The sequence below is a fragment of the Streptomyces sp. NPDC051320 genome, assembly GCF_040682175.1.
In the GTDB taxonomy this organism is placed as follows: domain Bacteria; phylum Actinomycetota; class Actinomycetes; order Streptomycetales; family Streptomycetaceae; genus Streptomyces.
On record NZ_JBFBAL010000009.1, the window covers coordinates 1 to 114426 of the forward strand.

Sequence of the window (114426 nt, forward strand, 5' to 3'; positions counted from 1 at the left end):
GCCGTGAGTTTGCCACCGCCGTACGAACGGGCACAGGGACTGGGATCGACGCCGCCCGGGGCCTGCGCCTACAGGAACTGCTGGATCAGATCTGACACCTGCCCGCGCACCGCCCGGAACGAGTTGGTGATCATGACTGTACTCGTGACCGCCGGCGACCACGTCACACTGCATTTCCTTGGTGCGGGGCCTCATCACTGCCCGGGAGCCGGCGGGACTGGCGCAGTCCCCGCCGAGGCCCGGCTGCGTGCTGCGAAGCACCGGGCGCAGGGGGTGTCGTAACCGGGACCGGTCGCGCCGAAAGGGACCGCAGGCGGCGGTTGGATCCGAAGCTGACCGGCGGAAGGAGCCGACCGCGGCGGGAGTGCCGGTCGATCGCGCAATCCGTGGCGGGCACATCACCGCCAGTTCGAAGAAGGTCCGCCTGGCGGAGTCTGCGCCGCCAGGGGCCGTTACGGCCCAGCAGGATGTTGCGTACGTCGCCGGTCGCAGCGCCCACCTCGTGAAGAAACGGTATCCGGTGCGCGTCCTATCGACGCGTTCATGACTGGCGCCGGTCGGCCGGGCTAGGCTGCCGCCCACATCTCTCCTCTGGAGGCCATGGATGCACCTGCGCCGTGTCACCGCCCGGAAGTTCACCTGCCTGGCCGTCGCCGCCACCGTCGTGTCGGTCGGTGCCGGAGCGCCATCACCGCACGCCGCGGCGCCGCCGGGGAAAGCACCCGTCGCGGTGGGGTACGGAGGAGCGGTGTCGAGCGTCGACGCGGACGCCTCGGCCGCCGGGATCGACGTACTCCGCAAGGGCGGCAACGCGGTGGACGCGGCGGTCGCGACAGCGGCGGCGCTGGGCGTCACCGAGCCCTACTCCGCGGGCATCGGCGGTGGCGGCTTCTTCGTCTACTACGACGCCGCGTCGCACCGGGTGCACACCATCGACGGCCGGGAGACCGCTCCGCACTCCGCCGACTCCTCCCTCTTCCTGGAGAACGGCAAGCCGCTGGCCTTCGCGGACGCGGTGACCAGCGGGCTGAGCGTCGGCACCCCCGGCACCGCCGCCACCTGGGACTCCGCACTGGACGCCTGGGGCAGCAAGTCGCTGAAGACCGTGCTGAAACCGGCCGAGCGCATCGCCCGCCACGGTTTCACCGTGGACTCGACGTTCCGCAGCCAGACCGAGGCCAACCAGGCGCGCTTCGCCGACTTCCCCGCCACCGCGCAGCTCTTCCTGCCCGGCGGACAGCCGCCCGCCGTCGGTTCCACCCTGAAGAACCCCGACCTCGCCCGCACCTACGAGGAGTTGGGCCGCCGTGGCATCGACGATCTGTACCGGGGCGACCTCGGCCGCGACATCGTCCGCACGGTCCGCAAGCCGGACCTCGCACCCGGCTCCACGCGCAACGTACGCCCCGGCGATCTGACGGCCGGCGACCTGCGTGCGTACCGGGCGCTGTACCGCGAGCCGACGAAGGTCGCCTACCGGGGCCTGGATGTGTACGGCATGCCCCCGTCCTCGTCCGGTGGTACGACGGTGGGCGAGGCGCTCAACATCCTGGAGCGCACCGACCTTTCGAAGGCGTCCGAGGCGCAGTATCTGCACCACTACATCGAGGCGAGCCGGATCGCGTTCGCGGACCGGGGGCGGTGGGTCGGCGACCCGGCCTTCGAGTCCGTACCGACCGAGGGACTGCTGTCCCAGCGTTTCGCGGACGCCCGCGCCTGCCTCATCAAGGACGACGCGGTGCTCACCAGCCCACTCGCCCCGGGCGACCCCCGGCATCCCGCTGACTGCGCATCGGCCGGCCGGGCGGCCCCCACCACGTACGAGGGGGAGAACACCACCCATCTGACGGTGGCCGACAAGTGGGGCAACGTCGTGGCGTACACCCTGACCATCGAGCAGACCGGCGGCAGCGGTATGGCGGTGCCCGGCCGCGGCTTCCTGCTCAACAACGAACTGACCGACTTCTCCTTCGCTCCGGCCGACCCGGCCGTGCACGACCCGAACCTCCCCGGTCCGGGCAAGCGGCCGCGCTCCTCGATCTCCCCGACCATCGTCCTGATGGACGGCAGGCCGGCGCTGGCGCTCGGCTCCCCGGGCGGCGCGACGATCATCACCACCGTCCTGCAGACCCTCATCGGCCACCTCGACCGCGGACTCCCGCTGGAGGACGCGATCGCCGCGCCCCGCGCGAGCCAGCGCAACGCGGCGACCACCGAGCTGGAGCCGGCCCTGTACAACAGCCCGCTCCGTGGCCAACTGGAGGCGCTCGGCCATGCGTTCACGCTGAACCCGGAGATCGGCGCAGCGACGGGCGTGCAACGCCTGCCGGACGGCCGGTGGCTGGCGGCGGCGGAACCGGTGCGCCGCGGTGGCGGGTCGGCCATGGTGGTACATCCGGTCGGGCAGCGCTGACGGTCGCCGAAAAGCGCCCGTAGCCTCTCCGTAACACTGCTGCGATCGAATGGCCTGCCATGACGGTGAGCCAACCGACGGAGGCCGCGGCTTTCGCGCGGTTCCTGCGAGATCTGACGGCCGCACTCGATCCGGGTGGCGGGTGGTGCGGCGTGTTCTGGCGGCGGGACCCCGACGGGATGCGGGCCTGTCTCGACGGGAGCGAGGTGCCGCCCTGGGACGTGGTCGACGCGTTGCTCCAGGACTTCGCCGGGCTCCGCGGGCCGGCGGCCGGCCGGACCGCCTCGGTACAGGCGGGCGAGCTGTACGCGGCCTCCGCTGCGGCGCACGACCGCCGTCCCGGTGGCCGTGAGACGGTCCGTGACCGGCTGGAACTGATGCTGCGTGAGCAGGCGTACGCCGCCGGACGCGAGCGGGAGCTGGCGCACCGGATCCGGGCGACTGACGGCGCCGAGGCCCAGCGGCTCGGTGACGAGTTGGCCTGGGCCCGCGACGACCGGCGGCGGGCCACCGCGCGGTGCGCGGAGCTGCAGGGGCGGCTGGCGGCGCTGGCGGGCACCGGGTGGGACGCCGGCCACGGGGCCGGCTCGGGCCGTGTGCCTGCGGCGGCCGAGTCCGGTCCCGCGGCCGAGGTCGACGCCCTCGCCTCGCCAGGCGTCCCGGTGGAGGGTGCGGCCGCCGGCGGGGCAGCGTCCGTTGCCGCTGAACCCTCCGTCCGGCGCGGGTCCGCGACCCGACGCCGCCCACGCGGCGCCAGGTTCGCCGGGCTCGACGACGAGGACGGCGCGAGCACCGCACCGGCCCTGCCGTTGCCTCCGACCGGACCGGTAGCCGTGCCGCGCGGGGCCAGGTTCGGTGGCGCGCCGCGCGGGGCCGAACCGGAACCGCAGGACCTACCCCTGCGGCAGCCGGGCGACGACCCCGTGACACAGCGGGCCGTCGCCGAGGTGGTGGACCGGCTGCCGCGGCTGCGCGCCGACGGCCGCAGCGGCGAGGCACATGCCCTGCTCTGCCGGGCGGCGCTGCTGCCGTCCGGGCATCTGCCGGTGCTCGCGACCCAGCTGGCAGCGGCGGGACTTGCGGCTGACTGGGCCACCCTGCTCTGGGAGGCCGCCTCGCTGGCACCGGACCGGCTGGCCGAGGTCGTCGACGCGCTCCTGTCCGCGGGCCGTGGTCCCGACTGCGGCCAGTTGGTACGCCAGAGCGCGGCCCGCCCCGCCGCCGATGTCGCAGCGATCGTCCTCGCGCTCGCCGCCGTCGGCCGGGCCGGCGAATCGCAGGCGCTGCTGGGCGCGTTCGTGCGGACCCACCCGCCGGAGGAGTCGGCCATGATCGCGGAGAGTGACCCACGGGCCCTGGTGCCCCAGCTGCTTTCCGCTGCCGCGGCCGCTTCGCCGTCCCACGAGCGCGACCTCATCCGCGTACTGCGTGTCACCGGCCTCGCAAAGTGATCACTGTGGAAGGCTGAAGTGATCGCCGAACGGCGAAACATGATCGACTCTGCCGGTTAACGGCGATGCTCTTGCCCCCGTGTGTGACGGGGCTTACGTTCTCCTCCTACGCATCTTGTCTACGTGCGTAGAACGTTCGTGGCGCCCTGGTGAAGGAGTTGCTCGTGTCCCACGTCGTACGCGCCGCACTGGTCCAGGCCACCTGGACCGGCGACACCGAATCCATGATCGCCAAGCATGAGGAACACGCCCGGGAGGCGGCTCGCAGGGGCGCCCAGGTCATAGGGTTCCAGGAGGTCTTCAACGCCCCCTACTTCTGCCAGGTGCAGGAACCCGAGCACTACCGCTGGGCGGAAGCCGTCCCCGACGGACCGACGGTCCGCCGGATGCGGGAACTCGCCCGCGAGACCGGCATGGTGATCGTCGTCCCGGTCTTCGAGCTCGAGCAGTCCGGCTTCTACTACAACACCGCCGCGGTGATCGACGCCGACGGTTCGTACCTCGGCAAGTACCGCAAGCACCACATCCCGCAGGTCAAGGGGTTCTGGGAGAAGTACTACTTCAAACCGGGAAACCTCGGCTGGCCGGTCTTCGACACGGCCGTCGGCAAGGTCGGCGTCTATATCTGCTACGACCGTCACTTCCCGGAGGGCTGGCGTCAACTCGGCCTGAACGGCGCATCGATCGTCTACAACCCCTCTGCCACCTCGCGCGGCCTCTCCGCCCATCTCTGGCAGCTGGAGCAGCCGGCCTCGGCCGTGGCCAACGCGTACTTCATCGCGGCCATCAACCGGGTCGGCCGGGAGGAGTACGGCGACAACGACTTCTACGGCACGAGCTACTTCGTGGATCCGCGCGGACAGTTCGTCGGTGACGTAGCCAGTGACAAGGCGGAGGAACTCGTCGTCCGAGACCTCGACATGGGCCTGATCGATGAAGTGCGGCAGCAGTGGGCGTTCTACCGGGACCGCCGCCCCGACGCGTACGAGGGACTGGTGCAGCCGTGACCGATCTGTACAACCGGCACCGCGCCGTGCTGCCCGACTGGCTGGCGACGTATTACGAGCACCCGATCGAGATCACCCACGGTGAGGGCCGCCATGTCTGGGACGCGGACGGCAACCGTTACCTGGACTTCTTCGGCGGCATCCTCACCACCATGACCGCGCACGCGTTGCCCGAGGTGACCAAGGCGGTGAGTGAGCAGGCGGGCCGGATCATCCACTCGTCGACGCTGTATCTCAACCGCCCGATGGTGGACCTCGCCGAGCGGATCGTGACGCTGTCCGGCATCCCCGACGCACGGGTCTTCTTCACCACGTCGGGCACCGAGGCCAACGACACGGCCCTGTTGCTGGCGACCGCGTACCGCAGGTCCCACCAGATCCTGGCGATGCGCAACAGCTACCACGGCCGTTCCTTTACCACCGTCGGTATCACCGGCAACCGCGGCTGGTCCCCGACGTCGCTCTCCCCGCTGCAGACGCTGTACGTGCACGGCGGCGTGCGCAGCCGCGGCCCGTACGCGCAGCTCAGCGACGCCCGCTTCATCGAGGCCTGTGTGGCCGACCTGGAGGACCTGCTCGGGCAGACCCGCGACGTGGCCGCGCTGATCGCCGAACCGATCCAGGGTGTCGGGGGGTTCACCGCCCCGCCGGACGGGCTGTTCGCGGCATTCCGCAAGGTACTCGACCGGCACGGCATCCTGTGGGTCGCCGACGAGGTGCAGACCGGCTGGGGGCGTACCGGCGACCACTTCTGGGGCTGGCAGGCACACGCCGAGAACGGGCCGCCGGACATCCTCACGTTCGCCAAGGGAATCGGCAACGGAATGTCCATCGGCGGGGTCGTCGCGCGCGCCGACGTCATGAACTGCCTGGACGCCAACTCGATCTCGACCTTCGGCGGTTCCCCGGTCACCATGGCCGCCGGGCTCGCCAACCTGAACTATCTGCTGGAGCACGACCTGCAGGGCAACGCCCGCCGGGTCGGCGGCCTGCTGCTCGAGCGGCTGCGGGCCGTCGGCGCCCAGTGCCCGGTGGTGCGCGAGGTGCGCGGCCGCGGACTGATGATCGGCGTCGAGTTGGTGCAGCCGGGCACCGACCAGGCCAATCCGGAGGCGGCCGCCGCGGTACTGGAAGCGGCTCGCGAAGGCGGACTCCTGGTCGGCAAGGGCGGCGGCCACAACACCAGCGTGCTGCGTATCGCACCGCCCCTGTCGCTCAACGTCGCCGAGGCCGAGGCGGGCGCCGCGATCCTCGAACAAGCCCTGCACACCGTCTAGTCACGTACGCCGTCCGGCAGGAGCACCGGCGGACCGGAGCGAGAGAGGGAGCGCACCACCATGAGCACCCGCACGCTGATCCGCGGCGGCCTGGTCGTCACCGCCGCCGAGGAGACCCACGCAGATGTCCTGATCGAGGACGGGCGGATCGCCGCGCTGGCCGCCCACGGGTCCACGGTGGCGGAGGGCTGGACCGCCGAGCGGACCATCGACGCCACCGGGAAGTACGTCGTCCCGGGCGGAGTCGACGCCCATACGCACATGGAGATGCCGTTCGGCGGCACCTTCGCATCCGACACCTTCGAGACCGGGACCCGGGCGGCCGCCTGGGGCGGTACCACCACCATCGTGGACTTCGCCATCCAGTCGGTGGGCCGCTCGCTGCGCGAAGGGCTCGACGCCTGGTACGCCAAGGCGGACGGCCGGTGCGCCATCGACTACGGCTTTCACATGATCATGTCGGACGTCAACCCCGCAAGCCTCAAGGAGATGGACCTCCTGGTGGGGGAGGGCGTCACCTCCTTCAAGCTCTTCATGGCCTACCCGGGGGTCTTCTACAGCGACGACGGGCAGATCCTCCGGGCGATGCAGCGGGCCGGCTCCAACGGCGGGCTGATCATGATGCACGCGGAGAACGGGATCGCGATCGACGTCCTCGTCGAGCAGGCGCTCGCCGAAGGCCGCACCGACCCGCGTTACCACGGCGAGGTGCGGAAGGTGCTGCTGGAGGCCGAGGCCACCCACCGTGCGATCAAACTCGCGCAGGTCGCCGGGGCCCCGCTGTACGTCGTGCACGTCTCGGCCGACGAGGCACTCGCCGAACTGACCACCGCGCGTACCCACGGACTGCCCGTCTTCGGTGAGACCTGCCCGCAGTACCTCTTCCTCTCCACGGACAACCTCGCGGAGCCGGACTTCGAGGGCGCGAAGTACGTGTGCTCGACGCCACTGCGACCGCGTGAACACCAGGAAGCTCTCTGGCGCGGGCTGCGGCGCAACGACCTCCAGGTCGTCTCCACCGACCACTGCCCCTTCTGCTTCACCGGTCAGAAGGACCTGGGCCGCGGCGACTTCTCCAGAATTCCCAACGGGATGCCGGGCGTGGAGAACCGCATGGACCTGCTCCACCAGGCCGTGGTCGACGGGCACATCTCCCGCCGCCGCTGGATCGAGATCGCTTGCGCGACGCCGGCCCGGATGTTCGGCCTCTACCCGAAGAAAGGGACCATCGCGCCCGGCGCGGACGGCGACGTCGTCATCTACGACCCCCATCGCGAGCAGACCCTTTCCGCTGCCACCCACCACATGAACGTCGACTACTCGGCCTACGAGGGGAAGCGGCTCACCGGCCAGGTGGAGACGGTGCTGTCGCGCGGTGAAGTCGTCATCCACGAGCGCGACTTCACCGGCCGCACCGGGCACGGCCAGTACACCCCGCGCGCCACCTGCCAGTACCTGAGATAGACACCGAAACAAGCGGCACCGGAAAGCGGCACCGGAAACAAGCGGCGCCTGAAACAAGCACCTGAACTGGGAGCTCTGTCATGGATTTCGGACTCGTCCTGCAGACCGACCCGCCCGCGTCGGCCGTCGTCGGCCTGATGCGGCGCGCGGAACGCAACGGATTCAGGTACGGCTGGACGTTCGACTCGGCCGTGCTGTGGCAGGAGCCGTTCGTCATCTACAGCCGCATCCTCGAGCACACCACCCGGCTCACCGTCGGTCCCATGGTGACCAACCCGGGCACCAGGACCTGGGAGGTCACCGCCTCCACCTTCGCCACCCTCAACGAGATGTACGGCAACCGGACGGTCTGCGGCATCGGCCGGGGCGACTCGGCGATGCGGGTGGCGGGCCGTAAGCCCAACACCCTGGCCCGGCTGGGCGAGGCCATCGGCGTCATCCGCGATCTCGCCGAGGGGCGCGAGGCCGAGGTCGACGGCCGTTCGCTGAGGCTGCCCTGGGTGAAGGACAGCAGGCTGCCGGTCTGGATGGCCGCATACGGCCCGAAGGCGCTGGCACTGGCCGGGCAACAGGCGGACGGTTTCATCCTGCAACTCGCTGACCCCTTTCTTACCGAATGGATGGTCAGGGCGGTGCGCACCGCGGCGTCCGACGCGGGACGGGACCCGGACTCGGTGACGATCTGCGTGGCGGCGCCCGCCTACGTCGGTGACGATCTCGCCCACGCCCGGGAGCAGTGCCGCTGGTTCGGCGGAATGGTCGGCAACCACGTCGCCGACCTGGTGTCGCGCTACGGCGAACACTCCGGCCTGGTGCCGGAGGCGCTCACCGCGTACATCAAGCAGCGCGAGGGCTACGACTACAGCCACCACGGCCGCACCGACAACCCGGACACCGCCTTCGTTCCCGATGAGATCGTCGACCGCTTCTGCCTGCTCGGACCCGTCGAGGCCCACATCGAGAAGCTGCGGGCGCTGCGGGCGCTGGGCGTGGACCAGTTCGCGGTGTATGCCATGCACGACGCCAGGGAGTCGGTCATCGATGCCTACGGCGAGCAGATCATCCCTGCGATGACCGAGGCGGCCAGACCATGACGGACACCGAGATACCCGCAACGGGCCGCACGGCACCGGACAGCAGATTCGCCAACGACGATCTGCAGCCGGTACCGGCGGACCGGCGCACCTGGAGCACGTACAACTTCGCCGCTCTCTGGGTCGGCATGGCGCACAACATCCCGTCCTGGACGCTGGCTTCGGGTCTGGTCGCCCTCGGCATGGACTGGAAGCAGGCCGTCTTCACCATTGCGCTCGCCAACATCATCGTGCTGCTTCCGATGCTGCTCACCGGTCACGCGGGACCGAAGTACGGCATCCCCTTCCCGGTCCTCGCACGGGCCTCCTTCGGGCTGCGCGGCGCCAATCTCCCCGCACTGGTCCGGGCAGCCGTCGCCTGTTGCTGGTTCGGCATCCAGACCTGGATCGGCGGGCAGGGCATCTTCGTGCTGCTCGGCAAGGTCTTCGGAGGCGGCTGGGCGGACGTCAGCAAGGTGGGCGGCTACCCCTGGACGCTCTGGCTCTGCTTCGTGATCTTCTGGGCGTTCGAACTGGCCATCATCTACCGGGGGATGCAGACGCTGCGCCGCTTCGAGAACTGGGCGGCGCCGTTCGTGCTGCTCGGCGCGATCGTGCTGCTGATCTGGATCGCGAACAAGGCGGGCGGCTTCGGCCCGTTGCTCGACCAGCCGTCCAAGCACGGCTGGGGCACGGACTTCTGGCCGGTCTTCTTCCCGTCCCTGATGGGCATGATCGGTTTCTGGTCGACGCTCAGCCTCAACATCCCGGACTTCACCCGCTTCGGGAAGGGCCAGCGGGCCCAGGTCTGGGGCCAGACCCTGGGCCTTCCCACCACCATGACCGCCTTCGCCCTGCTCTCGGTCTTCGTCACATCGGGTTCGGAGGCGGTGTATGGGGTCGCCATCTGGGACCCGGTGGCGCTGACCGCGAAGACCGACAACGTCTTCGGTCTGCTCTTCGGCCTGGTGACGGTGCTGATCGCGACCGTCTCCGCCAACCTCGCGGCCAATGTCGTGTCACCGGCCTACGACCTCGCCAACCTGCTGCCGAGGTTCATCAACTTCCGTACCGGCGCGCTGATCGCCGGTGTGGTCGGGGTGCTCTTCCTCCCGTGGAAACTCACCTCCACTCCCGAGCTGTACATCTACACCTGGCTCGGGGTGGTCGGCGGGGTACTCGGCACGGTGGCCGGCATCCTGATCGCCGACTACTGGATCATCCGCCGCACGGTCCTCGACGTCGCCGAGCTCTACCGGCCCCAGGGCCGATACTGGTACACCGGCGGCTGGAACTGGCGCGCGGTCGTCGCATTCGCGGTCGGCGGGCTGCTGGCCGTCGGCGGGTCGTACTCGACGGTGGACGAACACGGCGCCAAACAAGGGCCGTTCCCGGTGGACGGGCTCGTCCCCTTCCTCAAGCCGCTCGCCGACTACGGGTGGGCCATCGGGCTGGCTTCCTCGCTGGTGCTCTACACCGTGCTGATGATGAGCACCGGGGCGGCCCGGCGGTCTTCCCTGGGCGAACCCACCGTTCTCGTGCGATGAGCCGGCTCCGCCGCTCAATCGGCGGCGTGTGCGCGCCGGCCCTTCGACGGTGTGTCGCGTTGGCTGACCGCCAGATGGTTGATCAGAACGATGATCGGCACCAGCAGTGCCAGGGTGACGGGCCCGGTGCCCCAGCCGAGCCCGTGCCGGCTGGTCGGCACGCCCATCCAGTCGGCGAACGAGGCGCCGAGCGGGCGGGTCAGGATGTAGGCCCACCAGAAGGCGGCCACTGCGTTCAGTCCAAGGAAACGCCCGGCGATGGCCGGTACCGCGATGAAAGCGGCGAAGGCGACACCGGACGAGAAGTACCCCAGGTGCAGCGTGCCGGCCGTGAGATCGCCGACTGCCGTACCGAGCGCGAAGGTGGTGAGCACAGTCGCCCAGTAGAACGCTTCCCGGCGCCGGGTGCGGATGCTGTGGATGGACAGCGTGCCCTCACTGGCGTACCAGACCATCAGGATGGCGGCCAGAGCCACCGAGAGACCCACCGTCGACACCGCGTACGGCACCCCGGCCACGACGTGGACCACATCGGCGGCCATGGTGCCGAACACGCTCACCATGACGATGGCCGACCAGTACGTCCACGCGGCGTAACGGGGCGTGCGGAACTGCAGCGTCAGCAGCGCGGTCAGACCGGCGAGCCCGATGCACCCGGCCGGTAGGGGGCCGAGCGTCCGGGCCAGATAGTCGGATGCGGTCTCGCCCGCGCCGGTGGTGAGGACCTTCACCACCCAGAACCAGACGGTCACTTCGGGTACCTTGCTCGCACCCGGCAGGCCGGCCGTGCCCTCGGTCGGTCCGCGGTCCCGGAGCCCGATCTCCGGCTCTGCCGTGGTGCCGGCTTCTGGCTCCTGCATGGCCTCTCCCGCCTCTCACGCCTCCCGCCTCGGCCGGCGCGGGGCGCCGCGGAAGCTTTCGTCTACAGTACTGTAGACGTACGGGCGGACGGCGGCGGGGGCGCGTCGCACGGGGCGAACCTGAGGCCGAGCCGAACGCTGAGGCTCAGCCAGCACATGCAGAACAGCCAGCCGCCGATGACATCGGTGAACCAGTGCACGCCGAGATAGATCCGGGTCAGGCCCACCAGCACCCCCAGCAGCCGATGCCGAGGGCGATGGCCGTCCTGCCGCGTGGCGCGCGCAGCAGCACCGCGATGATGAGCAACCCGGCGGTGACGGCCGATGTGGTGGTGTGTCCGGACGGGAACGACCACCCCGATGCGTGGGTGGCCCAGCCGCTCATCGGTGGGCGGGGGCGCGCCACCAGTTCCATCACGGCGTACCGCAGTGCCTGGCAGAGCGCGAGACAGCCGATGAACGCCGCGCCGGTGAGCAACCGCTGCCGGGCTCCGCGGCCGACGATCAGGCCGGCGAGCGCGACCAGCAGATACGGGATCACACCGGTGCCGGTGTAGGTGAGGCCGCGAGCCGTGGCCACCGCCACCTCCGGCCGGTGGTGCACCGACCAGGCATGCAGAGCGCTGTCGGCGAGGAACGGCGCGCCGTGTCGGCCGGCCGTGACCATGGCCAGCACCACGAACGCCGCCAGGCCTCCCACCGCCGTCGACAGGGTCAGGTCGGCCAGGCCCTTGCGATGTGTGGCCGGTGGGACGGCGGGCATCACCGGCCGGATTCCACTTGGCCGGCGGCCCGCTTGCGCGAGCGCCGCAGTTCGGCGGCGAGGGGGATCAGCGACAGGATGACGATCACCGCGATGACCGGCAGCAGATAATGGTCCACGTTCGGAATGGAAGAGCCGAGTGCGTACCCCGCCAGCGCCAGCCCCTGGCTCCAGAGCAGGCCGCCGATCACCTGCCAGAGGGTGAACGTCCGCGCCGGGACGTGCAGCGCGCCCGCCATCGGATTGAGCACGGTGCGCACGACCGGGATGAAACGTGCCAGCACGATGGCCTTCGCATGGCCGTACCGCGCCAGTAGCTCCTCGGCCCGGTCCGCCCCCTGCCGCAGTCGTCCGGACCGGCTGCGGGCCAGCATCGGCCCGCCCGCCTTCCGTCCGATGAGGTAGCCGCACTGGGCCCCGGCCAGTGCGGCTACGGCGGAGGCGAGCAGCACCAGGGGCAGCGAGAGGTGCAGGCCGCCGCTGGACGTGCCGGTGCAGAGCAGTCCGGCGGTGAAGAGCAGCGAGTCGCCCGGCAGGAAGAACCCGACCAGCAGTCCCGTCTCGGCGAACAGCACCACGGCGATGCCGGCCACCCCGAACGCCGACAGCAGTGACTGCGCGTCCAGCACGTTCACCGCGAGCGGAGTGGCTGCGAGCAGGGGGGCGACCATGGGCGCGGGCCCTTTCTTCCTGGAGGGAGTGGCAAGGGCGGACACCCGGATGCCAACAGTGCAGTAGACGGTCTACTGAACTGTAGACGATGAACGGCGGGACATGGGGCGCGCGACAGGGCGGGCCGAGACCGGCCGGACGGGATTCAGCGCCCGCACCCGGTGTCGCGCCGGGCCCGCCGCAGACCCGCGAGCATCGCGGCCGCCGTCACTCCGATCAGGGCGACGAAAGCCATCAGGACGACTGCGACGTTGCCGATGCCCAGACCCACGCCGAGGGCGGTGGCGATCACGAGGAGCGCCATGCGCCAGGGATCGATCCGCCGGTACCGCCCGGGGGCCCGCCATTCCACGAACTGTCTGGCCCACCGGGGGTCGGAGCCCACCAGGTGGTCCTCGATCTGTCGCAGCCGGAACTCGTCGTGCGCCGTCCATGTCATCGCGGCCACTCCTGTCTCGAGCGGGGTCCTCGTCTGCGGCCGTCCCTGCGAGACCGCCGCTTGGCGGCAGGTCAGCCGGTGCCCGAAAGCTGCGCCCGCAGATGGCGGGCCAGGTCGAGCCCCCGGTCCAGGGGGCCGAAGAGGGGACCGGCCAGCTTGTTGGTGAGCTCGTTGTTCACCCACCGGTGCGGGCGGGTCGGCGCGTACCACTGCGTGAGACGGACCTCGGCCGCCAGCAGGCGCAGGCGGCGCGCGCTGACCGCCTGGCGCAGCGCTGCGAACTCCTCCCGCTCCTCCCGTGCGGCATGCCGCTGGACGGCTGCTGCCAGCCGGGTCAGTTTCCGCAGGTAGCCCTTGCAGTCCGGTCCAGTGCGCCACAGCGCGGTCAGCAGTTCCTTGGCTTCCTTCTCCTCCCGCCGGCGACGCGCGGTCACCGCGCTGCCCATGGCCAGCGCGCGATGGGCCTTCGGGTGCACGTGGGCCTCCTCGGCCGCCTCGTGCACGGCCAGCAGGCGCACCAGGTTCTCGAATGCCTTGCGTCGCCCGGGCCCTGGCAGCGCGGCTTTCGCGAAGGCTCCTCTGATCTGTGAGTGCTGGCGCTCGAGGACGTCCACGACATCCTCCGTCAGCAAGGGGGTGATCCTCATGTCATGCCTCCCACTCGGCTCGGACCGATCGCGAGTACCCCTCCCCGCAAGCACGATGCCGCCGGACGCGGGTTTCGTCGCGACGCGGTCCACGCCGAAGGCGCCGCCGCACGGTGCGTCCGCATGACCGGACGCACCGTGCGCACCCGTCACTTCCCGATCTTGGCTCCCGGCATGCATCCGGGGTAGTCGATGGGGCGCGGAGCCCGGTGGCCGGGAAGGTTGCCCCGCAGGCTCCAGGTGCCCAGCGGCAGGATGACCCGGCCGCCGAAGGCCTGTTGCAGCATCAGCGCACCTGCGGTGTAGAAGGCGGCGGCGGAGGAAGCGACGAGCACCCAGCCCGCGGCCAGCACGACGTTGTGATAGCCGCCCAGGATCCCGGCGGCCAGCAGCGACGACCCGGCGGCCAGTAGGATGAGCACCAGGAACAGGCCGAGATTGTCGCCCAGCGCGGCGATGGCGCCGAAGAGGGTCACCACGGCGAGCACGATCCACCAGAAACCGAAGGCCTGGGTGAGCTTCGCGCCCACCGGCAGTATCCCGGCAGCCATCAGCAGCGTGAGCAGACCCTAGCCGAGCCAGAAGGCGCCCCAGGTGCCGTGCATGGCGGTGGCCACCCCGTCCCGGGCCCGGTAGGCCCACATGCCGGCCGCCAACTGTGCCAGTCCGCCGAAGAAGATCACGAACGGCGCCAGGATGATCGGCGAGATCAACGCGTCCCCCCACCACTCAGCAAGGTTGGACGCGACCATGAAGGTCGATGCGGCGAACCCGAAGAGGCCCAGGATCGACGGTGCGGCGATCGGCGTGAGGACCCGGCGACTGCGCGCCCGCCACGCCTCGTAGCTCTCTGCTTCGTCAGGTGTGGTCGTGGCGGGTCCGACGTGCGAACCCTGCGCCCCACTTCTGTTGGCCGACTGGGGATCCTCTGCCGGGTAATCGCTCATAGCGGCGGTCTCCTAACGGGTGGAGGCTGTCCGACGCGCGATGCCCGGTGCAGGTCTCTGCGGTTAGCCGGGCCGGTGAGAACCAGCTCGACCCGGTACTGCTCGCACGTCTGTCCCGAGAGCTACAGCAGAACGCGGACCGATGGGCCCCGCATCTTTTGATGCAGCGCCCCACCCCGCCGCCACAGCGGGTACCGACGCGCCTTCACGCCCCACGCCCAGCGGGCTGCCACCAGTCCCGTCAGCGCCCACGAAAAACACGCACAACCTCAAGGTCAATCATGACGAAACCCCATCACACCGCGGTCCGAGGCCGGCCGCCGACCCTGCGCGGAGCCGGTCTCGCAGGGCCCTCATCGTATGAGGGCCAGGAAGTGCCGCCCTCCGGCTGACCACGCGTGGCGAAGTCGGTATCCGGCCCGCAGCGCGATGACGCGGGCTGCTGTGGTTCCCGCATGTGCCCAGGGGAAGGGATTGCTGCGGCGGCCGGTGCCGTCCTCGAGCCAGACCTCCCTCTCCCGGATGTAGATGTCCCCGGCTTCGGCTTCCAGGAGGAGAACACCTCCGGGTGCGAGGAGGCGGCGGACTCTGCGGAGAAGCGCGGGTGGGTTGCCGCCGATCCCGATATTGCCGTCGGCGAGGATGACGGTTTCCCAGCGGCCTTCGTCCGGGAGGGGGTCGAAGACTGAGGCACGCAGGGCGGCTGCGCCTGCCGCTGTCGCGAGTCCCACCGCCGCGGGCGCGACGTCGATACCGAGGGCGGGGATGCTGCGCCGGGTCAGGGCGATGACGAGTCGTCCCGGGCCGCAGCCGACGTCCAAGGCGGGGCCCCGGCAATGGTCGAGGAGTTCTTCGTCCGCTTCGTCGGCTGTTCCGCGCCAGCGGTTCAGTTCCAGGGGGAGCCGCCGGCCGTCGGGGTAGCCGAGGCTCAGCTGCGGCAGGTCGCAGCGCAGGGCGTCGGCGTAGAGGTCCAGTGGGTGGAGGGGGAGGGTGTCAGCCACCGCCAGGCCCTGTCCCCTTCGCTGGTTCATTTCCGCGGCCCTGGGCCGGGGCGCGCCGTGGCTTGGTTCAGGCGGTGCGTGCGCCGGCGCCGGCGCCGGGCGTTGACGATCGCGGCGACAGCGGAGGCCGCGAACAGCCCTGCGGTGATCAGCAGCCACCTGCCGAGGTAGACGCCGTCGGAGAGTTTGCTGGCGCCCTGGTAGGGGACGGACCGGCGCAGGATGAGAGGAAACCAGACGAGGAGCAGCATGAGGGAGAGAGCGAGAGGCGTGCGCAGATAGTTGATCCAGCCGCTGGCCGACGCGCGGCCCGCGCGGGGTGCGAGTGCGGCTTGGGCGGTGCGGTCTGCACCGCTGTACAGGGGCAGCAGGACCAGGTCGTGCAGCAGCGCTGCCCCGATGAACCAGATCGCGACGGCGAGGGTCCTGCCTGCGAGCAGTCGAACTGCGGCGTACGTGGCGACGGCGAAGCAGCAGAGCATGACGAGCAGGTGCGCGGGGTGGGTGCCGTACAGCCGGCGCATGAGGTTCATTGTCACGTCCGGAAGGTGAGGCGGCGGACCCATTTGGTGTTGTTCACGCCGGGGTTGGCGGGCACGATGACGCGGGCCGGGCGGCCGTGGTCGGCGGACAGAGGTGCTCCGTTGACGTGCAGGGCCAGCAGGGATCGCGGATCGCGGATCTGATTGCCGGCCAGGAGTACCCGGCGGAAAGCGCCGTGGCGTTGCACGGACTCCACCAGGACGCTGGTGGCGTCGGGTGCTCCGACCAGCGCTGCGAGGTGGGACAACCGCACGCCCGACCAGTGCTGGTCGTCGGTCGACCATCCCTCCACGCACGCGATGGGCAGCATCGCTGAGTGCTGATCCATCGCGAGCAGCTGTTCCAGGGTGAGTGTCAGCTTCCGTGAGCCGCGGAGTTGCAGGCGCCAGGCGGGGCCGATGTCGGTTGCTCCGACACCTACGGATTCTGCGCTCTTGTTGATCTGGAAGCCGTTCGGGCCAGGCCCGGGGTTCCGGTTGTGGGGAGCGAGCAGTGCGGTATGTCGGAGGGGGCCGCCGATGCTCTGTCCGGCGGTGAACACCAGAAGGGCCAGCGACCCGGCGCCGACCGCGCCGAGGACTCCGCGCCTGCTCACCGTCGCTCCGGCAGGCGCGGGGGCGACGAGTCCGTCCGGATCAGGAGGCTCCGGCGTTGTGTGTGCGGTATCGGTGCGCAGCACCGACCGCAGGCTCCGGGAGCGCAGCGATCGCCACATGCGCCCCAGTCGCAACGAGACGTGAGCGGCGAAGGCGGCGATGAAGACCCACGCCCCGTAGAAGTGCAGGGGGTAGAACGAACCGGGAAAAATGTAGTGGAGCTGGATGTTGAGGATGCCGGTGGCGAATTCGAACAGGACGCCACCGACCAGCAGGAGCAGGGAGAGGCGCTCCAGTGCGTGTGCGGGGCTGCGTGCGGCCGGCCATTCGAAGAGCTTGGGGATGACCGACCACAACTTTGCGAGGAGCACCGGGACGAGAACGAGCCCGAGCGTCACATGCACGCCCTGGGTGAGGCGGTAGAGCCAGTGGGGGTCGGTGGGCCAGGCGAACAGATAGAAGCCCAACAGGCCCTTGTCGGGTGTCTTGTCGTTGACGGCTCCCAGGTTCGGGTTGTAAGCGGCGTAGGACAGCAGTCCGGTGACGAACAGCGTCGTGATGCCGAGCAGCAGGACCAGGCCGAGGACAGCGGTCAGCCACATGCCACGGATGGGACTGCGCCAGAACCCGGGGCGGAACGGCCCCGGCGGGGCAGTACCCGCGATGCCTCTCGCGCGGCGTACGAGGTCACCACCCCTGGCCCTACGGGGGGCCGACGACGTCCGCCAGCGAGTGGAACCTGACGGACGGCGGGGTGTTCGCGGCTGGCCGGATTCGTCAGCTGGCCCGGCCATGGCCACCACCCCTCCGTCTCGCTGCCCCGTGCCGTCCGAACATCCACCGATCCTTGTGCCCGGCCGCCGCGGGCATCAGGTGCACACGCTCGGACGATTGCGCACGTCAGCCGTGCGGCCCAATACCCGGCCTGGAGGAGTGCGGGTTTCCGGGCAGATGAGCGCTCACCTTGGGTGTGGGGTGGCATAGATGACGGCGTTTTCCTGGTATTCGCGAGTTCAGCGAGGTGCCGATCTTGCCGTAGGCCGGTTGCCCGTCACTGGTGCTGATGGCCTTGTGCTCGTGGCCAGCCTCGGCCTTCGGACACTCACCGGAACCCTTGACGTGAATGTGTGGGGCGTGCGGTGAGTTGTCGAGCAGGCGGTTGGCGGCCACCGAGACAGTGGCCCGGTTGCCGGACAGGCTGACGGTGACCGTGCCCGAGCCGTTGACCATGTTGGTCGGCACCGGGTCGAGCGTGGCCTGGTAGTTGCCGTTGCCGCCGGAGGACTGTGCGGATGCCACAGTCGGCGGGGCCAGCGGCAGACCGAATGCCGCGATACCCATCAGCGGAAGGAAGGTCTTGTTCATGGCTTATCCAAGCGGGGCACCCGCGGCGTTCGCCTGCCGCGTGCACAGCGCAGTGCGGCCCCTGTGAGAGAGATTCCCTCGTACTGGAGGCAGGAGAGTCGGTCGTAACCCTCGCCAAGTGGCTGGGACATTCGTTTCGCCGACCATCACCCTCGACCACTACGCCCACTTCATGCCGGAGGCGGGCAAGAAGGGGCGCCGGGCGATCGATAGCCTGCTGGGGGAGCGGACAGAGGAGAGCTCTGGCCAGAACTCGCCAGATTCTCCCCAGGACCGATCCTGAGCACCGATCGATCTGGCTGATGCGCGCAAACAGCGAGGTGAGAGGCCGTATGTTCAGCACCCGACCCACCCTCCAGGGCACCTTCGGCATGGTGTCGTCCACCCACTGGCTGGCCTCGCAGTCCGCGATGGCCGTGCTGGAGGACGGCGGCAACGCGTACGACGCCGCCGTCGCCGCCGGCTTCGTGCTGCACGTCGTGGAGCCGCACCTCAACGGTCCGGCCGGTGAGGTGCCGATCATCCTCGCCCCGGCCGGCGGCCAGGTGACGGTGCTCTGCGGCCAGGGCGTCGCCCCCGCGGGCGCGACCGTCGCCCATTACCGCTCCCTCGGCCTCGACCTGATCCCCGGCACCGGGCCGCTGGCCTCGGCGGTGCCCGGCGCCTTCGACGCCTGGATGCTGCTGCTGCGTGATCACGGCACCAAGTCCCTCGCCGACGTGCTGAAGTACGCCATCGGATACGCGGAGGACGGCCACGCCCCCGTCGAGCGCGTCGGCCAGACCGTCGAGGTCGTGCGGGAGCTCTTCGAGACCGAGTGGCAGTCCTCCGCCGCTGTGTATCTGCCCGGTGGCAAGTCCCCGGTGCCGGGCGAGCTGTTCCGCAACCCGGCGCTGGCCGCGACCTGGCGCCGCCTGATAGCGGATGCGGCGCGTGGTGACCGGGTGGCCGAGATCGACGCCGCCCGCAAGATCTGGAGTACCGGCTTCATCGCCGAGGCACTGGTACGCCAGGCGGCCCGGCCGACCATGGACACCTCGGGCGCCCGGCACAGCGGCACGCTCACCGCCGCCGACCTGGCCGGCTGGTCCGCGAGCTACGAAGCGCCCGCGACCTACGACTGGAACGGCTGGACGCTCTGCAAGGCGGGCGCCTGGAGCCAGGGCCCGGCGTTCCTCCAGCAGTTGGCGGTGCTTCCTCCGGAGCTTCCCGCATACGGCTCCGCGGAGTACGTCCACCTCCTCGTCGAGGGCAGCAAACTGGCCATGGCCGACCGTGAGGCCTGGTACGGCGACGCCGCGGACGTCCCGCTCGACGCGCTGCTCGCGGACGCCTACAACGACGAACGCCGCGCGCTCATCACCGACCGGGCCTCGCACGAGCTGCGTCCGGGCCGCCCCGACGGGCGCGAGCCGAGGCTGAGCAGGCAGGCCACCGCCGTGGCGGCCGGCGAGCCGGGCTTCGACGCCATGGGCACCCCGGCCGACGGCGCCGGCGAGCCGACGGTGGCCAAGGACGGTGCCACCCGGGGGGACACCTGCCACCTCGACATCGTGGACCGCTGGGGCAACATGATCTCCGCCACCCCGAGCGGCGGGTGGCTCCAGTCCAACCCGGTCGTGCCCGAACTGGGTTTCCCGCTCGGTACCCGGCTGCAGATGACCTGGCTGGACGAGGGACTGCCCAACTCCCTCACCCCGGGCCGCCGGCCGCGCACCACCCTCACCCCGTCGGTGGCGCTGCGGGACGGAGTGCCGGTGCTCGCCTTCGGCACTCCTGGCGGCGACCAGCAGGACCAGTGGCAGCTGCATTTCTTCCTGGCGGTGGCGCTCGGCGCCCCGGCCCGCGGCGGTCTGGACCTCCAGGGCGCCATCGACGCCCCGAACTGGCACAACGACTCGTTTCCCGGATCCTTCTACCCGCGTGCGATGCGACCGGGCAGTGTCACGGTCGAGTCGCGGATGGCGCAGGAGACCGTCGACGGCCTGCGCCGGCGCGGTCATCTGGTCACGGTCGGCGACGCCTGGTCGGAGGGGCGGCTCTGTGCGGTCGCCCGCGATCCGGAGACGGGAGTGCTGAGCGCGGCGGCGAATCCGCGCGGCATGCAGGGTTACGCCGTAGGCCGCTGACCGGCCACATGGCTGTCACACCGGTGTGCTGGGATGGGACGATGATTGAACACTTTGTCGGCGGAGACCTGTCCGAGGTCGAGGCGGCGATCCGCGAAGCCGCCGCCGCCGAGATCCTGCCGCGCTTCCGGCAACTCGCCGCACATGAGATCGCCGAGAAGAGCGGCCCGCACGACCTGGTGACGGTGGCGGACCGCGGTGCCGAGGAACATCTCACCGCCGCACTCACCGCTCTGCTGCCGGGCTCGGTGGTGGTCGGTGAGGAGGCGGTCGCCGCCGACCCGTCCTCGTACCACGCGATCCGCGGCGACGCGCCGGTGTGGATCGTCGACCCGGTTGACGGAACCCGCCAGTTCGTCCGCGGTGAACCGGGCTTCTGCACGCTGGTGGCGCTCGCCCACCGGGGCGAACTGCTGGCCTCCTGGACGTACGCCGCAGCGCTCGACGAGATGGCCGTCGCGGTACGGGGACGGGGCGCCCAGCTCAACGGCAAGCCGCTCCGCGGGGGGATACCGGTACCCGGCGCCATGCTCGAAGTCGCCACATCCCACCCGGACTTCACTACCCCCGAGCAGAAGCAGTCGCTGCTGAATCTGCGGAGCGAAGACGTGCACGTCCGGCCCTGCGGCTCGGCGGGACTGGAGTATCTGGCCATCGCCAGGGGTGCGCTCGACGCGGTGGCGTTCAACTGGGAGCTCGCCTGGGACCACGCGGCTGGGCTGCTGCTGGTGGAGGAGACGGGCGGCGCCCATCTGACGCTGACCGGCGAGCCGTTCCGCATCACGGGCGGCAACGCGCTGCCCTTCACCGCAGCACGGGACGCGGCCACCGCCCGCCGGGTGCACGACCTGCTGTCGGCGACCCGGTAACGGCGGCGGCTCCGGAGGCCGGCCGCCCTACGCGTCGTCGGCCAGCACCGCACGCACCTGTGCCACCAGGCCGGCGGCCGTCTCCACGGCTGCCGGGCCGAGCCCGGTCAGCGCGGCGGTCACCCGGGCGGTGAAGTCCGCCGGGGTGTCCGGCAACAGGGCGGTTGCCGCCAGGGCGCCCTTCTCGTTGACGCACCAGACGCGGTGGTGGGCGTGCAGCGACTGAGCCAGAATGCCGAACGCCCGGGAGAGGCACAGCGATCCGTGCAGCACATCTCCGATCGCTGCCGACTTCCTGGCCGCGACCACCGAGAAGTCCGCCTCCCAGGCAGCTTCCGACAGAGCCCTGCGGAGCGGTTCGGGATAGCTGAGCGTCCCGGTCCGCAGCGTGGTCAGCTCTCCTGTCGGATCCGCCAGTACACGGCTCAGCGCCACCTCTCCCGGATACGCGGGCGACCAGAAACCCAGCGGATGTCCGGGCTGGACGCCCACCTCGTACCGGCCCTCGCGGCAGTCCGCCCAGACACGCTCGACCCGGTCGAGATCCCGCAGGATCCAGTCCACCGCCACGCCGTCCACGGTGAGCCAGGCGCCGCCGTCGACCCAAGGGCCCCAGCCACCGGGACCGGCGACATCCACCGGCCGGTCCGCTACCTCGCAGGCCAGCCCGGTGAGCGCGGGAAGATCCAGCGACCCCCGGTAGTAGAGGCCGAGATCCCAGTCCGAGTCGGCCCGATGCGTGCCCCGGGCCCGGCTGCCGCCGAGTGCCACCGCGCGGATACCGGGGATGGCGCAGAGGCGCTCGGCCATCGCCGCGACGGTGGCCATCATGGGCGGTTTCGTGGGCGTGTTCACCGGGCGGACGCTACCCCCGGCGGCGCTGTCGGCGCGCGGGAATATCCTGGGGCATCTGCCATCGGCTGACGAAGGAGTCCGAAGGTGCCGTCGATGCTCGATGCCGTCGTCGTGGGGGCGGGGCCCAACGGGCTGACCGCTGCGGTGGAACTGGCCCGCCGTGGATTCGCCGTCGAGGTCTTCGAGGCCAGGGACACCGTCGGAGGCGGCGCGCGGACCGAGGAGCTGACGCTGCCCGGGTTCCGGCACGATCCTTGTTCCGCAGTCCACCCGCTCGGTGTGGGATCGCCGGTCTTCAAGACCATGCCGCTCCAGCGGTACGGCCTCGAATGGCTGCACCCCCGGCTGCCGATGGCCCACCCGTTCGACGACGGCACCGCCGCGGTGCTCGCCCGCTCGGTCGCCGAGACCGCGGCCTCCTTCGGGCCGCGCGACGCGGGGACCTACCGGCGGCTGGTCGCTCCTTTTCTCGGCAAGTGGGACACCCTGGCGAGGGACTTCTTGTCCCTGCCGCCGACCGCGCTGCCGCGTGACCCGGTGACGCTGGCCCGTTTCGGTCTCACCGGCCTGCCGCCGTCGACCCTGCTGATGAAGCGGTTCCGCGACGACCGGGCGAAGGCGCTGTTCGCCGGTTTGGTGGCCCATGTCATCGCCCCGCTCGGTGGCCTCGCCACCGGTGCCGTCGGGCTGATGTTCGCCCTCGCCGCGCACGAGGGCGGCTGGCCGATGCCACGCGGCGGTTCACAGTCCATCTCCGACGCCCTGACCGCGTATCTCACCGACCTGGGCGGTTCGGTGCACACCGGCTTCGAGGTCAAGCGGCTCGACGATCTGCCGCCGGCCCGTGCGTACGTCTTCGACACGTCACCGACGGCGGCCGCGCGGATCGCCGGCCTCGGCCGCGCCTACGACGGTTACCGGTACGGCGCCAGCGTGTTCAAGATCGATTACGCGCTGGACGGCCCGGTCCCGTGGACGGCGCAGGAGCCGCGGCGGGCCGGCACCGTCCAGGTCGGTCCGGGCAGCCGGGACATCGGCACGGCGCTGCGCCAGGCGTCGGGCGGCCAAGCACCCGGGACGCCCTTCCTGATCAGCGCTCAGCCGAGCCTGGTCGATCCGTCGCGCGCCCCGGAGGGCAAGCACGTCTTCTGGACGTACGGCCACGTCCCGCACGACTGGGACGGTGATCTCACCGGAGCCATCGAACGACAGATCGAGCGCTTCGCGCCGGGCTTCCGTGACCGGGTGCTCGCCCGGGCCACCGCCGGGCCCCCCGAGCTCTTCGCCCGTAACGCGAACTACGTGGGCGGCGACATCGCCTGCGGTGCGGCCTCCGGGCTGCAACTGATGTTGCGGCCCAAGGTGTCCCTGTCCCCGTACACCACCTCGCGCCCAGCGGTGTACCTCTGTTCCTCCGCGACCCCGCCCGGCCCGGGGGTCCATGGCATGTCGGGGCACAATGCGGCGAAGGCCGTGTGGCGTCGACTGCGCCAGGCATGATGGCCGCATGACCGCCATCACCCTCGTCCAGGGAGACATCACCGGGCAGCAGGTCGACGCCATCGTCAACGCTGCCAATTCCAGTCTGCTCGGCGGCGGGGGAGTGGACGGCGCGATCCACCGCCGGGGCGGCCCCGGCATTCTGGAAGCCTGCCGTGAGCTCCGTGCCTCGCACTACGAAAAGGGCCTGCCCACCGGCCGGGCAGTTGCCACCACCGCGGGCGAACTGGACGCCCGGTGGGTCATTCACACCGTCGGACCGGTCTGGTCCGGCACCGAGGACCGCTCCGCGCTGCTCGTCTCCTGCTACCGCGAGTCGCTGCGGGTGGCCGCGGACCTGGGCGCGAAGACAGTGGCCTTTCCCGCCATTTCCACCGGGATCTACGGCTGGCCGATGGACGACGGGGCGCGCATCGCGGTCCGCACAGTCCGGGAAGCGGTGGCAGACCCGGTGGAAGAGGTGCGGTTCGTGCTGTTCGACACCTACGCCTACGGGGAGTTCGCCGAAGCGCTGGCCGAGGGGCCAGGGGCACGGCCGGCTTGATGTCGGATTCTCGCCAGCCCGGGCGGCCCGGGTGCTCGATGCTTGAGCCATGCACACTGACACCGAGCGTTGCGTACGCGCCGTCCAGTCGAAGGACGCCCGCTTCGACGGCTGGTTCTTCACGGCGGTCCTGACGACCAGGATCTATTGCCGGCCGAGCTGCCCGGTGGTGCCCCCCAAGGTCGAGAACATGACCTTCTACCCGAGCGCCGCCGCCTGTCAGCAGGCCGGATTCCGGGCCTGCAAGCGTTGCCGCCCCGACACCAGCCCCGGCTCACCGGAGTGGAACGCGCGCGCCGATGCGGTGGCCCGGGCCATGCGGTTGATCAGGGACGGTGTCGTCGACCGTGAAGGAGTCCCCGGCCTGGCGGGGCGGCTCGGCTACTCGACCCGTCAGATCGAGCGGCAGCTGCTCGCCGAGCTCGGCGCCGGACCGCTCGCGCTGGCCCGCGCGCAGCGCGCCCAGACCGCCCGCATCCTCATCGAGACCACCGACCTGCCGATGGCCGACGCGGCCTTCGCGGCAGGTTTCTCCTCCATCCGCACCTTCAACGACACGGTCCGCGAAGTCTTTGCCCTCTCGCCGAGCGACCTGCGCACCCGCTCGGCACGCGGCAAGCAGTCGCACGCCCCGGGTACGATCTCGCTCCGACTGCCCTTCCGGGCGCCGCTCAACCCCGACAACCTCTTCGGGCACCTGGTGGCGACCGCGGTCCCCGGCGTGGAGGAGTGGCGCGACGGCGCCTACCGGAGGACCCTCTCGCTCCCGCACGGCCACGGCATCGCCGAACTCACCCCGCACCCCGACCACGTCGGTGTGTTGCTCTCGCTCACCGACCTGCGCGACCTCACGCACGCCATCAGCCGCTGCCGTTGGCTGCTCGACCTCGACGCCGACCCGGTCGCGGTGGACGAACAGCTGCGTACCGACCCACTGTTGGCGCCGCTGGTCGACAAGGCTCCCGGGCGGCGGGTGCCGCGTACCGTCGACGCCGCGGAATTCGCGGTACGCGCGGTGCTCGGCCAGCAGGTCTCCACCGCCGCCGCGCGCACCCACGCGGCCCGGCTCGTCACCGCGCACGGTGTGTCCGTCGACGACCCGAGGGGCGGCCTCACCCACCTGTTCCCCGCACCGCAGGCACTGGCCACCCTGGACCCGGACAAGCTGGCGCTGCCCCGCAGCAGGCGCACCACACTCACCACTCTGGTCGGGGCCCTCGCCGACGAGTCCCTCAAGCTCGGATTCGACAGCGACTGGGACGCGGCTCGCGACGGGCTCGCGGCGCTGCCCGGTTTCGGCCCCTGGACGGTCGAGGCCATCGCGATGCGTGCGCTCGGCGACCCGGACGCCTTCCTCCCCACCGATCTGGGTGTGCGCCGCGCGGCCGCCGGCCTCGGCCTCCCTTCGACCCCCGCCGCTCTCACCGCAGCCGCGGCGGCCTGGCGTCCGTGGCGTGCCTACGCCGTGCAGTATCTGTGGGCCACCGACAGCCACCCCATCAACAACCTTCCAGACTGAGGAACGTGACTCATGCCCGTCAGGCAGCACACCGTCATCGACAGCCCGTACGGTCCGCTCACCCTCGTCGCGACCGACGGCGTACTGAGCGGCCTCTACATGACCGACCAGCGCCACCGCCCGCCCGAGGAGACCTTCGGCGCCCCCGACCCGCGCCAATTCGGCGCGGTCGTCAGCCAGCTGACCGCCTACTTCGGCGGCGAGCTCACGGAGTTCACCGTGCCGCTCACCCTGCACGGCACCCCGTTCCAGCGCAGCGTCTGGCAGCAGCTCCAGCAGATCCCGTACGGCGAGACCCGCTCCTACGGCGACCTCGCCGACCGCCTCGGCAAGCCCGGCGCCTCACGCGCCGTGGGGCTGGCCAACGGCAAGAACCCGGTCGGGATCATCGTTCCCTGCCACCGGGTCATCGGCTCGACCGGAAGCCTCACGGGCTACGGCGGCGGCCTGGACCGCAAACAGCGGCTGCTGGCCTTCGAGAGCGGGGGTGATGCCGGTCCCGCCGGTGGCGACGTGCTGTTCTGAGCGCGGACCCAAGCACCCCTGCTTCCATCGCCGGGGCCCCGGACGTCAGGCCGCGTACCGTTTCAGCAGTTCGGGCAGCGTCGTTCCGATCGGTTCACGGACGACCTCAGCCGCGAGCTCGTCGTACGGTGTCGCCTCGGCGTTGACGATGATCAGCCGCGCCCCGGCGTCGGCGGCGATCCCGGCGAGGGAGGCGGCGGGCTGTACCTGGAGGCTGGTGCCGACCGCGATGAAGACCTCGCAGGCCTTGGCGATGGCGATCGACTCGCTCAGCACCCGGTGATCGAGCCGCTGGCCGAACATGACGGTCGCCGACTTGAGGATGCCGCCGCACAGCAGACACGGCGGGTCGTCCTCACCAGCCGCCACCCGTTCCAGGGCATCCTCCATCGAGGAGCGGGCCGCGCAGCCGGTGCACACCACGGCCCGCGCCGACCCGTGCAGCTCGAGCACCTTGCGCGCGGGGACACCGGCCAGCTGGTGCAGCCCGTCGACGTTCTGGGTGATCACGCGCACCGGCACCCCGGCCTGCTCGAGGGCCGCGATGGCGTGGTGCGCGGCATTCGGCTCGGCGTGCCAGGTCTCGCTGTCCCGGCGCATCAGCCAGGAGCGGCGCCGGATGTCCGGATCGGCGATGTAGAAGTCGTAGGTCACCAGCTTCTCGGCCCCGGGGTCGCGGCGCCACAGGCCGTTGGGGCCCCGGTAGTCGGGGATGCCGGAGTCCGTGGAGATCCCGGCGCCGCTGAGAATGGCGATGAGGGTCATGCGGCCGAGGGTACGCACATGGCCCGGCCCCGGGCCCGCGGATCGAGGCACACCGCCGCTGGGGAGCAGCAGCCGGATCAGGTGGCTCCTTCTGGAAAAACGCCGTAGCGGATAAGGTCGGGTCGGCGCGACTGCCTGTTCGAAAGCAAGGGAATAGCAAGGTGACGGACGGAGCAGTATCTGAGGTCCCGCGGGTGCTCGTGGCGGCTGACAAGTTCAAGGGGTCCCTCACGGCGGTACAGGTCGCCGAGCGGGTGACGGCGGGGCTGCGGAAGGTGGCGCCCACCGTGCGGGTCGAGACACTGCCGGTCGCGGACGGCGGTGACGGTACGGTCGCCGCCGCGGTGGTGGCCGGCTTCGAGCGGCGCCAGGTGCGGGTCACCGGGCCGCTCGGTGAGCAGCGGGACGCGGCGTTCGCGCTGCGCGACGGCGTGGCGGTCGTGGAGATGGCCGAAGCATCCGGCCTCCAGCACCTGCCTGCCGGAGTGTTCGCGCCGCTCACCGCGACCACGTACGGCTCGGGCGAGCTGCTGCGGGCCGCGCTCGACGCGGGCGCCCGGTCCATCGTCTTCGGGGTCGGAGGCAGCGCCACCACCGACGGGGGCGCCGGCATGCTCGCCGCGCTCGGTGCCCGCTTCCTGGACGCGGCAGGACAGCCGGTCGGGCCGGGCGGCGGCGGTCTGCGGGATCTGGTGTCCGCGGATCTGTCCGGCCTGGACGCACGCCTCGCCGACACCGAGATCGTGCTGGCCAGCGATGTCGACAATCCGCTCACCGGGCCGAAGGGAGCAGCGGCGGTCTACGGGCCGCAGAAGGGTGCCGCCCCCGGGGATGTGGAGACGCTGGACGCGGCGCTCGGACATTTCGCTGTCGTCCTGGAGAAGGCCATCGGCTCGAAGGCCGCCGAGGCCGCCCGGGCCCCGGGAGCGGGCGCCGCCGGAGGGATCGGTTACGGGGCACTGGTCGGCCTCGGTGCGAGCTTTCGGGCCGGTATCGAGGTGATGCTCGACGTGCTGGGGTTCGCCCCTGCGGTGGCCCGGGCCACTCTGGTGATCACCGGGGAGGGATCACTCGACGAGCAGACCCTGCACGGCAAGGCGCCCGCCGGTGTCGCCGCGGCGGCCCGCGCCGCGGGCAAGGAGGTCATCGCGGTCTGCGGCCGGCTGATGCTGCCGGCCGAGGTGCTCGGTCAGGCCGGAATCCGCCGCGCCTACGCCCTCACCGACCTGGAACCGGACACCGCGCGCTGTATCGCTCACGCGGGGCCGCTGCTCGAGCAGGTCGCGGAGAACATCGCCCGCGATTTCCTGAGCTGAGGCGCTCGTACGCTATGGGGCCGGGTCGGGCGGGGACCGGCCCCACGGCATACCCGGCATCTTCATCAGCGACTGCAATGTTTGAGATCGTCAACGTTTCCGGCATAAGGTGCGCAGCATGCCAGGAATCCCCGCGCCAAGAACCCCAGAGGCCGGCACGGCCCGGCTGATGGAGCTGCTGTCGGTGTCCCTCGGCGTCTATTACGGCGATTTCACCGCCGCGGCCGCCGCCGAGGGTCTCACCGCCAGCCAGGGCAGGACGCTGGCCGTGCTGCGGCGCGGTCCGTCCGCGATGCGTGCTCTCGCGATCACGCTGGCCTGCGACGCCTCGAACATGACGGGGATCATCGATCGCCTGGAGAAGCGCGGCGCGGTGCGCCGCGAGCCCAGCCCGACCGACCGACGGGTCAAGAACGTGGCCCTGACCGAGGAGGGCGAGCGCACCGTGGACACCATCCGCGCCACCATGCACGCCACTCTGGGCCGCCTGGAGGCACTCGGCGAGGAGGACCGGGCCGCGCTGGCCGGGCTCCTCGAGCGCGTTTTCGTGACGGCGCCCACCGCTGCCGGGAGCGCGCACCAGTAGGCGAAGGCGCGACGCCGAGGGCCCCGAGCGCGGTGTGCACTCGGGGCCCTCGGCGGCTTGTACGGGAGTTACGGCAGCTGCGCCGTACGCGCCTCGCGGCGGTTGCCCCGGAAGGTGTTCACCCGGCGCGCGGTGGCGAAGAGCGGGATGACCGCGCCCATGACCACCTGGAGCGCGCAGCCGGTCTGGAGCAGCAACTGGCCGCCCGGTGCGTCGAACGCCCATGCGGCGAGCAGCCCCATCGCGCCCACGATCCAGCTGAGCATCCCCACCGCGAGGATGCCCCGCGGCTTCGGGTATTCGACCCGGCTCACCATCAGCCAGGCGACGCCCAGAACGGCGAGCAGCGTCGGCACGAAGGGCAACTCGAGCAGCACGATCGAGACGACCGTCAGCGCTCCGAAGGGGCTCGGCATGCCCTGGAACATGCCGTCCTTCAAGGTCACGCACGAGAACCGGGCAAGCCTCAGCACCACCGCCAGCAACACCACGATCGCTGCCACCGCGGCGACCCGCTGGTGGGCGTCGTCCGCGACCATGCCGTACACCAGTACGAAATAGGCCGGAGCGAGCCCGAAGCTGATCAGGTCGGAGAGATTGTCCAGCTCCGCGCCCATCGGCGAGCTGCGCAGCTTGCGCGCCACCAGCCCGTCGCAGAGGTCGAAGATCGCCGCCATCAGCATCAGGATCACGGCGGTCGCGGCGGAGTGCCGCGCCATGCCGGTCTCCTGGCTGCCCTGGAGGTGCGGAATGAGGATCCCGGTGGTGGTGAAGTACACCGCCATGAAACCGCACGTCGCGTTACCGAGAGTCAGCGTGTCCGCTATCGACAGCCGCAGGGAGAGCGGCATGGCCTCGGTGTCGTCCTCGGTGTCCGCCTCCGGCACCCAGCCGGTCTGCGTCTCCGGATCAATCACGGTCAATTCGAGTCACCCCCGCGGTGGTGGTCTGGCCGACCTCGACCGCGACATCGATACCTTCCGGAAGGTAGATGTCGACACGTGAGCCGAAGCGGATCAGGCCGATCCGCTCTCCCTGGTCCACCTTCGTACCCTGCGGGAGATACGGCACGATGCGCCGTGCCACGGCGCCGGCGATCTGGACCATCTCGATGTCCCCGAGCTCGGTGTCGAAGTGCCAGACAACGCGCTCGTTGTTCTCGCTCTCCTTGTTGAACGCCGGAACGAAACCGCCGGGGATGTGCTCGACCGACGTCACGGTGCCGGCCAGCGGGGCGCGGTTCACATGAACGTTCAGCGGGCTCATGAAGATCGCGACGCGGGTGCGCCCGTCCTTCCACGGCATGATGCTCTGCACTACGCCGTCGGCCGGCGAAATGACCCGGCCCTGCGTGATCTCTCGCTCGGGGTCGCGAAAGAACCACAGCATGCCCGCCGCCAGCGCGGTGGTGGGCACGGCGACAGCGGCCCAGCGCCCGGACCTGCGGGCCCGGGTCAGGCTGAGTGCTGCGGTCGCGACAGTCGGCAGGAGCCACGGCGATGCTCCGCGCGCAAGACGGACCCGGCCGCGTGGTGCAGAGGTTTGGCTGTGGGGCATGAATGACCTTCGTAGCGGATGATGCCGCGCTGTGACGGGGGACGGCGGCTTTCGGGCGATGCTATCGGTTGTGGACCACAACTGGGCAAGCCAGGAAGCCGAGTCGGCAGACTGAAGACGATGACTGGGTGTGACCTTCTTCGCTGATATATCGCCCCGAATCGGACAATCAGCCCTGGAATCGGTACTCTTCGAGGAGTCGTCGGCCAATGATCATTTTCTGGATCTCGGCGGTACCTTCGCCGATCAGCAGCATCGGCGCCTCGCGGTAGAGCCGCTCGATCTCGTACTCCTTGGAAAACCCATATCCACCATGGATACGGAAGGCGTCCTCCACGACCTCCTTGCAGTACTCGGAGGCCAGGTACTTGGCCATCCCTGCTTCAAGGTCGTTTCGTTCCCCGGAGTCCTTTTTGCGTGCCGCATTGACCATCATCGCATGGGCGGCTTCCACCTTGGTAGCCATTTCGGACAGCTTGAACTGAATCGCCTGGTGCTGGGCGATCTGTTTGCCGAAAGTGTGGCGTTGCTGTGCGTAACCGATACCCAGTTCGAACGCTCGCTGGGCGACGCCGCAGCCACGCGCTGCCACATTCACCCGGCCGACCTCCACTCCGTCCATCATTTGGTAAAACCCTCGGCCCGTAACGCCACCAAGTACGCGATTGGCCGGAATTCGCAGTCCATCCATGATCAGCTCGGTGGTGTCGACACCCTTGTAGCCCATCTTGTCGATCTTGCCGGGGATGGTCAGACCCGGCCGGACCTCCCCGAAGCCCGGCTCCTTCTCGACCAGGAAGGTGGTCATGGACTTGTGCGCGGCGGTGCCCTCGGGGTGACCCTCGTCACTCCGGCACAGCACGGCGACGAGCGAGGAGGTGCCACCGTTGGTCAGCCACATCTTCTGGCCGTTGAGTACGTACTCCTCGCCGTCCTTCACGCCCTTCGACGTGATCGCGGAGACGTCCGAGCCGAGCGCCGGCTCCGACATCGAGAAAGCGCCACGCACCTCGCCGAGCGCCATGCGCGGCAGGAAGGTTTCCTTCTGTTCCTGGGTGCCGTGCTGCTTGAGCATGTACGCCACGATGAAATGGGTGTTGATGATGCCGGACACCGACATCCAGCCACGCGCTATCTCCTCGACGCACAGCGCGTAGGTGAGCAGCGACTCACCCAGGCCCCCGTACTCCTCGGGGATCATCAGCCCGAACAGGCCGAGCTCCTTGAGGCCCTCGACGATCTGTGCCGGGTACTCGTCGCGGTGTTCCAGCTCGGTCGCGACCGGCAGGATCTCCTTGTCGACGAAGTCCCGCACAGTGGCCAGGATCTCCTGCTGGACATCGGTGAGACCGGGGGTCTGGGCGAGTCGGCTCATGACTGCTTCTCCTGTGACTTCACGCAGTTGGTGGCACGCGGTTAGTTGGCGGGCGTCGGGCGGCCGGGCTGTTCTCCGCCGCGCTCCTTGATGTACGTCTCGGTCGGGACCATCACCTTGCGGCGGAACACGCAGACGACCGTGCCGTCCTGCTTGTAACCCCTGGTCTCCACGTACACGATTCCGCGGTCGCTCTTGGAGCGTGACGGTGTCTTGTCGATGACGGTCGTCTCGCCGTAGAGCGTGTCGCCGTGAAAGGTCGGCGCGATGTGCTTCAGCGACTCGACCTCCAGGTTGGCGATGGCCTTGCCCGAGACGTCCGGCACCGACATGCCGAGCAGCAGGGAGTAGATGTAGTTGCCGACCACGACGTTCTTGCCGAAATCGGTGGTCTCCTGCGCGTAGTTGCTGTCCATGTGCAGCGGATGGTGGTTCATGGTCAGCAGGCAGAAAAGATGGTCGTCGTACTCGGTGACGGTCTTTCCCGGCCAGTGCTTGTAGACCGCGCCGACCTCGAACTCCTCATAGGTTCGTCCGAACTGCATCGCTCACACCTCCGGGGCTTCGAACTTGGACGTGCGCTGCATGCCGGCGGCCCGGCCCTTGCCGGAGATGACCAGCGCCATCTTGCGGCTGGCCTCGTCGATCATCTCGTCGCCGAGCATCGCCGAGCCCTTCTTGCCGCCCGCCTCGGAGGTGCACCAGTCGTAGGCGTCGAGGATCATCTCGGCGTGGTCGTAGTCCTCCTGCGACGGCGAGAAGATCTCGTTCGACGCGTCGACCTGCCCCGGGTGCAGCACCCACTTGCCGTCAAAGCCGAGCGCGGCGGCGCGCCGGGCGACTTCGCGGTAGCCGTCGACGTTGCGGATCTGCAGGTACGGTCCGTCGATCGCCTGCAGGTCGTAGGTACGGGCCGCCATCAGGATCTTCATCAGGATGTAGTGGTAGGCGTCGGCGCCGTAACCGGGCGGCTGCTCGCCCACCACCAGGCTCTTCATGTTGATCGACGCCATGAAGTCGGCCGGGCCGAAGATGATGGTCTCGGTCCTGGGGGAGGCCGCCGCGATCTCGTTGACGTTGACGAGGCCCTTGGCGTTCTCGATCTGTGCCTCGATGCCGATCTTCCCGACCTCGAAGCCCATGGTCTTCTCGATCTGGGTGAGCAGCAGGTCCAGCGCGACGACCTGCTGGGCGTCCTGGACCTTCGGCAGCATGATGCAGTCGAGGTTCTGGCCCGCCCCCTCGACGACCGTGACGACATCGCGGTACGTCCAGTGCGTGGTCCAGTCGTTGACCCGTACCACCCGGGTCTTGCCCGTCCAGTCGCCCTGGTTCAGCGCCTCGACGATGGTGTGCCGGGCGCCCTCCTTCGCGAGGGGTGCGCAGGCGTCCTCCAGGTCCAGGAAGACCTGGTCGGCCGGGAGGCCCTGGGCCTTCTCCAGGAAGCGCGGATTGGAACCCGGTACGGCGAGACAGGAGCGCCGCGGACGCAGACGGTTCACGGGGGACGAGGGCTCTACGGGCGCGGTCATGCGGGGACCTCCAGAGGGTCGAGCTTGTTCGCTGTCCGGATCACTTCGACGATACGTCCGATGATCTCGGTGATACCGAAGTCCTTAGGGGTGAAGACGGCGGCCACGCCGGCCTTCTTGAGCGCGACGCCGTCGCCGTTCGGGATGATCCCGCCGACGATCACCGGGATGTCGGACGCGCCCGCCTCGCACAGCCGCCGCAGTACGTCCGGCACCAGTTCGGCGTGCGATCCGGAGAGAATCGACAGGCCCACGCAGTGCACGTCCTCGGCGAGCGCGGCGCCGACGATCTCCTCGGGCGTCAGCCGGATGCCCTGGTAGACCACTTCGAAGCCGGCGTCCCGGGCGCGGACCGCGATCTGTTCGGCGCCGTTGGAGTGACCGTCCAGGCCGGGCTTGCCCACCAGCAGCCGCAGCCGTCCGCTTCCGAGCTCTTCGGCCGTACGGGTCACGGCGGCCCGTACGGTGGCGAGCGGGGTGCCCGCCTCGGCGGTGACGGCGACCGGGGCGCTGCTCACCCCGGTGGGGGCGCGGAACTCGCCGAACACATCGCGCAGCGCCCAGGACCATTCGCCGGTGGTGACACCCGCACGGGCGCACTCCACGGTGGCCTCGAAGAGGTTGCCGTCGCCCGCCGCGGTCGCCTTCAGAGCGGCCAGCGAATCCTGTGCGCGGCTCTCCTCGCGGTTGTCCCGCCAGGCGTGCAGCGCGGCCACCACCCGGGCCTCGTTGGCCGGGTCGACCGTCATGATCGCCGCGTCCAGGTCGGCGGTCAGCGGGCTGGGTTCGGTGGACTCGTAGCAGTTGACGCCGACGATCTTCTCGTCGCCGTTCTCGATACGGGCCCGGCGGGCGGCGTGCGAAGCGACCAGCTCCGACTTGAGATAGCCGGACTCGACGGCGGCCATCGCACCGCCCATCTGCTGGATGCGGTCGATCTCCGCGAGGGACTCCGTGACCAGCGTCTCGACCTTGGCCTCGATGACGTGCGAGCCGGCGAAGATGTCCTCGTACTCCAGCAGATCGCTCTCATGGGCGAGGACCTGCTGGATACGGAGCGACCACTGCTGGTCCCACGGCCGCGGCAGACCCAGCGCCTCGTTCCAGGCCGGCAGCTGCACGGCGCGGGCGCGGGCGTCCTTGGACAGCGTGACGGCCAGCATCTCCAGCACGATGCGCTGGACGTTGTTCTCCGGTTGGGCCTCGGTCAGGCCCAGCGAGTTGACCTGGACGCCATAGCGGAAACGGCGCCTCTTGGGGTCCGTGATGCCGTACCGCTCGCGGGTGACCTGGTCCCAGATGCGGCTGAACGCCCGCATCTTGCACATCTCCTCGATGAAGCGGACTCCCGCGTTCACGAAGAAGGAGATCCGTGCGACGACCGCGTCGAACTTCTCCGGCGGCACCTGCCCCGAGTCGCGTACGGCGTCGAGGACCGCGATCGCGGTGGACATCGCGTAGGCGATCTCCTGCACTGGCGTGGCGCCCGCCTCCTGCAGGTGGTAGCTGCAGATGTTTATGGGGTTCCACTTGGGGATGTTGGCCACCGTGTACGTGATCATGTCGGTGGTCAGCCGGAGGCTCGGTCCCGGCGGGAAGACGTGCGTCCCGCGCGAGAGGTACTCCTTCACGATGTCGTTCTGCGTCGTCCCCTGCAGCTTGCCGGGGTCCGCGCCCTGCTCCTCCGCGACCACCTGGTACAGCGCCAGCAACCACATGGCCGTGGCGTTGATGGTCATCGAAGTGTTCATCTGCTCCAGCGGGATGTCCTGGAACAGCCGCCGCATGTCACCGAGATGGGACACCGGGACCCCGACCCGGCCGACCTCGCCGCGGGCGAGCACGTGGTCGGGGTCGTAGCCGGTCTGGGTCGGCAGGTCGAAGGCGACCGAGAGACCCGTCTGACCCTTGGCGAGGTTGCGCCGGTAGAGCTCGTTGGACGCCTCGGCGGTCGAGTGACCGGCGTACGTCCGCATGAGCCAGGGGCGGTCCTTGTGACGTTCAGTCATCTGACGGCCTCAGATATTCCGGCTGGGGTGGGTGGTCCGCTCGGCCGGCGCGTCACGGAACAGATTGATGGCGTCGAGGTGCTTGGCGCGCATCTCCGGGTCACGCACGCCCAGGCCTTCCCGGGGCGCCAGCGCCAGCACGCCGACCTTGCCCTGGTGCAGGTTGCGGTGCACGTCGTAGGCGGCCTGACCGGTGTCGTCCAGCGAGTACACCTTGGACAGCGTCGGGTGGATCTTGCCCTTGGCGATCAGGCGGTTGGCCTCCCACGCCTCGCGGTAGTTGGCGAAGTGCGAGCCGATGATCCTCTTCAGCGACATCCACAGATAGCGGTTGTCGTACTCGTGCGTATAGCCCGACGTCGATGCGCAGGTGACGATCGTGCCGCCCTTGCGGGTGACGTACACCGAGGCGCCGAAGGTCTCGCGGCCCGGGTGCTCGAACACGATGTCGACGTCCTCGCCGCCGGTCAGTTCCCGGATGCGCTTGCCGAAGCGCTTCCACTCGCGCGGGTCCTGCTGATGCTCGTCCTTCCAGAACTTGTAGTCCTCGGCATTGCGGTCGATGATCGCCTCGGCGCCCATCTTCCGGCAGATCTCCGCCTTCTGATCGCTGGAGACGACACAGATCGGGTTGGCGCCGCCGGCCAGTGCGAACTGGGTGGCGTACGACCCGAGGCCGCCGCTGGCGCCCCAGATCAGCACGTTGTCGCCCTGCTTCATCCCGGCGCCGTTGCGCGAGACCAGCTGGCGGTACGCGGTCGAGTTGACCAGGCCGGGGGCCGCTGCCTCCTCCCAGCTGAGGTGACCGGGCTTGGGCATCAGCTGGTTGGACTTGACGAGGGCGATTTCGGCGAGGCCGCCGAAGTTCGTCTCGAAGCCCCAGATGCGCTGCTCCGGGTCGAGCATCGTGTCGTTGTGGCCATCGGAGCTCTCCAGCTCGACCGAGAGGCAGTGCGCGACCACTTCGTCGCCCGGCTTCCAGGCGTTGACGCCGGGCCCGGCGCGCAGCACGACGCCCGCGAGGTCGGAGCCGATGACGTGGTACGGCAGGTCGTGGCGCTTGGTGAGCTCGCTCAGCTTCCCGTACCGCTCCAGGAAGCTGAACGTCGACACGGGCTCGAAGATCGAGGTCCAGACGGAGTTGTAGTTCACCGAACTGGCCATGACGGCCACCAGCGCCTCGCCGGGGCCGAGCTCCGGCAGCGGCACGTTCTCGACGTGCAGGGACTTGCGCGGGTCCTTGTCCCGGCTGGCGAGACCGGAGAACATCTCGGCCTCGTCCTTGTGCACGGTTACCGCGCGATACGACTCGGGGAGAGCCAGGGCGGCGAAGTCGTCCGCCGTCGCCGCGGCGGATCCGCTGTTTGTGTGGGTCCGCGACTGGATCGCGTCCAGGATTTCCTTCACGGTGCTGCCTCCGGCGAAGCGTTGAGGGAACGCTCGGTCTTGGGAACGCTCGAGGGGAACGTCGGTGCTGATGTGGAGGTGTGCCGTCGGTTCGGCGAAATGCGGGGGTGGCTACGCCGTGGTGGGGCGTGGGAGGTGCCTGTGACGCAGGCATCCGGGCGCGCAAGCCGGGAGGCTTACGGGGACAGCCGGCGTACGAAAGGGTTCTGCACGCCGGCCGCCCGGACACCTTCAACGTATGGCACCGCGTGCCAAGCCGCAAGACACTGAGTGCCAACAAATTCGCCCAGTTGTCATCCGACGGTCACGCATGAGCAAAAACGGCCGCCCCGGGAGGGCGGCCGTCGCAGTACGGATGTGGTCGGGAGCGGTCAGTGCTTGCGCAGCGCCTTCTCGATGGTGCGCATGACCTCGTCGAGCGGTGCGTCGGTGCGTGCCACCGTCACCAGAACCTCGCCGTTGCTCCGGGCCGTCGCAGCCGGTCTGCGCTCAGCCGTGCGGCCGGCGCCTATCCCGGTGCCGAAGGTGTCCCTGACGATGGCGAAGGCATGGTCCAGCTGGGCCTCCACATCGCCCTGCCCGTCCGCCCGCAGCCAGCGCCGCAGTACGTGATTGTGCGCGGTGACCACGGCCGACGCCGCCACCTCGGCGAGCAGCGGGTCGTCATTGCCGTCGTGCTGGTCGTGCTCGTCGAAATGGCCCAGCAGATAGCGGGTGAACAGCCGCTCGTAACGGGCCACCGAGGCGATCTCGGCCTCCCGCAGGGTCGGTACCTCGCGGGTCAGCTTGTAGCGCGCCACCGAGACCGCCGGCGACGACGCGTACATCCGCATGACCTCTTTGATGCCCCGGCACACGGTGTCCAGCGGGTGCTCGTGCGACGGCGCCGCGTTGAGCACCGCCTCGGCCCTGACCAGGGTGTCGTCGTGGTCCGGGAAGATGGCTTCTTCCTTGGAGCGGAAGTGCCGGAAGAAGGTCCGGCGGGCCACCCCGGCCCGGGCGGCGACTTCGTCGACCGTGGTGGCCTCGTATCCCTTGGCGGCGAACAGCTCCATCGCGGCCGATGCCAGTTCGCGGCGCATCTTGAGCCGCTGCGCGGCAGCCCGGCTGCCTGCGGCACTCTCCGGAGCGGCTGACGACGCCTTCTTGCGGACCGGGCGTCGTGCGGGGCCAGTGGACTGGGACATGGTCCGAACGTACTGCATGTGCGCGGCCGGACGTGCCTGCGGGGGCGGGCCGCTGCCGGGTTCCAGCAGCCCGCCCCAGTCGCCGCACGGATCAGCGCGGTCGCCGCGCGGTTCAGCGCCGGGCATACTCGCGGAAACCGCGCCCCGTCTTGCGGCCGAGGCAGCCCGCCGCGACGAGGTGTTCGAGCAGTGGTGCGGGGGCCAGGCCCGGGTCGCGGAACTCCCGGTGCAGCACCTGCTCGATGGCAAGCGAGACATCGAGGCCGACCACGTCGAGCAGCTCGAAGGGGCCCATCGGATAGCCGCCGCCCAGCTTCATCGCGGCGTCGATGTCGTCGAGCGTCGCGTAGTGCTCCTGCACCATCTTGATCGCGTTGTTGAGGTACGGGAACAGCAGTGCGTTCACGATGAATCCGGCCCGGTCGCCGCAGTCCACCGGGTGCTTGCGGATGGTGGTGCAGACTTCCCGCACCGTCGCGTGAACATCGTCCGACGTGAGGACGGTCCGGACCACCTCGACCAGTTTCATGGCCGGCGCCGGGTTGAAGAAGTGCATCCCGATGACGTCCTGGGGGCGGGTGGTGGCCCGGGCGCAGGCGATGACCGGCAGCGAGGATGTCGTGGTGGCGAGCACCGCGCCCGGCTTGCAGACCTTGTCGAGGGTCTCGAAGAGCTGCTGCTTGACCGCCAGGTCCTCGGCCACCGCCTCCACGGCCAGATCCACCTCGGCGAAGGCGTCCAGTGAACCGGCCGGGGTGATCAGCGCCAGCGTCGCGTCGCGGGCCTCGGCGGTGATCCGTCCCTTGTCGACAGATCGGGAAAGCGACTTCGCGATGCGCGACTTGGCGGTGTCCGCCTTCTCCGGGCTGCGGGCAGCCAGCACCACTCGGTAGCCGGCCTTGGCGAAGACCTCGGCGATGCCCGATGCCATCGTGCCCGACCCGGCGACACCCACCGACTTGATCCGCCGGCCCACGGCGGCCTCGGCGTCGGTCGCCGGCGTGAGGCTGTCGGGCACCACGGCCGCGCTCTCCGGCGCCTCGTACGCGTAGAAGCCCCGGCCGGACTTGCGGCCGAGCAGCCCGGCGTCACTGAGCTGCTTGAGGATCGGGGCGGGAGCGTGCAGCCGGTCCTTGGACGCGGCGTACATCGCTTCGAGGACCGTGCGCGCGGTGTCGATGCCGATCAGGTCGAGCAGCGCGAGCGGCCCCATCGGCAGGCCGCAGCCGAGCCGCATCGCGGCGTCGATGTCCTCCCGGGAGGCGTACTTGGCCTCGTACATGGCGGCCGCCTGGTTGAGGTAGCCGAAGAGCAGACCGTCGGCGACGAAGCCGGGCCGGTCGCCGACCTCGACGGGCTCCTTGCCGAGTTCGCGCGCGAGAGCGGTGACCGCCTCGACGGCCGGCGGCGCGGTCAGCACCGACGACACCACCTCGACCAGCTTCATGGCCGGTGCCGGATTGAAGAAGTGCAGCCCGATGACGCGTTCGGGGTGCGAGGTGTCGGCGGCGAGCCGGGTCACCGAGAGGGCGTTGGTGCCGGTCGCCAGGATGGCGGTCGGCCGCACGATGGCGTCCAGGGCGCGGAAGACCTGCTGCTTGGTCTCGTACGACTCCGGCACGACCTCGATCACCAGGTCGGCGTCGGCCGCCGCCTGGAGGTCGGAGAAGGTGCGGAACCGCGCCAGGATGTTCTGCCGTTCGTGCTCGCTGATGCGTTCACGCAGCACCGAGCGGGCGGTGGAGGCTTCCAGTGCGGTCACGGCGCGCCGCGTCGCGGCGGCGCTGATGTCGATACCGATGACCTCGCGTCCGGCGTGGGTGAGGACCTCGGCGATGCCGGTGCCCATGGTGCCGAGGCCGACCACGGCGATGGTGTGCAGAGGGGTGTCCATCAGGGGACTCCTGGGATGAGTGACGACTGAGGGACGCACGGTGTGCGGCGTACCGGGAGGTACGGCCGGGCATCCGGGCGTGAGGTGTCGTGGTGAAGTTCCGACGGGCCCGGTCCCGGGGCCACGTCGTACTGGCGATGGTGAAGCCAGGCACTGCCGAACCGACGAACGCTCGTGGCGGCTGCGTCACCAGGCCGCCCCGAGGGTGGTGCCAGCGGGTGTGTGACCCGCTCACTTGAGAGTAACTGGCGAGTAACGAGCGCGCCATACCTGGAAAGCTGTGATCTGGATCGCTCGGGCTTCCGGTCTGTCTACGGGACGGCCCTTAGGCTCTGCGTATGGCTTCCGGCATGGACGAGGAACTGCGGTCGCTCACCGATCGGCTGCACGACGAAGCGGGCGGGTCCGCGGAGTACCTGCGGCTGACCGCCACCGGGGACCATGAGGAACTGGCCGCGGTGCTCACGGCCGCCCGGCAGCCGCTGTGGGCCCGCGAGCTGGCGGCCTTCCGGCTCGGCTGTGCCCGCGACGGCCGGGCTTTCGAGTCGCTGGTGCTGCTGCTCAACCACCGGGACCCGGAGCGCTGCGTCTCGGCGGCGTACGCACTTGCCCGGCTGGACGACCCGCGCACCGCGCGCGCCGCGGCGGCCCTCGCGACGAACGGCCTGCGGACCGCGTACGCGCTGCATCCGGTGCGGCTGCTGACCGAGCTGCGGGCACCCGAGTCCGTACCGGCGCTGGTCCGCACCCTGGAGCGGCTTCTCGCGCCCGGCGATCCGCACCCGCGGGTGGCGCTGGCCTGCGTGGAGGGCCTGGGCCGGCTCCGCGATCCACGGGCCCGGCGGGTGCTGGAAGCGGCCCTCGACCGGCCCCTGTTGGCCGCCGCGGCTGCGGACGCGCTCAGCCGTCTCGGATGACAGCGGCCGGCGGCGGGGGCTGGGTGCGGGAGGTCAGAGCAGCGTGAGCTGGGTGGGCTCGGCCGGCCGGGGCTCCTGGGGCACGGGTGTACGGCGCGGCATACCGCGCTGCGTCGGCCCGATGCCATACTCGGCCGCGAGCGCGTGCACCTGGCCGGTGACCCGGCGCTGGTACCACTTGGGCGCGTAGGCGCCCTCCGCGTACAGCCGTTCGTAGCGTCGGACCAGATGCGGGTGGTGCTGCCCCAGCCAAGCCATGAACCACTCGCGCGCCCCCGGCCGCAGATGCAGCACCAGCGGGGTCACCGAGGTCGCGCCGGCTGCCGCGATGGCGCGCACCGTGGCGCGCAACTGGTCGGGCCGGTCGCCGAGGAAGGGGATGACCGGGGCCATCAGCACACCGCAGTCAATGCCGGCCGCGGTGAGGGTGCGCAGCGCCTCGAGCCGCCGCTGGGGCGACGGCGTGCCGGGCTCGACCGTGCGCCACAGTTCCTCGTCCACGAAACCGACCGACAGGGAGATGCCGACGTCGGTGGCCTCCGCCGCCTGCTGCAGCAGGGGGAGGTCGCGCAGGATCAGTGTCCCCTTGGTGAGGATGGAGAAGGGGTTCGCCCGGTCCCGGAGGGCGGAGATGATGCCGGGCATCAGCCGGTAGCGGCCCTCGGCCCGCTGATAGCAGTCGACGTTGGTACCCATCGCGATGTGCGCGCCCTGCCACTGCCGGGAACCGAGTCTGCGGCGCAGCAACTCCGGGGCGTTGACCTTGACGACGATCTGCGAGTCGAAACCCAGTCCGGTGTCCAGGTCCAGGTAGCTGTGGGTGCTGCGGGCGAAGCAGTACACACAGGCGTGGCTGCAACCGCGATAGGGGTTGACCGTCCATTCGAACGGCATGCGGGAAGCACCGGGCACCCGGTTCACGATCGAACGGGCGCGCACCTCGTGGAAGGTGATCCCGCGGAACTCCGGGGTGTCGAAGCGGCGAGTGGTCACCGCTTCCGCGCCGAACAGCGCGGCGTTCGCGGCGCCGCTGCCGCCGTCCGCACCGTCCTCGGTGAGCTGGTCCCAGCGCATGGTGCCTCCTCGATAGCCCGGCCCCTTCGCTAAATAGAACACCCGTTCGCATCGTGAGTGCAACCCGGATTTCCGTGCGCGCGTCCGAGGTGGTTGGCTCAGCAGGCGGTTCATCACACGAGCGAAGAACGACAGCTGGAGGAACTGGTATGGCGCAGGTAGAGGCCACCACGGAGCGGATCATCGCGGCGGATGCGGAGGCGGTGTTCGACGCGCTGGCCGACTACAGCGGCACGCGGGCCAAGCTGCTGCCCGAGCACTTCAGCGAGTACGAGGTCCGGGAGGGCGGCGACGGGGCGGGCACCGTCGTGCACTGGAAGCTCCAGGCCACCAGCAAGCGCATCCGCGACTGCCTGCTCGACGTGTCGGAGCCCACCGAGGGGCAGCTCGTCGAGAAGGACCGCAACTCCTCGATGGTCACCACCTGGACAGTCACCCCGGCCGGCGACGGGAAGTCCAAGGTCGTGGTCTCCACCGTGTGGAACGGCGCCGGCGGCATCGGCGGATTCTTCGAGAAGACCTTCGCACCCAAGGGACTTGGCCGTATCTACGACGCGGAGCTCGACAAGCTCGCCGCCGAAGTCGCCAAGTAACCGACCGTTCAACCCGTTCGGGCGGAAGTCATGCTCACCGGTTCGAGTGGTTTTCCCGACGGTCCAGTTGTACGCCGTAGGGGCTCCCACCGGCACTGAAGCCCCCGGCGTGCGCCTGGCGCGCCAATCGTCGCGCTTGCACCCCCTTGTCGTCGAATGCGAGAAAAGGGCGGCGCAGGCGTGACGAGGGGAGCAATACGTGGGTGGGATCACTCTGGTGCAGGACGGTTCGGTCCAGGACGAGCCGGCACCCCGCGGGGTGGCACCGAACGGGCCGGCACCGGACGGTTCGGTCGACGCGCGTCCGGTTGCCGGCACGGTCCCGCCAGCGCCGGCGGAGCCGCGGCACGGCGAACTCAGCCCGCGCCGGGTGCGGATGGTCTTTGTCGGCCTGATGCTCACCCTGCTGCTCGCGGCCCTCGACCAGATGATCGTGGCCACCGCGCTGCCGAAGATCGTCGGCGAACTGCACGGACTGGACAAGATGTCCTGGGCCGTCACCGCCTACCTGCTCGCCTCCACGATCGGCCTGCCGGTCTACGGCAAACTCGGCGATCTCTTCGGCCGCAAGAGCATCTTCATCTTCGCGATCGTCGTCTTCGTGTGCGGTTCGGCGCTGGCCGGCTGGTCCAGGACGATGGACGAGCTGATCGCCTTCCGGGCCGTCCAGGGTGTCGGCGGCGGCGGTCTCATGATCGGCGTGCAGGCCATCATCGCGGATGTCGTGCCGCCGCGGGAACGCGGCCGCTTCATGGGGCTGATCGGCGCCGCCTTCGGCCTCGCCTCCGTCGCCGGACCACTGATCGGTGGCTTCTTCACCGACCACGCCTCCTGGCGCTGGTGCTTTTACATCAACGTTCCGTTCGGCCTGGTCACCATGGCGGTCATCGCCGTCGTACTGAAACTGCCGAAGCCCACCGCCAAGCCACACCTCGACGTGCTCGGGGCGCTGCTGCTCGCCGCCGCCTCCACCTGCCTGGTGCTGCTGACCAGTTGGGGCGGTACCGAGTACGCCTGGGGATCCCGCACCATCATCGGACTGGGCGCCGGAGCGGTCGGAACGGCCGTGCTCTTCATCGTCGTCGAGCACTTCGCGCCCGAACCGATCATCCCGTTGCGGCTGTTCCGTGACTCCATCTTCAATGTGACCGCTCTGGTGGGCGGAGTGGTCGGGGTGGCGCTCTTCGGCGCTGCCAGCTACCTGCCGACCTTCCTGCAGATGGTCGACGGGGCCAGTGCCACCGAGTCCGGGCTGCTGATGCTGCCGATGATGGGCGGCGTCGTCATCGCCTCCGTGCTGTCCGGACAACTGATCAGCCGCACCGGACGGTACAAGCTGTATCCGCTGCTCGGCAGCGCCGTGTCGGCCGTCGGCATGTGGCTGCTCTCGCGCCTCGAGGTCGACACCTCACAGCTCTCCTACAGCGTCTGGATGGCCGTACTCGGCGTCGGGATCGGTCTGATCATGCCGGTCCTGGTGCTGGCCGTGCAGAACTCCGTGGCGCCCGCCGACCTCGGCACGGCCACCAGCGCCAACAACTACTTCCGGCAGATCGGCGGCAGCGTCGGCGCCGCGGTTTTCGGCACGCTCTTCGCGGGCCGCCTCACGGACGCCCTGGCGGCCCGGATCCCCGCCGGGGCCCAGCTGCCGGACGCCGAGTCGATCACCCCGCAACTGGTCCACGCGATGCCGCCCGCGGTGCGCGACGGCTACATCCAGGCGTACGCGGACGCGATGCCGCGGATCTTCCTCTACCTCGTGCCGGTGCTTGTGCTCGGCCTGTTCTTCGCCTTCTTCCTCAAGGAGAAACCGCTGGTGTCCCACAACGCCCCCGCCGCCGCCCCGGACGCCGCCGTTCCGTCGGCCCGCGTCCCCGCAACCCCGCCCGTACTCTCCGGTGTCCCGGTGTGCGGGACGGTCCAGCACTACGACGGCTCCACGGTGCCGCGCGCCGCACTCACGCTGATCGACATCACCGGACGCCAGATCGGCCGCGGAGCGAGCGGCGAGGACGGGCGGTACGCGCTCAGCGTGCCGGGGCCGGGCTCGTACGTCCTGATCGCGGCGGCCGGCGGGCACCAGCCGCAGGCCGTGACCGTCACGGTCGGGGAACGCCCGGTCGATCTCGACGTGGTCCTCGGCGGAGCCGGGCGGCTGGCGGGCTGTGTGCTCAACGCCGACGGAACGCCGGTCCGCGATGCCGCGGTCACCCTCACCGACGTACGCGGTGAGGTGGTGGCAAGTACCCGCAGCGGCCGGGATGGCGGCTACGTGATCACCGAACTGGTGGCCGGCGAGTACACCCTCGCGGGAAGCGCCCCCGCGTTCCGCCCCGCCGCCCTGCCGGTCAGCGTGCAGGCGGCGCGGGAGACCCGGCAGGACATCGAACTGGCAGGCGGCGCACTGCTGCGCGGCACCGTCCGGGCGAGCGGTGGCCGCCCCGTCGAGGACGCGCGCGTCACGCTGCTCGATGCAGCGGGCAATGTGGTCGACACGCTCACCACGGGTCCGGACGGCACGTTCCGCTTCGTCGATCTGTCATCCGGCGAGTACACCGTGATCGCCGCGGGGTATCCGCCGGTGGCGACCGTACTCCAGGTCGCGGGCGGCGGCCGCACCGAACGCGATCTCCAACTGGGCCACGAGGACTGACCGCCGGCCGGCCGGCCGCAGCCGACCGGGTGCGCCGGGCGCACCACCCGTGCGGGCGGATTCCGCTGATGACCGGCGGACCCGGGACGCTGGGCCGTACGGTGGAGTTACATACCGCAGAGTCTTGCGGCCGGGAAGGAGCCTTCCACCCATGGACCTTGGTGTACCGCCGCAGAGGACACCACAGCCACGCGACGCCACGGCGGGCCGAGTACCGCTCGCCGTGGTGGTCGTGGACGCGGACGGACTCGTGTCGCACTGGTCGACCGGCGCCCGAAGGCTCTTCGGTGTCAGCAGGGAGGACGCCGTCGGCTGCGCCGCCGGTGAACTCCTTCCGGTGTCCGGCGCGTTGGCGCAAGAAGACGGACAGGGCCCGGACGGCGCCTACTCCGACTTCGGCCCCGAGCTCGACAGCTCGCTGAGCGGGACGATCGCCTACCCGGCCGCGGGCCGGGCCAGGATCGCCGAACCCCGGCGCGGTCGTATCGACGTCCTGTGGTGGGCCTACCCGCTGGTCGGCCCCGGTCCCGAGCGCCTGCTGGTGCTCTCGGCCGACGCCGCCCAACTGCGCGACGGGGACGAGCACACGGACGCGGACACCGAGACCGTCGCTCCGGGGTTCGCGCTGCATACCGACTTCCCCGGCTATCAGGAACTGGCCGGGCGGCTCCCCGAGATCCTGCCGAACATGAGCGTCCAGGAGGCTACCGGGATCGTCTCCCAGGTACTCGAACTCGGCTACCCGGTGCTGGAGTTCAGTCACCGGGACCGGGTTCCCGTGACTCCGGACTGGGGAGTCCCGCGGCGCACCGCCCGCCGCTGGACCACGGCGGCCGGAACGTCGGTGAACGACACGGTGCAGCCCCTCTCCGCGCCCCGCCCCGAGCTCGACCTCGAGTACGCGGCGGTCCGGGAGCGGCTGGAATTCCTCAACGAAGCCAGCGGCCGGATCGGGACGTCGCTCGACCTCGAGCGCACCATCCGCGAGGTGACGAGCGCCGCCGTGCCCCGCTTCACCGACTTCGCGGGGACCCATCTGCGGGCCGCGGTGCTGGCCGGTGAGGGCTTTCCGGACGGGCCGCCGGATGTCACCACGGTCTGGCACCGGGTCTGGGTGGAGCACAACGACGAGCCGGGCCGCTGGGACGACACCGTGCCGGTCGGCGAGGCGATCGCGTTCCCCGAGCACACCCCCTTCTTCCAGTGCATGGTCACGGGCGAGCCGGTCATCATCCCGTACGTCAGCGAGGAGCTGAGCGACCGCATCTCCGGTGAGTTCGAGAAGCGTGACCTGCGCCCGCTGATCAGCAACAGGTCCTTGCTGATCGTGCCGTTGAAGGCCCGCGACGTGGTCCTGGGGTTCATGGTGCTGATGCGCCGCCCGGGGCGTGAACCCTTCGACGACATCGACCGCACCACCGGCGCCGAGCTCGCCGCACGTGCCGGGCTTGTCCTCGACAACGCCCGGATGTACACCTACCAGGAGAACGTCGCGGAGACGCTCCAGGACAGCATGCTGCCCCAGGTGGAAGCGAGGATGGCGGGCTGCGACATCGCCACCCGCTATCTGCCGGGCGCCCGGCTGGGCCGAGTCGGTGGTGACTGGTTCGACTCGGTCAAACTGCCCGGCTCACGCACCGCCCTGGTGGTCGGCGACGTGATGGGCCACGGGCTCAACTCGGCGGCGATGATGGGGCAGTTGCGTACCGCCGTCCTGACCATGGCCACCATGGAGATGCCACCGTCCCAGCTGTTGCGCAATCTCGACGATCTCGCGCAGCGGCTGGGCGACCAGTATCTGGCCACGTGTCTGTACGCGGTCTACGACCCGATCCGCTCGGAGATCCAGATCGCCAACGCCGGGCACATCCCGCCCGTACTGGTCCGGGCCGAGGACGGCCGGGCCGAACTCATCGAGCTGCCGACCGGGGCGCCGATCGGGGTCGGCGGAGTCGCCTTCGAGACCGCGACGGTCCGGGTACGCCCCGGCGACCGGCTGGTGCTCTGCACCGACGGCCTGGTCGAAGTGCGGGGCCAGGACATCGGGGACGGCCTCGCCGCGCTCTGCGCCTCGGCGGCCCACCCGGCAGCCTCGATGGACGACGCCTGCGATGCCATCATCCGGGCGCTGAATCCGAGCGACGGCCGCAAGGACGATGTGGCCCTGCTGATGGCCCGGGTCAACGGCATTCCCGACGAGAGCGTCGCGGAGTGGCAACTCGCCCTCGACCCCCGCGAGGTGGCGCGGGCCCGGCAGTTGGTGCGCGACCAGCTCCTCGAGTGGCGGCTGCCGGCCGCGGTGGAGTCGGCGGTCCTCATGGTCAGCGAGCTCGTCACCAACGCCGTGAAAAACGGCCGCACCCAGAAGATCGGACTGCGGCTGGTCAGGACCGACGCCCTGCTCTGCGAGGTCAGTGACGACGAACCGGCTCCGGCCGCACTGCTCAACGCCTCCGCCCACGAGGAGTTCGGACGCGGTCTGCTGGTGGTGAGCGGTCTGGCCCGCGCCTGGGGCACCAGCGCCAACGCGCACGGCAAGACGGTCTGGTTCGAGCAGGCACTGAGCCGAAACCCACGTCCTGGGTCGAACACCTGGTGAAAGCCGGGTATCGCTGACAAGGAGTCCGCCCGCGCTCTTGCTTCCGGCGTGTCCGGGAGGGTAGTCCGTTCCTGAGCAAAGTGCTTCGAACGAGCCGGACTTGGGAGTGCGCATGGACGTGTCGCAGCAGTATCGCCAGTCATGGGAAGGCTTCTGGGCCGCCACATCCGATGCTCCCGGCGAGGCGATCTGGGATGCGGAGGCCTCGCTGTCCGCGGAGCCGCACTGCCGGCTGCTGTTGCCGTACGCCGACACCTCGCTGCCCGTGGTGGACCTCGGTTGCGGCAGTGGCACCCAGACCCGTTATCTCTCCACCGTTTTCGCCCGCGCGCTCGGATTCGACCTCTCGCAAGCCGCGGTCGAGCATGCCCGGCGTGCCGACACCGCGGGCGTTGCCGAGTTCGAGCAGCTCAACCTGGTGGACGCGGACGCGGTCGGTGCGCTGCACCGGCGGATCGGCGACACCAACGTCTACATGCGGGCGGTGATCCACCAGAGCGAGCCGACGGCCCGCCCGGCGGTCGCCGCGGCCGTCGCGGAACTGGTGGGCGAGAAGGGCCGGGCGTTCGTCGTCGAGCTGACGCCCGCATCGAAGGACGTCCTGCAGGCGGCGGCCGAGGCCCCGGACGGTCCACCGAAGAAGCTGCGCCGGGTCTTCGACCACGGCCTCAAGCCGGCGGGCGCCACCGACGAGGAGGTACCGGAGTTGCTGCGGGCGGCCGGACTGACGATTCTGGCCGACGGTGACACGGTGCTGCCCCAGACCGAGAAGATGCCCGACGGCAGCCGGATCGATCTCCCCGCCCGGTGGTTCGTGCTCGCCACCGCCGCATCCTGAGTCCGAGGGGCCCGAAGAGTCGGTTGTCGGCCGGGTGGGGGCGGGTCTCCCCACCCGGCCGGACGGTGTTCGGCCGGGCAGCTGATCTTTCGGTGGACTGGACCTCTGACACGGAAAACACCCCTGGCCAGTGCGTTCCCGACCGCGTACCGTGATGCCGCATGAAGATCCTTATCAGCGCCGACATGGAGGGCGCGACAGGCGTGACCTGGCCCGGTGATGTGCTGCCGGGCACGCCGCAATGGGAGCGCTGCCGGTCCATGTTCACCTCCGACGTGAACGCGGCCGCCGTCGGCTTCTACGCGGGCGGCGCCGACGAGGTGCTCATCAACGAAGCCCACTGGTCGATGCGCAATCTGCTCATCGAGCAGCTCGACGAGCGCGTCCAGATGCTCACCGGGCGACACAAGGCGCTCTCCATGGTCGAGGGCGTGCAACGCGGCGACGTGGACGGCATCGCCTTCGTCGGTTATCACACCGGCGCGGGCATGGAGGGAGTGCTCGCGCACACCTACCTCGCCAACTCCATCACCGGCGTCTGGCTCAACGGGAGCAGAGCGAGCGAGGGGCTGCTGAACGCCCATGTCGTCGCGGAGTACGGCGTCCCCGTCGTGCTGGTCACGGGTGACGACCTGACCTGCGAGGACGCCCGGGGCTACGCCCCGCAGGCGCGCACGGTGGCGGTGAAGGACCACGTCTCCCGGTATGCGGCGGTCTGCCGTACCCCCGCGCGGACCGCGTCCGACATCCGGTCGGCCGCGGCCGGGGCCGCGGCGCTCGCGGTACGGCACGAACCGATGACCGGCGAGTCCTTCACCGTGGAGCTCGAGTTCGACGCCGAGCACCTGGTGGGCGCCGCGACGGTCGTGCCGGGGGTCCAGCGGACCGGCGAACGGCGTGTCGAGTACACCAGCGGGACGATGTATGAAGGCATCCGTACCTTCAAAGCGGTCACGACGATCGTCTCGTCCGCAGTGGAGGAACAGTATGGCTGACGTGCGAACGACCGAGGAGACGGCGCTGGGTGCCCGGGCGCTCGACGAAGTGGTGGACTTCACCTCGGGACTGATCCGGATCGACACCACCAACCGGGGCGGCGGGGACTGCCGTGAGCGGCCGGCCGCGGAGTACGTGGCGGAGCGGCTGGCCGGCGCCGGAATCGAGCCGGCCCTGCTCGAACGCACGCCGGGGCGGACCAACGTGGTGGCGCGGATCGAGGGCACCGACCCGTCGGCCGACGCGCTGCTGGTCCACGGCCATCTCGACGTGGTGCCCGCGGAGCCCGACGACTGGTCCGTGCACCCCTTCTCCGGGGAGGTCAGGGACGGGGTCCTCTGGGGCCGGGGCGCCATCGACATGAAGAACATGGACGCGATGGTGCTCGCGGTGGTCCGCGCCTGGGCGCGCGAAGGCGTCCGTCCACGGCGCGACATCGTCATCGCCTACACCGCCGACGAAGAAGCCAGCGCAGTCGACGGCTCGGGCTTCCTGGCCGACCGGCACGCCGCGCTCTTCGACGGGTGCACCGAAGGCATCGGCGAGTCCGGCGCCTTCACCTTTCACGCCGCGGCCGGGAGGCAGCTCTACCCCGTCGCGGCGGGGGAGCGGGGTACCGCCTGGCTGAAGCTCACCGCGCACGGCAGAGCGGGCCACGGTTCCAAGGTCAACCGGGATAACGCGGTGAGCAGACTCGCCGCCGCCATCGCCAGGATCGGTGACCACCGGTGGCCGGTGCGGCTCACCCCCACCGTGCGGGCGGCGCTCACCGAGATCGCCGCGCTGCACGGCATCGAGGCGGACCCCGGAGCGGCCGGCTTCGATGTGGACGGCCTGCTCGGCAGGCTCGGCCCCGCCGCCGCGCTGGTCGAGGCGACCGTGCGCAACAGCGCCAATCCGACCATGCTGCAAGCCGGTTACAAGGTCAATGTGATCCCCGGACGCGCGACCGCCTACGTCGACGGACGGATGCTGCCCGGCGGCGAGCAGGAGTTCCGGGAGACGCTCGACCGGCTCACCGGCCCGGACGTCGACTGGGAGTTCGATCACAGCGAGGTGGCGCTCCAGGCGCCGGTGGACTCCCCGACCTACGCCAAGCTGCGCGCCGCCGTCGAGCGCTTCGCCCCCGAGGGCCACGTCGTGCCGTACTGCATGTCCGGCGGTACCGACGCCAAGCAGTTCTCCCGCCTCGGCATCACCGGCTACGGCTTCTCGCCACTGAAGCTGCCGCCCGGTTTCGACTACCAGGCACTGTTCCACGGCGTCGACGAACGGGTGCCGGTGGACGCCCTGCACTTCGGCGTCCGGGTGCTCGATCACTATCTGCGTACCGCATAGGGGAGTGGGAAGCATGACAGCCACCGGGGCGTACGGAACCTGGTCGTCACCGATCGACGCCGCGCTCGCGGCCTCGCACGACGGCAGGCCCGAGTTCGTCGGAGCGGTCGGCGACGAGGTGTGGTGGACCGCGCCGCGCCCGGCCGAGGGCGGCCGGCGGGCGCTGATGCGGCGGCGGGCGGACGGCGCCGAGGAGTCGGCGCTGCTCGCGCCGTGGAATGTGCGCAGCAGGGTCATCGAGTACGGCGGACACCCCTGGGCCGGGACGGCGCGCACCGACGGCGGCCCGCTGGTGGTCTTCGTCAATTTCGCCGATCAGCGGCTGTACGCGTACGAGCCGGACCGGGACGCGGAGCCGCGCCCGCTCACGCCGCTCTCCGCGGTGGGCGGCGGGCTGCGCTGGGTTGATCCCACGATTCACCAGGACCGCGACGAAGTCTGGTGCGTGGTCGAGGAGTTCACCGGTGAGTCACCGACCGATGTGCGGCGGCGGATCGCGGCCGTCCCGCTCGACGGCTCGGCCGCCGACGACCGCTCCGCGGTGCGTGAACTCTCCGACGGCCGGCACCGCTTCGTCACCGGCGCACGGCTGTCCCCGGACGGGCGCCGTGCGGTGTGGCTCGGCTGGGACCACCCCCGGATGCCCTGGGACGGCACCGATGTCATGCTCGCCGACGTCGCCGACGACGGCACCTTCGGGGCGGCCCGGCAGTGCGCCGGCGGCCCCGACGAGTCGGTCGCTCAGGTCGAATGGGCCGCCGACGGACGGCTGTTGTTCGCCTCGGACCGTACCGGCTGGTGGAATCTGTACTGCGCGGACCCCGACCGCGGGGACATCGCGCTCTGTCCCCGCGACGAGGAGTTCGGCGGGCCGCTCTGGCGGATCGGACAGAAGTGGTTCGAACCGCTGGACAGCGGACTGATCGCCGTCGTGCACGGAAAGGGCGCCACCGCGCTCGGCGTACTCGACCCCGAGACCGGCGAACTGGTCGACGTGCCGGGCCCCTGGACCGAATGGGCGTCGACGCTGTCCGTGGCCGGCTCCCGCGTCTTCGGCCTGGGGGCAGGAGCGCACACCGGATACGAGGTCGTCGAGCTCGACACCCGAACCGGACACCCACGCGTCATCGGCTCCCCGCATCATGACGTGGTGGACCCCGCCTACTACCCCGAACCGGTGGCCCGTACGTTCGCGGGTCCGGCCGGCCGCGAGATCCACGCCCATGTGTACCCGCCGCACAACCCGGACCACACCGCGCCCGCGGGAGAACGCCCGCCCTACGTGATGTGGGCGCACGGCGGACCCACCAGCCGGGTCCCGCTGGTACTCGATCTGGAGATCGCCTACTTCACCTCCCGGGGCATCGGCGTCGCCGAGATCAACTACGGCGGCTCGACCGGATACGGCAGGGAATACCGCAACCGGCTGCGTGCACAGTGGGGCGTCGTCGACGTCGAGGACTGCGCCGCCGTGGCCCTGGCGCTCGCCGCCGAAGGCACCGCGGATCCGGCCAGGCTCGCGATCCGCGGTGGCAGCGCGGGCGGCTGGACCTCCGCGGCCTCCCTGGTGTCCACCGATGTCTACGCCTGCGGCACGATCAGCTACCCGATCCTCGACCTGACGGACTGGGCGTCCGAGGACGGTACCCACGACTTCGAGTGCAAGTACCTGGAGAGCCTCATCGGGCCCTTCGCCGAGGTCCCCGAGCGTTACCGCGAGCGTTCTCCCGCCTCCCACCCGGAGCAGGTCACCGCGCCCTTCCTGCTGCTCCAGGGGCTCGACGACGTGATCTGCCCGCCGGTGCAGTGCGAACGCTTCCTGACCCGGATGGCGGGCCGGGGCGTGCCGCACGCTTATCTCACCTTCGAGGGGGAGGGCCACGGTTTCCGCCGGGCCGACACCCTGGTCCGCGCCCTGGAGGCCGAACTGTTCCTGTACGCACAGGCCTTCGGCGTAGCACGCCCCGACATCCCCGTTCTGGAGCTGGAGAAGTGACAGCGACCCTGTTGGCCCCGTTGGCTCCGCTGACCCGGCCCGCCCGACTGACGCCCGGGTCCCGGGTCGCCGTGGTGGCACCCAGCGGGCCGCTGCCCGAGGACCGGCTCGCGGACGGTCTCGACATACTCCGCGGCTGGGACCTCGATCCGGTCGTGATGCCCCATGTGCTCGACCGGCACCCGCAGTTCGGCTACCTCGCGGGCACCGATCGGGCGCGCGCCCGCGATCTCGAAGAGGCCTGGTGCGACCCGACGGTGTCCGCGGTCTTCTGTGCGCGAGGCGGATACGGCGTGCAGCGCATGGTCGACCTGCTCGACTGGAGCGCGATGCGTGCGGCCGGTCCGAAGGTGTTTCTCGGCTACAGCGATGTGACCGCACTGCACGAGGCGTTCGCCGTCCGGATGGGCCTGGCCACCCTGCACGGCCCGATGGTCGCAGCGGTCGCCTTCCTGAAGGACGCGGCTACCCAGGAGTCCCTGCGGGCCACCCTCTTCGAGCCCGAATCGGTGCGGACCCTCGGCCTGGCCACGGCCCGCCCGCTGGTCTCCGGCCGGGCGGCCGGGGTCACCCTCGGCGGCTGCGTCTCCCTGCTGGCCGCCGATCTCGGTACCCCGCAGGTCCGCCCGTCGGCCCGCGGGGGGCTGCTCCTCATCGAGGACATCGACGAGGAGGCGTACCGCCTCGACCGGATCCTCACCCAACTGCTCCGCTCCCGCTGGCTGGACGGCGTGGCGGGGATCGCTCTCGGCTCCTGGCAGGACTGCGCTCCCGCCGAGGAGACGGCGGCGGTGCTGCTGGACCGCCTCGGCGGACTGGGCGTCCCCGTCGTGGCGGATCTGGGCTTCGGCCACTGCACCCCCGCGCAGACCATGCCGCTCGGGCTCCCCGCGGTGCTCGACGCCGACGCGGGCACCCTCACTCTCGACGCACCGGCGCTGCGCTGACGCCGGGCATACCGCCCCGCCGCGCGAAGACGTGCATCGGCCCGTAACCTGGCCGGATGTCCGGAACCACCGCTTACCTCGCCGAAGGCCCTCGCGTGGGCATCCGTCACTTCTCGTACCGGGACGCGGAAGAGTTCACCACACTGGCCGGGAAGAGCAAAGAGCTGCACCATCCCTGGCTCTTCCCACCCGCGGACGCCGAAACCTTCGCGGTGTACGCCCGCCGGCTGATCGAGGACCCGGCCAAGGCCGGGTTCCTGGTCTGCGAGCGTGCGGGCTCCGCCGCCGGCCGTATCGCCGGTTTCATCAACATCAACAACATCGTCACCGGGGCCTTCCGCAGCGGCGCGCTGGGATACGGCGCCTTCGAACACGCGGCGGGCCGTGGGCTGATGCGAGAAGGCCTCGCACAGGTGATGCGCTACGCCTTCGGCTCGCTCGGTCTGCACCGGCTCGAGGTGAACGTCCAGCCGGCCAACGAGGCCTCGATCGCGCTGGTGCGGCGGGCCGGCTTCCGGCTGGAAGGGTATTCGCCGGACTTCCTCTTCATCGACGGTGCCTGGCGGGACCACCAACGCTGGGCCATCACCGCGGAGATGCTTCCCGGCCACTGACCCGGCGCCCGGGGCTTTTGCGCAATCCTGGCCGGGGGTCCCCCTGGTCAGGATCGCGCCGCCGGTGTTCCATGGTCATCAGGGGGCGTCGGGCGGACGGCGGCCCGCGCGAGCGAGCGAGGTTGCCTTGGCCACGACCGTGCGACGTGCCGTACTGACCCTGCCCGCGGCCCCGTTGGGGGCGGAGAACCCACTGCCCGCGCTGCGTCCGCTCGACGAGACGCACACCGTGGACGCCGAGGGGCGGATCGGCATGCCGCGCGACATGTCACGTCAGGTCGGTTACGCACCGCTGCGCACGCTGTTGCCCGTCCGCATCCTCGACGGCTACGGCCGGGAGCGCACCCCCACCGCCATCGACGCGCTGGTGCTGGAGAACGACCGGCTGCGGGCCACCGTGCTGCCCGGTCTCGGCGGCCGGATCCACTCGCTGTTCCACAAGCCGACCGGACGGGAACTGCTCTACCGCAACCCCGTCCTGCAGCCCGCGGACTTCGCACTCAACGGCGCCTGGTTCTCCGGCGGCATCGAGTGGAACATCGGGGCCACCGGCCACACCACCCTCAACTGCGCACGCCTGCACGCCGCGCTCGTCGCCGCCCCGGACGGCGGCGAGATGCTGCGGCTGTGGGAGTGGGAGCGGTTGCGGGACCTGCCGTTCCAGGTGGATCTGTGGCTGCCGGAGGACTCCGACTTCCTCCACGTCGGCGTACGCATCCGCAATCCCCACGAGCAGACCGTGCCGACCTACTGGTGGTCCAACATCGCGGTGCCCGAGGATCCGGAGACCCGGGTGCTGGCGCCCGCCGACGAGGCCTGGCACTTCGGTTACGAGCGCAGCCTGCGCCGGATCCCGGTTCCGGAGTGGAACGGCGCCGACCGCAGCTATCCGCTGCGTAGCGAGTACCCGGCCGACTACTTCTATGAGGTCCCGCGCCAGGCCAGGAAGTGGATCGCCTCGCTGGACGCGGGCGGCCAAGGGCTCGTCCAGACCTCCACCGACCGGCTGAGCGGCCGCAAACTCTTCGTCTGGGGTTCGGGCACCGGCGGCCGCCGGTGGCAGCAGTGGCTGACCGAACCGGGCACCCCCGGGTACGCCGAGATCCAGGCGGGGCTCGCCCGCACCCAGTTGGAGCATGTCCGCCTCGACCCGGGCGCCGAGTTCAGCTGGCTGGAGGCTTACGGGCCGCTCGCCGCGGAACCTTCGGCCGTCCACGGCGGCGACTGGGACACCGCCCGCCGCGAGGCCGAGGCCCGGCTGGCGGAGGCGCTGCCCCGGACTCAGGTAGACGCGGCGTACGAGGCCTGGCGGCCCTGCGCCGACATCGAACCGCACGAGACGCTGGCCACCGGTTCCGGCTGGGGCGCGCTCGAAGTCCTGCGCGGCGGCCACAAACTCCCCGGCACCCCCTTCGACGAGTCGATGATCGGCGAAGCGCAGCAGCCCTGGCTCGAGCTGTACCGCTCCGGTTCCTTCCCGGTCCCGCGCCGGGTCACCCCGCCCGGCCCCTCGCTGGTGGGCAGGCACTGGCGCGACATGCTGGAGACGGCGCCCGCCGACCCGCTCACCGAGTACCACCTCGGCGTCGCTCAGTGGCACGAGGGTGATCTCGCCCAGGCGGTCCGCAGCTGGGAGCGCGGCCTGGAACTGGCCCCGTCCCGCTGGCCGCTGCTGCGCTGCCTGGCCGTCGCCGAGGCCTGCGGCGATCACCACGAACGCGCTGCCGACCGCTACGCCGAAGCCTTCGACGACCTGTGCGCGGAGGTCCGCGAGGGCGAGCCCTGGACGGCGGTGCTGGCCGCCCTGGGCCGTGAGGCGATCGAGGCGCTGCTCGTGGTGGGCCGCGGCTCCGACGCCCGCGGTGTGTGGCACCGGCTGCGCCCCTCGATCCGGCAGCGCGGCCGGTTCCGTCTCATCGAGGCCCAGCTGCTCATCGCCGAGGGGGATACCGGCGCCGCGCGTGCGCTCTTCGACGGGGGCTTCGAGGTGGCGGATCTGCGGGAAGGCGCGGAGATCCTCAACGAGGTCTGGGCGACGCTCACCGACGAACCGCTGCCCGACGCCTACGAGTACCGGATGCGTCCCTGAGCCGGCGACCGCGGTCCACGGGCCCGGTCACTGATCCGTCAGCCACCCGCGCCCCACTGCGGATCCCGTCCCAGCAGCGACAGGATGCGCTCCAGATCCGTCGCCCCCGGAGGGGGTACGAGCCCGGGCGCGAAGGCGGCGTCCGGGGTCTCGCGCGAGGCGTCGTCAGGCACCGCTCCGGCGATGGGCAGCCCCGCTGCCAGACACTGGGCGTCGAAGACGATCGGGACGCCAGCCGTCACCGCGACGTCCCAGCCGTGCACGAGGGAGTCGATGTAATGGAAGCCGACCGCGACGCGGCCGGGGAGCGTAATGCCGCCGCGGATCTCCGGAAGCCAGAAAGGGCGGTCGAGGACGCCGTCCTCGGAGAACGCGGCGCTCACCTCACTGGCCGAGGCGGCGAAGGCGCCCGCCGGGTCAGTGCCCACCGGGCGGTCCGCGAACACCGTCGCATCGCGGGTCTCACCCCGCGCCACCGCGGCGAAGCCATGGTTCTGACCGGTCATGTGGGCGAGGAGCCGCGCCAGGTCCCAGTCCCCGCAGGGCGTGGGCAGCGCGAGCCGCTCGGCGTCCACGCCGGCGGTCACCGCCGCCGTGGTGACCGCCATGACGCGCTGGTGATGGCGGACGAGGTCGGTCATGCGTCGGCCGGCTTCCGGTCGACGTACTCGAACACCGATCCGTCCGGGTGCACCGCGATCAGGTTGCGTCCCGCCGGGGTCGGTACCGGCCCGGCGATGACCTTGGCCCCGACGTCGTTGAGTGCGGCCAGGGCGTCATCGACGTCCTGGACCGCGATGGTCGCCGTCACCTTGCGCAGAATCGCCAGCTCCGACTCGGGGCCGCTCATCAGGAGGAAGCAGCTGACGGCGGCCACCGACACTCCGCCGCGCTCGAAGCGCAACGCCTTGGCGCCGGTGAGGCGTTCGTAGAAGAACACCGAAGTCTCGAGGTCGTCGACGCAGATGCGCAGCGTGGTGCCCAGAATCTCCATACGGCGAGCCTAGTTGGCACCGGCGGGCGATGAGATCGAAATCCGCAGGCCCGCCGCGCGCTCGTCCGCGCTCCGCCGTCCGCGCGTCCGTGACCGCCCGTCTCAGACCCGGCAGAGGATCTCGCCGTGCGGCACCATGAACCAGGCGTCGCCGCGCGCTCCCCATTCCCGCCACGCGTCGGCGATCGCGCTCAGCTGCTCCGGTGTCGCGTGGCCGCCTTCCACGGCCAGTTGCGCGTAGCGGGACGCGGTGGTGCGCTCCGCCCACAGGCCGCTCCACCAGTCGCGCTCCTCCGGGGTGGCGAACACCCAGTTCGTCGCCGTCGACGTGATGTCGGTGAGACCGGCCTGCTGCGCCCAGGACAGCAGCCGGCGTCCGGCGTCCGGCTCACCGCCGTTGGCGCGGGCGACCCGGCGGTACAGCTCCAGCCACCTGTCCAGGCCGGGGGATGCGGGGGACCAGGTGAAAGCGCCGTAGTCGCCGTCACGCACCGCGATGATGCCGCCGGGCTTGGTGACCCGGCGCATCTCGCGCAGCGCCTGGACGGGATCGCCCACATGCTGGAGCACCTGGTGTGCGTGCACGACGCAGAAACTGTCGTCCGGGTAGTCCAGTGCGTGCACGTCCGCAACCGCGAAGTCGGTGTTGGTCAGGGACCGTTCGGCTGCCAGTGCGCGCGCCTGCTCCAGGATCGCGGGAGCCATGTCCACCCCGACGACCCGGCCGTCCGGGACGAGTTCGGCCAGATCCGCGGTGATGGTGCCGGGGCCGCAGCCGATGTCCAGGATCCGCATATGGGGTTTGAGCGAGTCCAGCAGATACCCGGCGGAGTTGGCCGCGGTCCGCCTGGTGTGCGAGCGCAGCACCGCGGCGTGGTGGCCGTGCGTGTAAACGGCCGTCTCCTTCGGCATGGCAGATCTCCCTCGTTCGACGTCCAGCTCTTTCGGAGCGGTGCCCTCACCTTAGAGGGGGCGGTCGGATCGTGAGATGCGCATCTCACCATCCGGGCAATTCCCGGTAGGTGGGCACGTCTCGGCGCTTCACCCCCCTGGAACGTTTTGCCGAGACCGGCTCGGGCACCCGGAGCGTCTGTCCGTACGTCCCTGCCGGCCGGATCCCAGCCGCACCGGGAAAGGTGGAGCGCATGAGCAAGACCGTCAGCGCAGAACTGACCGACAACGCAGAACTGACCGAACTGGGCAAGCAGCTCCGTGTCGACGCGGTACGGGCCGCGGGTGCGGCAGGGTCCGGGCACCCCACCTCGTCCATGTCGGCCGCCGACCTGGCCGCCGTCCTGCTCGCCCGGTATCTGCGCTACGACTTCGGGCAGCCGGACGATCCGGGCAACGACCACTTCATCCTGTCGAAGGGCCACGCCTCCCCCCTGCTGTACGCCATGTACCTGGCGGCGGGCGCCATCGACGAGGAGGAACTGCTGACCTTCCGCAAGAAGGGCAGCCGCCTGGAGGGCCACCCCACGCCGCGCCTTCCGTGGGTGGATGTGGCGACCGGCTCGCTGGGGCAGGGGCTCCCCATCGGGGTGGGCGTGGCACTGGCGGGCAAACACCTCGACCGGGTTCCCTATCGCGTCTGGGTGCTGAGCGGGGACAGCGAGATGGCCGAGGGCTCGGTCTGGGAAGCCGCCGAACACGCCGGGTTCGAGCAGCTCGACCATCTCACCCTGATCGTCGACGTCAACCGGCTGGGACAGCGCGGGCCCACCCGCCACCAGCGCGATCTGGACGCCTACGCGCGCAGGCTGCGCGCTTTCGGCTGGCACACGGTGGAGGTCGACGGACACGACATCGAGGCCGTCGACGCGGCCTACCGGGAGGTGTGCGCCGTCACGGGGCGCCCGACCGCGATCATCGCGGGCACCCGCAAGGGGTCCGGAGTGGCGGCCGTCGAGGACCGGGAGGGAATGCACGGCAAGCCGCTTCCCGACGCGGACGATGCCATCGAGGAGCTCGGCGGTCGGCGCGGCATCCGGGTCGACGTGCGGAAACCCGACAAGGCCCGGACCGCCACCCCGGCGGGCAGCAGCAGTCTCGATCTGCCCCGCTACCGGCCCGGCGACGAGGTCGCCACCCGTAACGCCTTCGGCGAGGCGGTCACCGCACTCGGCTCGGCGCGCGGCGACGTCGTCGTGCTCGACGGGGAGGTCGGCGACTCGACCCGCGCCGAGTTCTTCGCGAAGGAACACCCCGGTCGGTATTTCGAGTGCTACATCGCCGAACAGCAGCTGGCCGCCGCCGCGGTCGGTATGCAGGTGCGCGGCTATACGCCGTTCGCCTGCAGCTTCGCCTCCTTCCTGACCCGGGCACATGACTTCTTCCGGATGGCGGCGGTCAGCGGCGCCGACCTCAATGTCGTCGGCTCGCATGTGGGAGTGGCCATCGGACAGGACGGACCGTCGCAGATGGGACTGGAGGACCTGGCGATGTTCCGCTCGGTGCACGCGAGCACCGTGCTGTACCCGAGCGACGCCAACCAGACGGCGAAACTGGTCGCGTCGATGGCCGATGCGCAGGGCATCCGTTATCTGCGGACCAACCGGGGCGAGAGCCCGGTCATCTACGGTCCCGACGAGGAGTTCCCGATCGGCGGCAGCAAGGTGCTGCGCTCGGGGTCAGACGACGCGCTGACCCTGGTGGGCGCCGGGCAGACCCTGCACGAGTGCCTGCGGGCGGCGGACATCCTCGCCACTGAGGACATCGCGGTGCGGGTCATCGACCTGTATTCGGTCAAGCCGGTGGATGCCGGGACGCTGCGGACAGCGGCGGACCAGACGGGCTGCCTGGTGACGGTCGAGGACCACCATCCGGAGGGCGGTATCGGGGACGCGGTCGCCGAGGCGTTCGCCGACGGCAGGCCGGTGCCGCGGCTGGTGCGGCTGGCAGTGACGAACATGCCGGGCTCCGCCACCCCGCAGGAGCAGCTGGAAGCCGCGGGCATCGACGCCGAGACGGTGGCGGCGGCCGTCCGGCTGCTGCTGGAGGAAGCAGTGGTCCGCTGACGATTCCCTCCGGCGCGAGGGGGTACCTGCGGACTCATGACCACGAGCAAGGCACACACCGTGCGCGCGGGTCGCCGGAGCGTCGAGATCCACCGTCCGGAGAAGGTTCTCTTCCCGGACGGGCCGGACGGCGGCCTCACCAAGGCCGACCTCGCCGACTACTACCGGCGGGTCGCCTTCGCCATGCTGCCTCAACTACGGGACCGGCCATTGATGTTGGAGCGGCACCCCGACGGCGTAACAGGCCCTCGCTTCATGCAGAAGGACACCCCCGACCACTATCCGGACTGGATACGCCGGGTCACCGTGGGCAAGGAGGGCGGCACCGTCACCCACACCGTCTGCGACGACACCGCGACCCTGGTCTTCCTCGCCGACCAGGCCTGCCTCACGCTGCACCGCTGGCTGTCGCGCGCCGACCGGCCGGAGCAGCCGGACCGGCTGGTCTTCGATCTCGATCCGCCGGGCGACGACTTCCGAGCCGTACGGGACGCCGCGCTCGCACTGAAGGAGCTCCTCGACACGGTCCACCTGCCGTCGGCTCTCATGACCACCGGTTCCAAAGGACTGCACGTGATCGTTCCGCTCAGTGGCGACACCACGTTCGACGAGTCGCGGAGCTTCGCCAGGGACGTCGCCGAGGTGCTTGCGGCCCGCCATCCGGACCGGCTGACCACGGCCGTACGGAAGCAGGCACGCGGGGACCGGCTCTACCTGGATGTCCAGCGCAACGCCTATGCCCAGACCGCCGTCGCGCCGTGGTCCGTACGTCCCCGGCGCGGCGCTCCGGTCGCTGCTCCGCTCACCTGGGAGGCGCTCGACGAGCCGGGCCTGACGGCCCGGCGCTGGTCGCTGACCGAGGTCGGCGACGTACTGGAACAGGCCCGGTCCAAGCCCTGGGCAGGACTCCTCGCACGCGGCCGGACACTGGGGCCGGCCCGCCGTCGGCTCAGCGGGGTGATGTGAAGTGAGCCATACCGACAGGACACCGGCCGACGAGCAGCCGGCCGACCAGGGATCGACCGACGAGCAGCCGGCCGACGAGGGATCGGACCGGAAGACACGGGTGACGGTGCTGGTGGCGCTCGCCGCCAACCTCGTCATCGCTGCGGCCAAGATGATCGGGGGCCTCTTCGCCTCTTCTCCGGCCCTGCTCTCCGAGGCCGCGCACTCGGTCGCCGACAGCTGCAACGAGGTCTTCCTGCTCTTCGCGCTCCGCCGCAGCAAACGCCCCGCCGACCGGCAGCACCCCTTCGGCTACGGCAAGGAGCGCTTCTTCTGGGCCCTGCTCGCCGCCGTCGGCATCTTCGTCACCGGCGGGTGCTTCTCCGTCTTCCAGGGCGTCGAGGCGCTGCGCGGCGGAAACACACAGGAGAGCACCACCGGCTACGTCGTGGGGCTCATCGTGCTGGCCTTCGCTCTGATCGCCGAGGGCAGTTCGCTGCTGAGGGCACTGCTGCAGGTACGCGGCCAGCCCGGTAAGGGCATCGGCCGGGACCCGGCCCTGCGTACCGTGATCGCCGAGGACGGCACCGCGGTGCTCGGCGTGCTGCTCGCCATGGGCGGGGTGGGCCTGCACATGGCCACCGGGCAGATCGTCTGGGAGGCGTCGGCCTCGCTGGCCATCGGCGCGCTGCTGGTCTACGTCGCGTACCGGCTGGGCAAGGACGCGCGCGAGCAGTTGATCGGCGAAGCCGCCGACCCCGAACTGCGGGAGCGGATCGAGGAGTTGCTCAACGCGCAGCCCGAGATCGACGTGGTGTCCTCGCTGCTGACCATGCGACTGGGTACCGAATCGACGCTGGTGGCCGCCCGGATCGACCTGGTGCCGGGTCTGGAGAGCGAGAAGCTGGAGCTCGTCTCCATGCGGATCAGGGCCGCCATCGTGAAGGCCTGGCCGGAGGCCGACCAGGTCTATCTCGATGTGACGGACGCGGCTAAAGCGGCAGCGGACGGTACACCGTGAGCGCCTCGTCCGCCTTGTCGATCCAGAGCTCCGGCGGCGCTTCGGTGATCTCGCCGTCGAACGCCAGCGGAGTGCCCGGCGTCAGCCCGCCCACCCGCACCCGGCGCAGCCGTTCCGCCGCGTGCACGGGGGAGCGGGACAGCGGCCCGGCGAGCGCCGCGGCCAGCAGCCGGAGGCCGGGCAGTCGGCCTCCGTGCACGATCCGTACATCCAGCAGGCCGTCCGCGAGGTCGAAGCGCCGGCCGGGGGTGGGGCCCATCTGCTGGTACATCCCGTTGCCGGCGAACAGCATCCAGAGCGCCCGGTCCCTGCCCCGGAACTCGGCCCTGAGCGGCTGTTCGGAGCTGAGCACCTGCACTGCGGCCAGTACGCCGGCGGGCCAGCCACCGATCCGTGGCGACCAGCGCTCCCGGATCCGTACGAGTTCTGGATAGACGCCCAGGCTGAAGGTGTTGAGGAAGTAGCCCGGCTCGCTCCTGCAACCGCCCGGACCCGGGACGAAGCGTCCCAGGTCGACCTTGACCGCGTCGCCCGACGCCAGCGCCCGGCAGGTGTCGTGGACCTCCTCGATCCCCAGGTCGTACGCGAAGTGATTGAGCGTGCCGCCCGGGAACACGGCCAGCGGCACTCCGTGCCGGGCGGCCACGGCGGCCGCCCGGTTGACCGTCCCGTCACCGCCGCAGATGCCCAGCGCCCGAGCGCTCCGCGCGGCCTTCTCCAGCGTCTCGATCAGCTCATCGGGCTCGCACTCGACGACCTCGGCGCGTGGCAGTGCGTCGCGCACCAGGGACGTCTTGGCGGTGGCGGACCCGGACGCCTTGTTGACCACGACGACCAGGTCCTGGCCGCCGGGGAGTATCGGCGCATCGGTGTGCGGCCTGCCGGGCGCCGGCAGCTGCCCACGGGTCGGCACAAGACCCCGGACGGCGAAGGCGGCGCCCACACCGAGCGCCGCCCCGATCAGTACATCGCTCGGATAATGCACGCCGGTGTACACGCGTGAGGTCGCGACACCGAACGCGAGCGGTGCGACCACGGCTCCCCAGCTCCTGGACTCCAGCGCGACACCCGTCGCGAAGGCGGCGGCCGAGGCCGCGTGCCCGGACGGGAAGGAGGTGGTGTGCGGCTGCCGCTTCAACTGCCTTATCACCGGCACGGCGTCCAGTATCGGCCGTGTCCTGCGGACCGAGTGCTTGCCGACCGTGTTCACCACGGCCGACGCCACCGCCAGTGAGGCCACCCCGCGCAGTGCGGCCCGCCGGGCGCGGGTCGAGCCGCCCAGCGTGGCGATCCCCGCGGCGGCGCCGAACCACAACAAACCGTGGTTGGCGCTGCGGCTCAGCCGCGGCAGCACGGGGCGCGCGCCGGGCCATCGTCGGGTGGCCGCGGTGTGGAACAGGGCCCGGTCCTGATTGCCGAGCCAGTCGGCCAGCCGCCCGTACCGTCCTGGACCGGCGGGGGGAACAGCGGATGACATGGGAGAACCAACCTCTCGACGGACGGTGCACGGCCCGGCCAAGCCTCCCATCCCCGGACGGCGATGGGTGGCGATGGGTTCCGGCACCGATGACGGGTGTCGTCTTACCCGTGCGTCCCCGGCCATGCCTCCGGCGCTCGCGGGAGCGCTCCCAAACCTGAATCATCGCTGAGATGACGTCGACAGCGACACTTCGCCCTTGGAAGCTGTTGCTCAACCCCCGCTGGGCTGGCGACGCCCGGCACGCACGCTCGCCGCGCTGGCGAAATACCCTAATAGCTCCTCCCCCAAGGCCTTAAAGGCCAGGGGGACCCCCATTGAGGGCATCCCGCCGCCTTGCGAGCGCACGCACCGGACGCCGCCAGCTGATCCAGCAGGGATTGAGCAACAGCTTCTACCGGCCCGGGGATCGGGACGCGCTCTTCGACATATGTGTGCGCACCGCGCACAACGGCGGGGACTCCCGCCTGCTCTACCCCGACCTGGAGCTGATGCCGAACATTTTCGCGGCGCCCTACGTCGTCCTCGAGCCGGAACTGGCCTTCGTGATCGACGACGGCGGCCGTGCCGTCGGTTATGTGCTCGGCACGACCGACACGCCGGCCTTCGTCCGCCGCTTCCGCACCGAGTGGCTTCCCGGGCCGGCGGCGCGCTACCCGGCCCCCGCCCAGCCGCCCGGCACGCCGAGCGAGGCGATGATCGACCTGATGCACCGTCCGGAACGGATGCTCCTGCCGGAACTGGCGGTATACCCGGCACACCTGCACATCGATCTGCTCCCCACCCACCAGCGGTCCGGCCACGGGCGGGCGCTGATGGAAACCTTCCTCGCGACGCTGCACGACCGGGGCGTCCCCGGCGTCCACCTGTGCATGGTCACCAGCAACACACCGGCCAAGCCTTCTACGACCGCCTCGGATTCCACGAGATCCCCGTCCCGGATCCCGGTCCGGTGACCTACCTCGGCCGGTCAACCGCGCGACACGGAACGCCGAACTAGACGTCGGGGAGACCGGGCACGTCCGGCCAGGTGTCCGGCGCGGCCCGGCTGATGTCCGCCAGCGCGGATTCCGGGTCCCGGAGCCGCGCGAGGTCCCCCAGCGTCACCACTCCGAGCGGTCTGCCGTCCTCGATCACCGGAAGCCGCCGGATCGCGTGCCGGCGCATCAAGGACACCGCCGTCGCCGCCGCGTCGTCAGGTCCGACGCACACCGGCGCCGGTGAGCAGATGGCCTCGGCGCTGACCGTCAGTGGGTCAGCACCGTCGGCGGTCGCGCGCACCGCCAGGTCCCGGTCGGTGAGTACTCCGACCAGCCGGTCGCCCTCCGCGACCAGCACACTCCCGATGTCCTGAACCCGCATCAGCCGGGCTGCCTCCACGAGAGAGGCGTCGGGCCGTACGGCTGCGACACCCGCCGTCATGGCGTCCCGCACCAACTCTGTCATCGCTGCCCACCTCGTCTCCGCGCCGGAAGGCCGGGACCGCGGTGCACGAAAACGGCCTCATCCGGAGTACCCCCGGTGCCCGGCGGTCATGCCTCGATGCCTCGCGTGCGGCCCCGGCGACGCCGTGACACAAACGTGGGTGTTTGCCCGGACTCGTACGGGTGACCCGTGAGGCGGGAATCCGGCAAGGAAGGGACGGGCCGATGGCCGTCATAGCCGTCTGCATTCCGGTGTTCATGTTGGGTGTCGTACTCGCGCTCGGTCGGTATGAGGATTTCATGATGACCCGTGAGGAGAAGATTCCGGCCCCGCGGAGTCACTGACGTGTGATGCGCGCAGTTTGTGCCCTCGAGCCGGGGGCAGGCGAATGCTGTGCTTCGGACCGGAGGCACGTCCGTGGGGCGGCGTGCGCGCTCCGGGCGTGGCAGGCCGGAGACCGGACGACTCCCCGCGGTGAACGCACCGACCACACCGTTCCGGGAGTCTGATAACCGATGCGCACCCTCCAGGCAGCAAACCGTCGGCATCCGCACGACGACGCACCCGACACCGCCGAAGCCTTCCTGTCCCTCGCGGTCATGGAGGAAGGACCGCAGCGCGAAGCGCTGCGGCAGGAGATCATCGGCCAATGGCTGCCGATGGCTCACCGGATCGCCCTTCGTTTCCGCAACCGCGGCGAGGCCCTCGAGGACCTCAAGCAGGTGGCCGCACTGGGTCTGGTGAAGGCTGTCGACCGCTACGACCCGCACCATGGCGCGGCCTTCGAGAGCTTCGCCGTGCCCACCATCACAGGTGAGATCAAGCGCCACTTCCGAGACCACATGTGGACCCTCCACGTGCCGCGCCGCGTTCAGGACCTGCGCAACCGGGTCCGCACCGCGAAACGGCAACTGGAACAGACAGTGAGCGGACATCCGCCCACCCTTGCGGAGATCGCGGCGCAGGCGGCCCTGACCGAAGAGGAGACCGCCGCCGGTCTCGAAGCACTGGACAGTTTCTCCGCACTCTCCCTGGACGCCGTGCTCCCGGGCTCCGGGGACGGCTACTCGCTGAGTGATTCCCTCGGCCGGCCGGACGGCGCACTGGAGACCGTCATCGAACGGGAGGCGGTGCGCCCGGGACTGAGCAGTCTGCCGGAGCGGGAGAAGGAGATCCTCTACATGCGGTTCTTCCGGGACATGACGCAGCGCAGCATCGCGGAGAACCTCGGGATCTCGCAGATGCACGTCTCCCGGCTGATCGCCCGCAGCTGCGACCGGCTGCGGAACCAGGCGCTCCGGGAGCCCGTCGTTCACGCGCGGCAGACGCTCGGGCAGGCCCGTCCGGCCCCGGCGCGCGAGCACAGGGTGTCCGCCCTGCGGGGCGTCGGATGAGCAGAACGCGGGCCCGGTCGCCCGGGCCGGCAAACCTACGTATAAAGGTTGCGGGGGAGGGTTCGGGGACGAGGCGTGGTGCCCGGAGGCCGACGGAGGTGGCGGTATGCAGCGGACGGTTCCGGAAAGCCGAGGCCCCGTCCGCTACGGTCCGCCCGCTCCCGGCCCGGGACTCCCGGTGCTGCCCGAACTGGCCGCCGTCTTCGGCGCAGCGGTGTCCCGTACCGGGCCGGAGCCACCCGGCGGTGGACGGGCGCTGCGCGAAGCGGCTGCCGGCTACTGGAGCCGGCGCGGGCTGCGCTGCGGACCCGACCATGTGGTCGCGGCGGACGGTGTGCAGTCGTTGCTCCTCGCACTGCTCGCCGCCGAGGGCGGTGATCTGCTGGTGCCACGCCCGTGCCCTGCCTGGTGGAGCCCGCAGGCCCGGCTGTTGGGGCGGCGCGCCTACCCCGTGCCGATCCCGGCCGAGTGCGGGGGTGTCCCCGATTCGTACGCGCTGCTGGAGACCGTACGCAGAGTGCGGACCGAAGGCGGCACGCCACGGCTGCTGCTGCTCTCCGTCGCCGACGACCCGACGGGGACCGTCGCCCCGCCCGAGGTGACCCACGAGGCCTGCGAGGCCGCCGTCTCCGAGGGCCTGTATCTCATCAGCGACGAGACCTGGAACGGTACCCTCCACCGGCCGGGGGAGACCGTGCTCCTCAGCCCCGCCGAAATGCGCCCGGACCGGGTCACCGTGACCGTCGACCTGGCGGGCTCGCTCACCCCGACCGCCTGGCCGGTCGCCGTCGCCCGGTTCCCGGACACCGCTGACGGCGCGGCCCGCCGGGCCAGGGCACTGGACGTCCTCACCGCGGTCGGCGCGGTGGTGGCGGGGCCGGTCGCCGCGGCGGCCGCCCACGCCCTCGGCGAGCCACGGGCGGTGCGGGAGCGGGCCCGGCAGGCCGCGGCGGCATACGGCCGCGTGGCCGCCGCCGCCCACCGCGCGGTGCTGGCCGCCGGCGCGCTCGCCCGGCCGCCGGCCGCCGGCCGCTACTTCTACGCCGACCTGGGGCCGTTGCGCCCCGGCCTCGAGGCCCAGGGGGTCACCGACGCGCTGGAACTGGAGAACTTCCTGGGCGAACGCTTCGGCGTTCCCACCCCGGGCGGCCATCGCTTCGGTGACGACCTGGACGCGCTGAGGGTGCGGTTCTCCACCGGTCCGTTCCTCGGTGCGACCCGTCGGCAGCGTCTGAAGTCCCTCACCTCGGCGGAACCACTGGAACTGCCGCACGTGGCCCGGGCGTTGACCGCCTTCGCGACGGCCCTGGACCGGCTGCGATGACGTTCGCACCGCCACCCGGCCGGAGACCGCCGATGACGGAGCGGACTCAGGAACCAGCCCTGACCCTGCGCCACGCCGCCGGTGCGCCGCTCACCAGCAGCGTCAGTGCGACCGCCACCAGGACGCCCTTCCACGGCTCGTTGAAGAGCGAGCCGCCGAGAATCCCGATCAGCTGGTAGGCCGCGGCCCAGGCGAGACAGGCCGGTACGTCCCCGCGGGCGAACATCCGCAGCGGCATCCCGCCGAGCAGGCACGCCAGCATCACCGGAATCCGCCCGGCGGGGATCAGCCGGGAGAGCACCAGCACCGATTTGCTGTGCTGCTCGAGCTTCTCCGTGGTCTGGACGAGCCGCGCGTGCGGCACCCGCTTCCGGAGCGCCTCCAGCCAGCGCGACCCGTTCTTCGAATGCACCCCGCGCCGGCCGAGCCAGTACAGCGCTATGTCCCCGAGAAATGCCGCGCAGGACGCCACGGCGAACACGAAGAGCAGCGAGAACGGGTCGCTCTGATGGAAGGCGACCACCGCCGCCGTACTGACCAGCGCCCCGGTCGGCACCACGGGTATCAGTGACCCGAGCACCACCAGCAGGAACAATGTGGGGTAGCCCACGGCCTGCTGAGTGGACTCGGTGGGCAGCTGACGCACGAGTTCACTGATCACCTGGCCACCTCGGGCCGCACCTGTTCACCGTGGGTCAGCCGGTGGACCGACACCTCGGGTGCCAGCAGCGCCGCCTGGCGTACGAACTCGTCGCCCGGCGTGTGGAATTCATGCGGGCGGACGCCGTCCATGCCGACCGGCCAGTACGTGCCGTAGTGCACCGGCACCGCCGAACGCGGCCGCAGCAGGGTCAGCGCCCGGGCGGCCCGCTGCGCGTCCAGATGTCCGTGGCCGAGGAAGGGGCCCCAGCCGCCGACCGGCAGCAGCGCCACATCGACCGGGCCGACCGCCTCGGCCATGGTGTCGAAGAGCCCGGTGTCCCCGGCGAAGTAGGTCCTTGCCTCACCGATCACGACATAGCCGAGGGCCGGCGCGCGCTGCGGTCCGACCGGCAGCCGCCGGCCGTCGTGGTGTGCGGGCACCGCCCGTACCCGCAGGTCCGCCACCCGCACCTCGTCGCCGGGCGCCACCTCGGTGAGGGACAGTCCGAGCCGGCGCAGACCGGGCACCGCACCGGTCGCTCCGCGCGGGACGACCAGCCGGGTGCCGGGTGCCAGCCGGGCCAGCGACGACAGGTGCAGATGATCGAGGTGCAGGTGCGAGACCAGGACGACCTGGGCATCGGCAGCCCGCCGCGGCGGCAGCGCTCCTTGCCTGCGGCGCAGATGCGCGAGCCTGCGGACGAAGAGCGGATCGGTCAGCACCCGTACCCCGGAGTCCTCAATCGTGCAGGTGGCATGTCCCCACCAGGTCACCTCGACCGTCACCCCGCCACCTCCGACCTGCGCCGCCCGTGCCTGCGGCTGCCCGCAGCGTCGTTCCACGCTGCCCCACGAGCCTATGCGCCCGGCTCAGACCGGCAGTGACGCGGGGCCTCCTCCTGCGTTGTGAAAAGCTGGCCCACCGGGTCCGCAGGGGGCCCACCGGACGTGAGGTGGCAGAAGCGTGACGGCAGGGCGGTGGCGCAGGGCGGGCAGCGCCCTGTTCCGGATGACGGTGGTGTGGGTGGTGTCCACCCTGACCCTGCTGGTGCTCGCCGGACTGCTGCCGGATTTCCAGCTGGAGGCCGACAACGGCGACAGTGCGACCAGGGTCGCGATGACCGCCGGCTGGGGCGCCGGAGCGTTCGGACTGCTGAGCGCCCTGGTGTGGCCCCTGGTGGTGCGCGCGCTGCTGCTGGTGCCCGCGCTGGTCCTCGGCCTGCTGGTGTTCTTCCTCAACGGTTCGCTGCTGCTGCTGGCCCTGCGGCTCATCCCGGACGGCCGCGGTGAGTCCAATCCGGAGACCGCGATCGTGGTGGCCGCGGTGATGTCGGCGGTCGCATCGGCCACCTCGACGTCGCTCGCTGTGCGTGACGACGAGGCCTACCGGCGAAGACTCTCGCGCCTCGCGGACCGGCGCAGACGCAGACGCGGTGAGGCCGCCGGGCCGGGCACTCCGCCCGGCACCGTCTTCCTGCAACTGGACGGGGTCGGTCATGCCACCCTGGTGCGGGCGATGGGCGAGGGTCTGATGCCCACCGTCGCGGGATGGCTCGATGCCACCCATCGCCTGGATGCCTGGCGGACCGACTGGTCGAGCCAGACCGGCGCCAGTCAGCTGGGCATCCTGCACGGTTCCAACCACGACATCCCCGCCTTCCGCTGGTACGAGAAGGAAACCGGGGACCTGGTGGTCTGCAACCGGCCCGCCGCCGCGGCCGTCCTGCAGCGGCGGGCCATCGAGCGCACCGGTGACGGTGGGCTGCTGACCGTGGACGGCGCCAGCCGCGGCAACCTCTTCAGCGGCGGCGCCGATCAGCTGGCGCTCGTGCTGTCCATGGCGGCCCGGCGGGGCAGGCGCAACCGCTCCCGGGCCGGCTACTTCGCGTACTTCTCCGACCCCGCCAACGCCGTCCGCACCGCGATGTCGTTCGTCGTGGAGGTGGGCCGGGAGATCAGCCAGTCCACCCGCGCCCGCATCCGGAAGGACGAGCCACGGATCAAGCGTGGCGGGCTGTACCCGTTCATCCGTGCCTTCGCGACCGTGGTGGAGCGCGATGTGGTGGTCACGGCGGTGATCGGTGACATGTTCGCCGGGCGCACCGCCGTCTACGCCGACCTGGTCGCCTACGACGAGGTGGCACATCACAGCGGCCCGCGCAGCAGGGACGCGGCCAAGGTGCTCGAACGCCTGGATCGCTCCCTGGCCCTGATCGCGAAGGTCGCCGAGCACGCACCCCGCCCGTACCGGATCGTGCTCCTCTCCGACCATGGCCAGAGCCCCGGCCGGCCCTTCGACAGCAGGTACGGGCTGACGCTGAAGGAGCTGGTGCGGGCCGGCTGCGGCCTGCCGGTGCCCGCCCGGGCCCGCCGCACAAGGAGCGGCGCCGAGGCGCGGGACGCCGTGCGCGTCGTGCTGCGCCGGCCGGCGCAGGCCGGTGCGGAAACGCTGCCGGATCCGGACTCGGATCCGGTCGTACTGGCCTCCGGCAATCTGGGGCTGATCTCCTTCCCGGACACGCCGGGACGCATGACGCGCGAGGAACTGGACCGCCGCCGCCCGGCGCTGCTGCCCACCCTGGCCAACCATCCGGGCATCGGGTTCCTTCTCGTCGGCAGCGAGGCGCACGGCGCGGTGGTGCTCGGCGCGGGCGGCGTCGAGGTGCCTGTGGCGGAGCTCGTCGACGGCGAGGGCCCGCTCGCCCACTTCGGCCCGGGCGCCGCCGACGCGGTGCGGCGTACCGACACCTTCCCGCACGTCGCGGACATCATGGTCAACTCGATGTACGAGCCGGACAGCGGCGAAGTGCACGCCTTCGAAGGACAGATCGGCTCGCATGGCGGTCTCGGCGGCGAGCAGTCGCACCCCTTCCTGCTCTCGCCACGCGACTTCTCCGCGCCGGTGGAGGACGGCGGAGAACTGATCGGCGCCGAGCAGGTGCACACCGTGCTGCGGCGCTGGCTGACCGAGTGCGCGGGCCCGCAGGTGCCCCTGGGCATCCGGGCTCCGGCGCCGGACGACGCTGTCGCTGTCGAGGACGGCGCGGCGCCTGGCGGCGTGGTACCCGACCGGGCCGGCTGAGCCCGGCACCACCGTGGGTGTGAACGGAAGCGGTGCCGGGCCCCGCCCCGGTCAGCCGGTGATGATCGCCGGGTCGCTCACCCCGGGCGTGCCGTTCTCCACATGCCCGGCGAACCGGCGCAGGAACGTGCGGTCCGTGTCGGACACCACCGTCAGGTCGTACCAGCGCCGGGTGGAGCGCAGTCCCAGCCGGTGCACCACGCGGTGACCCGCGCGCACCGTGAAGGTCTCGCCCGCTCCGCCGTACGCGTTGGTCACCGTCAGATGGCAGTCGGCGCTGCCCGCGTTCGTCATGGTCAGCTCGATGCCGCCGCCACCTGCCGGATCATGGCGGGCGGTGACCTCGGGACCCGCGGTGGAGCCGGGGCCCTGGAAGGTACGCAGAAAGCCGTTGGGCCCGAACACCGAGAGGTCGTACGCACCCTTCGAATAGGCCGCGTTCCAGGTGTCGGAGATCTTCTTGCCGGCCTCGGTGGTGTAGGTCCAGGGCCCGTCCGTACGGTTCGCGGAGGTGACGGTGAAGCATGCCCCGGCAGCCGCGCCCCCGCTGAAGGTGAGCGTGAACCGGCCGGTCGCGGGTGTGGCCGCGCCGTCCACCAGCGGGGCGTACTGCAGCGGCCTGGTCGGCCTGGCCCCTGCCTCCTGCTTCGGCAGGGCGGGACGGTCCGGCGCCTTCGGCACGTAGCTGTCGTGCCGCTTGTTGTCCGGCGGCCGGTAGCCGTCGGTGTCGGGGAGCGGTACCCGCCCGGTGTCCTTCAGCGCGAAGTCGAACGCCGAGGTGAGGTCGCCGCAGATGGCGCGCCGCCAGGGCGAGATGTTGGGCTCGTGCACGCCGAAGCGGCGCTCCATGAACCGCAGGACGGAGGTGTGGTCGAAGAGTTCCGAGTCGACGTAGCCACCGGTGCTCCAGGGCGACACGACGACCATCGGCACACGCTGGCCGAGGCCGTAGGGGCCGGCCGCGTAGGCGAGGTCACCGGGGAAGTAGTCCAGTGAGGTGTCCACGGTGGAGGCACCGCGGTCGGCCGAGGCCGGGGGGAACGGCGGCACGGCGTGGTCGAAGTAGCCGTCGTTCTCGTCGTAGGTGAGGAAAAGCGCCGTTCGGCTCCACACCTCGGGGTTGGAGGTGAGCGCGTCCAGCACCTGCGAGATGTACCAGGCGCCGTAGTTCGCGGGCCAGTTGGGGTGTTCGGAAAACGCCTCGGGGGCGGCGATCCAGGAGACCTGCGGGAGCGTGCCCGCCCGCACGTCCGCCTTGAGGAGGTCGAAGTAGCCGTCGCCGCTCTTCGCGTCGGTGCCGGTGCGGGCCTTGTCGTAGAGCGGGTCGCCCGGTTTCGCGTTGCGGTACTTGTTGAAGTAGAGCAGCGAGTTGTCGCCGTAGTTGCCCCGGTAGGCGTCGTCGATCCAGCCCCAGGACCCCGCCGCGTCCAGGCCGTCGCCGGTGTCCTGATAGATCTTCCAGGACACCCCGGCCTGTTCCAGACGCTCGGGGTAGGTCGTCCAGTCGTACCCCGCCTCGGCGTTGCCGAGGACCGGGCCGCCGCCCTTGCCGTCGTTGCCCACATGACCGGACCACAAGTAGTAACGATTGGGGTCGGTGGCCCCCATGAACGAACAGTGGTAGGCGTCGCAGACGGTGAACGCGTCGGCGAGCGCGTAATGGAACGGAATGTCCTGGCGGGTCAGATGCGCCATGGTGCCCGCCGACTTGGCGGGAATCCACTGGTCGTACTTGCCCTGGTTCCAGGCCCGGTGCCCGCCCGCCCAGTCGTGGTCGAGGCCGGCGATGAACTGCATGCCGAGGTCCTCGGCGTCCGGGTGGTAGGGCAGCACGTCCTTGCTGCCGTCCGACTGATACCAGACCGGCTTACCGCCGACCGGCGTCACGGGACGCGGATCACCGAAGCCGCGTACGCCCTTCATGGAGCCGAAGTAGTGGTCGAAGGAACGGTTTTCCTGCATCAGGACGACGATGTGCTGGATGTCGTCGATGGTGCCCGAGCGGCGCGCGGCGGGGATGGCGGCGGCGCGGGCGATGCTGTCCGACAGGGCCGAAAGGCCCGCGGTAGCGCCTGCGATCTGGAGGAAGCGGCGCCGGTTGAGCTGAGGCATAGGGGTGGGGACCTCTCGCGGTGTGCGGGCAGGGGCCAGCTGAGTGTTTCCAGAGGAGCGGGGGAAAGGGAAGGGGGCGTGACGTCCGGATGAATCAGCGCGGCAGCGGCGGCGAACAACCCGGCTGATTCAGGCCGTGCCGCCGCGCGGTCGTCCGGGCGGGGCCGCACTCCGCATGAAAGGGCGGCCCCAGGGCACCCGAAGATCGACCCCGCCCGTCCGTTCATCCGAGGAGATCACCGTGCCGCTCGCCCACCCCGTCATCCTGCGGAACCTCGTCGAGCGCCATCAGGCCCTGTCCCGGCAGTACTCGGTGGACGGCGCCCCCGCGATACGCCGGGAGCTGGACACCGTGGCGCAGCTGCTCTGTGTCGCCACCGGAACGGACGACGTCTGCTCCGCGCTGGCGGCTGCCGCCCACGGCGTCCGCGACGCCGGGCCGCAAGGTGGCCCGCGTTGCGAGGCGGTGCCGGGCGCGGCAGGGTCGTGACAGCGAGCACTAGGAGGAACACCTCATGCCCATCGCCACGGTGAACCCCGCGAACGGCGAGACGCTCCGGACGTTCGACGCGCTGGAGGCCCAGGAGATCGAGCACCGGATCGCCACCGCCGACGCGGCCTTCCGGCAGTACCGCGCCACGGATTTCGATGAGCGGGCGCGATTGCTGAACCACGCCGCCGACCTGCTGGAGAAGGAGCAGGACGATATCGCGCGCACCATGACCACCGAGATGGGCAAGCCGCTGGCGGCCGCCCGTGCGGAAGCGGCCAAGTGTGTGAAGGCGATGCGCTGGTACGCCCGGCACGCCGCCGAGCTGCTGGCCGACGAGCACCCTTCGGACGCCGATGCCCGGGACTCCGGCGCCGATCGTGCGTACGTCCGCTACCGGCCCCTCGGTGTGGTGCTGGCCGTGATGCCCTGGAACTTCCCGCTCTGGCAGGTCGTACGGTTTGCCGCCCCCGCCCTGATGGCAGGCAACGTCGGGCTGCTCAAGCACGCGTCGAACGTCCCGCAGACCGCGCTCTACCTGGGCGAGCTCTTCCACCGGGCCGGCTTCCCGAAAGGCTGCTTCCAGACCCTGCTGGTGGGCTCCGGCGAGATCGAGTCCATCCTGCGTGACCCCAGGGTGGTGGCGGCGACGCTCACCGGCAGCGAGCCGGCCGGCCGGTCGGTCGCCGCGGTGGCGGGCGACGAGGTCAAGAAGACCGTGCTGGAGCTGGGCGGCAGCGACCCGTACATCGTGATGGCGTCGGCGGACATCGAGCGGGCGGTCAGCACCGCGGTGACGGCCCGGGTGCAGAACAACGGGCAGTCCTGTATCGCGGCCAAGCGCTTCATCGCCCACTCGGACGTCTACGACACCTTCGTGGACCGCTTCACCACCCGGATGGCGGCGCTGAAGGTGGGCGACCCGATGGACGAATCCACCGAGGTCGGCCCGCTCGCCAGCGAGCAGGGCCGCGCGACCCTGGAGGAGCTGGTGGACGACGCCGTGCACCGGGGAGCCACCGTGCTCTGCGGCGGCGAGCGCCCGCAGGGCCTCGACCGCGGCTGGTACTACGCCCCCACCGTGCTGATGGGTGTCACCGCCGAGATGCGCATCCATCGCGAGGAGACCTTCGGCCCGGTGGCCACGGTGTACCGGGTGGACAGCGTCGACGAGGCGGTGCAGCTCGCCAACGACACTCCTTTCGGGCTGAGTTCGAACGTCTGGACCCGGGACGACGCGGAGGTGGACCGGTTCGTCAGGGATCTGGACGCCGGCGGGGTGTTCGTCAACGGGATGACGGCCTCGCACCCCGCCCTGCCCTTCGGCGGCGTCAAGCGCTCCGGTTACGGACGCGAGCTGGCCGGCCACGGCATCCGCGAGTTCTGCAACATCACCACGGTCTGGCACGGAGCCGAACCGGACGAGTCCTGAAGCCTGAAGGGAATGGGTAAGGAAAGTGAGCATGATGCCCGGAACAGACAACCCCGAAGCACTGGTCAAGGTGGCGCTCACCGGCCGCTCCCACGACGACGCGGCGGCCGTCTTCGAGGCGCTGCGGGCCGCGTTCCCCTCCGACCGTGCCGCGTCCGACGTACCGCAGCCGGAGACCGACGGCGGTCGGCCGACCGTGTGGACGGCGGCCTACGAGGTGCGGGAGGCCGCCCAGGGCGAGCCGGCGGCGACCACCCTCACGGCCCCCATGACGGCCAGCGTGCAGGGCGGCTACCACGCCGTCGACGTGCTCCGCGGAGTCCTCGAGGGAACGTTCACGGTGCAGGAGAAGGGCACGGCCTTCGGAGACCAGGAAAAGGAACTGGAACTGGTACTGGAAAGCCGGTAGCGGGTGGTCAGGCCTGCCGCGGCAGCCGCACCACCGTGAGGAAGAAGTGGTCGATCTGGCGCACCGCTGAAAGGAACTGCTCCAGATCCACCGGCTTGGTGACATACGCGTTGGCGTGCAGCTGGTAGCTGCGCAGGATGTCCTCCTCGGCCGCGGAGGTGGTCAGGACGACGATGGGTATGTCGCACAGGTCCGGATCCGATTTGATCCGCTCCAGCACCTGCCGTCCGTCGTACCTGGGGAGATTCAGGTCGAGCAGTACGAGGTCCGGGCGCGGCGCCTCGGTGTGCGCGCCGCGCCGGTAGAAGAAGTCGAGTGCCTCCTCGCCGTCCCTTACCACATGGAGGGTGTTCTGGATCTTGTTGTCCGCGAACGCCTCCCGGGTCATCAGCTCATCACCGGGGTCGTCCTCGACCAGCAGAATTTCGATGGACTCGAGAGACACAGTCACGGTTCGCTCCTGACCGGTAGGGTGAAATGGATCCGGGTGCCCGTCGGCGTCGAGGTGTCAAGCCAGATCCTGCCGCCGTGGAAATCGACGATCTTCCGGCACAGGGCGAGACCGATGCCCGTCCCCTCGTACTCGTCGCGGGCATGCAGACGCTGGAAGATCACGAAGATCTTGTCGGCGAACTCCGGCGGCACCCCGATGCCGTTGTCGGACACCGTGAGCCGCCACTCTTCGGCTTCCCGGACACAGCCGACGGTGATCCGGCACGGTGTGTCGGACCGGCGGAACTTGAGGGCGTTGCCGATCAGATTCTGCCAGAGCATGGTCAGGCCGGTCGGATCGCCGGTGATCCGGGGCAACGGATCCTCCCGTACGACCGTGGCCGCCGACTCCTCGGCGAGCGCCGCGAGGTTGAGCAGTGCCCGGTCCAGCGGCTCGTCGAGGGGTATCAGTTGCCGGCTGTCCAGGACCCGGCCGACCCGCGAGAAGGTGAGCAGATCGTTGATCAGGACCTGCATCCGCTTCGCACCGTCCACCGCGAAGTCGATGTACTGCTTTCCCCGGGCGTCCAGTTCCTCGCCGTAGCGTTTGTCGAGCAGTTGGCAGAACGACGCGACCTTGCGCAGCGGTTCCTGCAGATCGTGCGAGGCGACATAGGCGAACTGCTCCAGCTCCGCATTGGACCGCCGCAGTTCGTCCGCCTGCTCGGCCAGCAGCGCCTCACGCTCCCGTGCCTCGGCGAGTTCGTCCACCAGTCGCATGCGCATGTCCTCCACGGCCGCTCCGACGGCCCGCACATCGTCCGGCCCCGGGACCGCGACCCGCCGGTCGAAGGTTCCGCCGCGCACCGCGTCCGACGAGGTGCGCAGCAGACGAAGCGGCCGGCCCACGATCCGGTGCAGCAGCACACCCAGCACCAGAACCATCACGGCGAAGGCGGCGATCAGCGTCAGCAGGGCCCGGTCCTGGGTGCGGCGTGCGTCGGCGAGCTGCTGACGGGCCCGCGTCCGGGCGGTCTCGATGTGCTTCTGCTGGAGCGCGAGGGCGGCCCGCACGGCGTCGAAAGCGGCTTTGCTGCGCTGGACCAGGGCGGTGGAGCCGGCACCGGCTCCCGCCGACCGTACGTCAGCGATCAGCGGTTCCGCCTGCTCCCGCCGCCAGGTCTGCCCGGCGTGCCGGATCAGGTCCAGATCCTGCGCGTACGGCTCGCCGGGGGCGGCCAGAAACCCGCCGACCACGGCCAGATACCGCTGCTCGTCCCGCTTGCCCTGTTCATACGGATCGAGGAACGAGCGGTCACCGCTGAGCGCGTAGCCGCGGACCCCGGTCTCCTGGTCGAGGAGGGACTTCTGCAGCTGGAAGGCGGCAGCGCGGGCCGGCTGGACGTGGTCGACCAGATCGGTCGTCCGGTCGTTGGTGCGGGACAGGAAGACCCCGCCGACCGCGGTGCACAGGCAGGCCACGACCACGAAACCGGCGAGGATCAGATGGACCCAGTTCTGCACCGAAAGCCGGGACCGGAAGCCCCGCACCTCCCCCCGTCCCCCGCGGGTTCCGTCGTCAGCCATGGCGCGTCGTTCCCCACCCCAGGTGCAGTACCGCCACGTCGTCCGCGAGTCCTCCGTACGGCGCGGCTCCCTCGGTCGCTTCCCGGACCAGGGCGTCGACGAAACCGTCGGCCGCCAGGGCCCCGTGTCGCAGGGCCAGTTGCAGCAGTCCGGTTTCGCCCAGCCGGGACGCGGGCCCGGTACGGCCCTCGAACAGCCCGTCGGTGAAGAGCACCACGTGGCCGCCGGGAGGCAGGGCCATCTCCGTCTCGTTCCACCGGGCCGCGCCGGGCAGCAGGCCCAGGGCCATCCCGCCGGCCGGTTCGTCCCAGCTCACTGCCGTGCCCTGGCGCACCAGGAAGCCGGGGTGGCCGGCCCGGGTGACCCGCACCCGGCGGCCGTCCGGCGGGAAGACCAGCGAGGTGACGGTGGCGAAGATACGGGGATCGGACCGTTCGGCGACCAGTATCTCCTCCAGGAGCCGTATCTGCTCCAGGTGGTCCATCGCGCACAGCACAGCGGTGCGCCAGGCGACCCGCAGACAGACGCCCAGCGCCGCCTCGGCGGCCCCGTGCCCCGACACGTCGCCGATCACCACGTGTACGGTCCGGTCGGCGGTCTGCACCACGTCGTAGAAGTCGCCGCTCAGCAGTCCGTGCGCCCGGCCCGGTGTGTACCGTGCGACCACCTCGAAGTCCGGCCCGCGCAACAGGGGCACCGGCAGGAGGCCGCGCTCCAGGCGGGCGTTCTCCTCCGCCATCAGCCGGTTGGCCTGCAGCGCGGCAGCCGACTGCTCGACCTGCTTGCGCTGCAGGGCGTAACGGATCGCCCGGCCCAGGGACTCCGGGTCGAGCCTGCCCTTGACGAGATAGTCCTGTGCGCCGGTGGCGACGGCGGCCAGCCCCGCGTCGGCCTCCGCCAGACCGGTGAGTACGACGATGGCCACGTCCGCGGCCGCCCGCACGAGGCCGGTGACCGCCTCCAGGCCCTGCACATCCGGCAGGTGCAGATCCAGCAGGACACACACCGGGGTGCGGCAGGTACTGAGGAACCGCTGGGCCTCCGCCAGCGACTTGCACCAGGTCAAAGGGAAATCCAGATCACTGTCGATCAGCATTTCCTCGACGAGCATTGCGTCACCCGCGTCGTCCTCGACCAGCAGCATCACGGCGTCGAGGTCCTTGACGCCGTCCCTGGTTGCCGTCAGGAGCTCCCACCGGGTCCTTGCGGCTGGCACTCCCCGGCGCACCGAGGCGTTCACAGGTGTCTCGTGCACGTTCCCTCGCCTCCCCACGACCGACGACGCGGGTTTCAGGGCGCCGTACCGGCGGGCAGTCTATGCGAGTGAGCGAAAACGGCCCGGGCCGCGCCGACGGCCGCGACGACGGATGGGGGCGCCACGAGACGCCGGAGCAGCGGGCCGACCGGAAATGGACGGACCTGCTTCAGGAGCTGCGGGTTGCCCAGACGGGCGTGCAGATCCTGTTCGGCTTCCTGCTGACGGTCGTCTTCCAGCAGCGCTTCAGCGAGCTGTCGCAGACCGACCGCCACATCTACGTGGTGACCGTGATGCTGGGCGCCGCCACCACCGGCGCGCTCATCGCGCCGGTCTCCCTGCACCGGCTCCTCACCGGACAGCGGCTCAAGCCGCAGACCGTCGTCTGGGCCTCCCGGCTCACCGTTCTCGGACTCGGCCTGCTGCTCTGCACCACGGCGTCGTCCCTGCTGCTGATCCTGCGGGTCGCGGTGCACAACACCACCGCCATGTGGCTGGTCGGCGCCATGGTCGGCTGGTTCGTCCTGTACTGGATCGCGATCCCGCTCTGGGCGCGGCACGCGAACCGGGACTGAGCGTGCGTGTGGCCTACCGCCCGATCGACCGCAGATGCTCGACCGTCGCCGGATCGGCCGGCAGGAACGTCTCGATGGCCGGCGGCGCGTCGCGCTCGCGCGCCGGGACGTCCAGATGTCCGGCGAGCCGCAGGATCATCGCCTCGCTGGGGCGCGCGCGGCCGGTCTCGATGAAGCTGACGTGGCGCGCCGAGGACTCGGCGCGCAGGGCCGGTTCGAGCTGGCTCACCCGGCGCCATCCGCGCAGCAGCGGCCCCACCCCTGTGTCGAGCGCGACAGTTGTCATACCCGGACCGTAACCTCGCAGACACCGCTACTGGGATGGAGCCCCGCACATGCCTGCTGCCCCGCTGCCGCGGAAGGACATCGAGGACCGGCTGCACGAGCTGCCCGGCTGGTCGCTGGAGGGGGACCGGATCGCTCGCCTCTACCGCCTTCCGCACCACTTCGCCGCCACCGCGCTGGTCGTTCACATCGCCCAGATCCAGGAGGAGCTGGGCCATCACTCCGACCTGACCCTCGGCTACAACACGGTCCGCCTGACGGTGAACTCGCACGACGCGGGAGGGGCGGTCACCGAGAAGGACTTCGGCCTGGCCCGGCGCGTCGAGGACATCGCCCCGGGGCACGGTGCCGCCTGACAGGATGGCGGCATGCTGGACTACGAAGCCGAGGCCGCCGTCTACGACGCGACGCGTGGCGGAACACCCCGGGCCGAGGCCGCCGCCGAAGCCGTGCTGACCCTGGTGCCCGCCGGTGCCCGCACGCTGCTGGACATCGCCTGCGGCACCGGGATCGTCACCGAGCGCCTGGTCCGCCCGGGCCTGCGGACCGTCGGCGCGGACGCCGCTCACGGCATGGCGCGGAAGGCGGTCGCTCGCATGGCCGGCGCGATCGTCCTCGCCGATGTCCGCCGACTGCCGCTGCCCGACGCCTCGGTGGACGCGGTCGGCGCGATATGGCTGCTGCACATGCTCCCGCAGCCGTGGACGGTGGTGGCCGAGGCTGCTCGGGTCCTGCGTCCCGGCGGGGTGTTCATCACGACCGTCGACAAGGACGAGGGCCACGACGTGGGCAGCGACATAGACGCCGTGCTCGCTCCGCACCGTTCGAGAAACCCCAGCGACCGCGCCGACCTCATCGAGCGGTACGCGGCCGGACACGGCATGCGCCCGGTCGGCGAGGCCTCCTTCACCGGCTACGGCCAGGGCCGGACACCGAGCGCGACGGCGGAGGATGTGCTGCTGGGCAGATACGCCTCCCGGCTCGCGGTGCGCGGCGCCGCAGCGGAGCGGCTCGCGGGGGAACTCGTCGCGCTGCCCGCCCCGGGCATCCGCCGGCCCGACCCGGTCCACCGGCTGATCGCGTTCGGCGCCGGACGGCCCGGGGCGAACTCGTCCGGCGCCTCGGGACAGCGTCAGCCGGCGCTCCGTTGACGGAAGCCGGTAGCGGGTCAGGCGCCCAGGTTCATCGTCGCCGGGTCGGAGCCGAGCCGCTTGCCCTCGTTCAGCGCCGCGATCGCCGCCAGGTCGTCGGCATCGAGCTCGAAACCGAGGACGTCGAAGTTCTCCTTGATCCGGGACGGTGTCGCGGACTTGGGAATCACGATGTTCCCGGTCTGCAGATGCCACCGCAGCACCGTCTGGGCCGGCGTGCGGCCGTGCTTCCTGGCGATCGCGACGAGAGTCGGAACCTCCAGCAGCCCCTTGCCCTGGCCGAGCGGTGACCAGGCCTCGGTGCGAATACCGTGCTCGGCGTGGTAGGCGCGTGACTCGGCCTGCTGAAGGTGCGGGTGCAGCTCGATCTGGTTGACGGCCGGAACCACCGAGGTCTCGTCCAGGAGCCGCCGCAGGTGCTCGGGAAGGAAGTTGGAGACACCGATCGCCCTGGCCCGGCCGTCCGCGTAGATCTTCTCGAAGGCCCGGTAGGTGTCCAGGTAGGCGTCCTTGGCCGGGACCGGCCAGTGGATCAGATACAGGTCGACGTAGTCGAGGCCGAGTTTGCCCAGCGAGGTGTCGAAGGCGCGCAGCGTGGAGTCGTAGCCCTGCTCAGTGTTCCACAGCTTCGTGGTGACGAACAGGTCGTCACGCGCGATCCCCGAGCCGGCGATCGCTCTGCCGGTGCCCTCTTCGTTGCCGTAGACGGCTGCGGTGTCAATGCTGCGGTAACCGGCCTCCAGGGCTGTGCCCACGGCCTTCGTGGCCTCGTCGTCGGCGATCTGCCAGACACCGAAGCCGAGCTGCGGCATCTCGACACCGTTGTTGAGGGTGATGGAGGGGACCTTGCTCACGAGCGGTTGACTCCTCGTACGTCGTCGGTTGGTCCATCCATGATGAAGGATCACGGAGTGTGCCGGATTGCCACCCCCCGGCCCGTCACCGGTACAGCGCCTCGACCTCTTCGCTGTACGCCGTCTCGATCGCCTTGCGCTTGAGCTTCAGCGAAGGGGTGAGCAGCCCGTGCTCCTCGGAGAACTGATGCGCCAGGATCCGGAACGTACGGATCGACTCGGCCTGCGAGACCAGCGTGTTCGCGGCCACCACCGCCCGTCTGACCTCGGTCTCCAGGTCGGGATCGCGGACCAGGGCGGCCGGTGGCAGCGACTCCTTGCCGTGCATGGTGAGCCAGTGCTCGACGGCTTCCTGGTCGAGCGTGACGAGTGCGGCGATGTACGGCCGGTCGTTGCCGACGGCCAGACACTGAGCGACCAGCGGATGCGCCCGTACCCGCTCCTCCAGGGCGCCCGGCGAGACGCTCTTGCCGCCCGAGGTCACCAGGATCTCCTTCTTGCGCCCGGTGATGGTGAGATAGCCGTCGTCGTCGAGTGCGCCGAGGTCGCCGGTGGCCAGCCAGCCGTCGTTGAGTACGGCGTCGGTGGCCTTGGGGGAGTTGAGGTATCCGGCGAACACGTGCCGGCCGTACACCCACACTTCGCCGTCGTCGGCTATGTGCACGGTGGAGCCGGGGATGGGCTGGCCGACCGTGCCGAAGCGGGTGCGTTCGGGCGGGTTGGCCGTCGCTGCCGCAGAGGTCTCCGTCAGTCCGTAGCCCTCGTAGATGGTGACGCCCGCGCCCGCGAAGAACAGCCCGAGCCGCCGGTCCATCCCGGAACCGCCGGACATCGCGTGCCGCACCCGGCCGCCCATCGCGTCGCGCACCTTCGAATAGACCACCTTCTCGAAGAACTGGTGCTGCATCCGCAGCCCCGCCGATGGTCCGGGCCCCATACCGAAGGCCTTCTGCTCCATGGCCTCCGCGTGGCGCACGGCCACCTCGACGGCCTTCTCGAAGGGCCCGGTCTTCCCGTCGGCCTCCGCCTTGCGCCGTGCCGCGTTGAAGACCTTCTCGAAGATGTACGGCACCGCCAGGATGAAGGTGGGCCGGAAAGCGGCCAGGTCGGGCAGCAGTGCCCGGGCGGCGAGTTCGGGCTGGTGGCCGAGCTTGACCCGGCCACGGACCGCCGCGATCTCCACCATCCGGCCGAAAACATGCGCCAGCGGCAAGAACAGCAGGGTCGAAGCGTTGTCGTCGCGTTTGGACTGGAAGACCGGCTCCCAGCGGGCGACCATCGTGTCCGCCTCGTACATCAGGTTGGTATGGGTGATCACACAGCCCTTGGGGCGCCCGGTGGTCCCGGAAGTGTAGATCACGGTGGCGACCGAATCGGGGGTCACCGCCCGGCGATGGCGGTGCACCACCTCGTCGTCGACCTGGGCGCCGGCTCTCAGCAGTTCGTCGAGCACACCGGCGTCCAGTTGCCAGAGACGCCGCAGGTTGGGCAGCCGGTCGATCACCGAGCCGATGGTCATGGCGTGGTCCTCGTGCTCGACCATGCACGCCGTGACCTCGGAGTCGTAGAGCATCCAGAAGACCTGCTCGGCGGAGGACGTGGGGTAGACCGGCACCGACTGGGCGCCCACCGTCCACAGCGCGAAATCGAAGAGCGTCCACTCGTAGCGGGTGCGGCACATGATCGCGACGCGGTCGCCGAACCGCACGCCGTCGGCGAGCAGGCCCTTGGCCAGTGCCAGCACCTGGTCCCGGAACTCGCGCGACGTCACGTCGTGCCAGCGGCCGTCCTTCTTCCGGCCGAGCGCCGCCCGGTGGGGGTCCTCGTCGGCGTAATCGAACACGACGTCCGCCAGTCCGCCGACCTGGGGCGCCGTCACCATGGGTGGGACAGTGAACTCGCGCAAGTGACCTGCTCCTATGTGACGCTCCGCACAGCGCGTGACGGTACCGCAAGGCGGAGTCGGGCGGGAGAGGGATCGAGTGGTCGGAGATGTGCGGAATTGACAGATGTCGTCGGGTGAATTGTCCCTACATGGGGAAGCCTTGGGCGCTCTCCTGACCGAACAGTAAGTTCCGGGAGCCGGAATCTCCACCGAATCTGTACGGAGAAGGCACCATGACCGCTCACCCCATTGACCTGCGAAGGGCAGGTACAGGCCAACCTTCCAGGAACGTGGCAGGAGAACGAGGAGCGGCGATCCCGCCCTGCCGGTGCCTGAGCCTCTACACCTGTCGGTGCAACCGGTCCGCCCCCGCCAGGATCGCCGAGGCCAAGGCATCCGCCGCGTCCTGCGCCCGTGCTCCGTCCCGCCCGTGCAGCAGTACGAAGTCCACATCGCCCAGTTCCGGCAGTCCCGCCCGCGCCGGGATCTGGGTGAGGCCCGGCGGGACCAGCCCCCGGGTGTGCGCCATGACGCCGAGGCCCGCCCGCGCCGCCGCGATCAGTCCGCTGAGGCTGGTACTCGTACAGGCGATGCGCCAGGAGCGCCCGTGCCGCTCCAGTACCTCGAGCGCCCGGGCACGGGTGATGCCGGGCGGCGGAAAGAGGATCAACGGGAGCGGGCGCTGCGGGTCGATGTGCAGGCGGGGCGCGCCGATCCAGATGAGCGTGGATCGCCAGACCAACTCGCCGTGGCTGCGGGTGCTACGCCGCTTGGCGAGCACCAGATCGAGTCCGCCCGCCGCGAGCTGTTCGTGCAGGGTGCCCGAGAGCCCGACGGTCAGTTCCAGGTCGACCTCGGGGTGAGCGGTGCGGAAGGACTCCAGGATTTCCGGCAGCCGGGTGAGTACGAAGTCCTCCGAAGCGCCGAAGCGCAACCGCCCGCGCGGCCGGGAGCCGGCGAAGAAGGCCGCCGCCCGTTCGTGGGCACCGAGGATCGTGCGGGCGAAGCCGAGCATCGCCTCACCGTCCTCGGTCAGTTCCACGCTGTGGGTGTCGCGGCTGAAAAGGGTGCGGCCGGTCGCGCCCTCCAGCCGGCGCACGTGCTGGCTCACTGTCGATTGCCGCAGGCCGAGACGCTGGGCGGCCTGGGTGAAGCTCAGCGTCTGGGACACGGTGAGGAAGGTGCGCAGCTGCGCCGGGTCGTACATGGAGCCAGGTTATAGCGGTACGTGATATCAGTCAGAGTGGTATGCAGGATTCCCGATCATGAGGATCGCGTGGACGATGGAGAGGGCACGAACCGATCCCCGAGAGCAAGTGGAGAACATGAGCCGCCGCACGTTGCAGCTTCCGTCCTGGCTGCCGATCGATCCGTACATCCTCGCGTTGATCGGGACGGTGGCGCTGGCCGCGCTGCTGCCGGCCCGCGGCGGGGCCGCAGACGTGGCCGGCGGAGCATCCACCGGGGCGGTGGCGCTTCTCTTCTTCCTCTACGGCGCGCGGCTCTCCACCCGTGAGGCGGTGCAGGGACTGAAGCACTGGCGGCTTCACCTGTCGGTTCTGGTCTGTACGTTTGTGGCCTTCCCGCTGCTCGGCCTTGCGGCCAAGGGATTCGTCCCGGTGGTCCTGACACCGCAGCTCTACAACGGACTGCTCTTTCTCTGTCTGGTGCCTTCGACCATCCAGTCGTCGATCGCCTTCACCTCCATCGCCCGCGGCAATGTGCCCGCGGCGATCTGCGCGGGCTCCTTCTCCTCGCTGGCGGGGATCGTCGTCACCCCGGTGCTGGCCGCCATGGTGCTGGGCAGCGCCGGCGGGGGTTTCTCCGCCGACTCGCTGCTGAAGATCGTGCTGCAACTGCTGGTGCCGTTCCTGGCGGGTCAGCTGCTGCGGCGCTGGGTGGGCGGGTTCCTGGTGCGGAACAAGAAGATCCTGAGCTATGTGGACCGGGGCTCGATCCTGCTGGTCGTCTACACGGCGTTCAGCGAAGGGATGGTCCGCGGCATCTGGCACCAGGTCAGCTTCGCCCGGCTGCTCGGGCTGCTCGTGGTCGAGGCTCTGCTGCTGGCCGTGATGCTGACGCTGAGCTGGTACGGCGCCAAGCGGCTCGGCTTCGGACGGGGTGACCGGATCGCGATCCAGTTCGCCGGTTCGAAGAAGAGTCTGGCGGCCGGACTGCCCATGGCGAGTGTGCTGTTCGGCGCGCAGGCGTCACTGGCCGTGCTGCCGCTGATGCTCTTCCACCAGATGCAGCTGATGGTGTGTGCGGTGATCGCCAAGCGGCGCTCGCGCGACCCACTGCCCGACGAGAGCGACCGGGCCGGCGACAGCGACCGGGCCGGCGACAGCGACCGGGCGGTCGGCGCTGAGGCTCACGGGTCTTCGGCCGAGGCAGCGGCCGTGCGGTGACCAGGTGACCTGGTGACAGGGGCGCTACTTCCGCCGCGGCGAGGCCAGCAGATACGCCGACCCCGCCCGCCGGTCCGCATGGGCCGAGGTCTGCCACCCCGCCTGCTCGAGCGCCCGGGTGTACGCGGCCGAGTCCGGCCCGTCCACCCGCACCGCCTCGGGCTGCGCCGACTCGCTCACCAGATACCCACGGCAGCGGCCCGCCTCCAGCGCGAGGGCCGCGGCCTGCGTCAGATGCGTACGTTCCCAGCCGCACGGCCGCTCCACGGAACGGTCGGGATTGGTGACCCGTCGCATCTCCAGCAGACCGTCCCAGGCACTGCGCACTTCCCGCGCACGCTGCGGGTCCTCAGCCGAGCCGTCCGGCGAACCGTCCGCGGCGCCGTCCTCCATGCCGGTGCGGGCTCGGAACACCCCGATCGCCGTTGCCGGTCCGGGCACCGGGGGCGGGACCAACTGAAGCGGTTCGGAGTCCAGCCGGTCCCGCAGCCGGCGCCCGGCCGCCGTCAGATAGTGGCGGTGGGGCGGTCGCGGGTGGCGCACCGCCAGACCCTGCGCGACCAGGGCGGCTAGGGCCGGCGCGGGGCCCTGGAGCAGCCCCGACTCCGGGTCGGCGGTACGCACCACCCGGCGCTGGGATGCGGACGGCTCACGGGTCATGTCCCCGACCGTACTGCCGTTGCGCGGTGCACGGAGCCGTAAGGGCAGCGGTAACCCGGCACGGGCCCAGGACCGGCCGGCGCAGGGGGCGCTCCCCGCCGGCCGGTCCACCGACCCGTGCCGCGGGGCGTGTCAGACCCCGGTGTGCAGGGCGACCCGCTCGTCGCCCGCGTACACGTTCATGGAGGAGCCGCGCAGGAACCCGATCAAGGTGAGACCGGTCTCGGCGGCCAGATCGACGGCGAGTGAGGACGGAGCCGAGACGGCGGCCAGCACCGGGATGCCTGCCATCACCGCTTTCTGGGCGAGCTCGAACGAGGCCCGGCCGGAAACGAGCAGGATGGCCTGCGAGAGCGGGAGCCGGTCGTTCTGCAGGGCCCGGCCGACCAGCTTGTCCACCGCGTTGTGCCTGCCGACGTCCTCACGGACGTCGAGCAGTTCCCCCTCCGCCGAGAAGAGCGCCGCCGCGTGCAGGCCCCCGGTCCGGTCGAAGACCTGCTGCGCGGCCCGCAACCGGTCGGGGAGAAGGGCGAGCAACTCCGGCTCGACCCGGACCGGGGGAGTGTCGGCGATCGGGAAGCGAGCGGTGGTCCGGACCGCGTCCAGACTGGCCTTTCCGCACAGACCGCACGAGGACGTCGTGTAGACGTTGCGCTCCAGCGTGATGTCCGGCAGGGCGACGCCCGGCGCGAGTTTCACATCCACCACGTTGTAGGTGTTGACGCCTCCCCCACGCTCGGCTGCGCTCGCGCGGGAGGGGCCCCCACCCGTCGCCCCCGCGCAGTAGACGATCGACTGCAGTTCGTCCGCCGAGCCCAGCACGCCCTCGCTGACCAGAAAGCCGGCCGCGAGCGCGAAGTCGTCGCCCGGGGTACGCATGGTGATGGCGAGCGCCTTGCCGCCCAGCCGGATCTCCAGTGGCTCCTCGGCCACCAGGGTGTCCGGCCGGGCCGTCACGGACCCGTCCCTGATGCGGATGACACGGCGGCGTTCGGTGACCCGGCCCATAGGAATCCGTCCCACTCCTCGATCAGTGCTGCTGTACGTGCTGGAAGCCGAAGCGGCCCTTGATGCAGAGATTGCCGTGGGTCACCGGGTTGTCGTGCGGCGAGGTGACCTTGACGATCTCATTGTCCTGGACATGGAGCGTGACGTTGCAGCCGACCCCGCAGTAGGCGCAGGTCGTGGTCGTCTCGGTCTGCGCCGACTCGTTCCAGGTACCCGCCTCCCGCATGTCGAACTCCGACTTGAAGCTGAGCGCTCCGGTCGGGCACACCTCGATGCAGTTGCCGCAGTAGACGCACGCCGAGTCGGTGAGCGGGGCGTCGTGCTCGGTGGAGATCCGGGCGTCGAACCCGCGGCCGGCCACCGAGATGGCGAACGTGTTCTGCCACTGCTCGCCGCAGGCGTCCACGCATTTGTAGCACTGGATGCACTTGTCATAGTCACGGACGTACAGGTCGTTGTCGACCTTCGGCTCTTCGTTCAGTCGCGCCGCATCGGCCCCGAAGCGGTCCGGCTCGGCCGCGTATTCCTTGATCCACTCGGCGGCCCGCGGTGTGGTGGAGAGATCCGTCGACGAGGCGAGCAGCTCGAGGACGATCTTCCGGCTGTGCCGGGCACGCTCGGTGTCGGTCTGCACCTCCATGCCCGCCTCGGCGCGGCGCGAACAGGCGGGCGCCAGCGTGCGGGCGCCCTCGACCTCCACGACACACACCCGGCAGGCGTTCTTCGGCGTGAGGGTGTCGCCCTCGCAGAGCGTCGGTACGTCCTTGCCGGCCGCCCGGCACGCGTCGAGGATCGTCGAGCCCTCGGGGACCCTGGTCTCTTGGCCGTCGAGCGTGAATTCAACCAGCCGACGCGGCGGCTGAAGCGGTATCGCGGTCACTTGGCGCTCCTCTCGGGCCCGGCTGTCGCGTAGACACCCAGCCGGTCGATGGCCGACTCCACGGCATTCCAGGCGGTCTGTCCCAGACCGCAGATCGAGGCGTCCTTCATGGCCCTGCCGACCTCGCGCAGCAGCGTGATGTCGGCGGCGGCCTCGGCGCCGCCGCGGTCCAGGATCCGGTGCAGCGCCTCCTCCTGCCGTACGGTCCCGACCCGGCAGGGCACGCACTGACCGCAGGACTCGTCGCGGAAGAACTCGGCGATCCGCAGCAGGATCCTGGGCAGTTCGACACTGTCGTCGATCACCAGGATGACGCCCGAGCCGAGGGTCGTACCGGCTGCCCGGGTCCCTTCGAAGGTGAGCGGGATGTCCAGCTCGTCGGGTCGTACGAAGCCGCCGGCGGCCCCGCCGAGCAGCACGGCCCGCAGGGTCGTCGGCGGGCCGGCCAGTTCGAGCAGCTCGCCGAGGGTCGCGCCGAACGGCAGCTCGTAGATCCCCGGCCGCCGCACACCGCCCGAGACGCAGAACAGCTTCGGCCCGGTGGACGTCGCCGTACCGATGGCGGCGTAGGCTGCCGCGCCCATCGCCAGGATGGGCAGCACATTGATCAGTGTCTCGACGTTGTTGGCCGCGGTCGGCTTCCCGAAGAGTCCCTTCTCCACCGGGAAGGGCGGCTTGGAACGGGGTTCACCGCGGTAGCCCTCGATCGAGTTGAACAGGGCGGTCTCCTCGCCGCAGATGTACGCGCCCGCGCCGCGCCGCACCTCGATGTCGAAGGCATACCCCTGGCCCAGCACGTTCTCACCGAGCAGACCGCGGGACCGGGCCTGGTCGATGGCGTGTTCCATCCTGGCCACCGCGCGGGGGTACTCGCCCCGGATGTAGAGGTACCCCTGGTTCGCCCCGGTGGCGTATCCGGCGATGGTCATCGACTCGACCAGTGCGTAGGGGTCGCCCTCCATCACCACGCGGTCCTTGAAAGTGCCGGGCTCCGACTCGTCGGCGTTGCAGACCAGGTAGTGCGGATGGTCCGGCTGGGACGCGGTGGCCTGCCACTTGCGCCCGGTCGGGAACGCCGCACCGCCGCGCCCGACCAGCCCCGCGTCGGTCACCTCCCGGGTCACGGCGGCGGGGCCGATGTCGAAGGCCCGCCGCAGTGCGGCGTAGCCGCCGTGGGCGCGGTAGTCATCGAGCGAGGCGGGGTCGATGACGCCGACCCTCTGCAGCAGGGTCAGGCCCTCCTGGCCGGCCTGCGGTACCGCCATGGCGGCGGCGGGCTCGGCGGGGGCGGTCTCGGGGGCCGCGGTGGCGAGGGCGATCGCCTCTGCGGTGGCGGGGGCGACGACGGCTGAGGCCTGGCGCCGAATCATGCTGCCGCTGCCGCTGGGGATACCGGGGCTCTGCCCCGGACCCCGCTCCTCAATCGCCGGAGGGGCTTCATATACCTCCGGTGGGAGGTGAGGTGCGGTCGGAGGGGCTTGATATACGGCCGGTCCGGCGGTGGGGGGTCGCTCGCCTGCCTGGAGTATCAGTGCTGCGGGAGCCCGCTCGCAGAGGCCCAGGCACGGGCTCGGCTGCCAGGTCGCGCCGTTCAGCGGTGAGCCGGCGGGGCCGAGCCGCTCCTCCACCCCCGCGCACAACGCCGCCGATCCCCGCGCCGCGCACGCCAGGTCCGTGCAGACGTGCACCACCTTGGCCGGCCGTGGCTTGACCGCGAACATCGCGTAGAACGTCGCGACCCCGTACGCCTCCGCGGGCGGAACGGTCAGTCGGCGGCAGAGGTAATCGAGGGCCCCCTCGCTGATCCATCCCACCCGGTCGTTGATCGCGTGCAGCCCCGGCAACAGCTGGTCGCGCCGCTCGCGCGCCTCTCGCCCGCCACGGGCCCAGCGCAGATCCGCGTCGCTACGGTCGTCCGCGCCTTCCCATGCCGACGTGGCCGGACCGAGCAGCGCGTCGACCGCCGCCCGTTCCTCGTCCGTCGGCTTGCTGTCACCGAAGTGCAGGTCCACTGAGTCAGCTCCTCACGGCTGCGACAGGCAGCTTTTCGATCCGTATGGCGGAGGCCTTGAACTCGGCGGTCCCGGCGATCGGGCAATTCGCCTCGATCGTCAGCTGGTTGGTGTCGACCTCGTCGGGAAAGTGCATGGTCATGAACGCCAGCCCGGGGCGCAGCCCCGGTTCGATCCAGACCGGAGCGACCACCGACCCGCGCCGGGAGGCGATCCGCACCTCCTCGTCGGCCTCCACGCCGTAGGTCGCCGCGTCCTCGGGGGAGAGCTCGATGTACTCGCCGCGGCGCAGCGGCGAGGCGAAACTGCCGCTCTGCACGCCGGTGTTGTACGAGTCGAGCCGCCGCCCCGTGGTGAGCCGGATCGGGAAGCCCTCGTCCGTCAGATCGACCGGCGGGTCGTGCTTCACGATGCCAAAGGGGGCGAGCCGCCCGCGCCTCGCCGGGTCGGCGTCCCACAACCGGCCGTGCAGGAAGCTCGGTTCGATGCGTTCGGTGTCGGGGCACGGCCAGCGGATGCCCTGGTGTTCCTCGAGACGCTCGTAGGTCATGCCCCAGTGGTCGGGGGAGACCGACCGCAGCTCGTTCCACACGGACTCGGCGTCCGCGTACTTCCAGGCGTGCCCGAGCCGCTCGGCGATATCGCAGATGATCTCGATGTCCTCGCGCGCCTCGCCGGGCGGGCTGACCGCCTTGCGGACCCGCTGGACCCGTCGCTCGCTGCTGGTCGTGGTTCCGTCCGTCTCGCACCAGGCGGCGGTCGCCGGCAGCACCACGTCCGCCAGTTCGGCGGTCCTCGTCAGGAAGATGTCCTGGACCACCAGACAGTCGAGCCGTTTCAGCCGCTCGATGGCCTGCTCGCTGTCGGCCTCCGACTGGGCCGGGTTCTCGCCGATGCAGTAGACCGCCCGGAGATCGCCGCTCTCCATCGCCTCGAACATGTGGGTGAGATTGAGCCCGTAATCCGGCTGGATCACGGTGTCCCAGGCAGCCTCGAACTTGGTGCGCACCGCGGGCTCCAGCAGGTCCTGGAAGCCGGGCAGGCGGTCGGGGATGGCCCCCATGTCGCCGCCGCCCTGAACGTTGTTCTGTCCGCGCAGTGGCTGGACGCCGGACCCGTACCGCCCGACGTGGCCGGTCAGCAGCGACAGATTGATCAGCGCCCGCACATTGTCGGTGCCGTTGTGGTGCTCGGTGATACCGAGCGTCCAGCAGAGCTGCGCCCGCTCGGCGCGCGCGTAGGTGTGCGCCAGATCGCGGATGGCCTCGGCGGGTACGCCGGTGACCTTCTCGGCGGCCGACAGGGTCCACGGCTCCACCTCGGCGGCGTACGCGTCGAAGCCGGTGGTGGCCCGTTCGATGAACGGCCGGTTGTGCAGCCCGGAGTGGATGATCTCGCGGCCGACCGCGTGCGCCAGCGCGATGTCGGTGCCGACGTTCAGCCCCAGCCAGCTCTCGGCCCATTCGGCGGTGGAGGTGCGGCGCGGATCGACGGCGTACATCCGGGCGCCGTTCCGGATCCCCTTCAGTACATGGTGGAAGAAGATCGGGTGGGCGAACCGGGCATTGGAGCCCCACATCAGGATCAGATCGGTGTGCTCGACCTCTTCGTAGGAGGATGTGCCCCCACCCGATCCGAAGGCCGCCGACAGTCCGGCGACGCTGGGCGCGTGGCAGGTCCGGTTGCAGGAGTCGACGTTGTTGGTGCCCATCACGACGCGGGCGAACTTCTGCGCCACGTAGTTCATTTCGTTGGTGGCGCGGGAGCAGGAGAACAACCCGAAGGCTCCGCGCGCCGCGCGGAAGCCCTCCACGGCCCTGGTCAGCGCCTCTTCCCAGCTCGCTCGGCGCAGCTCGCCGTGCTCGTCGCGCACCAGAGGGTGGGTGAGCCGGGGGTATGTCTTCGGCGTTCGGTCTCGCTTCTTCACGCTTGCGCTCCTCATGGTGATGATCAGCGCCCTATTGCATACAGTATTCTGTAGCCCGCCGCTGAACGGAAGCCTTCCGCACCACGTTTGTGGCCGGAGGCGTCCGAATCGGGGGTGCGCGGAATCAGGCATCCGTTGCCGTCGAGCGGCCCAGCAAGTCGGCGATGGCGTGCACCGTGCGCAGCGTCGGCACCGGCACCCGTGTCACCTCGGCGAGTTCCACCACCGCCGCGAGCAGTACGTCGAGTTCGAGCGGCTTGCCCTTCTCCAGGTCCTGGAGCGTCGAGGTCTTGTGGTCGCCGACCCGTTCGGCGCCGGCCAGCCGCTTCTCGATCGAGATGTCGGGGCGGCTGCCCAGCGCCGTCGCGACCTGCAGCGTCTCGGCCATCATCACTTCGATGACCTGGCGGGTGTCACGGTGTACGCACATCTGCCGCATGGTCGCCCGGGTCAGCGCGCTCAACGGGTTGAAGGAGATGTTGCCGAGTAGTTTGATCCAGATGTCGTTGCGCAGATCGGCCTCGACCGGGCATTTGAGTCCGCCGGTCCGCATGGCCTCGCTGAACGCGAGGCAGCGCTCCGATACCGTCCGGTCCGGTTCGCCGATGGAGAACCGGGTCCCTTCCAGGTGCTGGACCACCCCTGGCCCGGCCAGCTCCGTCGCCGCGTAGACGACACAGCCGATGGCGCGCTCCGGCGACAGCACGGCGCTGACGGTGCCGCCGGGGTCGACGCTCTCGATGCGGTGGCCCTCGTGCGGGCCGCCGTACCGGTGGAAGTACCACCACGGGATGCCGTTCTGCGCGGCGATCACCGCGGTGCGCTGCTGGAGCAGGGGCTCGATCAGCGGCCCGCACGCCGCATACGAGTTGGCCTTCAATCCCAGAAACACGTAGTCGACCGGGCCGATGTCGGCCGGGTCGTCCGTCGCGTGCACCCGGGAGGTGAAGTCACCGCGCGGGCTCAGTACCCGCACTCCGTGCTGCCTCATGGCCGCCAGATGCGGTCCACGGGCTACCAGATGGACGTCGGCTCCTGCGCGGTGCAGCGCGGCTCCGACATAGGCGCCGATTGCTCCGGCGCCGAGAACTGCGACTCTCACGAGGGCTCTCCGTTCGGTCGAGGGTACCGATGGAAACCGGGGGTCGAACTCCGTGGTCGCCGACAACCGTGGTCGCGCTGTGTTGCACGCCGTGTCGACAAAATAGTGTCTACAGTATGGAGTAACGGTCGACAAGGGCTGTCACAGCCCTCGCCGGCTCCTTGGGGACTTCTTGGCTCGGCATACCGGGCCGTCATGTAAAGCCTCCAAGAGGAACGCCCGAATCTTGGCGCTTTACGTGCCGTCGTACCGATCAGTCGCTGGCGAGACTGGAAAGCTCCAGCCATCAGCAGCAGAGGGGCTCCCTGGCATGACCGGTACACGCATCGCCGCACTCGGCCACTACCAGCCTGCCAAGGTGCTGACCAACGAGGATCTCGCCGCTCTGGTGGACACCAGCGACGAGTGGATTCGAACCCGGGTGGGCATCAGGACCCGGCACGTCGCGGGCCCCGAGGAACCGGTGGACGAGCTGGCCGCGCAGGCCGGGGCCAAGGCGTTGGCCTCGGCGGGTGTCGCGCCCCAAGACGTGGACCTCGTGCTGGTGGCCACCTCCACGGCGATCGACCGTTCCCCGAACATGGCGGCCCGGGTGGCCGCCAAGCTCGGTATGGGCTCACCGGCCACCATGGACGTCAACGTGGTCTGCTCCGGCTTCACCCATGCGCTGGCCATCGCCGACCACGCGGTACGGGCCGGGTCCGCGGAGCGCGCACTGGTCATCGGCGCCGACAAGATGGCAGAGATCGCCGACTGGACCGACCGCTCCACCTGCGTGCTCGTGGGCGACGGGGCGGGCGCCGCCGTCGTCGAGGCCGGCGACGAGCAGGGCATCGGCCCGGTGTTGTGGGGTTCGGTACCCGACATGGGACACGCGGTACGGATCGAGGGGACGCCTCCGCGCTTCGCCCAGGAAGGCCAGTCCGTCTACCGTTGGGCCACCACCCAACTGCCGCCGATCGCCCGCCGGGTCTGCGAGAAGGCGGGCGTCACCCCCGAGGAACTGGCCGCCGTCGTACTCCACCAGGCGAACCTGCGGATCATCGAGCCGGTCGCTGCGAAGATCGGCGCGGTGAACGCGGTGATCGCCCGTGATGTCATCGATTCCGGCAACACCTCCGCCGCCAGCATTCCGATGGCGCTCTCCAAACTGGTGGAGCGCCGCGAGATCCCGTCCGGTGCGCCGGTGCTCCTCTTCGGGTTCGGCGGAAACCTCTCGTACGCCGGCCAGGTCATCCGCTGCCCCTGAGAAGTCCCAGGCGCTTGGGGAAGTCCGGCCCTTCGGGATGCCCGGCCACGGGGCGCTCCCGAAAGTGACGCGTGCAACATCACCTCGCGGCATACTGGTCATTGTGCTCGGTAGACTGTAGACGATAGCCAATTGTTCTACTCTCTTTCGACCAGGTGCCGTTGGCTTCCCGAGAGGCCACGAGGGGGACTGTGATGTTGTCAGCAGGACTGCCGCAAGGGTCCGTACCGAAGCTGGAGCGGCCGGGGCCGCTGCGCGAGCGGGTGTACGAAGCTCTGCTCGAGCTCATCACCACCCGGGCCCTGAGGCCCGGCCAGCATCTGGTCGAGAGCGAGCTCGCCGGCCATCTCGGAGTGTCGCGGCAGCCGGTGCGCGAGGCCCTGCAGCGGCTGAACACCGAGGGCTGGGTCGATCTGCGGCCCGCGCAGGGTGCGTTCGTTCATGAGCCCACCGGTCAGGAGGCCGACCAGCTTCTGTCGGTCCGGACCCTGCTGGAGGCGGAGGCCGCCCGGCTGGCCGCGGCCAACTCCGGCACGGCGGGGATCGCGGCGCTGGAGAAACTCTGCGCCCAGGGCGAGCAGGCCGTGTCGGACGACGATGTGGACCTGGCGGTGGCGACCAACGCCGAGTTCCACGCCAAGGTGATGGAACTCGCCGGCAACGTGGTGCTGGCGGAGCTGGCCGCACAGGTGGACCGCCGGGTGCGCTGGTACTACCAGCCCGTCGCCAGGCTGCGCGGCAGGCAGTCGTGGATCGAGCACCGTGAGCTGATCAAGGCGATCTCGGCCCGCGACGAGCAGGCCGCCGGGTCGATCATGCGCGAGCACACCGAGCACACCCGCACCACCTACCACCAGCGCGAGCAGGACTGACCGGGCAGGCTGTCCATCGGCCCCCGACGCCGCCGGAAACCACCGCAGCGGCCCTCCACGCGGCTCGACGAGAGCCGTGGGGAGGGCCGCTTGCTGGTTGTTCCGGTTGCCCGGACTGTGCGGGGGCCGCTCAGACCGCTTCGCGGCTGACCGGCATCGGGTTGGCAACGATGCCGCTGCCCCTGGGCCGGCCCGGCTGCCTCAGCAGCAGGGCGATCGCCGCCGCCACCATGGAGATGCCACCGGCGAGCGCATAGGCGCCGTTGTAGCCCCAGGCGTCGACCACCATCGATCCCAGACCGCCACCGAAGAGGCCACTGACGAGCTTCCCGCTGTAGACCAGTCCGTAGTTGGTGGCGTTGTAGTTCTCCCCGAAGTAGTCCGGCGTCAGGGCGGCGAACATCGGGTAGAACGCCCCGCCGCCGAATCCGGAGAGGAAGGCGAAGAACAGGAACAGCCACTCGCTGTGCATGTCACCGGCCCAGATCACCCCGAACTGGGCAAGCCCCAGCACCAGAATGACGAAGAACAGCGTGAGCTTCCGGCCCCACAGGTCCGACAGCCACCCCACCACGGCCCTTCCGACGCCGTTGACGACGGCCATCACACCCATCGACGAAGCGGCCACCAGTGGACCGAAGCCCACCTCCTTGGCGAAGTCCACCTGGAAGGAGATGCCGAAGATGGAGACACCGGCGGTCATGACCACGGTGATCCACATCAGCGGAAGCATCCCGCTCCTGATCGCCTCCTTCGGCGTGAACTGCTTCACCGCGGGCGGGTTCTTGGCCAGACTCTGGGCGCTCTTCTTGTTGCCGGCGAAGCTCAGCGGATCGACGTCCGACGGCCACCAATTCTTCGGCGGGTCCTTGAAGAACCAGCCGCAGATCACCACGGCGATGAGGACGTACACGCCGATCAGGTCCAGCACCTCGTCGAAGTTACCGGTGTCGAAGGCGTAGTTGAAGATGAAGATGAACGGCAGCGAGCCGTACGCGAAGCCGCCGTTGACGAAGCCCGTCTTCGCACCGCGCCGTTCGGGAAACCACTTGCCGACCATATTGATACAGGTCGCGTAGATGAGACCGGAGCCGAGGCCGCCGATGACCCCGAAACCGCAGATCGCCAGGAACACGTTGTCGAGATGCGCGAGTGCGAGGAATCCGACGAAGCAGAGCCCCGAGCCGGTGAACATGGCCCGGCGGGCCGTGAGGATCCCCCTCTCCCGCATCCAGCCGGCCGGGAAGGCGATGCCCGCCTGGAAGAAGACCCAGACACTCAGGATCCAGAAGGTGTTGCTCTGCGTCCAGCCATGAGCCGCGGAGAGGGTGTCCTCCGCCGAACCGTATGCGTACTCCGACACGCTGATGGCCATCATCGCGACCCACGGCAGATACACCATGAACTTGCGGGAGTGGCCCAGGATATCCCGGTCCGTTTCCCCGACGCGGTAGATACGGCCCTTACCGTCCGTCACTTCCCGGTACGCGACCGCCCCGGTCGCCGACCGTTCGTTCTCTGTACTCATGTGTGGTCCCCTTGGTTTCGAAAGAACTGGCCAGCGCCCCCTGTCCAAACCTTTCGCTCAGAGGAGCCGGGGTCAGTCGAGCACCCCGGCGGCCCGAGCCCATCGGTACTTCGCGCCGAGTACTTCCACCGGCTTCTCCGTCGTGTACGGGTACGCGACGACGCCCCGTTCGTAGAGGTACTGGCAGGCCTCCTCCACCTCCACATCGCCTGCCAGCGAAGCCACGACCGGCTTCTCGATGCCACGCTCGCGGAACTCCGCGACGACTCGCGCGGTCAGCTCCGCGAAGACCATCGGGGGAGTGACGATGGTGTGCCAGTAACCCAGCACCAGCGCATGGATCCGCGGGTCCTCCAGGCCGAGCCGGATCGTCGCCTCGTAGGTCGACGGCGGTTCGCCGCCGGTGATGTCGATGGGGTTGCCCGCCGCTCCGAACGGCGGGATGAACGCCTTGAACGCCGCGTCCAGATCGTCCGGGATCTCCATCAGCGACAGCCCGTTGTCGACGATGGCGTCCGAGAGCAGCACCCCCGATCCGCCTGCCCCGGTGATGATGACGACGTTGTCGCCCTTCGGGGTGGGCAGTACGGGCAGCGCCCGCGCGTACTCCAGCATGTCGTTCAGCCCCGGTGCCCGGATGACACCCGCCTGCTTGAGGATGTCCTCGTACACCGCGTCGTCGCCGGCCAGCGCTCCGGTGTGCGACCCCGCGGCCCTGGCTCCGGCACTGGTACGCCCCGCCTTGAGCACCACGACCGGCTTCTTCGGCACCGTCGCCCGCGCCGCGTCGACGAAGGCGCGACCGTCCTTGAGGTCCTCCAGGTGCATGGCGATGCACTCGGTGTTGGGGTCCTCACCGAACCAGGTCAGGAGATCGTCCTCGTCGAGGTCCGACTTGTTGCCGAGGCCGACGATCGCCGACACGCCCGTCTTCGTCGTACGGGCGAACCCGAGGATGGCCATCCCGATGCCGCCGGACTGCGAGGTCAGAGCCACCCCGCCCTTGACGTCGTACGGCGTGCAGAAGGTGGCGCACAGGTCCTGCCACGTCGAGTAGTAGCCGTAGATGTTCGGGCCGAGCAGCCGCACCCCGTGCCGTTCGGCGATCCGCACGATCTCGTCCTGCAGGGCCTGTTCACCGGTCTCGGCGAAGCCGGAAGGGATCAGAACGGCGTTCGGTATCCCCTTGCGGCCGACCTCTTCGAGGGCGGCGGCCACGAACTTCGCGGGGATCGCGAAGACCGCCACATCCGGCTCACCGGGAACATCCATCACGCTCTTGTACGCCTTACGGCCGAGAATGTCATCGGCCTTGGGGTTCACCGGGTGGATGTCTCCGGGGAAACCCCCGTCGATGAGGTTGCGCATCACCGAGTTGCCGATCTTCCCCTCCTCGCTGGAGGCGCCGATCACGGCAACCGAACGGGGCTGCATCAGCCGCCGCATCGAGGTGAGGATCTCGTCCCGGGTGTAGGTGCGCCGCGGCGTCGCGATCTCCGGGTCCAGCAGGATCCGGACATCCGCGGCCATCACTCCGTCGGCCGAGGCGAAGACCGGGTTGAGGTCGATCTCGGCGATCTCCGGGAAGTCCCCGGCCAGCTGGGACACCCCGACGATCAGTTCGGCCAGCGCGGTACGGTCCACGGCGGCCCCGCCTCGTACTCCGCGCAGGACCTCCGCAGCGCGGATCGAGTCGAGCATCGACAACGCGTCGTCCGGCGAGGCGGGTGCCAGGCGGAAGGTGATGTCCTTCAGCACCTCCACCAGTACGCCACCGAGCCCGAAGGCCACCACCTTGCCGAACGTCGGGTCGGTGACCGTGCCCACCAGCACCTCGGTGCCGGCCGGCACCATCTGCTGGACCTGGACCCCCTTGATCTCGGCTGCCGGGTCGTAGGCGCGGGCGTTGGAGACGATCGCGGTGTAGGCGGCGCGCACGTCGGCGGCCGAGGTCAGCCCGATGCGGACACCGCCCGCGTCCGTCTTGTGCACGATCTGCGGCGAGACGATCTTCAGCGCCACCGGGAAGCCGATCCGGTCGGCGAAGGCCACCGCCTCGTCGGAGCACTCGGCCAGCGCCTCGGCCGGCACCGGGATGCCGTAGGCGTCCGCGATCAGCTTGGCCTCGGGGGCGGTCAGGGCCTTGCGGCCCTCGGCCAGGGCGGCGTCGAGCACCGCCCGTACGCCCGCCTTGTCGTGCTGTGTCATCAAATGACTCCGTTCGTCTTCAGCAGTCGCAGTTCCTCGTCGCCCAGGCCGAGTTCACCGACGTACACCTCGGCGTTGTGCTCACCGAGCAACGGCGACGAGTGCACCTCCACCGGGGAGTCGGAGAGCTTCAGCGGGGAGCCGACGGTGGTGAAGGTGCCGCGCTCGGGGTGCTCGACCTCAACGACGATCTCGTTGGCGGCGAGTGAGGCGTCCTCGATGATCTCCTTGGTGGAGAGGATCGGTCCGCACGGCACGTTGTGGGAGTTGAGCTGTTCGAGCACCTCCCACTTGGGCAGCGTCGACGTCCACTCCTCGATCAGCTGGAACATCTTGCCGAGCTTGGGCAGCCGGGACTCCGGGGTCGCCCAGTCGGGGTCGTCGGCCAGCTCGGGGCGGCCGATCAGCTCACTGATCGGCTTCCAGCCGACCGGCTGGACGATGACGTACACGTAGTCGTTGGGCCCGCCGGGTGCGCACTTCACCGCCCAGCCGGGCTGCCCGCCGCCGCTCGCGTTGCCGCTGCGCGGCACTTCCTCGCCGAAGTCCTCGTTGGGGTACTCCGCCAACGGGCCGTGGGACAGGCGCTGTTGGTCGCGCAACTTCACCCGGCAGAGGTTCAGCACGGCGTGCTGCATGGCCACATTGACGCGCTGGCCGCGGCCGGTGCTCTCCCGCTGGAAGAGCGCGGCGAGTATCCCGGCGACCAGGTGGACACCGGTGCCCGAGTCACCGATCTGTGCGCCGGTGGCGAGCGGCGGTCCGTCCTCGAAACCGGTCGAGGTCATCGAGCCGCCCATCGCCTGGGCAACCACCTCGTACGCCTTGAAGTTGGTGTAGGGGCCCTGCCCGAAGCCCTTGATGGACGCGTACACCAGCCGCGGATTGATCTCCTGGATCCTCTCCCAGGTGAAGCCCATCCGGTCGACCGCGCCGGGCCCGAAGTTCTCCACCATCACATCGGAGCGGCGGATCAGTTCGGTCAGGATCTCCTTGCCGCGCTCGGACTTGGTGTTGAGGGTGATGCTCCGCTTGTTGCAGTTGAGCATCGTGAAGTAGAGCGAGTCGACGTCCGGCAGGTCCCGCAACTGCTTGCGGGTGATGTCGCCGTGCGGTGCTTCGAGCTTGACGACGTCGGCGCCGAGCCAGGCCAGCAACTGGGTGGCCGAGGGCCCGGACTGGACATGGGTCATGTCGAGGACACGAATGCCGGCCAGAGCCTTCGGGGCCTCAAGAGCTTGGGTCATCGCGGGGGCTCCCTACTTGTACATCGTCTGGTTCATGGTTCCGGGGGCGTACGCGTCCGGGTCGACCCAGACGTTGATCAGCGAGGGCTTGCCCGACTCACGGGCGCGCTGCAGGGCCGGTGCGATGTCGGCCGGGTCGCGGACTTCCTCGCCGTAACCGCCCAGCATCTGGGCGAACTTGTCGTAGTGGACGTTGCCCAGGGTGTTGCCGATCCGCTCCCGCTCCAGGCCGTACTTCTGGGCCTGGCCGTAACGGATCTGGTTCATCGAGGAGTTGTTGCCGATGATCCCGACGAACGGGAGGTTGTAGCGCACCAGCGTTTCGAAGTCCCAGCCGGTGAGCGAGAACGCGCCGTCGCCGAAGAGCGCCACCACTTCTTTGTCGGGCCGCGCCTTCTTGGCGGCGAGTACGAAGGGGATGCCAACGCCGAGGGTGCCCAGCGGCCCCGGATCCATCCAGTGGCCGGGTGACTTGGGCTGCACCACCTGCCCGGAGAAGGTGACGATGTCGCCGCCGTCGCCGATGTAGATGGAGTCCTCGGTGAGGAAGTTGTTGATCTCGCTCACCAGCCGGTAGGGATGGATCGGCGAGGCGTTCGACGTGAGGTTCGGCAGCCGCTTCTCGATCGCGGTCTGCTCGGCCGTGCGCAGTTCGTCCAGCCACGCCTTCCGCTTGACCGCACCACCGTTGAGCCGGCCACTGGCCGCCTCGGTGACGGACTTCAGGATCAGTCCGGCGTCGCCGACGAGCCCGAGGTCGATGTCCCGGTTCTTGCCGACCGTGCGGTAGTCGAGGTCGATCTGCACGACGGTCGCGTCCGGCGACAGCCGCTTCCCGTATCCCATCCGGAAGTCGAAGGGGGTGCCGACGATGACGATCAGGTCGGCGTTGGAGAAGGCGTAGCGCCGGGAGAGCTGGAAGTGGTGCGGGTCGCCGGGCGGCAGGGTGCCGCGGGCGGCACCGTTCATGTAGGCGGGGACGTTGAGGGTCCGCACCAGTTCGATCGCCGAGTCGGTGGCCCGGGTCGTCCATACCTGGCTGCCGAGCAGGATGGCCGGCTTCTCGGCGTGCACCAGCAGATCGGCGAGCTTCTCGATGGACTCCGGGTCACCGGCCGAGCGGGTCGATGCCCGGTACCGGCCTGCCTGCGGGACGCGGGCCTGATCGACGGGCACCTTGGCGTCCAGCACATCGCGCGGGATCTCCAGGAAGGAGGGGCCCGGAGCGCCGTTGTAGCACTCGCGGAAGGCCATCGAGACCAGGTCGGCGGCGCGGGCGGTGTGCGGCACGGTGGCGGCGAACTTGGTGATGGGCGTCATCATGTCGACGTGTGGGAGGTCCTGCAGGGACCCCATCTTGTGCTGGCTGAGCGCACCCTGTCCGCCGATCAGCAGCATCGGCGATTCGGCGCGGAAGGCGTTGGCGACGCCGGTCACCGCGTCGGTGGTGCCGGGTCCGGCCGTGACCACCGCGCAGCCGGGTTTGCCGGTGATGCGCGCGTAGCCGTCGGCCGCGTGCGCGGCGACCTGCTCATGGCGGACATCGACGACTTCGATGCCCTCGTCCACGCAGCCGTCGTAGATGTCGATGATGTGGCCGCCGCACAGGGTGTAGACGACTTCCACCCCTTCGGCTTTGAGCGCCTTGGCGACCAAGTGCCCGCCGGAAATGAGGTCCTGGCTGGGGTCGGGCATAGCGAAGTCGTTCCCTTCGTAGGGGTCGTGAGGCTCCGTCGCAGATTGCATACAGTCGACGAATACTGTATGAACTTGTTATCCCGCATCCGGTGGGTGGTGTCCAGGGGGCGTGCGGCACTTTCCTTCACAGCACAGGGAGCCGGCATGGATCTGTACGAGCACCAGGCAAGGGAACTCTTCAAGGCCCACGGCATCCCGGTGCCGGACGCGGCAGTGGTCGAAGCCCCGCGCGAGGCCCGCGCGGCTGCCGAACTTCTCGGCGGGCGAGTGGTGGTCAAAGCTCAGGTAAAGACCGGCGGCCGGGGCAAGGCGGGCGGGGTGAAGATGGCGGCCGACCCGGTCTCCGCGGAACTCACCGCCCGCCAGATCCTCGGCATGGACATCAAGGGCCATGTCGTCCGCTCGGTGATGCTGGCCCAGCCGGTCGACATCGAGGCCGAGTACTACGTCAGTTACGTCCTGGACCGCGCGGCCGGCACCTTCCTCGCCATCGCATCGGCGGAGGGCGGCATGGAGATCGAGGAGGTGGCCGCCACCCGCCCCGAAGCGGTGGCGCGCATCCCCGTCGACCCCGCGGAAGGCGTCACCGAGGCCAAGGCAGCCGAGATCGCGGCGGCCGCACACCTCCCGGCGGCGGCCGCGACCGTACTCCAGCAGCTCTGGCAGGTGCTGACCCGCGAGGACGCCCTGCTGGTCGAGGTCAACCCGCTGGTACGCACCACCGACGGCAGGATTCTCGCCCTGGACGGCAAGGTCACCCTGGACGACAACGCCCGCTTCCGGCAGGCCCGCTGGGGCGCCGAGCACACCGATCCGCACGGCGACCCGCTGGAGGCGGCGGCCGCCGCCAAGGGGCTCAACTACGTCAAGCTCGACGGCCGGGTCGGCGTCATCGGCAACGGCGCGGGCCTGGTGATGTCCACCCTCGACGTGGTCGCGGGCTGCGGGGCGGAACCCGCCAACTTCCTCGACATCGGGGGAGGCGCGTCGGCCCAGGTGATGGCCGACGGTCTCTCGGTCATCCTGTCCGACCCGGACGTCACCTCGGTCTTCGTCAACGTGTTCGGCGGCATCACCGCCTGCGACGCGGTGGCCGAGGGCATCGTGCAGGCCCTCGAATCAGTTTGTCTGACCAAGCCCCTCGTCGTACGCCTCGACGGCAACAACGCCGCTCGCGGCCGCGCCATCCTCGACGGCCGGGCCCACCCGCTGGTCGAACAGGTCACCACCATGGACGGCGCGGCCCGCCGGGCCGCGGTCCTCGCCGAGCAGGGAGTCTGAGATGGCCATCTTCCTCACCGCGGACAGCAAGGTCCTCGTCCAGGGCATGACCGGCGGCGAAGGCATGAAACACACCCGCCGGATGCTCGCCGCAGGCACCCGCGTCGTCGGCGGAGTCAACCCCCGCAAGGCGGGCACCAGCGTCCTCGTCGAGGACCGGACCGTCCCCGTCTTCGGCTCGGTCCGCGAAGGCATCGAGGCCACCGGCGCCGACGTCACGATCGTCTTCGTCCCGCCGCCCTTCGCCAAGGCCGCCGTCATCGAGGCGGCGGACGCCGGTATCGGTCTCGCCGTGGTCATCACCGAGGGTATCCCGGTGCATGACACGGTGGTCTTCCAGGCCTACGCGGCCGCCCGCGGCACCCGTGTCATCGGCCCCAACTGCCCCGGCCTGATCAGCCCCGGACAGTCCAACGCCGGCATCATCCCCGCCGACATCGCGGGCAAGCCGGGCCGGATCGGCCTCGTCTCCAAGTCCGGCACGCTCACCTACCAGCTGATGTACGAGCTGCGCGAGGTCGGCTTCTCGTCGGCGGTCGGCATCGGTGGCGACCCGGTCGTCGGCACCACGCACATCGACTGCCTCGCCGCCTTCCAGGACGATCCGGACACCGAACTGATCGTCCTCATCGGCGAGATCGGCGGCGACGCCGAGGAACGCGCCGCCGCCTACATCGCCGAGCACATCAGCAAACCCGTCGTCGGCTACATCGCCGGTTTCACCGCGCCCGAGGGCAAGACCATGGGCCACGCCGGAGCGATCGTCTCCGGTTCCTCGGGCACCGCGCGGGCCAAGAAGGAAGCACTCGAAGCGGCCGGGGTGAGCGTCGGATCGACGCCCTCCGAGACCGCGGAACTCGTCCTCCGGCGACTCGCGACGGCAAGGGAAACCACACCGAGCCTCACGTGACGTCACTCATACTTCACGGACGGTAGGTATCGCGCACGGCCCCACCCTCACTACCTTCTCGGTACGGCGGCCGCCCAGTGCGAGGGCGGCCCGCCGCGCACCACGAAAGCCACCACCTGCCCCGCCCCACCCGAGCGGAGACTCAACGATGGCACCCACCCTCCTTCTCAAGCCCGGAACCTCCTGGTCGGACGCCTGGCAGCGCTGCCGGGCGGTCGCCCCCGAAGCCTTCGCGGACGACCGGGTCCGCAACCTCTGGAACGGCCAATGGCAGGACGACGGCCGTGCCCTGCCCGCCACCAGCCCCATCGACGGCAGCCCTATCGCCGGCCCGCCGCGCCTCGACGCCCGCACCGCCCAGCGGGCGGTCCGGGCCTCGCTCGACCAGCACCACGCCTGGCGGCACATCCCGCTGCCCGAGCGCCGGGCCCGCGTGTCCGCCACCCTGGACGCGCTCACCGAACACCGTGAACTGCTCGCCCTGCTGCTGGTATGGGAGATCGGCAAGCCCTGGCGGCTCGCCCAGGCCGACGTCGACCGGGCGATCGACGGAGTCCGCTGGTACGTCGACCACATCGAGCGGATGGCCGGAGGCCGTACCCCGCTCGCCGGCCCGGTCTCCAACATCGCCAGCTGGAACTACCCGATGTCCGTGCTGGTCCACGCGATGCTGGTGCAGGCGCTCGCCGGAAACGCGGTCATCGCCAAGGCGCCCACCGACGGCGGCGTCGCCTGCCTCACCCTGGCCGCCGCGCTCGCCGCCCGCGAGGGCATCCCCGTCACCCTGGTCAGCGGCAGCGGCGGAGAGCTCTCCGAGGCGCTGGTCCGCTCCCCGGAGATCGGCTGCGTCTCCTTCGTCGGCGGACGGGACACCGGAGCCCGGATCGCCACCGCCGTCGCCGACCTCGGCAAGCGCCACATCCTCGAACAGGAAGGCCTGAACACCTGGGGCATCTGGAACTACACCGACTGGACGGCGCTCTCCGCGGTCATCCCCAAACTCTTCGACTACGGCAAGCAGCGCTGCACCGCCTACCCGCGCTTCGTCGTCCAACGCAGCGCCTTCGACGAGTTCCTGGCGGCCTATCTGCCCGCCGTACGGTCCCTGCGCACCGGCCACCCGCTGGCGGTCGAGCACCCGGCCGACCCGCTGCCCGAGCTGGACTTCGGGCCGCTGATCAACGCGGCCAAGGCCAAGGAACTCGGCGACCAGGTGGCCGAGGCGATCGACCGGGGCGCGGTGCCGGTGCACCGCGGGTCCGTCGCCGAGGCCCGGTTCCTCCCCGGCCAGGACACCTCGGCGTATCTCCAGCCGGTCACCCTGCTCAACCCGCCCCCCTCCTCCCCGCTGCACCATGCGGAACCCTTCGGCCCGGTCGACACCATCGTCCTGGTCGACACCGAGGCGGAACTGCTGGCCGCGATGAACGCCTCGAACGGGGCGCTGGTCGCCACCCTGTCGACCGACGACCCGGCGACGTACGAACGGCTGGCGCCGCAGATCCGCGCCTTCAAGGTCGGCCGCTCCAAGCCGCGCTCGCGCGGCGACCGCGACGAGCTCTTCGGCGGCTTCGGAGCATCCTGGCGCGGGGCCTTCGTGGGCGGCGAACTCCTCGTCAGGGCGGTGACCGACGGCCCGGATGACGAACGGCTGCCGGGGAACTTCCCCGAGTACCACCTGATGCCGTGAGCGCCGCCGGCACCGGTCGTCGTCGCTCAGCGCAGCGATCCGCAAGCGTTCGGTAGAGGAGAAGTGCGCGACGGTCCGCGAACCGTTGCGCACCCCCTCGCCGCCCGCCGCCCACCCGGCACTGACCACGGGAAACGCAGGTGAGGGACACCTCGAACCCCTGGTATTGTTGTTCTTGTCGCCGCGGGGAACATTGCCGTGACCGACAGACACCTTGTCCGGGTGGCGGAATGGCAGACGCGCTAGCTTGAGGTGCTAGTGCCCTTTATCGGGCGTGGGGGTTCAAGTCCCCCCTCGGACACCAGCAATCACACATGGGTGGCGCCGACCGAATCCCGGTCGGCGCCACCCATGTGTCGTTTCTCCCCGCGCGCACATTCTCCCCGGCACGCGAACCAGCCGGCGCCGACTCGGGCAGGAGACGGCGCCGGCTGGTTTTCGGTGGTCGGCGATCGCCTGGTGGCAGCGTCGCCGGCCGGGGATGCGGCTCAGGTCGAACGACTGCGTCGCATGGATTTCATGGCGATGCCTGCGCAGGCCATACCGAGCAGGATCGTGAGGCCGCCGATGATGGCGTTACTGATGATGATCCCCTTGTCCGGGTGACTGCCCACGATCCACGGGGCGATGATCAGCCATACGCCGAGCGCGGACATGGCCAACCCCAGACCGGACGTCCTCTCCGGGGCGATGGTGAACGCCAGTGCCATCAGCCCGATCGCAACACCCGCGATGAGGTTCATGATCATCAGCGAGGGCTGGGTGGCCGAAAAGTGGATCACCCATGGCGATATGGCGCAGTACAGGCCGACGAGGAACAGTGGCCCGTCCATCGGCATCGTCCTGCGTCCCCCGAGCATCTGGGCGTACCGAGCCTGCATTTCCGGAACGTCGGGGTGACTGCCCAGATCCTGCCTGTGCTGCTGGGAACTGCCCAGATCACCCCTGTGGCGTGAGACGTCGGCCATACGACTCGCCTCCTTCTCTCGTGTGAGTCGGACCGCACTGCACGGTTCATCGCCGTGCCATCACCAGTTTGCGCCCATTTCGACCTATTGGGTAGGGAAAATGTTAAGAAGTTTCCCATCCGGTCGGTCAGGCCTCAGACGCCGTTTGCGCAGCTCCGGGCGGTTCCGTCGGCCGGTCCGAAGGCGGCGGCGCCGGCGCACGCGACGGCGGCCAGCGCGAAGCCCAGCGCGGCCGGGCCGACATAGCCGGGCACGGCGTCGGCGGCGCCGTAGCTTCCGCCGTCCTTCGTCTCGCAGACGAACCGCAGAGGCAGGTAGTCCACGGTGTAGCCCACGACGTTCGCCGTCCGCTCCCACGGACCCGGAGCCCGGCAAGGAGGCAGTGGCGCGGAGCCGGGCCCCTGGTCCTCCGCGTCCAGGACGGTGAGGCCGAGCATCAGCAGGCCCCACGTGTAGACGGCAACGGAGGCCGCGCCCAGGAGCGCGGCGGCGCACCGGAACCACACCTCGCGGCCGGCCTGCCGGGGACCGATGCGGCCGAGAGTACCGAAGCCGTAGCCGGTGAAGCCGAAGGCGGCTATCAGGCCGACCGGAATGAGCAGCAGAAGCAAGGACACCATCGGGTGAGCCCATCAGGGCGCGACCACAACAGATGTGACGGAGGCCATAGTTCCGGCAACAGGGCCGTCACAGCTTCCGCACCGGCGGGGCAGCGGCGGAGGGCCCGCGGTGCCGAACCGCGACGTGCCGGCCGCCGTGACGTGCTTGCACGGGCCCCGGTATGCCCAGCTCCCCGCCAAATCCCCGCGCCGCTACTGCCGTGATCCGTACGGTGCGGGACCGACGCAACCCGAAAGGCGGAGCCTCACCCGTACACCTCCGCCCGGTCGATGCTGACGAACGACGCCTGGGACTGCCCGTCGTGTTCCCCGGTGACGCGGACGCGCAGGGTGTGCGGGCCGGCCGTGAGTCGTGGGCTGAGGTACTGGACGGTCTCGCCGGTCCGCGGGGAACCGTAGAAGTCCACCCGGGCCTCCGGCCCGCCGTCCATGCTGAGCGCCGCGTACCCGTTGCCCACATCGCGTACCGAGAGGAGGGCGATGCGGGTGCCGGTGAAGGAGAACGTGGCGCTTGCTCCGGCCTGGTCGATCCAGTGGTCGTCACCCCAGAAGCACTGCGTCCGGCAGCCGGTGCCGGAATTCCAGGTGCCGCCGTAACTGATGCCGCCGGGCCCGGAGGACCGCCCGTCGTCGTTGATCCAGTAGTTGCCGGACCCGGGGTCACCGGACGGCAGATCCTGGGTGGCGCCCAGAGCCAACGGCCGCCCGAAGTCCGGACTGCCGTCCGCCCGCCAGGTGAACTTCTGTGCCCGGGTGGTCCGGTTGCCGTAGGTGTACGCCGAGGTGGTCTTGGCGTGGTAGAGGATCCAGTCCTCACTGCCGTCCGGTGAACGGAAGAAGGCGTGATGCCCCGGCCCGAACACGCCGTGGTCGTCGGCGCGCGAGAACACGGCGCCCTGGTGCTGCGTCCAGTTGGCCGGCACCAGCGGATCCGCTGCCGCGGGCAGCGACATCATCCATAGCTGGTAGTCCGGTTTGCCGGTGTCGCAGGTGGAGTAGGTCAGCCAGGTACGGCCGTTGCGGTACAGGAACTCCGGCCCCTCCCGTACCTCGGGGCACCCGCCGGCCGCGTCGATGGCCACCGCGTTGCCGGTGACGGTGTACGGATTGGACATCGGCGCCAGGTTCAGACCGTTGTGCTGGTACTGGTTGATACCGCTGTAGGCGAGATACAGCTTGCCGTTCTGCTGCAGGATGCTCGCATCGATCGCGAAGTCGTTCGCGTGGTTGGGCGGGACGAGCTTCGCCTTGAAGTGGTACGGGCCGGTCGGATCGTCCCGGTCGGACTCCAGTACGTAGATCCGGTGGTGGTCGTCGACGCCGTCGTCGGCCGTGTAGTAGAGGTACCAGTGCGAGCCGAACCGGTAGAACTCCGGTGCCCAGATGTGCTGGTTGCGCGAGCTGTCACCGTCGGTCCAGACGGTGACCGGGTCCGTCGCGAGCAGGGTACTCAGTGAGGGTGACCGCCACATGGCGACGCGGTCGCCCTGCGTACTGGTCAGGTAGTAGTTGCCGTTCCAGTGCGTCATGAACGGATCGGGACCGGTGTTGAGCGGGTTACGGAAGGTGGTCCCGGCGGCGGCCGCAGCCGGGCCGGGCTGCGCGACCGCCGGGGCCGGGTGACGGCTCGCGGCGGCCGGAGCGGTGCTCGCGGTCGCCGGGAGGGCGGCGAGCAACAGGCCCAGCAGGGCTGCGGCGATGACCGCGGTGAGACGTGCGTGCCGGAAAACGGTGCGTGGCTCGGTGGGGTGCATAGCGGTCCCTTCGGGTGGTGGCCCAGGAAGGAGAGGGGGACGCCGAACGCCTTACATCGATGTAATGCCGCCGTCACCGTAAGGGTGTGCCGTGTCCCTGTCAACGCGATGGCTGGGTAGCGCCGTCCGTACGGTGGCGGCCCGGCTGCGAAACCCAGCTGCTTCCACCACCGCGTTCGCCTATCGTCAACCTGATTCCTGGCGGGGCGCCTTGGCCCCACCGGGCCGAGGTTCATGACGTATGGAGGATGATTGTGCGCTACCGCGAGCTGGGACGCAGCGGACTTTCGGTGTCGGAGATCGGTTACGGCGCCTGGGGAATCGGCGAGTCCAGCTGGGTGGGTGCCACCGAGGACGAGTCCGTACGTGCCCTGAACCGGGCCGTCGATCTCGGCGTGAACTTCATCGACACCGCCCGCGGTTACGGCGAGAGTGAGCGCATCGTCGGCCGAGTGGTGCGTGAGCGGGCCGCAGCCGGTGACGAGGTGTGTGTCGCGACCAAGGTGCCGCCGAAGAACGGCGTGTGGCCGCCGCCCTTCGGCCTCGATCCGGGCGAGGCGTTCCCGGGCGCGTACATCCGCGAATCCCTGGAGGTCAGCCTGAGTGCGAGCGGCCTGGACCACTTCGACGTGCTGCAGTTCCACGTCTGGAGCGACGACTGGGTCGGCCGGGGTGACTGGCTGGAGACGATCGCCGCACTGAAGCAGGAGGGAAAGATCCGTCTGTTCGGCGTCTCGGTCAACGATCACCAGCCCGACAACGCGCTCGCCCTCGTCCGCAGCGGCGCCGTGGACAGTGTGCAGGTCATCTACAACATCTTCGACCAGGCACCCGCCGACGAACTGCTGCCGGCCTGCGCGGAGCACGGCGTCGGCGTCATCGTGCGGGTGGCGCTCGACGAAGGCGGCCTGACCGGCCGGATCACCGCGGAGAGCACGTTCCCGGAGGGCGACTGGCGCAACCGCTACTTCCGTGACGACCGCCCGGCACAGGTCGAGCAGCGGGTGGCCGCGATCGTCGGCGACCTGTCCATCGCGCCCGACGAGATCGCCGAGCAAGCGCTGCGGTTCGTGCTGAGTTCGCCGGCCGTCTCCACCGTCATCCCCGGCATGCGTACCGTACGCAACGTCGAGCGCAACACGGCGCTGAGCGACGGACGCCCGCTCACCGCCGACCAGCTCGCCGTACTGGCCAAGCACCGGTGGCAGCGGGACTTCTACAGCTGAGCCGCAGTCGCTTGGCGCTGTCGTGTGGCGCGGTCGAGGGTCGCTGGTCGCGACGGCCGGCATCGGACGGCTGATGGCACATGGCGCCGCGCCTGGCATCAAGAGCCAAGGCGCACCTGTGTGCCGTCCGAGGCATCGCGCTACGATTGTCCGGTGGCTTCCCGTACCGAAACCAGCCTGGCTCAGCGCAAACGCCAGCTGGTCGCGAACGAGCGAACGAACTGACCGAAGCGGCGCTGCGGTTGCCGGCGCTCAAGGGATTCGACGTGGTCACTTTCGACGAGATCGTGGATACCGCCGGTGTGTCCGAGCGGACCTTCTTCCGGTACTTCGCGTCCAAGGAGGACGTGGTCGTCCAGTTTCTGGCCGACATGGGCGCCGGAATCCACGCAGAACTGGCAGCCCGCCCCGCCGAGGAGCGCCCCCGGCGCCGCTGCGGCATGCCGTCCGGACCGCCTTGGCCGTCTGCGGAGACCGGTCCGACGGCGAGCAGCCGGCCAGGGCGCTGCGGGTGGTGCAGCTAATTCTGCGCGCGCCCGCTCTGCACGCACGCTTCCTGGAGCGGCAGGCGCAATGGCTCGACGGTCTGACGACGGAACTGGCCCGCCGGCTCGGCCTCGACCCCGAGACTGATCTGTACCCGCGGATGGCCGCGGGCATGGCGCTCACCGCTTTCGATACCGTGCTGCACCGATGGAGTGCCGGCGACGGCGCCGAAAGCCCTGCCGCACTGATCGACCGGGCCTTCGCCGTCATCGCCCCGGCACTGGACGCCATCGCGTAACCAGCCTCTCCCGCACAGCACGCGGGAGATCGAAGCCTCCCGGGAACTCAGGCGCCCACGGTCCCGTCGACACCCTCCCGCAGGAAGTCCGCGTGCCCGTTGTGACGGCCGTACTCCAGGAGCACGTGCACCATCACCATCCGCAGCGACACCTCCTCCTCCCACCGGGGCTGGTACCCGGCCAAGTCCAGAGAACCGGCCTCCCGTTCGATGCTGCGGGACTTCTCCACCTCGGCTTCCCAGGCTGTGAACGCCTCGTGCCTGGTCGATGTACTCGCGTCGTACGCCGCCTGGAAGTCGGTCTTCTCGGACCAGACCATGGGTGCGTCGTTGTCCTCGAACACGCGGCGGAACCAAGCACGCTCCACCTCCGCCATGTGCCGCACCAGGCCGAGCAGCGACAGCGTAGACGGCGGCATCGACCGCTGCCGCAGTTCGTCATCGGTAAGCCCTTCACACTTCATGGCGAGGGTCGCCCGGTGGTAGTCGAGAAAGGCACGCAGCATGTCGCGTTCACTACCGAAGTTGGGCGGCCCTGTGCGCTCGTCGCTGGTCACTCGTCTCACTCCTCGTTCCTGCCGCAGATGCACGGCCACTGTCCACTTCGACTGACTGTTCGGATATCACGCTGGTGACGCCGCGTGGGTGACGGCCGTGCGGACGGGGCTCGGTGAGCCGGTCAGCCGGTGGAGCCGGCCGTGCGCGGAAGGTCGAGGGAACGGTGCTCCTCCAGGACTCGGTAGCCGACGCTCGTGTACAGGCTCATCGCGACATCGTTACCGCCCCACACGGTGAACATCAGCGCCGAGTCACCGGCGTCGAGCGTGGCCTGCTCCCCGGCCGCCATCGCGGCCCGCCCGTAGCCCTTGCGGCGGTACTGCTCCTCGACGTGCAGTGCGTAGCCGAAGGTCACGCCGGGGAGGTACCCGTGCTTGAGCCAGCCGGCACCGACCTGCTCGCCTGCCGCTTCGATCACCAGGAAGGTGTGGTCGGGTGTCGCCAGGCCCTCCGGAAGCAGCCCCGCGAAGTCGCGGTCGGACTTGCGTGCCGCATCCTCGGGGCTCAGTGCACCGGCGCGCACTATGTCGCCCACGTATGAAGCCTTCTCGGAGGCGAGCCACCGTGGGTATTCGGCGTCGGTCATCTGCCGCGCGGTAACGCCGTCGAGCGGCCCCGGCGGGGCACCGATGAGGCGACTCCTGGTCTGGCCGCGGACAGCGTAGTCGGCGAACAACTCGCCCGCCGTATCAGCGACTTCCACGTCCAGCCGAACCGCGCCGCGCTCCTGGCACCAGGTCTCGGCCCATGTGCGGGCCGCCTGCTCATGCCCTCGTCCGGCATGCGCCGCGTCGACCCACAGGTCACCTATGCGGCCCGCGAGCGCGCCGTCGCGCTCGGCCACGCCCACGGCGACGTACCCGACCCGGGTCCCGGCGTCCCTGACCTCGGCGACGGTCCAGTCGCTGCCGCGGTCGCGTATCTCCTGGACCCTGTGCTCCACTGCGGGGGCGCTGAGGCCGGCGCCGTACGAGGCGCGAAGCCGCCGCTCGAAGTTCCTCTGCCATTCGCTGCTGTCATCAAGCGCGTTGAAGTCCGTCACCTGATCACACTAACCAGGTTGCCCTGCACCTGGGTCGAAGCCGCCGCAACCGCCGCAAGGTCGAGGCTCACCGACACGACGCCGCTCCCGCGACGTTACCCGACCGGCAGGCGCCTGACCCGGTGGCAGGACGCTGTGACCAGGCCTCATGTCTACGAGGACAGCCTCGCTGTCGCCCAGGCAATCGAGGCGCAGAACCGACCCTTTGCCGTCTTCCAGATCCTGGCAGACCCGACCATCAGCGATGCCCTCCGAAGCGCTGCGGAGGGGGTAATCGACGGCACACCTGAGCAGTTGCGGCATTTCATCGAAGTCGGACAGTACGAGGTGGACGCCTGAGTGTCCGGGCTGTGTGCGCGAACGATGAGCGCATCTCGGTAGCGCACCTCGGTAGCGCCTGGAGGGCAAGTCAGGGAGGCTGGCGCGCATGGTTTCGGTATTGCAGAACGTGGCGATTGACTGTGCGGACGCCTACGAGCTGGCCCGGTTCTGGAGCAGAGTGACTGGCCATCCACTGAATCCGGAGGACAAACCGGGTGATCGGGAGACTCAGGTGTTGTTGGCGGAGGGCCCAGTGCTGTACTTCAACCAGGTGCCCGAGCCCAAGAAGATCAAGAACCGGATCCACCTGTGTTTGCGCCCGGAGACCTCGCGCGAGCAGGAGGTCGAGCGGCTGTTGGGGATCGGTGCCACCCTTGTCACCGATCACCGGAATCCC

Annotated in this window: 98 protein-coding genes, 1 tRNA gene and 5 pseudogenes (1 of these 104 only partly in view); 51 read left to right on the forward strand and 53 right to left on the reverse strand. The window is 70.2% G+C overall.

Translation table 11 applies throughout. The features are described from left to right. Nucleotides 1-604 precede the first annotated feature (604 nt). The 7 genes from ggt (at nucleotide 605) to AB0M87_RS20490 (ending at nucleotide 10232) form a co-directional block, all read left to right on the forward strand. Entirely contained in the window at nucleotides 605-2413 is a 1809-nt protein-coding gene (ggt, locus tag AB0M87_RS20460; RefSeq protein ID WP_365854844.1) for a gamma-glutamyltransferase, read from the forward strand. Between the two features lie 59 nt (nucleotides 2414-2472). After that, nucleotides 2473-3864 carry a hypothetical protein gene (locus AB0M87_RS20465; protein WP_365854846.1) on the forward strand — a complete coding sequence of 464 codons (1392 nt, stop codon included), beginning with the start codon at nucleotides 2473-2475 and terminating at the stop codon, nucleotides 3862-3864. 164 nt (nucleotides 3865-4028) lie between these two features. Further along, a complete protein-coding gene (locus tag AB0M87_RS20470) occupies nucleotides 4029-4871 on the forward strand; it encodes a nitrilase-related carbon-nitrogen hydrolase (RefSeq protein ID WP_365854848.1) in 843 nt (280 codons plus the stop codon). After that, nucleotides 4868-6148, forward strand: a complete 1281-nt coding sequence (locus tag AB0M87_RS20475; protein ID WP_365854850.1) for an aspartate aminotransferase family protein — start codon at nucleotides 4868-4870, stop codon at nucleotides 6146-6148. The genes AB0M87_RS20470 and AB0M87_RS20475 overlap by 4 nt, the downstream gene beginning before the upstream one ends. Nucleotides 6149-6208: 60 nt before the next feature. Beyond that, the gene (gene hydA, locus AB0M87_RS20480) at nucleotides 6209-7612 is read left to right on the forward strand and encodes a dihydropyrimidinase (RefSeq protein WP_365854852.1); all 1404 of its coding nucleotides are present in this window, start codon (nucleotides 6209-6211) and stop codon (nucleotides 7610-7612) included. Nucleotides 7613-7692: 80 nt separating this feature from the next. Beyond that, nucleotides 7693-8706 (forward strand): TIGR03842 family LLM class F420-dependent oxidoreductase, encoded by a 1014-nt coding sequence (locus tag AB0M87_RS20485; protein ID WP_365854854.1) that lies wholly within the window; start codon nucleotides 7693-7695, stop codon nucleotides 8704-8706. Next, nucleotides 8703-10232: an NCS1 family nucleobase:cation symporter-1 gene (locus AB0M87_RS20490; RefSeq protein WP_365854856.1), complete on the forward strand. Its 1530-nt coding sequence runs from the start codon at nucleotides 8703-8705 to the stop codon at nucleotides 10230-10232. The genes AB0M87_RS20485 and AB0M87_RS20490 overlap by 4 nt, the downstream gene beginning before the upstream one ends. Nucleotides 10233-10246: 14 nt before the next feature. Here the strand turns inward: AB0M87_RS20490 and AB0M87_RS20495 are convergent, their stop codons facing one another. From AB0M87_RS20495 to AB0M87_RS20545, 11 genes and pseudogenes are all read right to left on the reverse strand, one after another. Next, complete coding sequence (locus tag AB0M87_RS20495; RefSeq protein ID WP_365854858.1) at nucleotides 10247-11092, reverse strand: hypothetical protein; 846 nt, start codon at nucleotides 11090-11092, stop codon at nucleotides 10247-10249. Between the two features lie 62 nt (nucleotides 11093-11154). Continuing rightward, nucleotides 11155-11325, reverse strand: a complete 171-nt coding sequence (locus AB0M87_RS20500; protein WP_365854860.1) for a phosphatase PAP2 family protein — start codon at nucleotides 11323-11325, stop codon at nucleotides 11155-11157. Further along, nucleotides 11310-11855, reverse strand: a complete 546-nt coding sequence (locus AB0M87_RS20505) for a PAP2 family protein (RefSeq protein WP_365854862.1) — start codon at nucleotides 11853-11855, stop codon at nucleotides 11310-11312. The genes AB0M87_RS20500 and AB0M87_RS20505 overlap by 16 nt, the downstream gene beginning before the upstream one ends. Next, nucleotides 11855-12526: a DedA family protein gene (locus tag AB0M87_RS20510; protein WP_365854864.1), complete on the reverse strand. Its 672-nt coding sequence runs from the start codon at nucleotides 12524-12526 to the stop codon at nucleotides 11855-11857. Before AB0M87_RS20510 ends, AB0M87_RS20505 begins: the two co-directional genes overlap by 1 nt. 146 nt (nucleotides 12527-12672) lie before the next feature. Next, a complete protein-coding gene (locus tag AB0M87_RS20515) occupies nucleotides 12673-12966 on the reverse strand; it encodes a DUF3040 domain-containing protein (protein ID WP_365854866.1) in 294 nt (97 codons plus the stop codon). Between the two features lie 71 nt (nucleotides 12967-13037). Further along, nucleotides 13038-13613, reverse strand: a complete 576-nt coding sequence (locus AB0M87_RS20520) for a hemerythrin domain-containing protein (protein WP_365854867.1) — start codon at nucleotides 13611-13613, stop codon at nucleotides 13038-13040. A 149-nt stretch (nucleotides 13614-13762) separates the two neighbouring features. Next, nucleotides 13763-14560: pseudogene (locus tag AB0M87_RS20525) on the reverse strand (acetate uptake transporter). 353 nt (nucleotides 14561-14913) lie between these two features. After that, nucleotides 14914-15561: a class I SAM-dependent methyltransferase gene (locus AB0M87_RS20530; protein ID WP_365854869.1), complete on the reverse strand. Its 648-nt coding sequence runs from the start codon at nucleotides 15559-15561 to the stop codon at nucleotides 14914-14916. A 26-nt stretch (nucleotides 15562-15587) separates the two neighbouring features. Further along, entirely contained in the window at nucleotides 15588-16094 is a 507-nt protein-coding gene (locus tag AB0M87_RS20535; protein WP_365855398.1) for a hypothetical protein, read from the reverse strand. Nucleotides 16095-16096: 2 nt separating this feature from the next. Next, complete coding sequence (locus AB0M87_RS20540) at nucleotides 16097-17302, reverse strand: molybdopterin-dependent oxidoreductase (protein ID WP_365854871.1); 1206 nt, start codon at nucleotides 17300-17302, stop codon at nucleotides 16097-16099. A 298-nt stretch (nucleotides 17303-17600) separates the two neighbouring features. Further along, nucleotides 17601-18065: a hypothetical protein gene (locus AB0M87_RS20545; protein WP_365855432.1), complete on the reverse strand. Its 465-nt coding sequence runs from the start codon at nucleotides 18063-18065 to the stop codon at nucleotides 17601-17603. A gap of 74 nt (nucleotides 18066-18139) precedes the next feature. Between AB0M87_RS20545 and AB0M87_RS20550 the strand changes: the two are divergent. From AB0M87_RS20550 to AB0M87_RS20560, 3 genes and pseudogenes are all read left to right on the forward strand, one after another. After that, nucleotides 18140-18348, forward strand: a pseudogene (locus tag AB0M87_RS20550) (integrase); the annotation flags it as partial. Between the two features lie 49 nt (nucleotides 18349-18397). Continuing rightward, nucleotides 18398-20194 carry a gamma-glutamyltransferase gene (locus AB0M87_RS20555; protein ID WP_365854873.1) on the forward strand — a complete coding sequence of 599 codons (1797 nt, stop codon included), beginning with the start codon at nucleotides 18398-18400 and terminating at the stop codon, nucleotides 20192-20194. A 41-nt stretch (nucleotides 20195-20235) separates the two neighbouring features. Next, nucleotides 20236-21063, forward strand: a complete 828-nt coding sequence (locus AB0M87_RS20560; protein ID WP_365854875.1) for an inositol monophosphatase family protein — start codon at nucleotides 20236-20238, stop codon at nucleotides 21061-21063. 27 nt (nucleotides 21064-21090) lie between these two features. Here the strand turns inward: AB0M87_RS20560 and AB0M87_RS20565 are convergent, their stop codons facing one another. Next, complete coding sequence (locus AB0M87_RS20565) at nucleotides 21091-21894, reverse strand: nucleotidyltransferase domain-containing protein (RefSeq protein WP_365855400.1); 804 nt, start codon at nucleotides 21892-21894, stop codon at nucleotides 21091-21093. 108 nt (nucleotides 21895-22002) lie between these two features. On the opposite strand from AB0M87_RS20565, the gene AB0M87_RS20570 reads away from it, so the two are divergent. From AB0M87_RS20570 to AB0M87_RS20585, 4 genes are read left to right on the forward strand one after another with little or no spacing between them, the layout of a single operon-like run. Beyond that, nucleotides 22003-23418: an NAD(P)/FAD-dependent oxidoreductase gene (locus AB0M87_RS20570; protein WP_365854877.1), complete on the forward strand. Its 1416-nt coding sequence runs from the start codon at nucleotides 22003-22005 to the stop codon at nucleotides 23416-23418. A 7-nt stretch (nucleotides 23419-23425) separates the two neighbouring features. After that, nucleotides 23426-23962, forward strand: coding sequence for an O-acetyl-ADP-ribose deacetylase (locus AB0M87_RS20575; protein ID WP_365854879.1), 537 nt, complete (start codon nucleotides 23426-23428; stop codon nucleotides 23960-23962). Between the two features lie 49 nt (nucleotides 23963-24011). Further along, complete coding sequence (locus AB0M87_RS20580) at nucleotides 24012-25481, forward strand: AlkA N-terminal domain-containing protein (RefSeq protein WP_365854881.1); 1470 nt, start codon at nucleotides 24012-24014, stop codon at nucleotides 25479-25481. 12 nt (nucleotides 25482-25493) lie between these two features. Next, nucleotides 25494-26006 carry a methylated-DNA--[protein]-cysteine S-methyltransferase gene (locus AB0M87_RS20585; protein WP_365854883.1) on the forward strand — a complete coding sequence of 171 codons (513 nt, stop codon included), beginning with the start codon at nucleotides 25494-25496 and terminating at the stop codon, nucleotides 26004-26006. A 45-nt stretch (nucleotides 26007-26051) separates the two neighbouring features. Here the strand turns inward: AB0M87_RS20585 and AB0M87_RS20590 are convergent, their stop codons facing one another. Further along, a complete protein-coding gene (locus AB0M87_RS20590; RefSeq protein ID WP_365854886.1) occupies nucleotides 26052-26771 on the reverse strand; it encodes a Sir2 family NAD-dependent protein deacetylase in 720 nt (239 codons plus the stop codon). A gap of 161 nt (nucleotides 26772-26932) precedes the next feature. On the opposite strand from AB0M87_RS20590, the gene AB0M87_RS20595 reads away from it, so the two are divergent. Both AB0M87_RS20595 and AB0M87_RS20600 read left to right on the forward strand, forming a co-directional pair. Then, nucleotides 26933-28087 (forward strand): glycerate kinase, encoded by a 1155-nt coding sequence (locus tag AB0M87_RS20595; RefSeq protein WP_365854888.1) that lies wholly within the window; start codon nucleotides 26933-26935, stop codon nucleotides 28085-28087. Between the two features lie 169 nt (nucleotides 28088-28256). Continuing rightward, nucleotides 28257-28673 (forward strand): MarR family transcriptional regulator, encoded by a 417-nt coding sequence (locus tag AB0M87_RS20600; RefSeq protein ID WP_365855402.1) that lies wholly within the window; start codon nucleotides 28257-28259, stop codon nucleotides 28671-28673. 68 nt (nucleotides 28674-28741) lie between these two features. Here the strand turns inward: AB0M87_RS20600 and pssA are convergent, their stop codons facing one another. From pssA to AB0M87_RS20645, 9 genes are all read right to left on the reverse strand, one after another. Then, complete coding sequence (gene pssA / locus AB0M87_RS20605; RefSeq protein ID WP_365854890.1) at nucleotides 28742-29596, reverse strand: CDP-diacylglycerol--serine O-phosphatidyltransferase; 855 nt, start codon at nucleotides 29594-29596, stop codon at nucleotides 28742-28744. Beyond that, nucleotides 29583-30230: a phosphatidylserine decarboxylase gene (locus AB0M87_RS20610; RefSeq protein WP_365854892.1), complete on the reverse strand. Its 648-nt coding sequence runs from the start codon at nucleotides 30228-30230 to the stop codon at nucleotides 29583-29585. The genes pssA and AB0M87_RS20610 overlap by 14 nt, the downstream gene beginning before the upstream one ends. A gap of 169 nt (nucleotides 30231-30399) precedes the next feature. Further along, nucleotides 30400-31605 carry an acyl-CoA dehydrogenase family protein gene (locus AB0M87_RS20615; RefSeq protein WP_365854894.1) on the reverse strand — a complete coding sequence of 402 codons (1206 nt, stop codon included), beginning with the start codon at nucleotides 31603-31605 and terminating at the stop codon, nucleotides 30400-30402. Nucleotides 31606-31646: 41 nt separating this feature from the next. After that, complete coding sequence (locus AB0M87_RS20620) at nucleotides 31647-32150, reverse strand: MaoC family dehydratase (protein ID WP_365854896.1); 504 nt, start codon at nucleotides 32148-32150, stop codon at nucleotides 31647-31649. Between the two features lie 3 nt (nucleotides 32151-32153). Further along, complete coding sequence (locus AB0M87_RS20625; protein ID WP_365854898.1) at nucleotides 32154-33137, reverse strand: CoA ester lyase; 984 nt, start codon at nucleotides 33135-33137, stop codon at nucleotides 32154-32156. Continuing rightward, nucleotides 33134-35146, reverse strand: a complete 2013-nt coding sequence (locus AB0M87_RS20630) for a protein meaA (protein WP_365854900.1) — start codon at nucleotides 35144-35146, stop codon at nucleotides 33134-33136. The genes AB0M87_RS20625 and AB0M87_RS20630 overlap by 4 nt, the downstream gene beginning before the upstream one ends. A gap of 9 nt (nucleotides 35147-35155) precedes the next feature. Beyond that, nucleotides 35156-36553: a crotonyl-CoA carboxylase/reductase gene (ccrA, locus tag AB0M87_RS20635; RefSeq protein WP_365854902.1), complete on the reverse strand. Its 1398-nt coding sequence runs from the start codon at nucleotides 36551-36553 to the stop codon at nucleotides 35156-35158. Nucleotides 36554-36924: 371 nt separating this feature from the next. Continuing rightward, nucleotides 36925-37740, reverse strand: a complete 816-nt coding sequence (locus AB0M87_RS20640; protein WP_365854904.1) for a TetR family transcriptional regulator — start codon at nucleotides 37738-37740, stop codon at nucleotides 36925-36927. A gap of 112 nt (nucleotides 37741-37852) precedes the next feature. Continuing rightward, nucleotides 37853-39634: a 3-hydroxybutyryl-CoA dehydrogenase gene (locus AB0M87_RS20645; protein ID WP_365854907.1), complete on the reverse strand. Its 1782-nt coding sequence runs from the start codon at nucleotides 39632-39634 to the stop codon at nucleotides 37853-37855. 338 nt (nucleotides 39635-39972) lie between these two features. Here AB0M87_RS20645 and AB0M87_RS20650 point away from each other — a divergent pair, with 338 nt between their 5' ends. Beyond that, nucleotides 39973-40551, forward strand: coding sequence for an adenylosuccinate lyase (locus tag AB0M87_RS20650; protein ID WP_365854909.1), 579 nt, complete (start codon nucleotides 39973-39975; stop codon nucleotides 40549-40551). Nucleotides 40552-40584: 33 nt separating this feature from the next. On the opposite strand, the gene AB0M87_RS20655 is transcribed toward AB0M87_RS20650, so the two are convergent. Next, nucleotides 40585-41625 carry an Rv2578c family radical SAM protein gene (locus AB0M87_RS20655; RefSeq protein ID WP_365854910.1) on the reverse strand — a complete coding sequence of 347 codons (1041 nt, stop codon included), beginning with the start codon at nucleotides 41623-41625 and terminating at the stop codon, nucleotides 40585-40587. 149 nt (nucleotides 41626-41774) lie between these two features. Between AB0M87_RS20655 and AB0M87_RS20660 the strand changes: the two genes are divergently transcribed. From AB0M87_RS20660 to AB0M87_RS20705, 10 genes are all read left to right on the forward strand, one after another. Next, a complete protein-coding gene (locus AB0M87_RS20660; protein WP_365854912.1) occupies nucleotides 41775-42218 on the forward strand; it encodes an SRPBCC family protein in 444 nt (147 codons plus the stop codon). Nucleotides 42219-42417: 199 nt separating this feature from the next. Continuing rightward, entirely contained in the window at nucleotides 42418-44871 is a 2454-nt protein-coding gene (locus AB0M87_RS20665; RefSeq protein ID WP_365854914.1) for an MFS transporter, read from the forward strand. A 151-nt stretch (nucleotides 44872-45022) separates the two neighbouring features. Continuing rightward, complete coding sequence (locus tag AB0M87_RS20670; protein WP_365854916.1) at nucleotides 45023-47470, forward strand: SpoIIE family protein phosphatase; 2448 nt, start codon at nucleotides 45023-45025, stop codon at nucleotides 47468-47470. 112 nt (nucleotides 47471-47582) lie between these two features. After that, on the forward strand, nucleotides 47583-48308 hold the full coding sequence (locus AB0M87_RS20675; protein ID WP_365854918.1) for a class I SAM-dependent methyltransferase: 726 nt from the start codon (nucleotides 47583-47585) through the stop codon (nucleotides 48306-48308). 161 nt (nucleotides 48309-48469) lie between these two features. Continuing rightward, entirely contained in the window at nucleotides 48470-49303 is an 834-nt protein-coding gene (locus AB0M87_RS20680; RefSeq protein ID WP_365854920.1) for a M55 family metallopeptidase, read from the forward strand. Beyond that, nucleotides 49296-50642, forward strand: coding sequence for a M20/M25/M40 family metallo-hydrolase (locus AB0M87_RS20685; RefSeq protein ID WP_365854922.1), 1347 nt, complete (start codon nucleotides 49296-49298; stop codon nucleotides 50640-50642). The genes AB0M87_RS20680 and AB0M87_RS20685 overlap by 8 nt, the downstream gene beginning before the upstream one ends. Nucleotides 50643-50655: 13 nt before the next feature. After that, complete coding sequence (locus AB0M87_RS20690) at nucleotides 50656-52638, forward strand: prolyl oligopeptidase family serine peptidase (protein ID WP_365854924.1); 1983 nt, start codon at nucleotides 50656-50658, stop codon at nucleotides 52636-52638. An 8-nt stretch (nucleotides 52639-52646) separates the two neighbouring features. Then, the gene (locus AB0M87_RS20695; RefSeq protein ID WP_365855404.1) at nucleotides 52647-53585 is read left to right on the forward strand and encodes an LD-carboxypeptidase; all 939 of its coding nucleotides are present in this window, start codon (nucleotides 52647-52649) and stop codon (nucleotides 53583-53585) included. Nucleotides 53586-53641: 56 nt separating this feature from the next. Further along, nucleotides 53642-54199: a GNAT family protein gene (locus AB0M87_RS20700; RefSeq protein ID WP_365854926.1), complete on the forward strand. Its 558-nt coding sequence runs from the start codon at nucleotides 53642-53644 to the stop codon at nucleotides 54197-54199. Nucleotides 54200-54326: 127 nt separating this feature from the next. Further along, the gene (locus AB0M87_RS20705) at nucleotides 54327-56288 is read left to right on the forward strand and encodes a DUF5107 domain-containing protein (RefSeq protein ID WP_365854928.1); all 1962 of its coding nucleotides are present in this window, start codon (nucleotides 54327-54329) and stop codon (nucleotides 56286-56288) included. Nucleotides 56289-56326: 38 nt separating this feature from the next. Here the strand turns inward: AB0M87_RS20705 and AB0M87_RS20710 are convergent, their stop codons facing one another. The 3 genes from AB0M87_RS20710 to AB0M87_RS20720 form a co-directional block, all read right to left on the reverse strand. Further along, on the reverse strand, nucleotides 56327-56929 hold the full coding sequence (locus tag AB0M87_RS20710) for a TIGR03086 family metal-binding protein (RefSeq protein WP_365854930.1): 603 nt from the start codon (nucleotides 56927-56929) through the stop codon (nucleotides 56327-56329). Beyond that, nucleotides 56926-57282 (reverse strand): VOC family protein, encoded by a 357-nt coding sequence (locus AB0M87_RS20715; RefSeq protein ID WP_365854932.1) that lies wholly within the window; start codon nucleotides 57280-57282, stop codon nucleotides 56926-56928. Before AB0M87_RS20715 ends, AB0M87_RS20710 begins: the two co-directional genes overlap by 4 nt. Nucleotides 57283-57384: 102 nt before the next feature. Then, nucleotides 57385-58194 carry a methyltransferase domain-containing protein gene (locus AB0M87_RS20720; protein WP_365854934.1) on the reverse strand — a complete coding sequence of 270 codons (810 nt, stop codon included), beginning with the start codon at nucleotides 58192-58194 and terminating at the stop codon, nucleotides 57385-57387. Between the two features lie 233 nt (nucleotides 58195-58427). Between AB0M87_RS20720 and AB0M87_RS20725 the strand changes: the two genes are divergently transcribed. The 3 genes from AB0M87_RS20725 to AB0M87_RS20735 are packed head-to-tail and all read left to right on the forward strand — an operon-like array spanning nucleotide 58428 to nucleotide 62265. After that, nucleotides 58428-60299: a transketolase gene (locus AB0M87_RS20725; RefSeq protein WP_365854936.1), complete on the forward strand. Its 1872-nt coding sequence runs from the start codon at nucleotides 58428-58430 to the stop codon at nucleotides 60297-60299. 36 nt (nucleotides 60300-60335) lie between these two features. Then, nucleotides 60336-61265, forward strand: coding sequence for a non-homologous end-joining DNA ligase (ligD, locus tag AB0M87_RS20730; RefSeq protein ID WP_365854938.1), 930 nt, complete (start codon nucleotides 60336-60338; stop codon nucleotides 61263-61265). Between the two features lies 1 nt (nucleotide 61266). Continuing rightward, a complete protein-coding gene (locus tag AB0M87_RS20735; RefSeq protein ID WP_365854940.1) occupies nucleotides 61267-62265 on the forward strand; it encodes a cation diffusion facilitator family transporter in 999 nt (332 codons plus the stop codon). On the opposite strand, the gene AB0M87_RS20740 is transcribed toward AB0M87_RS20735, so the two are convergent. Next, entirely contained in the window at nucleotides 62237-63742 is a 1506-nt protein-coding gene (locus AB0M87_RS20740) for a phosphatase PAP2 family protein (RefSeq protein WP_365854942.1), read from the reverse strand. The genes AB0M87_RS20735 and AB0M87_RS20740 overlap by 29 nt on opposite strands. A gap of 368 nt (nucleotides 63743-64110) precedes the next feature. On the opposite strand from AB0M87_RS20740, the pseudogene AB0M87_RS20745 reads away from it, so the two are divergent. After that, nucleotides 64111-64742, forward strand: a pseudogene (locus AB0M87_RS20745) (GNAT family N-acetyltransferase). Here the strand turns inward: AB0M87_RS20745 and AB0M87_RS20750 are convergent. Beyond that, complete coding sequence (locus tag AB0M87_RS20750) at nucleotides 64739-65188, reverse strand: CBS domain-containing protein (protein WP_365854944.1); 450 nt, start codon at nucleotides 65186-65188, stop codon at nucleotides 64739-64741. The pseudogene AB0M87_RS20745 and the gene AB0M87_RS20750 sit on opposite strands and share 4 nt — an antisense overlap. A gap of 494 nt (nucleotides 65189-65682) precedes the next feature. On the opposite strand from AB0M87_RS20750, the gene AB0M87_RS20755 reads away from it, so the two are divergent. Then, nucleotides 65683-66561 carry a SigB/SigF/SigG family RNA polymerase sigma factor gene (locus tag AB0M87_RS20755; protein ID WP_365854946.1) on the forward strand — a complete coding sequence of 293 codons (879 nt, stop codon included), beginning with the start codon at nucleotides 65683-65685 and terminating at the stop codon, nucleotides 66559-66561. A 106-nt stretch (nucleotides 66562-66667) separates the two neighbouring features. Beyond that, the gene (locus AB0M87_RS20760) at nucleotides 66668-67885 is read left to right on the forward strand and encodes an aminotransferase class I/II-fold pyridoxal phosphate-dependent enzyme (protein ID WP_365854948.1); all 1218 of its coding nucleotides are present in this window, start codon (nucleotides 66668-66670) and stop codon (nucleotides 67883-67885) included. Between the two features lie 46 nt (nucleotides 67886-67931). On the opposite strand, the gene AB0M87_RS20765 is transcribed toward AB0M87_RS20760, so the two are convergent. Both AB0M87_RS20765 and AB0M87_RS20770 read right to left on the reverse strand, forming a co-directional pair. Continuing rightward, on the reverse strand, nucleotides 67932-68546 hold the full coding sequence (locus AB0M87_RS20765; protein WP_365854950.1) for a VTT domain-containing protein: 615 nt from the start codon (nucleotides 68544-68546) through the stop codon (nucleotides 67932-67934). Then, nucleotides 68543-69313, reverse strand: a complete 771-nt coding sequence (locus AB0M87_RS20770) for an MBL fold metallo-hydrolase (RefSeq protein ID WP_365854952.1) — start codon at nucleotides 69311-69313, stop codon at nucleotides 68543-68545. The genes AB0M87_RS20765 and AB0M87_RS20770 overlap by 4 nt, the downstream gene beginning before the upstream one ends. Before the next feature lie 178 nt (nucleotides 69314-69491). Here AB0M87_RS20770 and AB0M87_RS20775 point away from each other — a divergent pair, with 178 nt between their 5' ends. Further along, a complete protein-coding gene (locus AB0M87_RS20775) occupies nucleotides 69492-71609 on the forward strand; it encodes a phage holin family protein (protein WP_365854954.1) in 2118 nt (705 codons plus the stop codon). A gap of 51 nt (nucleotides 71610-71660) precedes the next feature. Here the strand turns inward: AB0M87_RS20775 and AB0M87_RS20780 are convergent, their stop codons facing one another. Then, complete coding sequence (locus AB0M87_RS20780) at nucleotides 71661-73721, reverse strand: phosphocholine-specific phospholipase C (protein WP_365854956.1); 2061 nt, start codon at nucleotides 73719-73721, stop codon at nucleotides 71661-71663. Nucleotides 73722-73962: 241 nt separating this feature from the next. On the opposite strand from AB0M87_RS20780, the gene AB0M87_RS20785 reads away from it, so the two are divergent. From AB0M87_RS20785 to AB0M87_RS20795, 3 genes are read left to right on the forward strand one after another with little or no spacing between them, the layout of a single operon-like run. Further along, a complete protein-coding gene (locus AB0M87_RS20785) occupies nucleotides 73963-74211 on the forward strand; it encodes a DUF5133 domain-containing protein (protein WP_365854958.1) in 249 nt (82 codons plus the stop codon). A 25-nt stretch (nucleotides 74212-74236) separates the two neighbouring features. After that, on the forward strand, nucleotides 74237-75643 hold the full coding sequence (locus tag AB0M87_RS20790) for an NADP-dependent succinic semialdehyde dehydrogenase (protein WP_365854960.1): 1407 nt from the start codon (nucleotides 74237-74239) through the stop codon (nucleotides 75641-75643). A 31-nt stretch (nucleotides 75644-75674) separates the two neighbouring features. After that, a complete protein-coding gene (locus tag AB0M87_RS20795; protein WP_365854962.1) occupies nucleotides 75675-76052 on the forward strand; it encodes a hypothetical protein in 378 nt (125 codons plus the stop codon). A gap of 7 nt (nucleotides 76053-76059) precedes the next feature. On the opposite strand, the gene AB0M87_RS20800 is transcribed toward AB0M87_RS20795, so the two are convergent. Genes AB0M87_RS20800 through AB0M87_RS20810 form a run of 3 tightly spaced genes read right to left on the reverse strand, consistent with a single transcriptional unit; the run spans nucleotide 76060 to nucleotide 79215 of the window. Then, on the reverse strand, nucleotides 76060-76503 hold the full coding sequence (locus AB0M87_RS20800; protein ID WP_365854964.1) for a response regulator: 444 nt from the start codon (nucleotides 76501-76503) through the stop codon (nucleotides 76060-76062). Then, on the reverse strand, nucleotides 76500-78071 hold the full coding sequence (locus AB0M87_RS20805; protein ID WP_365854966.1) for an ATP-binding protein: 1572 nt from the start codon (nucleotides 78069-78071) through the stop codon (nucleotides 76500-76502). The genes AB0M87_RS20800 and AB0M87_RS20805 overlap by 4 nt, the downstream gene beginning before the upstream one ends. Continuing rightward, a complete protein-coding gene (locus tag AB0M87_RS20810) occupies nucleotides 78064-79215 on the reverse strand; it encodes a SpoIIE family protein phosphatase (RefSeq protein ID WP_365855406.1) in 1152 nt (383 codons plus the stop codon). Before AB0M87_RS20810 ends, AB0M87_RS20805 begins: the two co-directional genes overlap by 8 nt. 179 nt (nucleotides 79216-79394) lie before the next feature. Here AB0M87_RS20810 and AB0M87_RS20815 point away from each other — a divergent pair, with 179 nt between their 5' ends. Then, on the forward strand, nucleotides 79395-79901 hold the full coding sequence (locus AB0M87_RS20815) for a DUF6328 family protein (RefSeq protein ID WP_365854968.1): 507 nt from the start codon (nucleotides 79395-79397) through the stop codon (nucleotides 79899-79901). An 85-nt stretch (nucleotides 79902-79986) separates the two neighbouring features. On the opposite strand, the pseudogene AB0M87_RS20820 reads toward AB0M87_RS20815, so the two are convergent. Beyond that, nucleotides 79987-80187: pseudogene (locus AB0M87_RS20820) on the reverse strand (helix-turn-helix transcriptional regulator); the annotation flags it as partial. A 49-nt stretch (nucleotides 80188-80236) separates the two neighbouring features. Between AB0M87_RS20820 and AB0M87_RS20825 the strand changes: the two are divergent. Both AB0M87_RS20825 and AB0M87_RS20830 read left to right on the forward strand, forming a co-directional pair. Further along, complete coding sequence (locus AB0M87_RS20825) at nucleotides 80237-80542, forward strand: 4a-hydroxytetrahydrobiopterin dehydratase (RefSeq protein WP_365854970.1); 306 nt, start codon at nucleotides 80237-80239, stop codon at nucleotides 80540-80542. A 12-nt stretch (nucleotides 80543-80554) separates the two neighbouring features. Next, nucleotides 80555-81337, forward strand: a complete 783-nt coding sequence (locus AB0M87_RS20830; RefSeq protein ID WP_365854972.1) for a class I SAM-dependent methyltransferase — start codon at nucleotides 80555-80557, stop codon at nucleotides 81335-81337. A gap of 17 nt (nucleotides 81338-81354) precedes the next feature. Here the strand turns inward: AB0M87_RS20830 and AB0M87_RS20835 are convergent, their stop codons facing one another. The 3 genes from AB0M87_RS20835 to AB0M87_RS20845 form a co-directional block, all read right to left on the reverse strand. Further along, a complete protein-coding gene (locus AB0M87_RS20835; protein WP_365854974.1) occupies nucleotides 81355-82191 on the reverse strand; it encodes an aldo/keto reductase in 837 nt (278 codons plus the stop codon). Between the two features lie 85 nt (nucleotides 82192-82276). Next, nucleotides 82277-84073, reverse strand: coding sequence for an AMP-dependent synthetase/ligase (locus AB0M87_RS20840; protein WP_365855408.1), 1797 nt, complete (start codon nucleotides 84071-84073; stop codon nucleotides 82277-82279). Between the two features lie 343 nt (nucleotides 84074-84416). After that, nucleotides 84417-85283: a LysR substrate-binding domain-containing protein gene (locus AB0M87_RS20845; RefSeq protein ID WP_365854976.1), complete on the reverse strand. Its 867-nt coding sequence runs from the start codon at nucleotides 85281-85283 to the stop codon at nucleotides 84417-84419. Nucleotides 85284-85401: 118 nt separating this feature from the next. Here AB0M87_RS20845 and AB0M87_RS20850 point away from each other — a divergent pair, with 118 nt between their 5' ends. Further along, nucleotides 85402-86484 (forward strand): bile acid:sodium symporter family protein, encoded by a 1083-nt coding sequence (locus AB0M87_RS20850; RefSeq protein WP_365854978.1) that lies wholly within the window; start codon nucleotides 85402-85404, stop codon nucleotides 86482-86484. A 24-nt stretch (nucleotides 86485-86508) separates the two neighbouring features. Here the strand turns inward: AB0M87_RS20850 and AB0M87_RS20855 are convergent, their stop codons facing one another. The 6 genes from AB0M87_RS20855 to AB0M87_RS20880 form a co-directional block, all read right to left on the reverse strand. Further along, nucleotides 86509-87144, reverse strand: coding sequence for a hypothetical protein (locus AB0M87_RS20855; RefSeq protein ID WP_365854980.1), 636 nt, complete (start codon nucleotides 87142-87144; stop codon nucleotides 86509-86511). Nucleotides 87145-87276: 132 nt separating this feature from the next. After that, nucleotides 87277-88152, reverse strand: coding sequence for a formate dehydrogenase accessory sulfurtransferase FdhD (gene fdhD / locus AB0M87_RS20860; protein WP_365854982.1), 876 nt, complete (start codon nucleotides 88150-88152; stop codon nucleotides 87277-87279). Between the two features lie 22 nt (nucleotides 88153-88174). Beyond that, nucleotides 88175-89032, reverse strand: a complete 858-nt coding sequence (locus AB0M87_RS20865) for a 2Fe-2S iron-sulfur cluster-binding protein (RefSeq protein ID WP_365854984.1) — start codon at nucleotides 89030-89032, stop codon at nucleotides 88175-88177. Beyond that, a complete protein-coding gene (locus AB0M87_RS20870) occupies nucleotides 89029-91044 on the reverse strand; it encodes an NAD(P)H-dependent oxidoreductase subunit E (protein ID WP_365854986.1) in 2016 nt (671 codons plus the stop codon). Before AB0M87_RS20870 ends, AB0M87_RS20865 begins: the two co-directional genes overlap by 4 nt. A 4-nt stretch (nucleotides 91045-91048) precedes the next feature. Continuing rightward, a complete protein-coding gene (locus tag AB0M87_RS20875) occupies nucleotides 91049-92986 on the reverse strand; it encodes a molybdopterin-dependent oxidoreductase (protein WP_365854988.1) in 1938 nt (645 codons plus the stop codon). A 109-nt stretch (nucleotides 92987-93095) separates the two neighbouring features. After that, complete coding sequence (locus AB0M87_RS20880) at nucleotides 93096-94073, reverse strand: 2-dehydropantoate 2-reductase (protein WP_365854990.1); 978 nt, start codon at nucleotides 94071-94073, stop codon at nucleotides 93096-93098. Nucleotides 94074-94383: 310 nt separating this feature from the next. Between AB0M87_RS20880 and AB0M87_RS20885 the strand changes: the two genes are divergently transcribed. Together AB0M87_RS20885 and AB0M87_RS20890 are read left to right on the forward strand one after the other, a co-directional pair. Continuing rightward, nucleotides 94384-95322: a beta-ketoacyl-ACP synthase III gene (locus AB0M87_RS20885; protein WP_365854992.1), complete on the forward strand. Its 939-nt coding sequence runs from the start codon at nucleotides 94384-94386 to the stop codon at nucleotides 95320-95322. Nucleotides 95323-95516: 194 nt separating this feature from the next. Next, the gene (locus tag AB0M87_RS20890; protein ID WP_365854994.1) at nucleotides 95517-96194 is read left to right on the forward strand and encodes a GntR family transcriptional regulator; all 678 of its coding nucleotides are present in this window, start codon (nucleotides 95517-95519) and stop codon (nucleotides 96192-96194) included. Nucleotides 96195-96324: 130 nt separating this feature from the next. On the opposite strand, the gene AB0M87_RS20895 is transcribed toward AB0M87_RS20890, so the two are convergent. From AB0M87_RS20895 to AB0M87_RS20910, 4 genes are all read right to left on the reverse strand, one after another. After that, nucleotides 96325-97722, reverse strand: coding sequence for an OFA family MFS transporter (locus tag AB0M87_RS20895; protein ID WP_365854996.1), 1398 nt, complete (start codon nucleotides 97720-97722; stop codon nucleotides 96325-96327). A gap of 72 nt (nucleotides 97723-97794) precedes the next feature. Beyond that, on the reverse strand, nucleotides 97795-99930 hold the full coding sequence (locus AB0M87_RS20900) for an acetate--CoA ligase family protein (RefSeq protein WP_365854998.1): 2136 nt from the start codon (nucleotides 99928-99930) through the stop codon (nucleotides 97795-97797). After that, complete coding sequence (gene frc, locus AB0M87_RS20905) at nucleotides 99930-101177, reverse strand: formyl-CoA transferase (RefSeq protein WP_365855000.1); 1248 nt, start codon at nucleotides 101175-101177, stop codon at nucleotides 99930-99932. The genes AB0M87_RS20900 and frc overlap by 1 nt, the downstream gene beginning before the upstream one ends. Before the next feature lie 12 nt (nucleotides 101178-101189). After that, nucleotides 101190-102872: a thiamine pyrophosphate-binding protein gene (locus AB0M87_RS20910; protein ID WP_365855002.1), complete on the reverse strand. Its 1683-nt coding sequence runs from the start codon at nucleotides 102870-102872 to the stop codon at nucleotides 101190-101192. Between the two features lie 147 nt (nucleotides 102873-103019). On the opposite strand from AB0M87_RS20910, the gene sucC reads away from it, so the two are divergent. From sucC to AB0M87_RS20930, 4 genes are all read left to right on the forward strand, one after another. Then, nucleotides 103020-104156: an ADP-forming succinate--CoA ligase subunit beta gene (sucC, locus tag AB0M87_RS20915; RefSeq protein ID WP_365855004.1), complete on the forward strand. Its 1137-nt coding sequence runs from the start codon at nucleotides 103020-103022 to the stop codon at nucleotides 104154-104156. Between the two features lies 1 nt (nucleotide 104157). Then, nucleotides 104158-105066 carry a succinate--CoA ligase subunit alpha gene (sucD, locus tag AB0M87_RS20920; RefSeq protein ID WP_365855006.1) on the forward strand — a complete coding sequence of 303 codons (909 nt, stop codon included), beginning with the start codon at nucleotides 104158-104160 and terminating at the stop codon, nucleotides 105064-105066. A 148-nt stretch (nucleotides 105067-105214) separates the two neighbouring features. Continuing rightward, nucleotides 105215-106756, forward strand: a complete 1542-nt coding sequence (locus AB0M87_RS20925; protein ID WP_365855008.1) for an aldehyde dehydrogenase family protein — start codon at nucleotides 105215-105217, stop codon at nucleotides 106754-106756. Between the two features lie 216 nt (nucleotides 106757-106972). Then, a tRNA-Leu gene (locus tag AB0M87_RS20930) sits at nucleotides 106973-107060 on the forward strand. 184 nt (nucleotides 107061-107244) lie between these two features. On the opposite strand, the gene AB0M87_RS20935 is transcribed toward AB0M87_RS20930, so the two are convergent. The 3 genes from AB0M87_RS20935 to AB0M87_RS20945 all read right to left on the reverse strand — a co-directional run bounded on the left by AB0M87_RS20935 (nucleotide 107245) and on the right by AB0M87_RS20945 (nucleotide 110098). Continuing rightward, a complete protein-coding gene (locus AB0M87_RS20935) occupies nucleotides 107245-107724 on the reverse strand; it encodes an SPW repeat protein (RefSeq protein ID WP_365855010.1) in 480 nt (159 codons plus the stop codon). 134 nt (nucleotides 107725-107858) lie between these two features. After that, nucleotides 107859-108344, reverse strand: a complete 486-nt coding sequence (locus tag AB0M87_RS20940; RefSeq protein ID WP_365855012.1) for a hypothetical protein — start codon at nucleotides 108342-108344, stop codon at nucleotides 107859-107861. A gap of 245 nt (nucleotides 108345-108589) precedes the next feature. Further along, complete coding sequence (locus AB0M87_RS20945; RefSeq protein ID WP_365855014.1) at nucleotides 108590-110098, reverse strand: family 43 glycosylhydrolase; 1509 nt, start codon at nucleotides 110096-110098, stop codon at nucleotides 108590-108592. Nucleotides 110099-110352: 254 nt separating this feature from the next. On the opposite strand from AB0M87_RS20945, the gene AB0M87_RS20950 reads away from it, so the two are divergent. Together AB0M87_RS20950 and AB0M87_RS20955 are read left to right on the forward strand one after the other, a co-directional pair. Then, nucleotides 110353-111324 (forward strand): aldo/keto reductase, encoded by a 972-nt coding sequence (locus AB0M87_RS20950; protein WP_365855016.1) that lies wholly within the window; start codon nucleotides 110353-110355, stop codon nucleotides 111322-111324. 153 nt (nucleotides 111325-111477) lie between these two features. Further along, nucleotides 111478-112108, forward strand: a pseudogene (locus AB0M87_RS20955) (TetR family transcriptional regulator). A 47-nt stretch (nucleotides 112109-112155) separates the two neighbouring features. On the opposite strand, the gene AB0M87_RS20960 reads toward AB0M87_RS20955, so the two are convergent. Continuing rightward, a complete protein-coding gene (locus AB0M87_RS20960; RefSeq protein WP_365855018.1) occupies nucleotides 112156-112665 on the reverse strand; it encodes a DinB family protein in 510 nt (169 codons plus the stop codon). A 122-nt stretch (nucleotides 112666-112787) separates the two neighbouring features. After that, nucleotides 112788-113708: a GNAT family N-acetyltransferase gene (locus AB0M87_RS20965; RefSeq protein WP_365855020.1), complete on the reverse strand. Its 921-nt coding sequence runs from the start codon at nucleotides 113706-113708 to the stop codon at nucleotides 112788-112790. A 135-nt stretch (nucleotides 113709-113843) separates the two neighbouring features. On the opposite strand from AB0M87_RS20965, the gene AB0M87_RS20970 reads away from it, so the two are divergent. Both AB0M87_RS20970 and AB0M87_RS20975 read left to right on the forward strand, forming a co-directional pair. Further along, nucleotides 113844-114047 (forward strand): ALF repeat-containing protein, encoded by a 204-nt coding sequence (locus AB0M87_RS20970; protein ID WP_365855022.1) that lies wholly within the window; start codon nucleotides 113844-113846, stop codon nucleotides 114045-114047. A gap of 88 nt (nucleotides 114048-114135) precedes the next feature. Then, nucleotides 114136-114426: the 5' portion of a VOC family protein gene (locus AB0M87_RS20975; RefSeq protein ID WP_365855024.1), read on the forward strand. The gene runs 93 nt beyond the window's last position; only the first 291 of its 384 coding nucleotides appear in the window; its start codon is at nucleotides 114136-114138; its stop codon lies beyond the right edge, outside the window.

Excerpts from the sequence above, each read along its gene's own strand:
- ggt (WP_365854844.1), top strand. The coding sequence starts at position 605 with ATGCACCTGCGCCGTGTCACCGCCCGGAAGTTCACCTGCCTGGCCGTC.
- AB0M87_RS20465 (WP_365854846.1), top strand. The coding sequence starts at position 2,473 with ATGACGGTGAGCCAACCGACGGAGGCCGCGGCTTTCGCGCGGTTCCTG.
- hydA (WP_365854852.1), top strand. The coding sequence starts at position 6,209 with ATGAGCACCCGCACGCTGATCCGCGGCGGCCTGGTCGTCACCGCCGCC.
- AB0M87_RS20485 (WP_365854854.1), top strand. The coding sequence starts at position 7,693 with ATGGATTTCGGACTCGTCCTGCAGACCGACCCGCCCGCGTCGGCCGTC.
- AB0M87_RS20490 (WP_365854856.1), top strand. The coding sequence starts at position 8,703 with ATGACGGACACCGAGATACCCGCAACGGGCCGCACGGCACCGGACAGC.
- AB0M87_RS20495 (WP_365854858.1), bottom strand. The coding sequence starts at position 11,092 with ATGCAGGAGCCAGAAGCCGGCACCACGGCAGAGCCGGAGATCGGGCTC.
- AB0M87_RS20505 (WP_365854862.1), bottom strand. The coding sequence starts at position 11,855 with ATGCCCGCCGTCCCACCGGCCACACATCGCAAGGGCCTGGCCGACCTG.
- AB0M87_RS20510 (WP_365854864.1), bottom strand. The coding sequence starts at position 12,526 with ATGGTCGCCCCCCTGCTCGCAGCCACTCCGCTCGCGGTGAACGTGCTG.
- AB0M87_RS20515 (WP_365854866.1), bottom strand. The coding sequence starts at position 12,966 with ATGACATGGACGGCGCACGACGAGTTCCGGCTGCGACAGATCGAGGAC.
- AB0M87_RS20520 (WP_365854867.1), bottom strand. The coding sequence starts at position 13,613 with ATGAGGATCACCCCCTTGCTGACGGAGGATGTCGTGGACGTCCTCGAG.
- AB0M87_RS20535 (WP_365855398.1), bottom strand. The coding sequence starts at position 16,094 with ATGAACCTCATGCGCCGGCTGTACGGCACCCACCCCGCGCACCTGCTC.
- AB0M87_RS20540 (WP_365854871.1), bottom strand. The coding sequence starts at position 17,302 with ATGTGGCTGACCGCTGTCCTCGGCCTGGTCCTGCTGCTCGGCATCACG.
- AB0M87_RS20545 (WP_365855432.1), bottom strand. The coding sequence starts at position 18,065 with ATGAACAAGACCTTCCTTCCGCTGATGGGTATCGCGGCATTCGGTCTG.
- AB0M87_RS20555 (WP_365854873.1), top strand. The coding sequence starts at position 18,398 with ATGTTCAGCACCCGACCCACCCTCCAGGGCACCTTCGGCATGGTGTCG.
- AB0M87_RS20560 (WP_365854875.1), top strand. The coding sequence starts at position 20,236 with ATGATTGAACACTTTGTCGGCGGAGACCTGTCCGAGGTCGAGGCGGCG.
- AB0M87_RS20565 (WP_365855400.1), bottom strand. The coding sequence starts at position 21,894 with ATGATGGCCACCGTCGCGGCGATGGCCGAGCGCCTCTGCGCCATCCCC.
- AB0M87_RS20575 (WP_365854879.1), top strand. The coding sequence starts at position 23,426 with ATGACCGCCATCACCCTCGTCCAGGGAGACATCACCGGGCAGCAGGTC.
- AB0M87_RS20580 (WP_365854881.1), top strand. The coding sequence starts at position 24,012 with ATGCACACTGACACCGAGCGTTGCGTACGCGCCGTCCAGTCGAAGGAC.
- AB0M87_RS20585 (WP_365854883.1), top strand. The coding sequence starts at position 25,494 with ATGCCCGTCAGGCAGCACACCGTCATCGACAGCCCGTACGGTCCGCTC.
- AB0M87_RS20590 (WP_365854886.1), bottom strand. The coding sequence starts at position 26,771 with ATGACCCTCATCGCCATTCTCAGCGGCGCCGGGATCTCCACGGACTCC.
- AB0M87_RS20600 (WP_365855402.1), top strand. The coding sequence starts at position 28,257 with ATGGAGCTGCTGTCGGTGTCCCTCGGCGTCTATTACGGCGATTTCACC.
- AB0M87_RS20610 (WP_365854892.1), bottom strand. The coding sequence starts at position 30,230 with ATGCCCCACAGCCAAACCTCTGCACCACGCGGCCGGGTCCGTCTTGCG.
- AB0M87_RS20615 (WP_365854894.1), bottom strand. The coding sequence starts at position 31,605 with ATGAGCCGACTCGCCCAGACCCCCGGTCTCACCGATGTCCAGCAGGAG.
- AB0M87_RS20620 (WP_365854896.1), bottom strand. The coding sequence starts at position 32,150 with ATGCAGTTCGGACGAACCTATGAGGAGTTCGAGGTCGGCGCGGTCTAC.
- AB0M87_RS20625 (WP_365854898.1), bottom strand. The coding sequence starts at position 33,137 with ATGACCGCGCCCGTAGAGCCCTCGTCCCCCGTGAACCGTCTGCGTCCG.
- AB0M87_RS20630 (WP_365854900.1), bottom strand. The coding sequence starts at position 35,146 with ATGACTGAACGTCACAAGGACCGCCCCTGGCTCATGCGGACGTACGCC.
- AB0M87_RS20640 (WP_365854904.1), bottom strand. The coding sequence starts at position 37,740 with ATGTCCCAGTCCACTGGCCCCGCACGACGCCCGGTCCGCAAGAAGGCG.
- AB0M87_RS20645 (WP_365854907.1), bottom strand. The coding sequence starts at position 39,634 with ATGGACACCCCTCTGCACACCATCGCCGTGGTCGGCCTCGGCACCATG.
- AB0M87_RS20650 (WP_365854909.1), top strand. The coding sequence starts at position 39,973 with ATGGCTTCCGGCATGGACGAGGAACTGCGGTCGCTCACCGATCGGCTG.
- AB0M87_RS20655 (WP_365854910.1), bottom strand. The coding sequence starts at position 41,625 with ATGCGCTGGGACCAGCTCACCGAGGACGGTGCGGACGGCGGCAGCGGC.
- AB0M87_RS20660 (WP_365854912.1), top strand. The coding sequence starts at position 41,775 with ATGGCGCAGGTAGAGGCCACCACGGAGCGGATCATCGCGGCGGATGCG.
- AB0M87_RS20670 (WP_365854916.1), top strand. The coding sequence starts at position 45,023 with ATGGACCTTGGTGTACCGCCGCAGAGGACACCACAGCCACGCGACGCC.
- AB0M87_RS20675 (WP_365854918.1), top strand. The coding sequence starts at position 47,583 with ATGGACGTGTCGCAGCAGTATCGCCAGTCATGGGAAGGCTTCTGGGCC.
- AB0M87_RS20680 (WP_365854920.1), top strand. The coding sequence starts at position 48,470 with ATGAAGATCCTTATCAGCGCCGACATGGAGGGCGCGACAGGCGTGACC.
- AB0M87_RS20685 (WP_365854922.1), top strand. The coding sequence starts at position 49,296 with ATGGCTGACGTGCGAACGACCGAGGAGACGGCGCTGGGTGCCCGGGCG.
- AB0M87_RS20690 (WP_365854924.1), top strand. The coding sequence starts at position 50,656 with ATGACAGCCACCGGGGCGTACGGAACCTGGTCGTCACCGATCGACGCC.
- AB0M87_RS20700 (WP_365854926.1), top strand. The coding sequence starts at position 53,642 with ATGTCCGGAACCACCGCTTACCTCGCCGAAGGCCCTCGCGTGGGCATC.
- AB0M87_RS20710 (WP_365854930.1), bottom strand. The coding sequence starts at position 56,929 with ATGACCGACCTCGTCCGCCATCACCAGCGCGTCATGGCGGTCACCACG.
- AB0M87_RS20715 (WP_365854932.1), bottom strand. The coding sequence starts at position 57,282 with ATGGAGATTCTGGGCACCACGCTGCGCATCTGCGTCGACGACCTCGAG.
- AB0M87_RS20720 (WP_365854934.1), bottom strand. The coding sequence starts at position 58,194 with ATGCCGAAGGAGACGGCCGTTTACACGCACGGCCACCACGCCGCGGTG.
- AB0M87_RS20725 (WP_365854936.1), top strand. The coding sequence starts at position 58,428 with ATGAGCAAGACCGTCAGCGCAGAACTGACCGACAACGCAGAACTGACC.
- ligD (WP_365854938.1), top strand. The coding sequence starts at position 60,336 with ATGACCACGAGCAAGGCACACACCGTGCGCGCGGGTCGCCGGAGCGTC.
- AB0M87_RS20740 (WP_365854942.1), bottom strand. The coding sequence starts at position 63,742 with ATGTCATCCGCTGTTCCCCCCGCCGGTCCAGGACGGTACGGGCGGCTG.
- AB0M87_RS20750 (WP_365854944.1), bottom strand. The coding sequence starts at position 65,188 with ATGACAGAGTTGGTGCGGGACGCCATGACGGCGGGTGTCGCAGCCGTA.
- AB0M87_RS20755 (WP_365854946.1), top strand. The coding sequence starts at position 65,683 with ATGCGCACCCTCCAGGCAGCAAACCGTCGGCATCCGCACGACGACGCA.
- AB0M87_RS20760 (WP_365854948.1), top strand. The coding sequence starts at position 66,668 with ATGCAGCGGACGGTTCCGGAAAGCCGAGGCCCCGTCCGCTACGGTCCG.
- AB0M87_RS20780 (WP_365854956.1), bottom strand. The coding sequence starts at position 73,721 with ATGCCTCAGCTCAACCGGCGCCGCTTCCTCCAGATCGCAGGCGCTACC.
- AB0M87_RS20790 (WP_365854960.1), top strand. The coding sequence starts at position 74,237 with ATGCCCATCGCCACGGTGAACCCCGCGAACGGCGAGACGCTCCGGACG.
- AB0M87_RS20795 (WP_365854962.1), top strand. The coding sequence starts at position 75,675 with ATGATGCCCGGAACAGACAACCCCGAAGCACTGGTCAAGGTGGCGCTC.
- AB0M87_RS20805 (WP_365854966.1), bottom strand. The coding sequence starts at position 78,071 with ATGGCTGACGACGGAACCCGCGGGGGACGGGGGGAGGTGCGGGGCTTC.
- AB0M87_RS20810 (WP_365855406.1), bottom strand. The coding sequence starts at position 79,215 with ATGCTGCTGGTCGAGGACGACGCGGGTGACGCAATGCTCGTCGAGGAA.
- AB0M87_RS20825 (WP_365854970.1), top strand. The coding sequence starts at position 80,237 with ATGCCTGCTGCCCCGCTGCCGCGGAAGGACATCGAGGACCGGCTGCAC.
- AB0M87_RS20830 (WP_365854972.1), top strand. The coding sequence starts at position 80,555 with ATGCTGGACTACGAAGCCGAGGCCGCCGTCTACGACGCGACGCGTGGC.
- AB0M87_RS20840 (WP_365855408.1), bottom strand. The coding sequence starts at position 84,073 with ATGGTGACGGCGCCCCAGGTCGGCGGACTGGCGGACGTCGTGTTCGAT.
- AB0M87_RS20845 (WP_365854976.1), bottom strand. The coding sequence starts at position 85,283 with ATGTACGACCCGGCGCAGCTGCGCACCTTCCTCACCGTGTCCCAGACG.
- AB0M87_RS20850 (WP_365854978.1), top strand. The coding sequence starts at position 85,402 with ATGAGCCGCCGCACGTTGCAGCTTCCGTCCTGGCTGCCGATCGATCCG.
- AB0M87_RS20855 (WP_365854980.1), bottom strand. The coding sequence starts at position 87,144 with ATGACCCGTGAGCCGTCCGCATCCCAGCGCCGGGTGGTGCGTACCGCC.
- fdhD (WP_365854982.1), bottom strand. The coding sequence starts at position 88,152 with ATGGGCCGGGTCACCGAACGCCGCCGTGTCATCCGCATCAGGGACGGG.
- AB0M87_RS20875 (WP_365854988.1), bottom strand. The coding sequence starts at position 92,986 with ATGAGGAGCGCAAGCGTGAAGAAGCGAGACCGAACGCCGAAGACATAC.
- AB0M87_RS20885 (WP_365854992.1), top strand. The coding sequence starts at position 94,384 with ATGACCGGTACACGCATCGCCGCACTCGGCCACTACCAGCCTGCCAAG.
- AB0M87_RS20890 (WP_365854994.1), top strand. The coding sequence starts at position 95,517 with ATGTTGTCAGCAGGACTGCCGCAAGGGTCCGTACCGAAGCTGGAGCGG.
- AB0M87_RS20895 (WP_365854996.1), bottom strand. The coding sequence starts at position 97,722 with ATGAGTACAGAGAACGAACGGTCGGCGACCGGGGCGGTCGCGTACCGG.
- AB0M87_RS20900 (WP_365854998.1), bottom strand. The coding sequence starts at position 99,930 with ATGACACAGCACGACAAGGCGGGCGTACGGGCGGTGCTCGACGCCGCC.
- frc (WP_365855000.1), bottom strand. The coding sequence starts at position 101,177 with ATGACCCAAGCTCTTGAGGCCCCGAAGGCTCTGGCCGGCATTCGTGTC.
- AB0M87_RS20910 (WP_365855002.1), bottom strand. The coding sequence starts at position 102,872 with ATGCCCGACCCCAGCCAGGACCTCATTTCCGGCGGGCACTTGGTCGCC.
- sucC (WP_365855004.1), top strand. The coding sequence starts at position 103,020 with ATGGATCTGTACGAGCACCAGGCAAGGGAACTCTTCAAGGCCCACGGC.
- sucD (WP_365855006.1), top strand. The coding sequence starts at position 104,158 with ATGGCCATCTTCCTCACCGCGGACAGCAAGGTCCTCGTCCAGGGCATG.
- AB0M87_RS20925 (WP_365855008.1), top strand. The coding sequence starts at position 105,215 with ATGGCACCCACCCTCCTTCTCAAGCCCGGAACCTCCTGGTCGGACGCC.
- AB0M87_RS20935 (WP_365855010.1), bottom strand. The coding sequence starts at position 107,724 with ATGGCCGACGTCTCACGCCACAGGGGTGATCTGGGCAGTTCCCAGCAG.
- AB0M87_RS20940 (WP_365855012.1), bottom strand. The coding sequence starts at position 108,344 with ATGGTGTCCTTGCTTCTGCTGCTCATTCCGGTCGGCCTGATAGCCGCC.
- AB0M87_RS20945 (WP_365855014.1), bottom strand. The coding sequence starts at position 110,098 with ATGCACCCCACCGAGCCACGCACCGTTTTCCGGCACGCACGTCTCACC.